Raw genomic sequence first — 115,343 nt, 5'->3', positions numbered from 1 at the left:
CTAAGAAATAAAAATTCAAATCTTCATCCACGATAAACTCCACCGTTCCTGCACCATAATAATTACAAGCTTTGGCCACATCAACGGCACATTTGCCCATTGCTTCTCTGATTTCGGGCGTGAGTACGGCCGACGGAGCTTCCTCAACTACCTTCTGGTGTCGTCGCTGAATCGAACATTCACGCTCAAAAAGATGTACTACATTTCCGTGTTTATCGCCCATCACCTGAATCTCAATGTGCTTGGGTTTAGTAATGTACTTTTCAATGAAACAGGCCCCATTCCCAAACGAAGAAATTGCTTCGCCAACGGCTCTATCCATTTGTTCGTCAAATTCGGCTTCGTTTTCTACAACCCTCATTCCTTTTCCGCCACCACCAGCACTGGCCTTAATCAAAACTGGATACCCAATTTCGGCCGATTTTGCTTTGGCTGCAGCACGGTCGGTGATGGCATCGGGCGTACCAGGAACCATCGGAATGTTATATTTTGCAACCGTATGTTTCGATGATAATTTATCGCCCATTACCTCAATCGACTCGGGCGATGGCCCGATGAAAATCAAGCCCGCTTCTTGTACTTTTCTCGAAAAATCGGCATTTTCTGATAAAAATCCGTATCCGGGATGAATGGCATCAACGCCTAAACTTTTGGCTACTTCAATGATTTTATCACCTCGTAAATAAGACTCCTTCGAGGCGGCTGGGCCAATACACACAGCTTCATCAGCATATTTTACATGCGGGAAATTTCGGTCGGCTTCTGAGAAAACCGCTACTGTTTTGATGCCCATTTCACGAGCAGTTCGCATCACACGAACCGCAATTTCACCTCTATTGGCAATTAATATTTTACGAATCGACTTTATCACGTGCTTCTAATTAGTTTAGTTTTTGTACTCCAAAGTTTATAGTCGGTGGTTAATAGTTTTTTTATTTTTGATAGTTTTTCTAACTAAATGTAAAATGCGTTGTTTTTTATAATGACACGGGCATGATATTTTTGAAAAACTGTCGTCTATTGTCTATCGACCATCGACTATTTTAACACTAATTAACACTAAAATCAAATTGGATTTTTTAAATATGCCGTAAAAATATTGCACATTTTGTATAGATAGGATTTTACTAAGAAATCGTAGTTTGGTTTCCTACTAAAAAAGCGTTATTTTTGCGTAAAATTTATTAGAAGGTGTTTCTATTTAAAACATTTTTCATTACCTATTTTTTGATAGCAAATGGCACAAGATATTTTCGATAAAGCTCTCAGCAACTTAGGACCCATCGGGTCGCAGGCGAAATTGCTCAATTCGCATCATTATTATTCTTTTCCAAAACTTTCGGGCGAACTTGGTCCGCACATGGAGTTTATGGGCAAGAAAATGCTCAACTGGTCATTGAATAACTATTTAGGGTTAGCCAATCACCCAGAAGTTCGCAAGGCAGATGCCGACGCTGCTGCTGAATACGGTTTAGCATACCCAATGGGTGCCAGAATGATGACTGGTAACACCGAATTGCACGAGCAATTTGAAAAACAATTGGCCGAGTATGTTGGTAAAAAAGATTCGTTTTTGCTCAACTATGGTTATCAAGGCGTTATGTCGGTAATCGAATGTATTGTTGATAGAAAAGACGTTATCGTTTTCGATGCCGAAAGTCACGCTTGTTTGATTGATGGTATTCGTTTGCACAAAGCAAAGGGTGGTACTTACTACCAATTTGCTCACAACGATATGGAGAGTTTAGAGAAAAACCTTATAAGAGCAACCAAATTGGCCGAAGAGCAAGGCGGTGGAATCTTGGTGATTACTGAAGGTGTGTTTGGTATGTCGGGTAAGGTTGGAAGCTTGGATAAAATCGTTGAACTCAAACAAAAATATAACTTCCGTTTATTGGTTGATGATGCTCACGGATTCGGTACGATGGGTGCAACGGGTGCTGGTGTGCCGGAGTATTTTGGTGTGCAAGACCAAGTTGATTTACACTTCTGTACGTTTGCTAAATCAATGGCTGCTATTGGTGCATTTATTGCCGCCGACCCTGAGATTGTGATGTTCTTGAAATACAATATGCGTTCACAAACTTATGCAAAAGCATTACCGATGCCTTTTGTATTGGGAGGAATGAAGCGTTTGGAATTAATGAAAAACCACCCAGAGTTCAGAGAAAATCTTTGGACTATCGTGAAGGCTCTTCAAGATGGTTTCCGTAAGCGTGGATTTGATATTGGTGATACTACTTCGCCAGTAACGCCAGTATTCTTACACGGAAGCTATGATTTACCAACTGTTACGAATTTGATTCGTGATATGCGTGAGAACATGGGTATCTTCTGTTCAGTAATCATTTATCCAGTCGTTCCTAAAGGGGTTATCATGCTTCGTATCATTCCTACTGCTTCGCATACACTCGAAGACGTTGAATATACAATGGATTGCTTCGAGAAAGTACAAGCTAAACTTCAAGCAGGCGAGTATGCTCCGTTGGCAGTAGCGTAAGAAATTGCCCAAAATTGAAATATTATATACGAAAAGTCTGGTTTTGGCCAGACTTTTTTAGTTTTAGGCAAAAAAAGGTTGTTTTTGATGGTATTTTTAGGTGAAAAATTTGTAATTTTTTATAATATATCTAACTTGCAAGTACATTCTATTCATTAATAAACAAATATTTCAATATTCACCCAAAAACCTTTATTTCTATTATGGAGAAGTACAAAGAATTAACTGACCTTGTTGCCTCTTTGGCAGGAGATTTTGAAAAATTTTATGACAAAGGAAACAACGCTGCTGGTACTCGTGTAAGAGCAGGAATGGCTACTTTGGCTAAATGGGCTAAAGATACAAGAGCAGAAGTTCAAGCTAAGAAAAATGCGGGGAAGGCTTGATGATGCCAAATGAATTGTAGATGAGGAAGTATCTCTATTCTTAGTTGAACCAATTTTACGGAACAGGCAGATATACTACTCATATCGAAAATAGTCTCGAATGTACTTCGAGACTATTTTCATTTTATAGGTCTTTTATAGATGAACCACTTGTCCTGTACGAACCGATTCGTCGCAAGCAAAGGCAATTTTTAAACTATTTACTGCATCTTGTACGTGGTCGGTGAGGTCGATATCTTCTTGGATTGCTTTCAAGAAATAGCGTTGTTCACGATTACAAAGTTCTTGATGGTCTGGCTCATCGCTCAAATTAAACCAAGTATCTTGTTTGATAAATTGATTATTGGCATCAATATCGGCATGATGAAAACGCAACGACTCAGTTTTTGTATGGGCATCAACATTATCTGATTTACCCGCACCACCAGCTTCTTTTGCTACGATTGATACACAACCTTTTGGCCCGATTACGTCTTTGATGAAGAATGCTGTCTCGCTCATCATTGGTCCCCAGCCTGCTTCGTACCAACCCACCGAACCATCTTCAAAACGTATTTGTAATTGTCCGTAGTTATAGTTGTTTTCTGCAATATCGTTGGTCAATCTTGCTCCGATGGCTGTTACTTGTAGTGGCTTCGAGCGAGTCATTTGGCACATTACATCAATGTAGTGAACGCCACAATCAACAATCGGGCTGAGGCTTTTCATCAGATTACGATGTACATCCCACATTATACCGTGGCTTTGCTGATTAAGGTTCATACGCATCACCAATGGTTTACCCAATTCGTGCGATAGCTCCACGAATTTCTCCCACGATGGATGATGACGCAAAATATAACCCACAACCAGTTTTTTGCCAGCCTTTTTTGCAGCAGCAGCTACTCTTTCTGAGCCTTCAACGGTATCGGCCAATGGTTTTTCTATGAAAACATGGCAGCCACTTTCGAGAGCCATAATTGCAAATGCTTCGTGGGTATCGGGGTAAGTCGAAATACAAACGGCATCGGGTTTGGTTTCGGCAAGGGCAGTTGCGTAGTCAGAATACAAGGCATAGCCGCCACCCAATTTTTCGTTGAGCACTTCTTTGCTTTTTCCTGTCGATACGATACCGCAGATTTCAAAACCGTCGATTAATTGATAAGCTTTTGCATGAGAAGCTCCCATGTTTCCGCAGCCAACAACGAGTACTCTTATAGGTGATAAGGTTGACATGATGTGTTAATAAATTGTGTAATAAGGTTTTATGATTTATTCTTTAAATGATTTTCTAATCTTGTGTTGATTTCTTCGAGTAATGCAAACTGCTTTGCTTGGGTATCGAACAAAGTTTTGATTTGCTCTTCCAAAAGTAAGTCAATTTTTTGATGTAAACTTCTAATTTCCATTTCAGCTTTCAGATTTACCAAATAATCGTTTTCGCTTCTCATTCTATCTTTTTCTTCCTGACGATTTTGACTCATCATGATTATCGGAGCTTGAAGGGCAGCAATGGTTGATAAAACCAAATTCATCAGAATAAATGGGTAAGGGTCAAATCGGTCTTTTTCGGGAAGCGTAGCATTAACAACTATCCAAACTGTAAGAATGATAGCAAATATGATGATAAACTTCCAACTTCCCCCAAATCTGGCCACTTTATCCGAAATTTCCTGTCCACGAGATAATACTTCTTTCGGAGGATTCAGTAGGTTATTGACTATCAGTTGCTCTTCTTTGATAGTCTGCTCTACAATTTGATGTAGTTTTTCGAGGTGTTCTTTTTCGTTAATAAAAAGTTTGTCAATTTCTTTCACATTCATCGCTATAATGGTTTATGATGAAGAAACCCCACCAAATTATTGGCAGGGTTTTTATCAGATTTACTAAAAATATTTTACTCTCTTATCACTTTTCGTACTACACTTCCTTGCGAGGTTTCAATTTTTACAGTGTATAAGCCTTTAGGTAATTCTCTGATATTAACAGAATTACCGCTTGAAAGCTTATCAAAGCTCATGGTGTTTTTACCAGTTGTTGAATAGAAGTTTGCTTCTTTAAAAATTACACCCATTGGCAATTCGATACGGAGTTCGTCAGCCGTAGGATTTGGATAAATCACCACTTTTATGCTTTCGTTTGGTTCATTGGCCAAAACCGCAATCTTATTTTCGATGCTATTTGATGCCGCACTGAAACAACCGTCATCTGTGATGGCTTTTACGGTATAAACTCCGTTTAGGTCTGGTTTTAGAGTTGTGGCAGTTGTTTGGCCACCAACTGGATTTCCAGCTACATACCATTGGAAGTTTTTACCGCCAGTAATTACATAAACGCCACCACTCAAAGTGATTCTCGGAGCAGCAGGAATGATACAGAAGGTTTGAGTGGTAGTGGCAGCATTATATTGAGTATTTCCTGTTTGAGTTGCCTTGATACTTGCTTTGCCTGCGTTTGTTCCCACTTTCACTGTATTTCCACTGATTGAAATATCGCCAGAACCCACCGAAAACGTAACCGCTAAGTTTGAACTCGAAGAAGCCGAAACCGTGAAACTTTCACCGATGTTTTTGTCGGCAATCGAACCAAAATTAATCGTTTGGTCAGTTTTTGTAGTTGTGGTGCTTCGTGTTCCTTGAGCGTACCAAACTGCCCAAGAGGCATCAGGCAAGAATTGCTTGGCTGTTCCTGTTGGTGAAATTTTGTTTTTATCAATACCAATAATATTTACATCTTGTTGTTTTCCATTTAAGGTATTGAACAGCATTTTGTCATCCAGACGAGAATAGCCCGGATAGCCCACATCGTTGTTTTTATTGATACCATCAAGGGCATCATCGCCTGTTTTGCTTAAATCAATGGCAATCTGATAGTAGGTATCTGGCTCATCTTCGGTGAAGTAGTCAAAGGCAATTACATCTTGAGAGTTTTTAGAATAAGATGGATTACCGATACTTTCGCCTGCTTCGAGGTCAGTAAATAGTTTCTCGATTTTTCCGCTTCCGATAGCATTTTTAGTTATGTCCCAAGCTTTAATGAAGCCCACATCCCAGAATTCGATTGTTCCTGAAAGGCTTTTTACACTATTGAAGGCATCATAGATAATAGTTTCGCCCGAATAATCCCACTCAAATGAGTCGGCATATTGCACTTCACCCGTATTTACACCAGTAGAATACGTAGGGTTATAAAGTTGTAATCTATATCTTGTATAGTTATTTTCGATGTTGTAGATGTACATGTATTTGTCGCCAGCATCAGTCAGAGCCGCCAATCGTTTTCCATCTTTCGATACTGCCACATTACCCCAAACTCCATCCGACGAAATTTTGGTTTCTGTGTAGTTGCCAGTTAAGCTGATTCGACGGATATTTTTATCTTTTCCGACAAAATAAGCAAACAAACCATCATCTGTAACACTTGGCTTTGCTAAACAGCCGCTCGACGAAATCGCTCGGTATTCGCTTACAGCGGCATTGGCTTTTGCCGTGTAAAGTTTACCCGAAGACGGCTCAAAAACTAAGATAAAATCACCACCATTATTGACAGGAATATTTTGTTGGGTTTGAGTTGGAGCAGGAGGTGTGGTATTTGTTCCACCCGAAGTCCCATTAGGGTCGGCGATACCTACTGCATCAAAGGCCGCTTTTGCTGCATTTTGGATGCTTACGTCAGAAGGATATAAGTCGGCTGCTGACCTAACAACTGCCAAACGTGCATCAACAAATTTTGATGTACGAGTCAGATATTTGGTTAAAGCTCGGTAATATACCTGCTCGGCTTTGTCTTTGCCTACGCTTGTATTTGATGCAAATAAATAAAAGGCATAATTCGGAATGCCACTATTTACGTGTACGCCACCATTATCACCATCGTCAGTATTTGGTAGATTTGCATACTGCGACATCGTTTTTGGTTGATAGCCTGGGTCGTTTTTACCACCCTGATTTGGATTTGAAAGACTACGCAATGCACCCGATGGAAACGAACCTGCTTTGATTACATCTTCACCCAAAGTCCAGTCGTCACGGTCAATCATTGCTCCAAAAATATCAGCAAACGATTCGTTCAATGCCCCTGACTGATTTTGGTATTCCAGACGAGCCGTTGCCTCAACTACACCGTGTGTCATTTCATGGCCACCAACATCTAAAGCACCTGCCAATGGCTTGAAAGCATCACGACCATTCCCGTAGCCCATAAATTCGCCATTCCAGTATGCATTATCCATTCCTTTACCATCATCATCCGCAATATTGATTACAGAGATAATCGTGCTTCCTTTCCCATCAAGAGAGTTTCTACCGAATTTTGTGCGATAATAGTCATAGCAAATACCTGCATTATAGTGAGCCGAAACCGCCGTTGCATTCCAGTTATTTAAACTATTAGTGGTTACTTGGCTATACTTCATATTATCCGAAGTTGAATTTTGAGCATCAATCGTCCAAATACCTCCAACTGGGTCATCGGGTAGTTTTGAAGTTGTTTTATTATACATTGGGCGTTGAGTATCAAGCATGTAATATGTACTGCCCGACTGCTGTACGCTAAATGTGCGTGAAATACCCGCAAGGTCACGAGCGGTTGCCGTAAAAGGCCCATCGAGCGAGCAAGTATTGTTGAATTTCTTTAAGACCTCGCCTGTGTTGGCATCTACAAAATATGTCCAACGTTCAAGCATATTTGGGCGAACCGTAAGATTATAAGCCAAACGCTCATCGACAAAATTTCCATCTTTATGATAGATAATTAGCTCGGCAGTATTTTGCATTTTACCTAATAATTGGCCAGTTACGCCTGCTTTTTGCACGATTGATTTTTTTGCTACATCGGTCATTGCAAATGCGATTGCTTTATCTTCTGATAGGGTAGGAGTGATGGAAGGCAAATTTGGGGTTGGGAAATTTCGGCCGTTCAATACATCAATTTTTTCGCCTTTCGTATGTAGCCATATTTCGCCGCCGTAAACGGGTATATTTTTGTATTTTTGTTGAAGCTGAATATGCGTCATACCGATTTCGTCGGACTCCATATTCACCATTTCAAGTTCCTGATTCGGGTCTTCGATTTTGAGAGTTGTTTTTACATCACCCAAAAAATCCAAGGCCATGACCTGTAAGCCTTTACGGGCATTGGGTGCGGGCGATTTCGACAGATTTTCAATCATTAGCACACCCCCAGTTTCGCTATCGTGGGTTACTTTTAGTTTACTCACAAACTTTGTTGATATAGCGGGTAGGCTTGATTGGCGAGCATTTCTGTCATTTTTTTGCCCATCAACTTCAATAAATTGCCCTGTTGGCAAGTCATTTTTTCCTGCCGCTGGTTTATGTTTTTTGTCGAAACCTTTCTGAGCGAAAGTGCTTGTTGCGGCAAAAAAAAGGAAGATAAAAGTCAGTCTCATAATTATTTGGAAGCTTTGTTTAATGAGGTATATATTATGCCAAAGAGGTAAATTGTCTCCGTAGTTGCTGAGGAATACCAAGTTATTTCAAATTTACTAAATTCATCAATTCCTTGTACAAATCTTTTGCTTTTGCTGGCGAAGTTTCTTTGGAAGCTCCCCAAACAATTTCGTTGGTGGTTGAATCGTGTTTAAATTTTATGAAATAATACATATTCCCAGGCTCACGGAAACCCTTTGTTTCATCAAATAAGACTTTGGTTTTGTCGAAAAATATCTTTACTGAATCGCTATTTTGTTTACCAAGTTCTGTAAAAACTGTATCGGTACTTTTTTTGTGGTAAAGCCTGCCATTTTCGAGCAGATGGTATTCGTTTACTAAGTTCGTAAATCCACCACCACTCCCAAAAATTATCTGACTTTTTTTATACTTATCGGGGTTCATTTTATGAGAGCAAGAAAGTAGTGAAAAGATAAAAGCAAAAGTTAAAATTATTATTTTCAATTTATTTTGAAATTATTGTAAAAATGAAAATTATGAAATATTTGATATGGATAATTTAAATTGTATTTATTGGAAATATCATGAATTTTATTTTAATAGAATTTATGATAAAATTAATTTAAACTTAAATCCTTTGTAAAGCCTTACTAATGATAAAAACAAAATTATACCGAAAATTATTGCAGTAAACTCTGGTTTGTAAGGATTTAGCCCCAAATACTTATTAGTACCATCAACATTCATCAGATGAGCAACCGAAGTTAAAGCAAAAATGGAATAACGGTTAGTGAGCAACGAATACGCAAAATACATCGGTATAGCAGGAAACGAGTAGCGTTCGTGCATTTGAGTGTTCACAAAAAAGAAAACTATGGCGGTAGTGGCGGCGGTTAACCAAAGTAGTGCGTAGTAGTCTTGGTCTAAAGATTTTTTAGAAAGAATTGTGTTTAATGTATTGATTATCAGCGGCAGAAAAGTAATGGCTGATAGTGCAAAAAACATGAGGAAACCCCATTTTTTGTAAGTAAGGCCTGCAAAAGTCAGGGTATCGTTGATGCTTGTGGGGTCTTGTTTGAGCAATAAATACCAAATATTAAAGGCATTAACCGAAACACGAGGAAAGAAACCGACGGATTCTCGCACAACTTTCAAGAAATTGCTGAAAGTTCCACCCAAAATAAATGGACTGAGCAAAATGAGTTGAGCAATGATAGAAACTGCTAATATTTTCAGAATCAGTATTTTATCAAACTTTACACTCAACTGATAAACGAGTAATATTGCAAAAAATGGCAAGAAAACGATGGCTTGCAGCTTGGCGTAGATTGATAGTGTACAGAAAAGCGATGCCCAGAGGAGTTTTCGCTCGAAAAGACAGATGATGGCTAAGATTACGATGGTAGTCGGTACACTGTCGAGTTGTCCCCAAATAGTGGTGCAGTACAAGTATCCCATGTTGAAGAGCAACATGTATTCGGCAAATTGGCGAGTATAGTATTTGCGGAGAGCATAAGCAATGGCGATTGCTCCAGCAAAATCGAACAATAAAAAGAAATATTTGAGTTGATAGCTATTGGCGTAAATGAGTTCTTTTGTGCCGTGAAGTTTGCCAAACCAGTATAGGCCGTGCAAATAGATAGGCATATAATTGGTATCAGAATTATAGATTTGGCTTAAACCATGCTCTAAGGCATAAGCCGACCAACGTGGCCAGTCGTTGTTGAGGTCGAACCAAAAACCAGTATGCGGAATGATAGCAACTAAAAGACTAAAAAAGAGTATATGATGCCATTTGATTGGCGAGTTTTCGATGAGTTTTTGCATGCTTTAATATTTATCGGCCTGCAAATTTAAGAAAATTGAGGTTGGAAATGGTAATTAATAAAAATATAAAGACCTTTTGCTTGCCAACAAAAAGTCTTTATATGCTTTAGAAATATTTCTTTAATTGATTTTTCTCCAATCTGTACCATCCGAAACTAAATGTAGGATATTTCCTGGTAGTAAATATTGGTCAGTAGAAGAAAATCCTGTTTTGAATGTATAGGGGGTAGTTTGCAAAGAGCCTTGCCCATGATTGACGATGAGGTATTCACGACCAACAATTCCTGCTGCCGAAGGTAGCGTTATATATTGAGTACCTGGGCCAGTATAAATGAGTTTGTAATGAGCGTCTGTAAGGGTAATACTGGCCGAAAATACGACCGTTGAAGCATTAATAGAGCCGCTAATTCGAGCATTGCCATTAACTTGTAATTTACCGTCGGGATTGGCCGCTAAACTTGCAATATTCATGTTGATACCAACGATATCGTTGGTAAAATCGCCACCAATGAGCGGAGATGAAGAAGATGAGTTTTCGATATAGAGTTTATTACTACCAAGTTCGTTGTACCCCGCTTGACTGCCTACCGCAACATTATAACTGCCAGCCGAATTTTGTCTGAGGGCTTCGCCTCCAAGTCCAACGTTTCCGTTGCCAGTTGTATTAGAAGTTAAAGCACTTCCGCCTACTCCTACATTTCCTATTCCAGTAGTATTCAAATTAAGGGCAACGTTTCCTAAGCCTACATTATAATTTCCAGTGGTATTATAGCGGAGCACCATATTGCCGAAAGCAGCATTAAACATCCCAGTCGTATTCTGATGCAATGTGTAGTTTCCATAGGCCATATTCAGAATTCCCGTTGAATTATAATATAAACTTTCGATTCCAGTAGCAACATTTCCACTTCCAGAAGTATTTGAACCTAAAGACTTATCGCCAATCGCTATATTATTTCCCCCTGAACTTGAAGATAATGCTCCGTTACCGATGGCAATATTATAACTTCCAACCAGACTTGTTGCCAAAGCATTGAATCCCATTGCAATATTATTATTGGCTGTCGAACTTAGTTGCATTGCCTGATACCCAATAGCAATATTCTGATTACCAGTTGTATTAGCCGATAATGCTTTGTAACCATTGGCTAAATTATAAACCCCAGTAGTGTTGGCTGTTAATGCCTGATAACCAATGCCTACATTGCCATCTGCTGTATTGGTTTTAAGGGCATCTCTTCCCATAGCTACATTATAGCTACCAGTCGAAATAGTATTCAAAGCTCCATATCCAAAAGCCGAATTATTAGTTCCTGTTGTATTATTCTGCAAAGCCCCAAAGCCGAATGCAGAGTTTAGTCCACCAGTTGTATTATACATTAATGCCGATACGCCAATGGCAGTATTAGCCCCTCCAGTAGTATTGCTAAGAAGCGTTGCGTGGCCATAAGCAGTATTATGATTACCAGAAGTATTGGCTTGTAACGATGCAATCCCTACTGCCGTATTAAACTGTCCACTCGTTGAAGGATTCAGAGCATCACGGCCAAGTGCCGTATTAAATTCGCTACTGGTTGTTAGTGGCCTATTATATCGTACGCCCGAAGGTAAAATTTCGACGTTCGTAGAGTTATTACTTATCGTGAAGTTTGTTTGTGCATAAGCTTGACAAATAACGATGATGGGTATGAGCAAAGAGAGAAGTTTTTTCATTGTTTTGATGTTTTAAGCGTTTAAATTAATGGTGATATATAGCAAAAAAGGCCTTTTTTCGTCGTCGAGAGGGTGTAAGCGTTTCGCCATTTTGGAAAATGATTTGTTCGTCATTGATATACTTGATGCAGTCAATATTGATAATGACTGACTTATTGATTCGGACGAATTTTGGGAAAGCCGAAAACCGAATTTCGATTTCCTTGAGTGTAGTAGCTACCAGTATTTTTTTGCCATCGGCAAGAAATACACGAGTATAATTAATATCTGCTTGTAGGCGAATGACTTCTTTGGGGTTGACATTTTGCCTTCCTCCAATTGAAATGCTTGTTTGTTTCATGGTTGCAAAAGTGTTGATTTGACCATGCAAAACTCATCTAAAAATCAAAACTAAAACAGGGATGAAAAACGGAAATAAAAACCGTTTTTAGCGGAGTAGAAAACCGTTATTTAACGGTATTTATTAAGGAGAAATACGCAGTAATTTGCATAAAATATTACTAATGTAAACGTTTCAAGAAGTTGCAAAAATGTGGGTGTTGAATTTTGATTTTTACTTTTTACATTTACAATAATTCAACTGTTATTTATAAACTTAAATGCCTCTTTGTTATGAAAAAATTGCTGATTCTTACCAATCTCCTGTGGTTATCTATCTTTTTATTTACAGGATTCAAGCCAATTGATGAAAATAAACCTAAGTTACTCGCTCCCGCCTACGATTTGGTCGATGCCAGCTTAGCAGATATGATGGGAACTAATTTTCGCTTAAATTATATCAATCCTACACGGAATTTTGGAACTAAGAAAGAAAGTTATGCTTCAGATTCAAGGTCTGTTTGGTTCAGTCTAACTAAACTGGAAAGCTTTATTGCTGATATGAAGGCAAAAAGCTCGCTCACCACAGGTATTCGCTTTTATTTCATCCAATATCCCAATGATATGGCTCAATGGAATAAATATGATTATCTCAAAAAACATATAAGTCCTTCATATAAAAATCATCATACATTAATGCTCGTTCCTACCTATTTTGACGGGACTTATGATATAGATTTTGACCCAAGAAGAATTGGAAGTGATGGAAAACCAATACACATGGTAGATGTTATGAATAGTTTGCGTAATGTTAGAGAGGAAATTCCTGCTCAAGCGGGAAGTGGTATTAATAAAGCATACATTTTGATGCCTTATGGCACAAGTTCAAGCAGCGAATATGACGACCCAAATATTATTAATGGTGGCTCGTTGGTTCCACCATATCCACCAGGTGGAAGTGCAAGAATGGCCGAGCCTTCAAATGATAAAATTGTAATGCCGATTGGAAATAAAATTCCGTGTTCAGGGGCAACTTTGCTTCCGTATTTCGATTATAAAAGCAAATGTGGTGTTGTGCCATTACCGTCAAATGATAAAATCAAAGATTAAAAATGGAAAGCATAGAAATATTAAGGCATTGTGTGCGAATTTCTGAAGTATTGGCGTTCGTGATAGGGGTATATTATTTTGATAAAAAAGATGCAATCCATTGGAGGTTATTCCCATTTTATATCGGAGTTGTTGCGGCTATTGAGCTATTTGGGTGGTATTTGGCTGCACAAAAGCTTTATTCAGAAAACAATCTGCTTTATCGTTTTGTGGGTTTTCCAGTACAGTTTATATTCCTTTTCTGGTTGTTAAGTCAAATCATCAAAGTAAAATATAGAGCTTTTTATATCAGTACTCTTGTTTATGTATTGTGTTGGGTATTAGAATATTATTTTATTCCGAAAGAAGGACATATTACGATGTCGATGTCTTTTTCGGTAGCTAATCTGATTTTGCTAATATTGGTTTTTTCATATTTTTATCAACTCATCAATGAAAAACAACTGCTAACATTTTATAATCAACGTTCATTTTGGGTAAGCTTAGGAATCTTATTGTATTATCTTGGTGGCTTTCCCTACTACGGTTTGTTTAATGCTTTACTGAAAAACTATGATTTCTTTTTGATATATACACATATTATCTTGATTTTGGGGACTTTAATGTATGTCTGCTTTAGCATCAGTTTTATATGGGGGAAAGAGAAATAACCATCTTTATCGTTATTGCGAATATAATTCTGCTGATTTTTATTAGTGGAATCATCATCTTTATTGCCCAATATCGCAGAAGAAGAATCTTGCACGAAACTGAAAAACAGATAATAAGTAAAACTCATCAAGAAGAATTATTGAGCCGACAAGTCGAGATTCAGACCCAAACGATGCGAGATATTGGCCGAGAAATCCATGATAACGTCGGGCAGAAACTGACGCTGGCTTCGATATATTCAAATCAATTGAGTCATGAAAATCCAGCACAGAATCAAAAAATTGAGCAAATATCAAAACTACTCAATGAATCTCTGCAAGACCTACGTCAGCTCTCAAAATCGTTAGTGCAACCACAATTAGCCCACTCTGATTTAATCGCTTTATTGGAAGAGGAAGCAAAACTGATAAATCAGACAGGCGTAAAGTTAAAAATCAAAACCGATTTAAATAGCATTGATTTAGATTTTGAAAAGAAAAATGCTGTGTTCAGATTATTGCAAGAATTTATACAAAATAGTCTTAAACACTCAAAATGTAAGAATATTACAATCATAATTTCAGAAAACGAAGCCTTCGCTTCGAGCGAAGGCTTCGTTAAAACATTGATTTCAATTGAAGATGATGGTATTGGTTTCGACCAAAATATCAAAAAAGACGGTATCGGATTATCGAACATGAAACGCCGAGCCAACGAAATTGGAGCTGGTTTCGAGCTAAAATCTGAAATAGGAATAGGAACGAAACTTAATTTGATGATTTACTAAAAGTAGGGGCTATGACATACAAAGTAGTAGTAGTAGATGACCACTTATTGATTGCCAAAGCCATCAGTTCGATAATTGAAGGTTTTAGCGGTTTTGAAGTGCTTTATGAGGCCGAAAATGGTAAGGTTTTGATGGATAAATTTAAGGTCAGAGTCAATATCCCTGATATTGTTTTGATGGATATTTCGATGCCAATTATGAATGGCTTCGAGACAACCCAGTGGCTCACCGATAACTATCCCGATATTGTTGTGATGGCACTTTCGGTGCAAGATGATGACGATTCGCTTATAAAAATGATTAAAGCAGGTGCAAAAGGCTATTTGCATAAAAATGTACATCCGACCGAATTAGAAGTTGCTCTTAAAAACTTGGTCGATAAAGGAATGTATTTTCCTGCGTGGGCAACGAGCAAAGTTTTTATGAATCTATCGAAGAAAGATGAGAGAAAAACGATTAATGAAATCAAATTAAGTGAGCGAGAATTAGAGTTTCTAAGTTATGTCTGCACCGAACTAACCTACAAAGAAATTGCCGACCGAATGTGTTGCAGTCCTCGGACAGTTGAGGGGTACAGAGATGCTCTTTTCGAGAAATTGGAAATTAAAACAAGGGTAGGATTGGCCATGTATGCTGTTAAATCTCATATTTATGAAATAAAGTAATATAAAAAAAATGCCTTCTAAGTTATTAGAAGGCATTTTTTTTATGGATATAACCTTTTTCTTACGAGTGAATCGCACGATTGGCAGTTGCTGCTAAAGCGGCTTCTTTCAAAGCTTCCATGTATGTTGGGTGAGCGTGCGAAATACGAGCGATGTCTTCGGCACTTGCTCTAAACTCCATTGCTGTTACGGCTTCGGCAATCATATCAGCAGCTCTTGCACCAATGATGTGTACGCCCAGAATTTCATCAGTAGCAGTATCGGCTAAAACCTTTACTAAACCATCGGTATCACCACTGGCAGTTGCACGGCCGAGAGCTTTGAAAGGGAAACTTCCAGCTTTGTAGGCTACACCTTTGGCTTTTAGTTCTTCTTCGGTTGCACCAACCGAGGCAACTTCTGGCCAAGTATAAACTACCCCAGGAATAAGATTATAATTGATATGTGGTTTTTGTCCTGCCATTACTTCGGCTACAAAAACGCCTTCTTCTTCGGCTTTGTGTGCGAGCATTGCTCCACGAACTACATCACCGATAGCATAAATACCTTTTACGTTGGTTTCTAAAGTATGTTCATCAACTACAACTTTGCCACGGTCAGTTGCTACTCCAACGGCTTCTAAATTCAAGCCGTCAGTATATGCACGGCGACCGATACAAACCAAGCAATAGTCACCTTTGATTTCAACTGGTTTTCCATCGGCAGCTTCGGCAGTTACGGTTACTTCTTCGCCTGAGTTTTCGATTTTCGTTACTTTCGTATTGAAAAAGAAATCAGCTCCAAGTTTTTTAACTGATTTTTGTAATTCTTTGCCCATTGTCTTATCCATTGTCGGAATCATCGAATCGGCAAATTCTACAAACGAAACTTTTGCACCCAAACGAGCATAAACTGAGCCTAATTCGGCACCGATTACACCCGCACCGATAACGATTAAATGTTTCGGAATTTCAGTTAAACTCAAAGCTTCTGTACTCGTGATGATTCTTTTCTTGTCATAGTTCATGAAAGGTAGAATCGTTGGTTTCGAGCCAGTGGCAATGATAACTTGTTGGGTTGTGATTGTTTCTTCCGAACCGTCAGTTTTGGTAACTTTAATGGTGTTTTTGTCAACAAATGAACCAAGACCATTGTGAACTGTAATCTTGTTTTTCTTCATCAAGAAATTGATACCTGCGTTCATTTTCTCAACAACACCATTTTTACGGCCAATCATTTTACCAAGATTTGCCACTGGGGCAGGAATCTCAATACCGTGGTCAGCAAAGTGGTGAGCAGCATTATAGAAATGCTCCGAAGAGTCGAGGAGGGCTTTTGATGGAATACATCCAACGTTCAGACACGTTCCCCCCAGAACACTGTATTTTTCGATGATGGCAACTTTTTTGCCTAATTGTGCCGAGCGAATCGCCGCCACATATCCTCCAGGCCCTGAGCCTATTACTACTACGTCGTATTGCATATTTTTGCTTATCTCTTTTATTGAGACGAATAATATTTTTACCAAATTTATTCTTTCGGTCTTTTGAAAATCAAAACCATATCACCAGTTCCCCAACGGATGTCTCCTGTGAAGGATTGACTGGCTAATTCCCAGCCATCATTGCCGTAATCTCTCAAAATATCATCTAACTCTGTCATTCTAACTTTAGCAGACGAAAAGAAATCAGACTCATAGGCTGGAATTTTAAGAGTTAAGTATTCCCACTTAGTCATGATTACACACCCAAAAGAATTCTTGTTGGGTCTTCTAAGAGTTGTTTAACTCTTACTAAGAAACTAACTGAATCTTTACCATCGATGGTGCGGTGGTCATAGCTAAGAGCCACGTACATAATCGGACGAACAACGATTTCTCCATTTACTACTACAGCACGCTCAACGATATTGTGCATACCTAAGATAGCTGATTGTGGAGCGTTGATGATTGGTGTAGAAAGCATCGAACCGAAAATACCACCATTAGTGATGGTGAATGTTCCGCCCGTCATTTCTTCAATCGTGAGTTTGTTTTCACGTGCTTTTCCTGCTAAACGGACTACTTCTGACTCGATTTGAGCGAAGTTCATTTGTTCTGCACTGCGAATTACTGGCACTACTAAACCACGTGGAGCAGAAACTGCAATCGCAATATCGGCGTAGTCGTTATACACGATTTCATCGCCATCGATGTAAGCATTCACCACAGGGAATTCTTTCAATGCAATTGCACAAGCTTTCGTGAAGAACGACATAAAGCCTAAGCCTACGCCGTGAACTTCTTTAAATTTATCTTTATATTTTGCTCTTAAGTCCATGATTGGTTTCATGTCAACCTCGTTGAAGGTCGTGAGCATAGCTGTTTCTTGTTTTACAGCAACCAAACGTTTGGCGATTGTCTTACGCAATGAAGTCATTTTTTCACGACGTGACGCTCTGCCTCCTTGTGTAGTAGGGGCTGCTGGTGCAGGAGTTGCTGCCGGTTTTGCTGCTTGTGGTGCTGGAGCTGCTGCCGGTTTTTCAGCTTTCACAGCATCATCTTTTGTGATACGTCCACCAATGCCAGTGCCTTGAACCGTTGCTGGGTCAATACCTTTTTCGGCCAAAACTTTGGCTGCTACTGGTGATGGATGTCCTGCTGCATAGCTTGAATCAGAAGTTGCTGGTGCTGTACTTGTAGTTGGTGCTATGCTTGGTGTTGGTTGGCTTGTTGCCGCCGAAGCACCTACCGTAATCTTAGCTACTACTCCGCCAATTGGCACAACTTGTCCTGCTTGAGCAACGATTGTCAATACTCCGTTTTCTGGTGAAGGCAATTCAAAAGTGGCTTTATCTGATTCGAGTTCGCAGATAACTTCATCCATTTTTACGCTATCGCCTTCTTTTTTGCTCCAAGCGGCAATCGTAACTTCAGAAATTGACTCGCCAACTGCTGGTACGACTACATCAATTACTTTGGTAGCAACTGGTGCTGATGGAGCTTCGGCCGCTGCTTTTGGAGCTTCAGCTGCCGCAGGTGCTGCTGCTGTGCTTCCCGCAGCTTCAATTTTGCATATTAATGCTCCAATGGGTAGGGTAGTACCTTCTGGGGCTACTATTCTTAGAATTCCGTCGGCTTCGGCGGGTAGTTCGAATGTGGCTTTATCTGACTCCAATTCACAGATAACTTCATCCATTTTGACTAAATCACCGTCTTTTTTTGTCCATGAAGCGATGGTTACTTCGCTTACTGATTCGCCCACCGAAGGGACTTTCATTTCTATTGCCATGATGATTCTATTTTTCTACTGCTTTTTTTTCTTCTTTATTATATATCAACATTTTCTAAGGCTAACTTAGTTTCTTTGGTGTTATTTGGCTGCAAAAGCTCTTTCAACTAGGTCGGCTTGCTCTTTTGCGTGTACCTTCGTGAAGCCTGTTGCTGGCGAAGCACTCGATTTACGAGCTACTACATTACCCAAACCAACTTCTGGGAATTCACGCAATACAAATGACCAATAACCCATGTTTTCAGGTTCTTCTTGTACCCAAAGGATTTCTGGTTTTTTATACTTGCTTAATTCCGCCTCAACTTGCGTTTTCGGGAATGGGTGCAACTGCTCAACTCTCACGATGGCTACATCGGTGCGACCTTCTTTTTGTTGTTTGTCGAGCAAATCGTAATACACTTTTCCGCTGCAAAGCAATACTCGTTTTACCTTTTTAGGGTCGGCGTATTTATCTCCGATAACTTCTTGGAAGCTTGTTCCTTCGGCAAAATCGCTCATTGCTGAAACCGCCAGCGGGTGACGCAACATTGATTTTGGAGATAAGTGAACACAAGGCTTGCGGAAAGGTAATGCTAATTGACGACGCAACATGTGGAAAATGTTGGCTGGCGTAGTACACGTACAAACGTACATATTATATTCAGCCGCCAGTTGCAAGAAACGCTCTGGACGAGCATTTGAATGCTCAGGGCCTTGACCTTCATAACCGTGTGGTAATAATAATACCAAGCCATTCATTGAGTTCCATTTCGACTCAGCGGCTGAAATGAATTGGTCAATCATGGTTTGAGCTCCGTTGGCAAAGTCACCGAATTGTGCTTCCCAAATTACGAGTGCATCAGGGTTGGCCATTGCGTAGCCATATTCAAATCCCATTACACCGTATTCCGATAATAATGAGTTATAAATCTCGAATTTGCCTTGTCCTTCGCCTAAATGAGACAAGTTGTTATAGTTTTGGTTGGTTTCAGAGTCGTGCAATACTGCGTGACGGTGCGTGAATGTACCACGTTGTACGTCCTGACCTGTGAAACGAACAAATTTTCCTTCATTAAGAATCGAACCGTAAGCCATCAATTCACCTACCGACCAGTTGAATGGTTTGTCTTGAGCGAAGATTGCTTTTCTTTCATCTAAAATCTTTTCGATTTGTTTTAAAGGCTTAAATCCTTCTGGAACATTCGATAATGCTTTTCCAACTTTGTCAATTACTTCTTGTGAAATACCTGTTGCTGGCGATTTCTCGAAATCTTCTGGTACCGAACGACGAAGTTTTTCCCAAGCCTCTTCCAATTTTGGTTTTTGGTAAGGCAATTGTTTTTGTTTTACTTTCGCCAAAAGGTCTTGCAATTCGCCCTCGAAACTTTTCTTCATTTCTTCGGCAAATTTTGTATCGGCTTCGCCACGAGTCATTAATTCTTGTAAGTAAATTTCACGTGGATTAGCGTGTGAGTCGATGGTTTTGTACATCGTCGGCTGAGTCATACGTGGTTCGTCTGACTCGTTGTGACCATATTTACGGTAACAAACCATGTCAACGAATACATCACGGTTGAATTCCTGACGGAATTCTGTTGCCAACTTCATAGCGTAAACAACTGCTTCGGGGTCGTCGCCGTTTACGTGGAAGATTGGGGCGTCAATGATTTTTGCGATGTCAGAACAGTAAATTGCCGAACGAGCATCATCAAAATCGGTTGTGAAACCTACTTGGTTATTGATTACAAAATGGAGCGTTCCGCCTGTGTAATACGCAGGAAGGTTCGACATTTGTGTTACTTCATATACAATACCTTGACCCGCTACGGCTGCATCACCGTGAATTAAGATTGGCAATACTTTATCATAAATATCGTCACGGTCGTTTGGTTTTACGGCCGCTTTCTCGAAGTGAGCATCTGCTCTGGCACGTGCATAACCGACCACTACTGGATTTACGGCCTCTAAGTGCGAAGGGTTCGCCATGAGTTTTAAGCTTACACGGTGGCCTTCTGGTGTTTCCACTTGGCTGGTGTAACCCATGTGGTATTTTACGTCACCATCGCTGTATGATTCAAGCGTTACGTTTTCTTCAAACTCGTTAAATACTTGCTCATAAGGCTTTTGCAAGATATTTGTCAAAACGTTCAAACGTCCACGGTGAGCCATTCCTATTACAACTTCTTCAACGCCAAGCTCTGCTCCACGGTTGATTGCAATATCAAGGGCTGGAATCGTTGACTCTCCACCTTCGAGCGAGAAACGTTTTTTACCTAAGAATTTTGTATGAATGAAATTCTCGAAGTTTACAGCTTCGTTCAATTTCTCAAAAATGCGAAGTTTTTGGTCACGGCTTGGGTCGAAATACAAATATTCGTTTTCGATTTTCTTACGCAACCAGTTTTTTGCTTTTCTATCTCTGATGTAAAGGTATTCAAACCCAATTTTTCCGAGATAAACTTTCTTCAAAGCATCTACAATTTTGCGGAGTGTAGCGGCTTCTCCGAACAATTCTACCCCAGCTTCAAATACAGTATCTAAATCTGCATCAGAAAGATTAAAGTCAGAAAGGTCGAGCATCGGTTGACGGTCTTTACGTCCGCCGATTGGGTTAGTTTTAGAAAGTAAGTGTCCACGTGAACGGTATCCACGAATTAAATGAACAACTTCCATCTCCTTGCGGGTATGCTCTGCACTTACGGGAGCTCCGTTTGTTGAAGCCTTTGTTGCTCCGTTTGAGCCATTAAATGTTTGATTGAATTCAAAACCTTTGAAGAAATTCTGCCAGCTTTCGTCAACAGAAGTTGGATTTTCTTTGTATTGTTGGTAAAGTGCGTCCAATGCGGCTACGTCGGCATTGGCAATGTATGAAAATTGGTCCATTGAACTATGGTATATGTCGGAAATGAGTAAACTTTATAATCTGTGCAAAGTTACAGTACGTATTCTATAAAGTAACATTTTTTTTGCAAAATTCAAATAGATAAACTAATGATTAATGTTTAATGCTTGATGATTAATGCAAAATCCTGCTTTTTATAAGCAAATTCAGTTTTCATCGAAACCTTCTAATTAATAATATTTCAAACGATTGGTACTACGTTCATCGCCACGACCCTCATATCGGAAATAAATCTGTAAAATGCCTCTTTGTTGGAAATTGCTTGTAGGCGACCCCGAACTATTAAAGGTTGGCGGTTTAGCGTCGTAAGATGCTCCGAGACGGATGGCATCTGATACTTGAAATTCGGCCATCGGAATGAGTTTATTGGTTCTTGCTCCACTCACTTCTTGCGAACGATACGAAACACCTAAACCAAACTTACGGCCAAACCATGCTTTCCCATTAAGGTAAAAACCATTTCCAACTGCCTTATTGGTTTCAATCAAGGCACTGATATTAAACATCGTGCCGTCGTATTCACCTAATGAAAAACCCAACATTGTATAAAAAGGTTTTTTACTATTGAAAAGACCCTCGTCGTTAATGAAAAGAACTGGTTTTGAAAGACTAACGTAGAAACGTTCGGCATTTAGCAAACCTCCCAAACCTGCATACGGATACATTTGTTTTAGACCAAGACCCGCCAAAAGTGTAGGTTGATAAATAAAGCCTGCATCAGCTCCAAGGCCGACCGAGAATAAATCACCCACTTGTTTGCGGTAGGCATAGGAAACTTTTACGCCCGAATTATTAAATCCAACAATATTACTATTGAAGGCTTGTAGCCCCAAACCACCACGACCTTGTTGAATTGCTCCATCGGTTGAGAAAAGTTGATAGATTTGTTGTGGGCGAAGTGTTCCGTTAAATTGGTTTCCGAGCATGGCATTCATGCTGAAAGTTTCTCTTGCACCCGCAAAGGCAGGGTTAAGTGCCAAAAAATTAAACTGAAATTGGTCTTCGATAAGCGTTTGAGCATTTGCTAATGATGAAAACGCTATGCAGGCAGCGAGAAAATATTTTTTCATGTGGTAATGTTTTTTTCTTTTTAGAATAACAAAAATACGACCAAAAGAATTAGAATAAAATTAAAAAAGTCACCCATCTGATTAGGTGACTTTTAGTAAAACGAAGAAAATCGTTTATAAGTGCGAGTTATTTTATAATTAAATACGCCTCAAATCGCTTATCTGCGAATAACCTTGAAGGCCATATCTCGGCCATGACCTTGCATGATGGCTAAGTTTATCCACGAAAGGGCAAATTTTTCGAGTAATTCTACTTTATCGGCTTTTCCAAAATCTATGCAGGTGTCGAATCCGCAGTCTAAAGCCAGTTGCTTGGCCACTGCTTTTGCTTTATCGCTATCGCCAGCCATAAACATATCAATTCCTTCGCCGTTGTAGCTGGGGTTTAGCATATTTTCAAAACCCGTAGTATTGAAACATTTTACGACTTCGGCATTGGTTTTGTCGGCCAAGCAATGATACACCGTTTTGTACGGTTCGGGTGTTTTCATTACCGAATTGGTGGCGTCAATGAGTATTTTGCCCGATACATCGCCCAATTGTTCTAAAACCTCAAAGATTGCCGTCGGTGGCGTGGCAATGAGTATCACTTCCGACTGCTTCACGGCATTTTCGATGGCTGCAAATCTATCTTCACCAATTTTTGTTGCCAAATTGATGTTTTTGTCGCTTAGAGGAAATTTTGCACCGATTAAAACCGTATGACCAGCCTTAACCCATTGTTGTGCCAATGCTCCTCCAACATTTCCCGAACCAATAATTGCTATTTTCATATATTGTTGATTTTAAAATAAATATCCATTTTTTGCTTCTAATTTTTTGGGCAAAGGTTCGCCCAGAGCTTCTTTTAAATCCCGTTCGATAGTATTGCAGAGTGCCGTCATTGGTATATCCGAAATGTTGTTTTCAAAAGGATTTTCGTTGATTTCGCCTACTTTATTCATGACCGAAAATACAAAACTGATGATAAAACTCACAGGAATGAGCATCCAGTCGATGTTCATTTTTTTGAAATCGCCAATTAGACAAATAGGTAATACAAAAATAAAAACATAGAGAAATAATTTAGTAAAATATTGATAATTCATGGGAAGTGGCGTGTTTTTGATACGCTCGCAAGCTCCTTGCCAATTACTAAAAGTTGCCAAATTAGGTTCCATACTAATATTATCAAAAGCCCCCAACATTTCCTTTTGCATGGCTTCTTTTATTCTAATGCCTTGCATTTGAAGCAAAATATTTGGCCGATTTTGCTTGTTTTTGAGGTTTTCATACTCGCTTTCAGTGAGTAAATGCCGAAATTCTTCTGTGGTATTTTGCTTTCTGAGATGCAGCCGTAAACTGTGAGCAAAGGCAATTTGACGGTTAATCATTTCTTTTTTGTATAAATCGGCTTCCTGCTTATTGGCTTTGCCGATTGCCACGGCGTTATCGACGTTTGCGATGATTTGTCGGGCAAAAATGCGACTATTGTTGATGATTCCACCCCAAATAGTGCGAGCTTCCCACCATCGAGCATAACTACTCTGATTGCGGAAGGCAATAAAAATAGCCAATGCAGAACCTAAAATTCCTGCAATAGAAAACGGTAAAGCAATATCAATCGCCTTGTATGTGTGCAAAGCAAAAACGCTTGTTGCCACGAGTAGCGTTGTGAGTGTTTCTGAACGAATATTCTGAAACACTTTTCGCAAATCAAAATTTCTTTTTACTATCATTTTCTAAAATTCATATCGTGTAAATGCTCCAAAATTTTCGTTTTTGATGAAAACACCCTTTCCCTGTTGGGTCAAGTCTAAACCTGCACCAAACTGAAATTCTTTTATTTTTAAACCCAGCCGAAATCGTTGTGTGAATGCGAGGATATTTTGTTGATTAGATGGAAAGCTATTGATGAGTTCGATTTGTGAAAATAAATTGAGTTTATCGGTCAGTTTTGGGGTATATCGGCCCAAAAAGAAAAAGTCTATATTCGGTTTACTGAGGGTTTCGGAAACTGCCCAACTGAAAATCGTATAATTTTTGGTGATTTTTGCAAATTGGATACCTGCTTTCGGAGAAATGCCTCTGTTTAGTATTTGAACCACCGCCACAGGAGCAAAACCTTTTAGTTTTGGGTGGTTGTAGCTGAAGGCCTCTGTGAATCCGAATTGGGGTAAGTTGGTGGTTTGTGTGATGGCATAGTCAATACTCGCTCGGTTTCGGTTGAAAAACAAGAATTTTGATGGCTGCCCTGCTTTGTTTTTAAAGAACTTGAAAAACATGATATCGACAGAGGCTTTCTTATGACCCGCAAAAACTTCTACGGGAATTTGGGCAATGGCAATGTTTCGCAGAAGAAACATTACCATTAAAAGCAGAGTTGTTTTATTGTTCATCAGACAACAAGCCGATTTTATTTCCTTCACTATCAATGATGATAGCTGCAAAACCAAATTTGCCAAGATTCATTTCGGGAATGATTACTTTTCCACCAGCACTTTCAACCTTTTCGACAGCACTGCTCAGTTTCCCAAAAGCATTGAGATAAATTACTGCTCCATCGGTAGTAGGTTTTAAATCTTCACGCACTACGATAGAACCCCCAACTGCCTCGCCAGTATTGAAAGGCACATTGAATAAAATTAACTCACCATTGCCAAATGTTCCTTTTCTTACGTTTCCGTGCAAGACCGAAGTGTAGAACTGAAAGGCTCTTTCTAAATCAAGAGCGGGAATCTCAAACCAATTAATAGCATTCATTGTGTTATTTATTTAATTGTTTCACTACCAATTCGGCAGCGGCTGCACCCGAATTTTGTTGTTGTCCTGTAATCAAATTTCCGTCTTCGATGGCATAAGAGCTAAAAGGTGCAGCTACTTTGAAGGTAGTTTCTGCTATTTTTCTGGCTTCTGCTTCAATTCTGTACGGCTGAATTTTCATACCTACGGCTTGGTCGGCAAATTCTTCTTCGGCATCGGCAAAGCCTGTCCAAGTTTTTCCTTTTACTACTAAGTCGCCATCAGATTTTTTTGCGTCTAAAAGCAAGGTAGTTGAATGACACACGGCGGCACTTGGTTTGTTGGCTTCATAAAAAGCAACGAATAGCTTTTCTAACTCATGATTGCCTCTGAAAGTGTACATCGGCCCTTGACCACCCACCAAAAAGATGGCATCATAATTAGCGGCATCAACCTCGGTTAGCTTTTTGGTATTTTCGAGCATGGCGTTAAACTCAGGTTTTTGTAAATACCCCAGAGAAATTACGTCATGTGCCGAATAACCACTGGCATCGGTTGGATTGGAATATCCGTCCATTTCTAATTTTCCGCCTTCGGTCGAAACCAATTCTACTTCATAGCCAGCTTCTTGAAACACTCTCAAAGGATGGGTTAATTCTGCTGCCCAAAAGCCAATCGGCCAGCCCGTTTGTTTACTTACGCTTGGCGAACTTGCCACCATTAAGATTCTTCCTTTCGTAGGTGCACCATGAAAATGCACGTAATTGTTTACTTCTGTTATCATGTTTTTGTTGGATTTTATCAATGTTTTTTAAATTTTACTTTGCAAATCTGCAAACTGTATCTACTTTTACCAATAGTATAACCCAAAAGTGCGATACATACTTTTTAGAAAGTAATTGATAAACAGATAGTTAGTATGTCAGATTTTATATACAACGGGAAAGTTTACTATAATCCAGTGCAGCTGGTGATGGAACAAATTGGTGGAACTTGGAAAGCTCCCATTCTGTGGAGATTGAAAGACCAAACCATGCGTTACGGAGAATTGCGAAAGGATATTCCGCATATTTCGGATAAAATGCTGACTACGCAGCTCAGAGAATTGGAAGAAGATGGCTACATCCACCGTGAAGTTTTTGCGGTAGTGCCACCAAAGACAGAATATAGCCTAACAGAACAAGGAAAGGAAATCATAGAACTCATAACAACGATACGTAATTATGGGCTTAAAATGATGGAAAAACAGCATATATAAGAAGTAAATCTTTACAAGAAAGCAGTCGATAAGGTTCTATCGACTGCTTTCATACTATAATCAATTATCTGTTATTTTACTTCATTGATTTCAAGCACTACACTTGTGCGTCGGTGTGAAAGATTTGGATTGATGCCGATTGTCATCAGATATTCGCCCGAATAAATAGTTTCTTCGTTGATAGACGATTTTGTTCCAGGATAAACGTTTATTTCCTTGATTTTATATTTTTTGCTGGCATCTAAGCCTTTTAGCTTGGTGTTTGAGAGCAATGAATTAAGGTCGTAGCGGTTATCTACCAAGTAATTGAACATCACAGCTTGGTCTTTTTTATTGCTTACAAATTGCACAGATGCCATTTGATTTTCAAAAGGATTTACCAAGCGATACATATCTCCATGCCAAATCGTTTGTTTAAGATTTGCGTAGTTTTTTAGTGCATTTTGGCTGAAAAGAAGTTCTTTTTCGTCTAATTTGTTTACTACGATGTCATAACCCATTTTACCCATCATGGCTACATCGGTACGAAACTTAATACCAACTTTACTCCAATCGGTTATGTGGTTGCATTGGGCAATAGCTGGGTAATAGTACGAATACTCCCATTGCATAAAAATACGCTCCATTGGGTCGGTATTGTCAGATACCCAAAATTCGGTAAAGTATTTCAAGGCTTCGTAATCTACACGGCCACCACCACCCGAGCAGAGCATCATTGGTATTTTTGGGTATTTGGCACGGATTCGCTTCAAAACGCTGTAAAGCCCCTTTACGTAATCAACATACAAGTGTGTTTGAGGCTTTTTTATCCGCTCCAAATACATTGAGTGGGCGTTATAAGTCACGGCGTTGCAGTCCCATTTGATGAAAGCGAGTTCTGGGTTTTTAGTAAATAAATCGTCCAGAACACCAAACACAAAATCTTGTACTTCGGGATTGGCTAAATCGAGCGGTAATTGATTGCGGAAATAAACTTCGGGGCGATTTGGCTCACGAATGACCCAATCGAGGTGCTTTTCGTATAATTCTGATTTCGGATTGACCATCTCAGGCTCAACCCAAATGCCAAATTTTACGCCAGCCTTGGTAGCTTCTTTTACTAAATATCCGATGCCGTTAGGCAACTTTTTCTTGTTTTCTTGCCAATCGCCCAAGCCTGCGGTATCGCCATTGCGTGGATATTTGTTAGCAAACCAGCCATCGTCAAGTAAAAACATATCAACGCCCAAATCTTTTGCTCCTTTGAAAAGGCTCGTCAGTTTATTTTCGTCAAAATCAAAATAAGTGGCCTCCCAGTTGTTCAGAAGTGTTAGACGATTGCCTTCACCATCTAAAATTCGGTATTTTCTGGCCCAATCGTGCATATTTCTACTGGCTTCGCCTTGTCCGTTTTCTGAATATGTATAAATAAATGACGGTGTACGGAATTCTTCGTTGGGAGTAAGCGAATACTCAGACGCATGTGGGTTAATGCCCGCCAGCAAGCGTAAGTTGTCATAGGAGTCTTTCTCGAAATCTATTTTAAAATTGCCCGACCAAGCCAATGTTCCGAGTAAGACTTTGCCTTCGTCTTCGGTAGCTTGGCGGTCGAACGAAAGCATAAAAGTTGGTGGCTGATACAAATTAGCTCTTGTTCCCAGCTTAGAGTCGAGGGTTTTGATTCCTGCCGTAAGTTTGGTGTCTTCGGGCTTCATTTCTTTGGCCCAACTACCATGATAGTGGTGCAGATAAAAATCTTTGGCTACGAAGTAAAGGTTAGCCGAAGCATATTTTTTGAGCAAAATGCCACTCTTTTCTTGGTTTTTGATGCTACTCCATTGCTCAATGACGTTTTCTTTGAAATAAACTTTGAATGATAAGGTTACTTCTGTTGCATAAACTGGGTCACGCAGAAGTATATTAGTTTGCGAAACATTCTCGTCAATTTTTTGTGTGCTATAACTAACAAGTTTCAAGTCAGATGAAGTATTGCCATCGGCGTGGAGAATTTCTAAAGCAGGTTCTACCAGATTCCAAGAGCCACTTGGCGTGTAGATAGAATTATAAATTCCTGCGTTATTATCGTTGTATTTGAGCGATTTTGCTAAAATTTCATACTCAGAGTTTTGTCGAAGTTTTTTTCCAAAATACGCAACGCCTACTCGATTATCTTTATCAATGTGCAGTACTAACGCATTTTGACTCGTTTCGATGGGAATTGTAGTTGGAATTTGTGCAAATAATTGGTTAAAACCTATCCAGATGGATACAAGTAAAACTAATTGTTTCATGTAGGTTGAAAGGTTAAAAAGTAAGCCTCAAAGATACTGAAAAAACATTTGTGAGTGATGAAGAACAACTCATTTCGATTTTGACTCAATAGAATATAACTGCTTTTCGTTGAAAGTTCATAAATTTGACTTGATTTAGCTTTTAAACTTTATTTTAATGAGAAAAAACTTTGCTGTACTATTGCTGATTGTTGCTTTTTTTGATGCCACGGCTCAGTTCCGAAAGCTAATTTTACGTCCCCGTCACGGACAAATTATCGGGCAATGGCAAGCTACTAATCAACCGCTCAGAGCTTGGCTCGATGGCGATAAAATGTTTGTGATTCAGGGCGAAATGGACAGCTTTGTGGTGCGTGGGGCAAATATGCTTTCACGCTCTGATGTTGTAACAAACTATAAAAATTATGTGCAGTATTTTGCCGAACCAACGGCCAATGGTGGGCTTGAAATGCCGAAAAGTTTTGTCATTCCGCAATTTTGTTTAGCACAAAAAACACCTGATGGCACAACCGTAATTTTGTGCGGACAAAAAGCCATTGATGCTACAAACTCAACCAAGTCAACAGTCCCTTCAAAAGAAAAACCAAACACAATTCCGCAAGAAAAACCTACAACTTTACCGCAAACTCAGCCTCCTTTGCTATCGACAACTCGACGAGGAAAAAGTATTGATGTGAATTTTTCGGGTTTCCCGAAAGTAACGGATGGATTCAACTATCTACGTGCCGACGGCTCGGTGCGTGAAGTGCTTTCAAAACTTAAAGTTGAAAACGGTAGGTTAAGCGACGAACAATGGAGCAGGCCGTTTATGAATGATAAGAACTACGAAAAGGGTTTTTATATTGGTTTAGGCGAAAAATCGAATACAGCTGCTTTACAGAATTTAGATATTTCGGAAATGGCAGGTTTCGACCTTAGCGTAATTGAAGTTTATACAGAAAAGGGTAAACATTGGAACGCCCGTAATTGGTTACAACAATATATTACAGTTCCAGGCAAACGTATGACAACTGATACTATTAGTAATGCTATTTATTTCTGGAATCCTGCCCAATATGTGAGCGAAAGTATCTTACCCGATTTTTATGATGCTTTTCCTGAATTTACGCTCCCAAAAGGTAAAATCGTGAAGTTTTCGTATTTATCAGGAACTGATATTGATGGCGAAAAAGCCATGAAACGAGGTGTGACCTATGTACATAACGCTCCAAATGCAGCTCGTAGAGCGTGGATGGATTATGATAATTGGTTGTATGAATCTGGCTGCCCGAAGGCCTATACAACTACCGAAGAGGTGGTAAATCAGTGGCTCGATAGGGTAGATGCCAATGTTTTACGCAAAAATTTTGCAGAGGTGGTAAGTCCAAATATAAAAACTGGTTATCTGAGCCTCAATTTTGAGCCAATTGGAGTTTGGAACAGCAGTAAAAGCATCGGGAAAATCGGTATTGCTTTGCAAGAACTCAAACGCCAGAATGCCGAGGGCGAATTTGCGATTTGGAGTCTGAATCCGAGAGGTGTGAGCCGTGCAAAGTTTGAAGGAGAACGAGACGCTCAAGGAATGACAAACGTGCTAAAATGGCAAGGAAGTGGCTTTGAAGCATATAATCGAGCATTTTCTATATTTCCAACACGAAATGTTTGGAATTCGGTGCGAGATGCCGTAACGGTGTCGCAGGTTGGGAATTATTGCAATGATTTACGGAATGTAGGTACGATTTATCACTTAATGACTGAAGGGCTTATCTCAAAGAAAATAGAACCAACAAAAAAGGCTTTGGCCAATATTTGGCACGAAGTAGAAGCAATGGACTGGCAATTGGGCGAGCAAACGCACCGAACATCAAGCGGAGAAGTTTTTAGAATCAAAACTAAGCCAATCGTTCCGCCCGATTTGATGCAAAGTTGGGGCGTTTGGAGTATGTGGCTTGATGGTATTGACCTTTGGAGCGACCCAAACATCAAAGTAGATAATCCTGATTTGTGGGGAAGTAAAGCTATGGAACTCGACACCGAAAAGTACCGAGAAAACCGTTTTGGTGAACGACTTTCGAGTTATCCGTTTCAATCACAAAAAAATATTGATTGGCTCATGGCAGGTGTGTGGGCAATGAGCGTAAACAAAGATATTATTGATGCCAATACACCCATCGAATATCCCGATGTTACGCTTCCCGATGGCCGTCGAGTGACGGGCGATAACAAACTCCCGACCGAGGCTTTTATCAAAGGCTTTCCGTTAGTGATGAAAAAACGTGACGATGATAGTAAGGATATTCTTTACACAGCATATTGGGGGCATAATCCTGCCAATAAAGCAGTAAAAATTGTAGTCGATGGTCAAGAAATTATCATCAGAGGGCAGTACACGAGTGTGGTTAGGGTGAAGTTATAAAATAAAAAGATTAATAATTTTTACATCTTAACTTATGTTGCGAGGCACAAATCATCGAATGATTTGTGCCTTTTTAATTGATAAGCACAAAATATGAAATGTTTTTGCGAATACCCCCATTTATAGGGGTTGGCTATGATTTTTTCAATCGCTTTATTTGTGTACTTCTCGCTACACATACACAATTTTTGGGAGATAAAACGACTTTTGCTGTTGATTTTAATTCATATATGCCCAAAAACTAAACTACCATGAAAGATGTAATGATTAACATTCGGACTAAAGTTTCGCCCGATAAGATTCTATTTTGTGAAGCTGATATCAACTACACCCGCATTTATTATCAAGACCGTATGGAAATCATAGCGGTTACTCTCAAAGATGTCGAAAAACGATTAGACAGCCAGTACTTTTATCGCATTCATAAGTCATATTTGGTTAATATCCAGTATGTTATGCCCAATGATTTTAGCCGTGAGATACTTATGCCTAACCAACGCTCAATTACAGTGTCACGCCGCCGTATGAGTCTATTCAAAAAAATGCTTAAACACAAGCATTTAATTATGGCATGAGTCTAAAAATATTATCTTTGACGTAAGCACTGTAAAACCTAAGCCTAATGACTAAAATTCGACTTTTAATTGCTGATGACCATAAACTTTTAGCCGAAACAGTCAGTGATATTTTAAAAGCAACCAATAAGTTTGAAATAGTGGCCATCTGCCACACCAGTAAAGATACCCTTTGGAGCATTCAATTATATAATCCCGAAATTATTCTTCTCGACCTCAATATGCCAGTTATCAATAATGATGTACCACGTGCATCAGGATTAGATGTTTTAGAAGAGTTGCGTTCAAAACAAGATACTGTTAAGGCAATTATTATTTCAAGTTTTAATCACTCGACTTTTATTAAACAATCATTAAATTTGGGAGCGAAAGGTTATTTGCTCAAAAATACTTCCATTGAAGAGATTGAGACTGCTATTCTGACGGTATCCAAAGGAGGTATTTATCTACAAAAAGAAGTAGAAGCAATTTTGAAAGGAAAACAACGAGATATTGAGGTAGAAGATTCGCTTGTCAATGCCATTTCGCTTACTAAACGAGAAAAAGAAGTATTAGAATACATTTCAAGAGGCTTTCGTACCGAAGATATTGCTATTGCTTTAAACCTGAAAAAATATACAGTCGATGAATATCGAGATAACCTCATCCACAAAATGAAAGCTAAGAACTCTGCCGAATTGATTAGAATAGCTTTTGAAGCTGGACTTTTATGATAAAGTTATCCATCATATTCTCGTTGGTTTGTTGTTTGTGTGTGAGTGTTTACGCACAAACAAGTCCTATCAATATCAATCAAACTGACCAAGAAATTGAGATTATTAATCAAACTACCTATTTGCTTGACCCAAATGGGCAAATTTCTTTCCATCAGATTCTGTCAAATACTAATTTTCAGAAGTTACCCAAAAATACGATTAGTTTTGGTAGCAATCAATCTTATTTATGGTTGAAGTTTCGTGTTATTAATAATGGTGTTGTCCCTCGTGTGTTTTCTTTGGTAAGCAAGGGAATAGACAGTCTGCAATGTTACCAAGTTGCTGAACCTACAAAGCAACTTTTGCGGGCGAGTCTGACAGGCACTCACATTCCTTTCAATGCGAGAGAGTTTTCAAGTCCATATCTTACATTTACGTTCCAGCTTTTACCACATCAAATCAATATTGTTTATGTGAGGGTGCGTACCCTCAACTACCCATTGAGTGTATCGCCGTTTCGATTGTTTAGCCATAATTCGGCCAAAGCCTTTATCAAACGCAACGACCTTCTGCAAAGCATTTATATTGGTAGTATGGTATTTTTGTTGCTTTTTGGTTCGGCATTGTTTTTCTTTTTCCAAGAAAAACTCTATCTCTATTATTTATTGTGCGTGTTTTTATCACTCACAATGATGCTCGTCTATAACGATTATTATTATCTGATTTTCGATAAAATTCCTGATATTATTCGCACTAAAAACTTTTACGGAATACCGACTTCATTTGCATCAATGTTTTATTTGTTTTTTGCTCGTGAATTTTTGGTTTATGGTTATGATAAAGGTGGCTACATTAATCGGGCTATCAATGGCGTGGCCGTCGGGACTGTAATGCTCGTTACGCTATTTATCACATTTGGGTGGAATGTCTATGAATACCGATTTTTGTTTTATTTTTTTATATTCCTACTTTGTTCGCTTACTATTTTCTTACTTTATCGAAGCCTACGTTTGCAATATAAACCTGCTTGGTTATTTTTATTAGCAACCGTTCCTGTGTTATTGATGGGCTTTTGGGAGACTATTTCAGATATTCATCACATGCCCGTACAAGATATTCACACTTATTATTATGCCTGTACGATGTTTGAAATGTATGTGCTTACACTCGGTTTGTCGTTAAAGTTTAAGATTGCTCAAGACGAAAAGAAAAAACTACAAGCCGAGGTTTTTGAGATAGAGTCACAAGTACAAGAAAACGAACGCCAACGAATTGCCAAAGATTTACATGATAAACTTGGTGGGCTACTTGGGGCTTTAAAAATCAATCTTTCGGTATTGTCAAAAAATAAGCAGCTACAAACCCAAGAACTGGAAGTGCTTCATAAAAGCTACGAAATGCTCGATTTAACCACCGAAGAAGTACGGAATATTTCGCATAGTTTGGCATCGAGTACGCTTACTAAGCTGGGTTTGGTAGCCATGCTGACCGAAATGTATAACGAATCCGCAAATCCGAAGGTGTTAATTCAAAATAATGGATTACATAATCGATTAGATTCAATTAAAGAAATGGCTTTATATGCAATTATTCAAGAATGTATCAATAATGCCCGTAAACACGCAGAAGCAACTGAAGTATCGGTAGTTTTTAAACAAAATGATGATAAATTGACAGTATTGATAGAGGATGATGGCCGAGGATTTGAAATAAAAAATAATGCTAATAATGGGAAGGGCTTAGAAAATATTGGTTTTAGAGTAAAAGAACACCTAAATGGCGAATTAATGATTGATACATCTATTGGGCAAGGTACAATTATTATGATTAAAACCAAGGTATAAAAATTGGGCAACTATAGCTGCCCAAAATATGATTTCTTAATACGAATTATTGTCACTTAAAACTATCAATCACTCGCTTCACACCCACAAAATGAGCTGAATAATAAGGGTCTTTCAGATAACTAATCGTCACGCCTTTGCTTGTTGCTGAATGAATAAACTTTAAGCCTTTGGAGTTTGACTCAACCACTATGCCTACGTGTGAGATACCGCTTTTGGGGCTGCGTCCTCTTCTAAAAAATATCAAATCGCCAGCAAGTGCTTCGTTGGTTTCAACATCGTAGCCCAATCTGAACATTTCGGTGCTACAAGCTCCCAACTTCATGCCGAATTTCTTGAAAACATAGCCTACAAAACCCGAACAATCAAAGCCTTTGGCCGCTTTTCCGCCACTTTTATAGCGTGTTCCGATAAATTTCTTTGCGTATCGCTGAATGTCGTTGGCTAATTTTAGATAAGATTCCTCAATTGGTTCTTCAGTAGCCGATACAGATTTCTTTTTGGTAGGAGTATCGTACGTAAAATTTGCTTTACTGGCAAAATTCGACAACGATAAAATGACAAACAACGAACCTACTAAACACTTTTGTAACATACAGATATTTTTTGGTTCAGCACAAAATTAAATAAATGCAAATTAAAATCACCTTAAAATATTACTCAATAGTGTTTTGGTTAAATATTTTCTTAGAAAAGTTAAATTTGTGCTTGAAAAATATTCGTCACGCATAACTTTTTACGCATGATGATTCTGTATTAGCACAGGATTTTCTTAAATTCGTGCCAGAAACAAATGCAGCGACTCGTTGAAAGGAATGATTAAAATTTTTGTTTTTTGTTTTAACTTTCTGTTTTTACAGAAAGATACTTCTTCCGTTACCTATAAAGAATACCTTGGCGTAATCAATGGCTACAAGCAGTTATTGGTTGATATTCGTGAATACAAACTCTCGCCGCAGGAAGCCCGTGAACGATTTCAAGACATGATGCTTATCATGAAAAAGGCTCATCCTAACGCACGCTACGACTCTACACAAGTGAGTATATGTTTCCCACTGATGGGCTTCGATTTTCGTGCAGTTGGTGGCTATGGTAGCGGATACATTCCTCGTGGCTACGATTTATTCGACCAAGCTAAGAAAGGGAGTCATCCTGCTCATGATATTTTCATGAAAGATAAAAATCAAGATTGTCGAGACGACCGTACTGGCGATTATGTACCAGTGCTATCAACAACCGATGGTGTAGTGATTGCTACCGAAAACGGTTGGCAGCCCGGTAGCGAGTATCGTGGAGGAAATTACATTTGGATTTATGATACCAATAACGGTGGACTCTGGTATTATGCCCACCAAAGAGAAATATATGTGAAAACTGGACAAACTGTGCGAGCTGGGCAGAAAATTGCACTCGTTGGCCGAACTGGATTTAATGCTGCCATGCCTCGCTCTGATACGCACCTACACATGACGTATCTGAGAATTGATGATGAGGGAAATCCGTTTCCGGTAAATACTTATGGCTGGCTCAAGCAGGCAACTACACTACTCGACCCTCGAATTGCAGTTGATTTAGAACCCATTGCCACGGTAAGAACAATAGAAATTCAGGAAAATATAAAACCATTGCCTGCCATAAAGGCCCCAAAAACGACTTTTAAATTTATTGAGCCCATAGCCGATGATGAACCAGGAAAATCTCGTCGTCGCCGTCGTCAATAAAATCCTATTTTTACTAACAAGAACAACAAAACCATATTCTAAGCAATAAAATTGAAAACAATCATTAAAGGAACAGGCAGCCACTTGCCTGAGCGAATCATAGAGAACTCATATTTTTTGGATAGACAATTCATGGACGCCAATGGGGTTGTGAATCCAAAACCTGCCGAGGAAATCATCGAAAAACTGGAGGCTATCACAGGTATAAAATCAAGAAGATACATACCCGAAAAAGGCGATTCGGTGCCATTGATGGTCGAAGCTTCAAAAAATGCCATTGCTGATGCAGGAATTGATAAAAACCAAATTGATGGCATAATCGTAGCACACAATGCGGGCAATATGCTCGAAGGAATGCAAGGTTTTCATACTGTACCAAATATGGCGGCATTGCTCAAAAATAAATTAGAAATCAGTAATCACGAATGTTTTGCCTATGACTTGCTTTTTGGCTGCCCTGGTTGGTTGCAGGGAATCATTCAAGCACATCAGGCAATTCAGATGGGCGATGCTACCAATGTTTTGGTCGTTGGTATTGAGGTTGCCTCACGCTTACTCGACCCGCATGATTTAGACTCCATGATTTTGGCTGATGGCTGCGGTGCCGCCGTTATTTCTTCTGCTGATGCTGAAAATACGGGAATCGTTTCCTACGCTACCTACTCACACGCTCAAGAAGATGTTGCATGTATTTATTTGAGTGGTTCGTATAATAAAGAACTAAAAAATCCGACTTTGTTTAAGATGAATGGCAAAGATGTATATAAATACGCCACAGTTTGGGTGCCAAAAGTTATCAAAAAAGCACTTGATAAGGTAGGTTTAGATGCGTCTGATGTTGATATGTTTTTGTTTCATCAAGCCAATGGTAAGATGCTCCACGCTTTTGCCAATAATTTGGCTCAAATGTATAATATCGAAGGCTTATCTTTTGAAGGGAAAATTCCGACAACAATCGAATTTACAGGAAATACATCGGTGGCCACCGTGCCAACAATGCTTGATTTGATTCGTAAAGGAGACTTAGCAAACTACAATATTAAAGCAGGAATGAAAGTCGTGATGGCATCAGTTGGAGCAGGAATGCACTGTAATGCAATCGTTTATCAATTCTGATATGTGGAGCGAAGTTCCGACTTCGCTGTGAGAAAATACGATTACTATGAAATGACAGCTTACAAAGCTGTCCTACAAACAAAAACGGCACGAAAGTTTCCCTTGTGCCGTTTTTGTTATTTTTGAGTTATCTCTTCTTCTGGTAAATCCATCAAATCTTTCAGTGTTGTGTTTTCGTAAACTGCCAAGTTTGCATCACGAACTTTCTCCATGATTGGTCTAATCTTACACGTTTTTTCATCAGCACAATCATCGCATTTTCCGTAGAAATAAAGCGAAACACAAAGCATTGGCGAAATCGGGCCGTCAATGATACGCACGATTTTGGCAATCGAAACATCTGCGGGCGACATTCGGAGTTGATAGCCGCCACCTTTGCCTTTTTGGCTATGAAGCACACCATTATTGCGGAGTTCGAGCAAAATCGCTTCCAAAAATTTCTTCGGAATACTCTGTTGTTCGGCAATATCAGCAATCAAAATTGGCTGCTTTGATTCGTATTTTTCTGAAAGAACCTTTAGGGCTTTCAGTGCATATTTAGCTTTTTTAGAAATCATTTTGTTTGTTTTGACGAAGAATATAAAGATATCAGAAAATAGGAAAACTGACATCTTACCGAACAAAAGTACAATTTTTCGTTCATTTTGCAATAGTTTTCTTTCAACACCTCACAATCAATTATCGTTAAAGTATTAGCGTTGTGGCGAGGATAGAATTCCGTCAGCTGAATATATTGTAAAAGCTAAATAGTGGTACAAATGTTGATGCTATATTCGTCAGCCGCCATGGTACCAATGCAATGTTGGTGGTGGTTTTAGCCTACCAATCAATCTGAATTAAAAGTGCAAATGTCGCCATATTTGTCTTTACATTTTCTGAAAAACTGTTTTGGTATTCCATTTTTCAAGTTAATTATTGTTGATTTTTTTTTGTCACAATTAGTATCTGTATTATTGAAAATTAGTTTTCCATTTTTTAGTTTAGTTGGTAAATCGTAGGTCATAGTCAAGTAGTAATTACCAACATATTGGTTTCTGACATTAAAAACTAAAATACGTGATGTCGCCCTATGCGAAAGTCCCCAAAACCAAATTGAATTTACAATTTTGAAAGTTCGTCCACGTTTAGTTGTCACCTGTCCCAAATACTTTAAATGTGTTTCTGTCTGCCCTGTTTCAGTCCACTTACCGAAAATAAATAGACTATCAACAATTCCCTTTTTTAGAACCTTTTGTCGGATGTTTTCATCGTTTACTTGTCCACTTGCAGAAAATACAATAATATTCAATGTCAAGATTATAAAAAGAGTGCGTAGTGTCGTCATAAAATTACTACCAACTAAAATTATTTTGTACCTACCGAATAAGTATTTCGGGCAACAATCGGAATACCTGCCGCCGAAATTCCCTCAAGCGTTATATTCACTTTGGTGGCGGCATCGGTATTGAAAAATGTGATACTTGCTTTGCCGTTGGCATCGGTTTTTATTTTAGGCGACCAAAAAATAGTTGAGCGATAATCTGGGCGAATATGCTCTGGTAATGAAACATCATAATTAGGAGCGTAAAATTCTTTGGTTGGGTAGTATCCTGCTATCCCGAAATGCTCAACCCCCAATGCTTTATCATTGCTATAATCGTAATTTGGATTCCCTCTTTTTGTTAGTACCGAAATCACACCACTGCCTGCTCCCATACCATAAATAGCCGATTCTCCACCAGTGAGTACATCTACTTTTTCGACATCAGCCACTGGTAGCATTAAAATAGCTGATTTGTCAGTACGCATACCATCCAGCAAAAACATTGGTTCAGATGAACCACTAAGCGAACTAACCCCTCTGATAGTAACTACGGGGTCGTTGGCACTGCCTGATACTTGTACGCCTGCAAAACGACCTCTTATCAAATCAAGCACATTCATATAGCCAATCATGGTTGGGTCAACGGTCAACGATTTGCTCGGACTGCTGTAAAGTACTCGACTATCTCGTTCTTCTACTTTCTTTTTAGCTTTTACCTGTACCTCATTGAGCAAAATAGATTTATTGAAACGTAACGAACGCTCAAAATCTAAAGCTTCTTTGGTGCGTTTGAGATAATCGGCCAATTCTTTTTCATCAAACGTAAGGGCATTGAATGGAATCGCCACCACTTGAACTTTGGGCGAAAAGGCTCGGTTTATAAAAATCTTAGTATTTCGGTTGCTATTTCCTGCAATCGCTTGTACGATTACTTGAGCCGAATCAACAAAACTCAAGTTATTTACCACAAAAGAGCCATCTTTTTGGGCTAATCCCATACCAAAAAGCCTTGTACTATCTTTCAACGAAAACATAAACGTTAGATTTACAGGCTTTTCAAAAGGCTTACCATTCTGACGACTGATTTCACCCGAAATACTGAGTCCACGCTCCAATGGATATTTGGGTGTGGGCAATTCGTCTTTCATAATATCATTCCAGCGGTAGCGTCTCCAGCCCTGTGTCATCATCAAAATATCTAAGTGACGAGCTGCATCGGGATTCTCCTTTGAAAAATAATAAGCTGGTTGTTCGACTTTACCTTTTAGGTCAGAGCTGAGTAACAAATATGTTTGAATGTTTTCGGGAAATGCCTGTTCTAAAATTTGTCCCGCATCTGTTACCGACACCGAAAAATCGCCCGAAATTGGTTTGCCTTTGGCATCTTTAGCCTCTATATTTAATGTTACTTTTTCTCGTGTTTGATATTTTGTTTTATTTGGTAAAATATTGACATTCAGTGTTGTATCTGTTTTCAAAAAAATGACCCTTTCACAAAGTGGTAAGCCTTTTTCGTTGAAAACCGTGAATTGTGTAACTCCCGTTGGAAACTTATTTTTCGGAATTTTCATGAGCAAAACTTTCTTTGCCGAAGTAGCTTTTGCTGCATAGCATATTTTACCTTGTGATTGCCCAATGATAGCGATTTGGCTTGTTGAATTTGCAGAATTATGTCCCACAAACAAACGAATATTTTCTTTATCAGCCACAGACTCTACGCCCATTACAAAACCCTCTTTTTCTGAAACAGGCAAAGAAACCTCTTTTTCATAGATGTTGCGATACTTAATTTTGGCCGTATATTTTTCGCCAATTTGTGGCTTGAAAGTCATAACTCCCATTCCCAAGTGTTCGCTATCAAAACTAATAACAGTATCGCCCTTATCGCTCAAAATGATTCCCGAAACATCTAATCCATTACCAAGAGCATCGACAGCTTTGTAGGCCAAACGATTTTCTATACCTTCCACCAAATTACCACCTTCGGGAAAGAAACGAAAGTCAATTTCCTGCGAATTAAGTTTTATTGGTTCGTCATCGGTGTTAGGTCTGAAAACCTTGAAATCCTTCGTAAAAAGTAGATTTTCGTCGAAATTGAGCATCCAATTCGTATATGCTCTTAGTCGATAGTAGCCAGCTTTTAGGGTATCGGGTAGCATGAAGTCGGCGGCGGCACTACCACCTTCGAGCTGTAATATCTTTTTATCAATGAGTTTACCTCGTTGATTATCAATGAGTTCGACATAGAGCGGAATGCTTACCGTATCGGGCAAATGTGTGTTTGCTTCAACCAAGTAGGCTTTAAACCAAACGGTTTCGCCTGCGGTGTAGTAGGGTTTATCGAGATGGAGATAAGCTTTTTCTTGCGGAAGTTCATTATTATAACGGTCAAATTTGGCAGCAATGCTTTGAATTAAATCGTCTTCAAAAGTAAAAGCAAATAATAGGGTAGCAAGTGCAAGAATTAGTGCGTTTGTTTTCATTAAATTATAGAAATTGTGATTGAATTTATGTGTTTTTATAATGCAAAATGAAAATAAATAATTAAAAATAAAAACATATTCAACTAATTTCTTAGTTTTTATTGATGAGCGGTTATTTAAACCCAATAGCATTATTTGATAAACGGATGGAGGCCTCAAAAAATGCTCTTAAATATAATATTTCTAAGAAAAATTTGTATAATGGAGAAGTTTTTGTGCTAACTTCGCACTAAGATTCTAAACAAACTAAAAAAATATGTTACACTCGAAAATTGCAGGAATAGGTTTTTATGTACCAGAGAAAGTTGTGACAAACCACGACCTCATGAAAGTGATGGATACAACTGACGAATGGATACAAGAACGCTCGGGAATCAAAGAAAGACGCTACGGAATAAAAGGCGTAGAAACTCCAACCACAATGGGAGCGGCAGCCACAAAAATAGCTTGCGAACGTGCGGGAATTAGCCCCGAAGAAATAGATTTTATAGTATTTGCTACGCTTAGCCCCGACTATTATTTCCCGGGTTGTGGCGTACTTTTGCAGCGAGAATTGGGTATTACGCACAAAGAAATGGGGGCTTTAGATATTCGGAATCAATGTTCGGGCTTTATTTATGCTCTTTCGGTGGCTGACCAATTTATCAAAGCTGGAATGTATAAAAATGTGTTGGTTGTTGGCTCAGAAATGCACTCAATGGGGCTTGATTTTACAACTCGTGGCCGAAATGTAGCGGTTTTGTTTGGTGATGGAGCAGGAGCAGTAGTGCTTCAACCAACTACCGAAGAAGGTAAAGGAATCTTGACAACGCATTTACATTCGGATGGAACACACGCCGAAGAATTGGCTCTGCTTAGCCCAGGAAGTCACGGTGGGTATCATTTAGGAACTGAACAGTTTGGTTTTCCTGATGTAGAATACGGTGAAATTTTTGTCTATGAAAATTTGCTCGAAAACAAGACGTATTACCCAAATATGAATGGCCAGTTGGTCTTTAAAACTGCTGTGACGAAGTTTCCAGAGGTAATTATGGAAGCTCTGAATAAAACTGGCTACACACCTGCTGATATTGATATGTTGGTACCGCACCAAGCCAATTTGCGTATTGCTCAGTTTGTGCAGAAAACGCTCCGTCTGCCCGACGAGAAAGTGTATAACAATATTATGAAATACGGAAACACAACGGCCGCATCAATTCCGATTGCTTTGTGTGAGGCTTGGGAAGCAGGCAAAATCAAGGATGGTGATTTGGTTTGTTTGGCTGCTTTTGGAAGTGGATTTACGTGGGGTTCGGCCTTGATTCGTTGGTAGGAAATGAAAAGTCCACGGTCGATAGACGATAGTCAATAGTCAATAGAAAATATCTGTGGACTGTGGACTATCGACCGTTGACTAAATTATTTTATCTTATCAAAAAGACTGGCATCAACTTTTACGGCTGCTAAATCGTTACCTGTACGCAAGTCAGTTACGTTGAGGTCTAAAGGTCCGAGTTTATGATTTTGGGCGATTATTGCTCCTGTTTCGGTAGTTTTCCAATTATCCCACGTAGCAGAAACTCCGCCAATCGGAATCACTTTTACCCAAAGCTTAAATGCTTTCGGAGCATCATTGGAGTCTAAAATCCATAAATAAGAATCGCCTGGAGTTACGCCCCCCGACGAATAACTCGCCAAAAGTGCTTCTGAGCCATCTTCAGTTTTTACTATTTTTCGAGTTACGCCTTCATCAAAAACTTTATAGGGTGCAATCAGCCAGAATGAATCATTACAGAAAATCGACCATGCTTTGCCTCTTAAAACATCAAGTTGCCCATCAGTTATTTCTTTGCCTTCGCTGAAAGCCTTTCCTTTATTCCATTCTTTCAGATTGAGAAATACATCGTTCTCTCCCCATTTTACTTCCACCAGTTGGTTTTTCTTATCCCACACAAATTGGTGTCCACCTTTATGCGTCCACGCTACTACATTGGTGCTATCCCAAGCAGACTTGTTAAGCGACTTTAACATTTTGTTAGCCAGTTCATCGGCTTTTGCTGGATTTTCGCCAGTAGGTAGTTTTTCGTTGAGAATCAAGTAACCACCAATTACTAATACCAGTATTATGGCTGCGATATAAAGAAATACTTTTTTCATTGTTTAAGAGAATATGTGAAACTTAATCAACGAAAAAGCAGCAAAAGTTGTTCATTAGAATTAAACAAACTAAAATCCAGTGCTTCGTATAGCCGTGTTTTTTATGCCATAAGTAGCATTATTGACGATATTCTGACCAAAAGTAGTAAGCGTATTATACCCACCATATGGAGCTACTTGATTATTATTGGTCATATTTCTGGCCGAGCATCCATCTCTTACCCAAGCCCAAGCCAACCAGCCAATATTATTGGTTTTGAGAGTTGTGAGTAGGTTTTGGTACTGAAATCCGTTGGTTGGATTGTTGGGAGCATCATTTGTACCATCAATATTATAGTGGCAATAAGAAGTAGCACCATTAACCGATTCATCTTGTTTGTTAGCTACTTCGCCAACAATAAAAGGCAAATTGGCATTGATAGCATTGGTCAAATCTGTGTTAGCATTGTAGCCAGCCCAATAGGCGTGTACACTAAACAAGATATTATGCTCAGGGTCATGGTCGATTATTTCTTGCCCAGCATCCACAACTGCTTTGAGGTCTGTGCCGCAATCAGGGCTATCAATCATGATTGGCATCTTCAGATTGGCATTTCTGATAGACGTAATGGCTGCTTTATAGGCATTTTTCCAATTATTTAGACTTGCTATTGAATATCCTGCCCAACGGTATCTACCTACTTCGTTGGCTAAATTGATAATCAAATATTTTTTGTGTTTGTTTAGAATCGTCACGATGGCGGGGTCTGTCCACCACGAAATCAGTTGAGTATTTATTAGATTGGCATCTTCGGCACAAGTGAGGTCATGAAGCTCCAAGACAGGAATCATCTGATTGGTCTTACATTTGGTCAATAAATTATCGAGGTCGGTATTTGATACTGCTGGGCGAGTCGGATTTCCGTAAGTTTTATACCATTGTAAGCGAACGGCATTTGCTCCACTTTTTTCAATTTCGGTGATTAAATCATTAGCAGGAAAGCCCCAGTCGTCCATCACAGGATAATTTACACCCCTGATGATAAACTTTTGTCGATTCGCATCGTATAAATCTTTTCCCTGCATATACATCGTTGCAGCTTGGCTTTGCGGGCAGTTTTCGATTTTAGCAGAAAAGACCGTTCCTGCATCGGCTTTGAAGCCTGTCGATAAGAGAATGTTTTTTTCGGCCGTATAAACAACGTTTGTTCCAGCATTGGTGATGGCATTTGTTGCCAAAATACCTTTGGCTTTGAACGTTCGACTTCCGTTGTTGATGGTTGCAGAAGTTGGGTCGTCTTGCGGAAGTGTTAGCAACTCAGGGCAATTAGAAGGTGCGGGATTTAGTGTAATGCTTTTGTAGCAAAAGGCTGGCAATGTAGGGTACGCACCAATGGCTTCGTTGCTGGCAAAAGTCAGCGTTTCGCCCGTACTGTTTGGATTATTAGGTGTATATGTAATCGGAATCGTGACGCTGGTTTGGTTGAGAGCAAGTGTGGCGGTGAGACTTCCCGAAAATTCGCTCGAAATCAGATTGATGGTAGTTGTACCTACTTTTGTGACCGTAATCGGAATCGTGATGCTCTGCGTAGCCGCTACACCTTGTGTGAAAGTGCCGCTGAGGGTGCTATTTTCACAGTCGCCAAATGTGAAAAATCCATCATAGACTGGTACTGTAAACGAGCAAGTGCCTGCTCCTAAGCTCGGCGAACTGACAGTAATTGTGCGAGTTCCTGCCACACCCTGCCCGTTGTAATCGACATTCATAAACATGTTCTGTACGCCCGTATTGGCAAAGTTTTGTGTGGCCGTACCCGAAAAATTTGTACCACTTGCATTGAGCGTAATGCTACCTGCGGTTGCAATATCGAGCGTGACTCTAATACTGATGCTGGTCTGATTACCAAGCCTTACGATTGTTCCGCCAAAATTCGGATACGCACATTGCGTGATAGTGAATGCAGGAAAAATGGAAGCTGAAACTTCGGCACATTGGCCATTGCCAGGGTAAGTTGCTGAAATGCCAATGTCAGTAAATGAGCCATCACTTGGGTTAAACTTCCAAACTTTGCCATTGCCTTGGTCGTTGGCATAAATAAAATTGCCAATGCGAGCCAAACCACCAAATTTGGCACTTGTTTTTGAATAAATTGTAGCGTTTGCACTGGTAATTGTAACTTGGCCTCTTGGCGAATTTTGATTAATCAAAGCACTCGTGAGTCTGACCAGCGAGCCACCAGCCGAATCAGGCGTTGGCGAATAACTATCATTATTATTGGCATACCAGAGGTTTCCGTTGGCATCAAAAACCAAGCCTTCGGGTAAAGAAAATAGCTTGGCCGATTGGTTATCGGTATTCAAAAAGGCATCCGTACAAGCCACCGAATTGACGGCGGTTGAGCATAAGAATTGCGTAGGCGATGCCAGCGTATTATCGGTAGCCCACTTTAAGATTCTGTTATCCGAAAGGTCAGTCACGTAAACATCACCTGCTGCATTTCTCGTAATTCCTCCTATACCAGTATAAGATTGATTATTTTTAAGCGTAGGCATATTCTGAAAAATACCACCACCACTATAATTTCCGCTACCGTCACGTTGGATTTTTACGACTCTGCGTTTGGTTTCTCCAAAACCACAAGCTACATACAGCGTTCCGTTGGTTTGATTGACTACGATTTCGGTCGTTACTCGACTGGTTGCTACTTTCGTGACCGATGTGTAAGTGAGTGTTCCGCCCGAAATCAAGACCCCTTTGTAGTGCAGAAAACCATCGGAAGTGGGTTCGTCATAGCCCACAAACATTTCGTTGTTATAAAAAGCAACGCAGTTGGGTTTATAGCTGATATTGCTTGGCCCAACTACATTGAAAGTAGTCAGTAAAGTTGCGGGATTGGTAGCCAAATCATATACTTTTATTTGTGAGGCCGAATAATACGGTACTGCGAGTTTCTGCCCAAAGCAGAAATTAAGCAGCAGGAAATTGAATGAGAGTAAAAATATTTTTTTCATGGCTTAAAGTTGGTTTTTGAGTGATTTTGTGAGTTTTTGGCTTTTTCTGCGAGAAATACTGATACTCAATCCATTGATTAGTTGAAGTGCTTTGGTTGATTTTTCTATTGAAAAATTGGTCAGGTAATCAATGTTTACAACTTGCCTACGGTTGGGTCTGATAAAAGAGTGCGTATCTTTCAGCATAAACTCAAACAATGAAAGATTGCGAGACGAAAGTAGTTTTTTACCCGATTTCAGATGAATATGGGTATAGTTGATGTCGCTTTCGAGCAGGACTACATCAGCGGTTTTGATATAGTTCAGCTTACCATTGTGCCTGATGCGTATCATGCCTTTGGCAATGTATGGGCGTTGTATTTCTAAGAAATTATCCATGTTTTCTGCTTTATTATTGGCCTGCTACGGCTATCCAAGCAACTTGTAAGCTTTGTCCCCAACCAGTATTGGCATCACGGCGTTTTACCCAAACCGTAAAACCGGCTGCGGTTTTATTTCGCACTTGCATTTGAAAAAAATCTTCATCGTTGGTGAGTGAGTTTTGCGTAAGCGTAACGGTGTAGTTGGCGTTGGGCATTGGGTTTTGGAAGGTAATCGGCTGAGAATAAGCATTGTTGGTGCTACTACCGATGGCCAAATTGCCAAAACGAATATCTTTTATCAAGAAACCACTGTTACTAACCTTTACTCCGTGGGGTAGAACGATACCACTATAATCGGGGTTTATAATGAGTGGATTAGTGCCAACAAAATTTAAAAATGATAGTTTGTCACCATCCATAAAAATAGCAGCATTAAAAACATCATCTGAATAAAATCTCATTCCTGCCCCCGAGCCACCATCGGCTTGTATGTCTAAAAATGATGGATTCCCCGAACCATCTCTTGCACTTATTTTTACTCCAATGATTTCATCATGAACCACATGTAATTTGTTAGTTGGTGTGCCAGTTCCGATACCCACATTGCCACTATTTGTGCTGTATTGATTGGCTCCACTATTTTGCCAAGCACCGCCAGTGCCACCATTTGTCAGGGTTTGCCACATTGTACCATCATAATATTTCATGATGTTTAGGTCTTTATCAAAGACCATTGTACCTTTGGTTTGGCCAGAAATAGCTCCGATTTGGGCAGTTGTGAGTTGCGGAAATAGAACTCCCTGCGGCGTTAGTGTACCATTTTGGGCAAAAGCGTGGCTACTCCATACTGCAAAGAGTAGGAGATAAGCAAAAAATCTGATTTTCATGATTTTACTTTTTAGTTTTCAACCATTCTTCAATAGCTTGATAAAATGTTTGTGGTTGTTCAATCCAGATGAAATGTCCAGCGTTTTTGATAACCGAAAGTTTAGAGTTTTTGATACCCGCATGGATGCGAGAGGCGTGTGATACTTGATCGCAGATGAAGTCGTCATCACCTACAAGTACGAGCGTCGGAACGGTGATTTTTGGTAATAAATCAATAATTTTTTCTCTGCCAAGTCCACCTTTTGCGGTCATTTCCCACGCTTTTTGGCTGAGTTGTACATTTTTGATGGCAAGAAACTTGGAAAGGTTAGCTTGGTCATGAAAATAGAAAGGCATAATGTATGGCATTTCTTCATTGAGCGAGCGTTTGGTGGTATCGGTTCCCATCAAAATTCCCGAACCCATTTTATAATAAGGCTCGTTTTTGCGTTTTTCGACGGCCTTCATCAACTCCGTTTGAGCGAGTTCGTCAAGCCCTACAAAAGCGGCAACGGCAATGATTCCGTTGAGGTTTTGGCTGTATTTGATACCATAGTTTAATACTTGATAACCGCCCATCGAATGGCCTATAACCCAGATTTTGTTTTGTTTGAGGTGCAGGCGAAGCTGTTCAATATCTTCAATAAAATCGGCAGTTTGGTAATCTTCGGGTTTATCAGAAGCCGCTGATTTTCCAGAAGCACGAGTATCAAGCCAAACAACCGTGAAATACTTTTCGAGTTCGGGCATTGAGTTTTTGTAGGCATCAATATTTGGCCCCCAACCTGGTGTCGGGAATATACAAACTGGCCCATTGCCGCTTACTTCGTAGTGAAGTTTTAAACCATTGATTGTGGCAAAATGCTCTCCCTTGGCTATGGGTGATTGGGCAAAGGTACGCTTTTGAAAGCTAATTATTAGTGAAAAGATTATTAATAGGTATTTCATATAATATTAGTATATTGTTTGGTAAATATTTTATTATCAATTAGTTGTGTGAATGAAGAGCATTTCTTTGAGGTTCATTTCCTATTTTATTAACGTGTATAGCTTAATGAGAGGTCATAACTTTGAGTACTTTTATCGGGAGTACCATTGGCAGCTACTGAGGCCAAAAAATCGGCTTTGGTTTGAGTGATTACTAATTGATTGCCTGAGATTTTGTAGTAGGTAAACAACTTGAGAATTTTATTATTGGGCAATGGGGTTACGTTGTCACGCATTTTGTCAAATGTAAAATTAAGCCCACCAGTTTGGCCAGTTTCGTATGTTCCCGAAGCCAAAAAACCTAAAATGGAAGGAGCCACAAAGCCTTTCACTACTCCACCTTTGAGTTCTAAATTGATTTTGTATCCTACAAGGTCGGCAGATTCTTCGTCGAAATATTCGGTAAAAGTCGTACCTTTTTTTGCATCAGTTATGATGGTTATTTGTCCATTCACCTTGGTGAGTTTCCAAGTTCCTTCGAGGCCGTTACCATTGGCGGGAGTTGGGTCATTGGTCGAACTGCTGCATCCTGCGGCCGAACTAAATAATAAAACCCAAGCGATACTGAGATAGAATAATATATTTTTCATTAGAGTATTTTTTTTGATACAAAATTGCTCGTTTAGCTGATGCTCATCAATGCCATGATTGGGGATAAAAAATTGCCTTTCTGACCATTTACTCAATAATTCAATCTGACAATAACCCTTTTGGGTCATTCACGAAAATTTATGAATGAATGATTCCGCTACGAATGGCTTTGGCTACGGTTTCGGGGCCGCACCGACCTAAATAATTGATATGTGGCTTTCGACCGAAAAAATCATAGATTATGACAATGGTATTATTGGGTATATATTTTTGAGTTGACTAAATAACTTCTGCCAACTATTATAGATAAAGTGCCAAAAACAACCATCAGTAATAAGCCTGGAACTTCTCGCCAGTCAAGAATAATTGCTTTTTGTGGTTCGTTGAACGGATACGCAATTGTCAGCTCTTCGTCTATTTGATAATTGAATAGAACAAAAATTTGCGGCGACTCGCTGTAAGCCTTTATTTTTTCATCAGTAGCGGTACTAAATTCAAAAAAAGGTCTTTTACCCGATAAGATGTTTTTTCTTCCGCTACTGTTGCTTTCTGTAACCCATTTACTGCCTTTGGTTTTAAACCCGATTACTTTTGCATCCGTCACTACTCCATAAAAAGGCAAAGCGAGCATTTTTATCAAAGTATTTCCCCAAAAGAGTATGATGCCCAAGCCAATAGTGATGGCAATCAGACCTATCATTTTTTTGTTTTTAATTATCATGGATAAAAAGGTTGATAGTTATACAAAATTCGTGGGTTTTGCCCCCAACTATTGTCATCGATTCGGCAAACCCGCATCACTGCACCTGTCTGATAACCTGTATTGGAATCGGTCAAGTATTTGCGAAGCGAAACCGAAAAACAATCTGGATAGTCGGTTGATGGTTCGTTCGCTACGAGGCAGTTAAGCGAAGTAAATTGTTCTCCCACTATGATTGTTACATCTTTACATTTGGTATTACTTTGCCCAATTACAACAAATCCCGATTTAGTGCCTTTTACTTCAACTCCTTTAACTTGTAGGGTTGTAGAATTGATTACATTAAACGTAGCATTGCCTTCTTGGTCGATACGAGCCAATTCTAAAACGCCAAGAAAAGTAGTTTTAAAGTTTAAATCAGCGTTTTCGGTTTGGTTCTGACAAGTAATATTGGTTGAGCCAAACGGATAAATATTTTCGCAAGAAATTGCGGCTTGAAATTGGGGTGAAGTATTGCGTAATTGGAGTGCGTATTGCTTACCAGCTTGCAGACGAAGCGGGAAGGGCGAAAGACTGAACCGTACATAGTCTTTTGGGGGGCAAAGTCGGTTTGGTAGGCAAGGGTAGCCTGTATTAAGTAAACTCTCGTCGCTGGTAGCGATGATTGTATTATTGGTTTTATCAATAATTTCCAGAATACAATTCGTGATTACTCGTGTTCCTAAAGTTGGATTTTGGTCGATTCCGTAAACATCTACATAGACAATCTGTCCATCTATTGTTGGAGTGTAATTTTGTATAATATTTGTATTGGTAGTGGTTGTGTAGTTTGATGTCAAGGCACTCGTCTCGACGAATTGGGCATTCGATGTTCGTTCATTTAAAAACGTAATGCCTGCGTTTTTGAGCTGTAAAAAATTATCTTTTCGATTGAAATACAAAGATTCTTTTTCATAGACATTGACAGCTCCGTTCGGATTAATAAATGTTTGCGAAAAGCCTTGTAAGCTGACTAAAAATAGAAAAGTGATGATTGTTTTTTTCATTGAGCAATTTTTTGATACAAAATTGCTCGTTTAGCTAATGCTCATCAATGCCATGATTGGGGATAAAAAATTGCCTTTCCGACCACTTACTCAATAATTCAGACTGTCAATAACCCTTTTGGGTCATTCTTGAAAATTTATGAATTGATAATTCCGCTCCGAATGGCTTTGGCTACGGCTTCGGGGCCGCACTGTACGTGTAGTTTTTGATAAGTATTCTTGATGTGGCGTCTGACGGTTTCGACTGAAATATTCAATTCAATCGAAATCATGCGGTAAGAAAACCCTTTGGCGAGGTAAGTAAGTACCTCAATTTCTCGGTCGGTTAGATTAAAATCATCAGTAACGGGCTGTTTGCGAAAAGATTGCAGCACTTTATTGGCAATAAAAGGCGACATCGGAGCCCCACCCTCGTTTACTTCCTTAATGGCCTGAATAAGGCGTGTAGAGGAATCTTTTTTCAAGATATAGCCATCGGCACCTTTGCTGAGGCAGTCGAATAAATGCTCATTTCCGTCAAAAACCGTGTGCATAATAATTTTGATGTGCGGAAAATAACTTTTTATTTCGACCACCCCATCAATGCCACTGCGTTGGGGCATATCAATATCCATCACGATTACGTCGGGGCGTTCGTTACGAGTATTTTGCAGGGCCTCTAAGCAATTTTCGTGGCAAGCCATTAATTCAAAACCTTCGGTGTTTTCAATCATTAGCGACAAAAGTTGGCTTAGTCGGGCGTTATCTTCGTAGATGGATATTTTAATCATGGATGCTTTTTGATACAAATTTCGGGAATATTTAGCCGACAAAAAATAACCCATTTCGGGCGTAGTCATAGAGCAATTTTCTAAATTGTTTCATTGATTTCAAAACAACGTAGCAAATAAGCTACCGCAACGGAATTTTTAACTCATACTTTGTGCCTTTTTCGGCTTCGCTTGTTAATTCGTAAGAGCCTTTTAGTTTTTGTAAACGGGTTTGGATATTCTTCACGCCATTGCGGTTGGTTGCTTTATTTACATCAAAACCTTTTCCATTATCCGAAAAACTTATGCTTAGATAACTCGCTTTTACGCTGCACCGTAGTGTTATTTTAGTGCATTGGCTGTGTTTTAATGCGTTGTTTATCAGTTCTTTACATATCAGATAAATATTACGTTTTTTATCCATCGACATACTTCTGTTGTCCAAATTATTGGCTTCAAACTCATACTGAATCCCTTTGGCTTCAATGATTTCAGCAGCTTCCGAATTAATGCGAGTAAACAAACTTTCGAGGCTATCGAATTGCGGATTGATATTCCAGATGATGTAGTCAATGGCCGTTCCAGCGTGTTTGGCTTCTTCATTTATCATTTCGGCGTACATAAAACTTGGGTGATTTTCGCTCAATTTTTGCTTGACTAAATCGCCTAAAATACTAATACTACTCAACGAAGCACCGATTTCGTCGTGTAGGTCGGAAGATATTCGATTTCGCATGGCTTGCACTTTTTTGAACTCATTGATTCGGTACCAATAAATGCCATAGCCGATTGCCAGTAGGAGTGAAGCCAGCAAAATCTTGAACCATAGGCTTTCGTACCAAGCGGGTAAAATCTCGAAATTGAGGACGAGAGAATCCGTGTTCCAATTACCCGCAATTTCGGCGTATTGGACTTCTAATTGGTAATTTCCTTGTTCGAGATTAGAAAACGTGATGGTTGGATTTACCCCATTTTCAATCCATTTTTCGTTGATACCCGTGAGGCGATAGCGAAATTTATTTTTGGCTTGATTCTCGAAATTGAGTGGACTAAACGAAAAACTTAGGTTATTTTGTTTTCTCGAAAAAACGAGATTTTTAGATAAATCCACTTTTTGGTCGCTTCCCAAAATATTTACTTGACTAATCATCAGTCGATGTGATTGATTTTTTAAACCAACATTGCCCAAATTGAGTATCGAAAAACCGTTTTTATGTCCCAACAATAATTCGTCGTTGGTCATCAGAAAACCATTACGAATATCATTGTTCAGCAAACCATCAAACTGTGTGAAACGATTCACCTGTTTATCTTTCGAGATTCTCACTAAGCCTTCGGCCGTACCAATCCACGTATTTCCTTTCGAGTCTTCATCAATCGAAAAGCATTGACCATCAGCAAATAAAGGTTTTAAATCTTCGGCATGGATTTCTGCCGTGATGATTCCTTTGGCGTTTAGTCGATTATAGCCACCGTAGCCCGAAAACAATAAATCTCCTTTAGGTGTAACCGAAACATCGAGGTAATAATCGCCAATGAAACGTTTGTGGTCGTTGATTGAGCTTAATTCTTCAAATTGATTGGTTTTGAAATCGAAACAAGCAATACCAAAACCGCTCGGAATCCAGCCTGCCATCCACATTTTTTGGTCGGGCGTATAGGTAAGTTTATGAAAAAGATTGTCTTTGAAAAAAGTAGGGTAGGGAAATTTGCTCCACGGTTGTACAAATTGATTTTTGTTGAAATCATAAACCATAATTGGCTCATTGGGCAATAAAATCCAGAGTCGATTTTCCCCATCGAGTTCGAGATGATTGATAGGTTTTGATAGAATTTTTTCGAGATTTGCTCCCTGCTTTTTTATGAAAAGATTCTTATTAGTGCCGATAAAAATCTTATTATCAAGCACTTTGATACTTTTAATCTCTTCCGATACCAATTGCGTGATTTTTTGAAATTCATTATTTGTTTTATTCCACCGAAGCACATCCCCCGAACTCATTCCGAGTAAATAACTTGACTCATTTTCGACCTCAAAGCACCGAACAGTTGCTGGATTTGGTAGTAAATTCCGAGGAATAAGTATTTGTCTAATGAGTTGATTCTCAGTCTCTTGTTTTAGTAAGCCATCGTTTGTGCCGAGCCAGAACTCGTTTTTTTGTGCGTCGATAAAAACAGTATTGAGCGAAATGTCATCGGCCATAAATTGCCCAATTTCTTCGAGTTGGGTTTGATTAGTAGTAAGCTGAAACAGATGGTTGTGCGAAACACAAATCAAGGATTGATTGCCCAAAAAACGAATTTGGTCAATGGCTTCGCCGATGTTGGTTTTGAGGGTATAAACCTTGGTTTTAGGGTTGAAGTTTATCAAATCTCCTTGCAGATTTCCTAACCAAAAAGTGCCATTTGTTTTATCAAAAGCCAATGCACTTAGATTCCTTTCGGCCCAAACCCGCACCCACGTTTGGCGGTTGTTATCGAATTTGCACAAACCTATTGGGCTGACCGACCAGAGATTACCTGCGGTATCTTCAATGAATTTAGCAAGATTAGGGTTTTGCTGATTTTCATTCAAAATCTTGTAGTAAGTGAGCAAGTTTTTTTGTGGATTATACGATTTTATGTGATGAAAGTCAGTTGACCAAATAAGCCCTTTACTATCAACAAAAATACTGTTGTAATGGTCGTTGTCGGGGATGTTATCATTGAGTTTGTTGGCAATTTTAAGTGACAAAACCAAAGATTTTGTATCTAAAGAGTATAGACCTTTTTCGTTGCTAAACCACAATATTCCGTCGCTCGAAATAACTATGCCATTTGGGCTTGATAAATTGCCAAATGGCTGAAATTGGTAGCCATCGTACCGAGAAATACCCAAGTTAGTAGCCAGCCACAAATACCCATGAAGGTCTTTCGTGATACCCAAAACATTATTTGATGAAAGCTCATTTTTGGTAGTTATCTGCTCAAAATTGAGTTTTTGAGCATTAATTCTGTCCCAAAATAGCAAAAGTGTTAATGTAAGAACGTATCGAAGGTATGGGTGTTTCATGAAATACATTTGGATTAACCGTTCGCCAGTTGTCGAAATATACGATAATTTGAAATAAAACAGCGAGGTGAGTTTAAACTTAATAATAGCTAATCGAAGAACTATGTTTGGAATTTTAATGAATAATCTTGAATTTGCTCTAAATCTAAGCAATTATCTATGACATTATCGGAGCAATTTTTTACTAAAAACAAATACGAATTACTACTTTTTGCCTTAGTCCAGCACCTGTTTGTGGGTATTGTGCTGCGTGATATGGATTTTTATGTCCATGTCATTTGGCCAATCAACATGATTATTGTAGGCATTGCCAGTATCGGTGTTTTTATCGAAAAGGGACGTTTCAAGAAAATTATCAAAAATACTTTGTTTCTGTTTGTATTCTTGATGCCTCTAAGCTTATCGTTTATCGAAAATTCACCACAGTTTATGACCACCATCAGTGCGGTCTATGTGCTGTTTTTCTTGTTTATCTTCTTAGAAATCATTCGGTTTTTGCTCAAGCCAAGCTACATAAATACCGATATTATTTCGGCATCGGCTTGTGGCTACTTTTTGCTGATAGAAGTGAATGTTTTCCTGATGCAGATTTTCTTTTATAATAATTCTCATTCCATCAAAGGTATTGATATGTCGAGCACTTCGGCCGTTTACATGGATTTGGTCTATTTTTGTAGTATCACCATTACGAGCATTGGTTTTGGAGATATTCTACCAAATAGCCACGTCACGAAACTCGTAACTGCACTTTTTGGCATCATTGGGCAGTTTTATACGGTGGTTTTGGTGGGAATTCTGATTTCAAAATTTAGTTCTTCGAGAGGCGAAGATTAGACACGTAGTATCAGGGAGCAAAACTTAGTGTAACATTGTGAATTTAACTCTGTGATACTCCGTGACCAAAAAAAATAATAAAACCTTAAAAAATCATTCATAATTAATCATGCACGCTGGAGTTTCGTATTCGCTGAAAGAGTTTCTTCTTTGGACAAGGAGAAATATCTATAAATTACTACTGATTGGTATCATTCCAACGGTTTTATATGAAGTTTTGGGCCTCGAATGGCTTGCTATTCCGTGGACGGTCGTGGCTCTGTTGGGTACTGCTACTGCCTTCATTGTGGGTTTTAAAAATACCCAAACGTATAGCCGCACGTGGGAGGCTCGCCAGATTTGGGGAGCAATTTTGAATAGTAGTCGCACTTGGGGAACCATGAGCCGAGATTTTGTGGTCAATAATCCCGAAAAATCAAAAGAACTCGTTTATCGACATTTTGCGTGGCTTACGGCTCTACGTTATCAAATGCGAGATAGTCGAGCATGGGAAACAGCTAATAAAGCCTATAACAAAGAATATAAAGAGTTTTATGTGATTCCTGAAAGAGAAACCTCGCTCGAAGCAGAACTGGGAAAATATCTTTCGGAAGAAGAACTGAAATATATCCTGACGACCAAAAATAGGGCTGTGCAAATATTGAGTTTGCAATCGAAAACGCTGAAAGAATTGGCTGATGATGGCTCGCTGGATAATTTCAGATTTTTGGAAATGGAAAAGATTATCCGAGATTTTTATGATAATCAAGGTAAATCTGAACGTATCAAAAACTTCCCATACCCACGTCAATTTGCCACGATTAATTCACTTTTTATTAAATTATTCTGCATTTTACTACCTTTTGGTATGCTCAAAGATTTCGACAAACTCAACGAAACCACCACAGGCTTTATGCAAGGCTATATGGTTTGGTTGGTTGTGCCGTTTAGTGTGCTGATTTCGTGGGTTTATACTTCGCTCGAACAAGTCGGTGAAAGTACCGAAAATCCATTTGAAGGAAGTGCCAACGATGTGCCGATTTCGCAAATGAGCCGAACCATCGAAATTGATTTAAGAGAAATGCTCGGAGAAACCGATTTACCACCCGCCTTACAACCAAAAAATAACATCATACTTTAGAACCTTTATGAAAAAACGAGAAAAACTTGCTATTATTCATCAGCACTATCCTGATGCCATCACGACGATTGATGGAGTAAATCGAATGATTGATTTTATTGAAAATGTGCTTGATTTAGAGCCTTCCAAAATTATGTTGGCTGATAGTATTTGCAGCGATGACGTGAATAGCATTCAGTACCCTGCCCGCACGAGCGAGTTTTTGGGGCCGTTTAAGATGGGCGGTTTAGATGGTTTTCCGTTTACAGGCCTGACAGGAATGGGAGCTTTTGCCAGCCACGTACCCGACGAAGGTGCAGTTTTTATTTATTATGGCCCACACATTGGAGTCTCCAAAAATGGAGCGATTGGCGAAATCCACCGCTTTGGTCAACATAAAAATTCTGGATGTTGCGGTGCTGCTAAAGGGGCATTAAGCAAACTGGTTGATAATCTGATTGAACCAAATAATATCACCGAAATGGATTATCAGATGAATACCATTGAGCAGATTTTATTGAAGGAAAAAGACCGCATTCTTTCGGCCGAATTTCCTATAAAAGAAGCCACCGAAGTGATTTATGAGGCCATTGATAAGCGAATTATCGAATTGGCAAGAGCCACCAAATACAACTGTAAGTATGTGATTTTGATGGGAGCGATTCTGATAAATAGTGATTCAGATATGGGTTCGTTTAACGAAATCAGGCGTTTTGAGTATGTGAATCTCGAAACCAAAGAGAGAGTTGATTTGACTAAGAAATTTGTTACTTGTGATTTCTAACCCTGCTGAGCGTTTCGAGCTGAATACCCAAAAAAGAAGCTAAATATTTGAGCGGAATACGTTGAATAAATTCGGGTTTGTGTTTAATCATATATTCGTAGCGTTCTCGTGCCGAAAGCGTTTGAAGCATGATTTTCATTTCTTCGATTTGTACTAAATATTGCTCAACGATGAGCCTTCCGAGGCGTTCGATGTCGTGGAATTGGTCGAAAAGTTTGTGCAGGTCGCTGTGTTTTAGAACCACGGCTTGCACATCTTCGAGTGCTTGAATATTGGTTAAACTTGGTTTTTGTGAAAAGAAACTATAAGTCGAAATTGCCACCGAGTTTTCGAGTCCAAACCAAGTATTGGTTTCGTTGGCATCGGTATCTTCAAAAAACTCTCGTACACTTCCCGAATAAACAAAGTTAAGTTCGTCCGATACTTGGCCTTGTTTGACCAAAAACTCTTTTTTTGAGAAGTTTTTCAATGAAAAGCAAGGCAAAAGAGCTTCGATACTCGCTGGTTTTAGCGGGTGAATGTGTTGAAAAAAATCCAAACAATGTTGAAAAGCTTCCTGCATAACTGTGGGGCGAACACCCTGTTCGCATTTAAGAAATTCATGAAGATGAATTTAGAATAGAAAAAACTACATACAATATTCACAGAAAAACTTCGTGAAACAATATTTTTTTTCAACTTTGTACTTCAACTATTCACCATAAACAGATTGGCAGAAATAATATGCCTCTATGACTCATGAAAAAACTTTTTTTAGCCCTATTTCTAATGACTACTTTGTCTGATTTATCCGCCCAATCCAGTGAAACAATTTTACTCTATCCCGATGGAACACCTGGCTTGAAAGCGGGTATTAATATTCCAGAAGACTCGAAGACTACTGACGGAATTACTCGTGTGAAAGATGTGACTCAACCAGCTTTGTATGTGTATCCAGCCAAGAAAAAAACTTCTGATGCTACCGTGATTATCTGCCCTGGTGGTGGCTACGGAATATTGGCGATTGACCACGAAGGACATGATATTGCCAAATGGTTTAATGAGCGTGGCGTAACGGCTTTTGTGCTAAAATATCGCCTTCCGCAAGAAAATTTATTCGATAATGACGAGATTCGTCCGCTTCAAGATGCTCAACAGGCTATTAGAATAGTGCGTAAAAATGCAGCAAAATATGGCATTTCGCCTGATAAAGTTGGAATCATGGGCTTTTCGGCGGGTGGCCATTTAGCTTCGACTGCTTCAACGCATTTTACTACCCAAGTAGGCGAAATCACGGATGCGAGTGTGAGTGTTAGACCCGATTTTTCGTTATTGATTTACCCAGTAATTACTTTCAGCGATAAATTTACGCACTTCGGTTCGAGAGATAATTTGATTGGGAAAAATCCACCAGTTGAAAAAATGGAGTTGTATTCTAACGAAAAACAAGTAACAAAAGATACTCCACCAACATTCTTAATAAGCACAACTGACGATGGTGTGCAGCCCGAAAATAGTATTGGATATTTTCTGGCCTGTAAGAAAAATAAAGTACCAGTAGAAATGCACATTTACGAAAAAGGTGGCCACGGCTACGGACTCAAGAAAAAAGGCAGAGGGCCAGTAGAAACATGGGCAGCCCGCATGGAAGATTGGCTAAAAGATAGAAAATTGATGAAGTGATTTTTTGATGATTTTATAGAAAAAGTGTCTCGCTCAAAATTGAAACGAGACCCTTTTTATGTTAATTTTCGCAACCTCTAATTTCGGCTTTAAATACCGCTCCTGCATTAGCTTCAAAACCAGCATTCAAAATAATTGCTTTTCCAGCTTGGTAATTTACGTTGGCTATTGCACTGATTTTATTGCTTGCGGTCACTTTATTTGAGGCTTGTTTAGTGCCAATATTTGTGCTAAAATCATCGGTCGGACTCACCAAATTCAAATCTCTCGGATGAATCGTAATTGGACTACCATTTACTTGACTTATACTTACACCATCGGTTGAAACTACACGAATACGATAATTTGTACCACCTACAATATTACTTGGAATTATACAACTAATAGTTCCAGATGTACTGCTGTTACCTATAATTGTTGGATAAATGAAATTGGCACTATTCCCATTATTTCCAATATTTGCAATACTGCCGAAATTACCATTCGCATCAGACAATTCTACTCTGAATTGATTAGCATTATTAAATGTTCCACTCGTCGAGAAACTGACATCTAAAGTGCTTTCAATACAAACGGTAGTCTTAGAAACAGTTGGTGTTGAGATACTTGCAGTATTTGGGAGTATGGTGAAAGTTGTAATGACAGGGCCATAATTGATACCTCCAAGTAAATTGTCTTGATTGTAACCTGTTACCGTCAAAGTATAAACACCAGGGGGCAAAATTCGACCATTTACATTGTTGGCGGTATTATCGAATATAGCATAAGGTGAGACGTTTTGAAGAATCTCCTCATTCATATTTGGCCCTTGCAGTTTCATCAATAAACTTTCTATATTGATTGTAGGGCAAATCGGAACAGCGATAATCGAAACAGGGTCAGATAGTTGATTGATTGCTATGCCATTAGTCAAACTGAACAACGGTTGATATGGATTACCAGCTTTAACAAATTGATAATCAATAATCGGAATGCAAGGGTCAATCGCTTCACTAACAATAACATTAGTTGTAGCAGTAGCAGTACAACTACCACTTGAAACTGTTACGGTATAAATACCCGCATGAATAACCAAAGCGTTTGGAATGCTTGGGTTTTGTATTGTACTGGCAAAACTATTAGGCCCAACCCAAGCGTAACTTGAACCACCAGAAGCATTTAATTGGATTGTGTTTCCTGTTTGAAAAGGTCCTGTATTAGAAGCAGTTACGGGTAAATTATTGCTTATAGAAACACTTGTTGTAGCCGTAGCAGTACAACCATTTGAACCTGTAACTGTAACCGTGTAAGTGCCTACAGTTGTGATGTTTACACTGGCATTAGTTCCTAAACCGTTAGACCAAAGGTAAGTTCCACCCCCCGAAGCTGTTCTTGTTACGCTTGAAATGGTACAAGAAAGATTATCAGTACCTGTAATTTGCACGTTCGGTAAACTTCCGTCATTTGTTACAGTAGTAGTGGCTGTTGCAGTACAGCCATTAGTACCCGTAACGGTTACGGTGTAAATACCAGCTGTTGTAATATTTACAGTAGCATTAGTACCTAAACCGTTCGACCAAAGGTAGTTTCCACCACCTGAAGCCGTTCTTGTAACAGAGGTAACGGCACAAGATAGGTTATCCGTACCCGTAATTTGCACGTTCGGTAAACTTCCGTCATTTGTTACAGTGGTAGTGGCCGTAGCAGTACAGCCATTAGTACCCGTAACGGTAACGGTGTAAATACCAGCTGTTGTAATATTTACAGTAGCATTAGTACCTAAACCGTTCGACCAAAGGTAGTTTCCACCACCTGAAGCCGTTCTTGTAACAGAGGTAACGGCACAAGACAGGTTATCCGTACCTGTAATTTGCACGTCAGGTAAACTCCCGTCATTAGTTACGGAGGTAGTGGCTGTTGCGGTACAGCCATTAGTACCTGTAACGGTTACGGTGTAAATACCAGCTACGGTAATGTTTGCAGTAGCATTAGTACCTAAACCGTTCGACCAAAGGTAGTTTCCACCACCTGAAGCCGTTCTTGTAACAGAGGTAACGGCACAAGACAGGTTATCCGTACCTGTAATTTGTACGTTTGGTAAACTTCCGTCATTTGTTACAGTGGTAGTAGCCGAAGCCGTACAACCATTAGTACCCGTAACGGTTACGGTGTAAATACCAGCTGCTGTGATGTTTGCAGTAGCATTAGTACCTAAACCGTTCGACCAAAGGTAGTTTCCACCCCCCGAAGCAGTTCTTGTAACGCTGCTCACAGCACAACTTAGATTGTTAGTGCCATTTATTTGTACATTAGGTGGTGCTATAACAGTCAAATTAACTTGAGTTCTTGAACTTGTGCAATTTCCCGAAACACATGCTACGTAATAACTTGTATTAGAATTGACTGTAGGAGTAATGAACGAAGAACTAACTGTACCTGCACTTGCTGTTGCTGAAGTGTACCAAGTAACTGTTCCCGAAGTACAAGTGGCTGTGAGTGTTGCCGAACTTCCACTACAAACATTTACGTTCTGATTAGTTGTAGGAGCTACAATTTGACAATCGGCTGCTCCAGAGAAATAGACGTTGTAGGCAAACCCATTTGTTGACTTCGTAAGATTATTAACTGTTGGGAAGGCATTACTAAAGGCGAATGGTGAATATTTGGTGTCTGAGTCAGGCACAGGGTCGCCATTTTGGAAATTGGCAGCAATTGATTCATTACTACTGAGTACGTACGAAATCCAGTAAGTGCCACAACTCAAATAGGCAGACGTATTGAGTCTAAATTTATTTAAACCTCCTACTAAGAATGGTGCATTTTCTGCAGCATTACCATCCGAACTTGCCAATAGTGTATTCGGTTCGCCATTTAGGTCAGAATAGATAGCAAATTTTATTCGAGCATTACCTTGAATGCCCAATCCACCATCTAAGACCAAAACTTTCACAGAATCGGCTCTTATTCCTTTAGTGAGCGTAATTTTATTATAATACAAATTATTTTGTGTGACAAAAGAGCTATTGGTATAAGGTGTACTGATTCCTCCATTGCCTCTTTCAATCACTACCGGATTGGTAGCTGTTCGACTACTTTCACAAATTCCATTACTACAACTTACATAATAAGTAGTGTTTGCCGTAGGTGTTTGTGACAATGGTGAGCTATTTCCAATAGAAGTTCCACCTATAGCTTGATTGTACCATGTTACAGTACCCGAAGCACAAGTAGCTGATAAGGTAACACTTGCTCCACCACAAAGTAAATTTGAACTCGTGCTAACATTCGTTGGCACGCTTGGTTGGCTACTCAGTGCTACGCTGGCAGTAGTTGTAAATAATGGACAGTTGCTCGAAACTGAGTAAGTAACCGTGTAAGTGCCTGCAGTGCTGGTGTTTGGAGTGATTTGTCCAGTGCTTGGGTTGATTGATAACCCCGCGGGACTTGAACTAAATGTTCCGCCTGCAGTACCAGTTCTGCTAACATTAATTGGTGTAGAAACTCCGCAAAATGGTGAACCCGTATAGCTTATCGTAGCACTCGGAGGCGTAGAGATAGCAACACTTGTGGTAGTTGTAAACGCAGGACAACCATTTGTGGCTGCGATGCTGTAAGTAACGGTATAAGTTCCCACTGAACTACTGCTCGGTGTGATTAATCCACTGCTTGAATTAATACTCAAGCCAGCAGGTGTCGAGCTAAATGTTCCTCCAGCTGTTCCCGTTCGATTCACACTTTTTGTGCCATCAGTACTACAAAATCCACTGGCAGCGTATGCAATCGTGGCACTGGCAGGTGAGCTAATAGAGACAATATCACTTGCTTGAAATTGACTACACCCACCAGTAGCTGGAATGGTGTAAATAACGGTATAATTGCCAGGGGTACTCGTACTTGGCGTAATTTGTCCTGTATTAGTGTCAATGCTTAATCCTGATGGTGTAGCAGAGTATGTTCCGCCCGATGTACCATTACGAATAACATTCTGAACACCAGCGGTAGTACAATAGCCATTGTTAGCATAACCAATTGTTGCACTTGGTTCGGCAGTAATCGTAAGATCGGTTGTGGTGGTATAAACTGGGCAACCACCTGATGCTGGGATTGTAAGTGTTACGGTATAAGTATTTGCGGTTGAGCTACTTGGTGTAACTCGCCCTGTACTGGAGTTTAGTGTCAAACCCGATGGACTTGATGAAAATGTACCGCCACTTGATGGTGTTCCTATACGAGTAATATCGGTTGTACCCGCACTTTTACAAATGGCTGCCGCTGGGTATGAAAAACTTGTATTTGGAGCGTCACTAATAGTAACGCTGGTAGTAGCAGTTACAGCCGCACAACCGCCACTTGCTGCAATGGTATATGTTACGGTATAAGTGCCTGCAGTTGATGTGCTTGGTGTGACTTGGCCATTTGTTCCACTCAAACTTAAACCAGTTGGGCTGGATGTGAAAGTTCCACCGCTTGTGCCTGTCAATGTTACATTTGCAGGGCTTGCAGTTTTACAGAAAGGTGTTCCTGCATAAGAAATACTTGCACTTGGCAGTGGTGTAACTGTACCCGAAACAGCTACATTCTGAGTAGTTGCTCCCGAAGAAGCACAAGTTATATTCCCTGATGGTGAGCCAGTGGCAGTTGATTTCAGACGAACAAATATTGAGGTTGTAGCTACATTTCCACCTGATTGTGTTAAGGTTAAACTACTACTGTATGTACCACCTACCGAAGTCGCAATCTCAAAACCAGTTGGGGCTGTTATACTAATATTAGCAGTTAAATTAGTACCATTGACTGTAAAACTTTGTGAGGTAGAGGCAGTACCTGAGCATGTTGAAAATGCTGAGAGCGTACCAGAAGTAGTAATTTCAGGCGGAACAATATTATTGTAAGTGAAGGGTACTACATAAGTACAAGCTCCACCACTCGGGGTTATTTTGGCATAAAGCGTTTGTGAACCACTTGGCAAACCCGAAGGCGTAAAAGTATTAGGTGCGGTAAATGTACCAGCTGAGGTTGTGGCTGTTGAATTAGTAAAAATGCCATTGACTGTGCCATTGAATGTGCCACCATAAGTAAAGATTGGTGTTGAATTATTTACAATAACAGAGCCGTTGCCCGAATTGGTAATTGTTCCAATTTTTGATTCATATTTAAGTACACCAAAATTAGTGAAAATTCCAGAATTATTCGTTATGTCATTGGTTTGGACATACCCACTGTTAGTAAAATTGCCATTATTTTCAATGTTACCAGAAGACATAATCACTTTTCCACAGGCATTATTTGAGAAAGAGGTAGTGGCTGGAGCTGAAATGCCATATCCACTCGTAATATTTAGCGTACCACTATTTGTAAAGCTACCACTATTACTTAAATCCAGACAATAAGCACCCGTGTTTGAAAAATTAAACGTACCATTATTTATTACTACGTTATTCGAAGCACCCGAAATCGTCTTTACACCAACCCCAGAACTTAAACTTAAATCAATAACACCTGTAGAGTTATTGGTAATTGTATTTAATGAACTATTTGAATTAAAATTAAAGCATGAATGCGACACATTAAGTGTAATATTACCGCTGTTTGTGAGAGAACAGTTACCGTCCGTAAATAGAAAACCTATAGTGGACGTACCAGTTGATTTAATGTTGAAAGTGCCATTATTTGTAATAGTAGAACTTGTTAAATTTACTAATGCAATGAATGCATCATTATTCAATACATTAAGTGTAGCACCACTATTGATAGTCAAGGTTGCACCAGTATTTAGATAAATATTTTTACAATCAGCTGTTGTACCACTCACAACAACAGGGTCATTAGTTAGGTTATCTATAATGACCACATCACCAGCAGCGGGTACGCCACTCGGCGACCAGTTACTGGCAGTTGCCCAGTTGGTGCTGGTAGAGCCTGTCCAAGTTTTATCAACGGCAAGCAAATTTTGGCTTATCAACAAAGCCACTAAAAAGTAAAAGATTTTTTTCATTGGTAGAAAAATTTAAGATTTAATAGTAATGTGATAGTTTACAAAAAGAGGAGAGAGATTCTCGAAAGAGCCCCCCCTCCAATCTTTTATCTTTCTACCACGAAAGGTCAGTCGATGCTTGGTCTTCTGTTTTTGGGTTAGCGAAATGATAAAATTGTTTCATTCTTCTACGTGATAAGCTTATCACTTTTTCGTTTTGAAGTTTAATTGTCTTAGATAATTCTTCAAACTCAGATACAAAAGAGCGGTTAATAATATATGAGCGATTGGGCCGAAAAAACTGGCCAGATTCTTGAAGTCGTTTCTCAAAAACACCGATGTTGGTAGAGCTCAAGAAGCTACTACCATCACTAAAAAAAACTTGTGTGTAGTTAATATCAGCTTTGAGTAATAGAATGTTTTCGGGCGAAGCTTTGGTGCGTCCGCCAATGTGTAGTAGTAAATTTTGGGTTTCCATGTGAATCTTAATAATGTGGTAAGAAGATGCACAAACCTATGGGAAATAAGAATATAGGTGTTAACTCATTTTGAACATTCTTTAACTCATTTTGAACATTTTACATAAAAAACACCATAAAATGCTTTTTTTTATGAGAGATTAAAATAAAATGTAAAAAAAGCCATATTGATTTATATAAAAATAAACCGATATAGCTCTTGTCTGAAAGTATATGATTTTGAGGTTATTTTGAGGTGTACTCTGAAGGAGAAACACCGTAGAATTCTTGAAAAGTTTTACTAAAATAAGGCAAACTTTCAAAGCCAACTCGGTAGGCAATCTCAGAAACATTACCTGTTTTTTGAGTTAGCATTTCGGCTGCTTTTTGTAAACGATAATTTCGCACAAATTCAACCACAGTATAATTAGTGAGCGACTTTATTTTTCGGCGAAGTTGAACCGAACTCATATTCATGGCCGCAGCAAATTGCTCAACATCAAAGTTTGTATTTCCTATATTTTCTTCGATTATCTCTTTGATTTTATTTAAAAATCCTGCATCAACGGCACTTATCTTTACCGCATCAGGATTTTCTTTTACCAAATCTTTACTATAATATTTCTTTAAATTCTCACGAATTGCAATGAGGTTTTTAACCCTTGCTTCAACCTCTTCTTTATTAAACGGTTTAATCAGATAATCGTCGGCTCCCAGTTCCAATCCTTCAATTCGGCTTTCAATATTGGCTTTTGCCGTAAGCATAATTATTGGGATATGCGATGTTCTCTCATCAGATTTAATGTGCTTACAAAATTCAAAACCGTCCATTTCGGGCATCATCAAATCGCTAATAATCAGATTCGGTACTTTTTCATTGGCTTTCAAGATACCGTCTTTGCCATTAATGGCTTCAATTATGGTATATTCTGCTTCAAAAATACTTCTAATATATCTCCTAATATCGTCATTGTCATCTACAATGAGTAATATTTGTTCGTTATCGGAATCTATATTTTTTATATTATTGACAGTCGAATCATTTACAATCGCCAAAGGTGCTTCTGTTTTTACAATCGGTAATTGGGCGTAAGTTTCAGCTGGCTCATATTTTACTGGTATAAAAAGCTCAAACTTAGTACCTACATTTTCCTGGCTCCGTACATCAATTTTACCTTTCATTACCTCCACAAGTTCTTTTACTAAAGCCAAACCAATGCCCGTACCATCAAATTTGCGGTTAGAATTACTTTCAACTTGATAAAATCTATCAAAAATTTTTTCTAATTTATCCTTCGAAATCCCGATGCCTTCGTCACTTATTTCAATCAACAAATGATTTTCTTCATAGGTGATTTTTACGCTTACTTTTTTATTATTTTCTGTAAACTTAAAAGCATTTGAGAGCAAATTTGTAATAATTTTTTCGATTTTATCTACATCAATCAAACCCCAAATTTCATCAAGATTTTGCTTAAAACTAAAGTCGATATCTTTACTTTGAGCCAAAGATGCAAACGAGCTCACAAATGTTCGGAAATAGACTGGTAAGTTTACTTTTTCTAAATCTAAATTCATTTGCCCAGCTTCTATTTTTGTAATGTCGAGTAATTGATTGATAAGTTCGAGTAAACGATTGGCATTTCGGTAAATAACCTGATAGGCAACATTGGTAGGAGTCTCTCTAACCAAATCTTGTGCAGGAGCCAAAATTAAGGTGAGTGGCGTACGAAATTCGTGAGAAATATTGGCAAAAAAGTTGGTCTTTAGATTATCTAAGTCTTTTAGTTTGCTATTTTGTACAATACTAAAATCAAGTTTTTGTTGGGCATTTCTGAAGATTCCACCTAAGAAAATAACAAAAACAAAGATTTCACCAAAAAATAAGAAGTAGGCTATCGAATAAACTGCTTCGAGTTCTATCCAGCCCAAAAGTCTGATATAAAGCAAAGCATAGCTTATTAAGCCCAATATGAAGGGAATTGCATAGTGTTTTTCAATTGATATTTTCTTGAAAATACAATAAATGTAAAGTGCCGAAAAATAGATGGCCGATAAAATAATACTATAAACTCCTAATTTTAGCCAATACCATTGGTAATCAATAAAGATAATAATGCTCTCAAATACAGTTAGTGCAATAATGAAAAGAGCAATGAAGGTGTGAATTTTTGGTAGTTTTCCCTTGATTTGAGTAAAATATACGAATAATCCTGCACCGAGCGTAACGGAATTGTAGAACAAGAAATCAATTTTAGCAACGATTTCTGGATTATCAGAAAACCACGGCCCAGCCACATTGATATATCCCCAAAAAGCAAAAGTTTTGATAACGGTATGCAACGAATACAACCTGAAAGGCCAATCTTTGATGATAAAAAATCCTAAGATAACAACCAAAAAAAGCCTAAAAATGACCAAACCATTAAAAAAACTTTGACTTGAATGGCTATTAAGTTGACTTTTATAATAAGATTTTTCGTTGTGTAGTATCAATTTGCCGTAATGCCCTCGCTTGGAAGTTAGTTTTATGAAAACCTCTTTTCTTTCTCCTGTTTTAAGTGTAAAGTTAAATCGAGGGTCTTGGTCAAGTAATGGTTTTTCTTTTTCTTTTGTCAGAATTTTTTGCTGCTGATGCACAAAACCCTTACCAGTATTATCTGTTATATAAAAATCGAGCTGTTCAACTAATGGGTTTGACCAAACCAGTATAAAGTTATGGTTAGTGGAGTCTGTATTTTTAAGTTGGAATTTAACCCAATAGATGTTGTTGGAGTACGGAAAAAGGAAGTGTTTTTTATTGTTTTTTTGGAAATATTTAGACCTAACTTGCTCTAATGAGAGTGTGGCTGTAGAGTCTTTAAAAATTCCTATTGCATCAGATAAGTTTATAGGATAGGTTTTAGCAGATGTTAAAACCGATTCTTGAGCGGGTGCTAAACGTGGAATAAATAAAAATAAAATGACAGCAAAACTATAACTTTTGAAAAAGTTCATTCTTTTTATAACGGCTATTTTATTAAAGAGGCTCGAAAAATTTGGTTGTGTAATATACGATTTTTGTACTTTTTGCCTTTCAAATATACAAGAGGAAATGATTTTTTCCGAAAAAAATAATCGTTAGTTTAACCTCCGTATAATTAGACCTTTAACCAACTCATAGAACAAGTTGGGCTTCATGGTTCGCCAATTATCTATTTGTAGTGTACCGCCAAAGTTAATGTACGAATCAAGGTGATAACGCTTGAATTCTTCCAAAATAAAGTCTCTAAAACTCACCGCTGCAATCCAACCATCTTCAATATCCTCAAACCATTCTTCGTAATAGTCTTGTTCGCTACCATGAAATTGCAGGATATTTTCACCAATCAAAATGTATTGATTAATGCCTTTTTCGACTAAATAATCAATCACGGTTCGTTTCAGAAACATGATGTCGTTGTGGAGTGTGTCGTTCCATTCTCCAAAAAGTTCAATAACGGCGTATCGAGCACCATAATCGACCATCAGAATTTTGCAATAAAGCGTTTCTGAGCCGATGTCGTCCCAGTTTGGGTCTATGTAATAGCCATAAATGGTGTTTTGGTAAGTATTGCCGTAGGCTCGGCCATAGAAAGGCGATTTTTTATCGGCTTCACTTATATAATATTTACGCCAGTTGTAGGTGGGTTCGAGTTCGTGCATTGTAGGTAAAATAGAATTATCGAAGATTATTTCTTCAATAACTCTATTTCTTGTTGTAGTTTTAAGTTTTCTTTATTGAGCGAGTCAGATTTGAAGTAAAAATATAAGGCCGCCGCTAAAAATATTTTAGATAAAATAAAAATCGCAATAAAGGCTGGTCGCCAGTATTTGTGTACACGTAGGTGAGTGTCGCTTACTTCTACCTCTAAATATTTTACTTCTTCCTTCTGTGTATTGTTTTGGGAATGAGTTTGCTCATTAAAATCCCATTTTTTCAAACTATCATGGTCAAATTCTTTGATACGTTGACGCACGCTTGGAGGAGGGATACTGGCCGAAAAATGCCCGTTGATAACCTTTCCTAAATCTTCGAGTGCCAAAGAAACTTCAGGAAAAATCTGTAAGTACTTTTCAACTTCTTCTTGTTGATTATCAGATGCTAAACCTAATATGTAGGTTTCCAAAATACCGCTTTCGATGTATTCTTTAGGATTCACTTTTATAGCAGTTTAAGGTTTACGAAAAGATTTTACATGGTTGCTAATAGCTTTCATTGCGGCTTCTTTTGATAAACCCAGTTTTACAGCAATTATATCGAGCGACAGCCCTTGTTTAAAGGCTAAATTAAAAATCAAATTAGGAAGCGAATCGCTATCACTATGATTAGTATCTTCACTATTTGGAAGTAAGGCATTTAAGCGACTCTTAAATTCAAGAGCTTTTGTTCGGGCGTTACGAATGATACAAATGGCATCACTAAGCCCTTCGGTACAATTAATCAATGATGATGTATTAAATAATTCTACGAGTACTTCTTGTGCAAGTTCTTCTTGTGGAATTATTTGTAGTATTACGCCATACGCCATTGCACCGTATTTGTCATACAATAAAAGAGCGGGTTCATTATTGGTCTTGCGTAACGATTTACTTGTGGGCCTTAATGTACTCATTTGTATCTTTATGACTAACAAAAGTAGTCTTTGTATTCATTGAAAATTTAGCATTAATAAAACCTAAAACTTCATAAGAACTTATTTGTTTTAGGTTTTAACGAAATTAATCTGCAAATGCTGTAAAAACAAATTCTCTGACTACTATTTTCTACATTTTTTCAACAAAGTACTTTTCTCATTCGCCAAATGGCGGCTTCGAGGCGTCGCATTTGAGTGCCAAAATTTAGGCGAATAAAACCTTTTCCATCAAAGAAAAAACCACCTTCTGAGATACCAACACCAGCATTTTCGAGAACTTTGGCAATGTTATCAATACCACTTTCACGGGTATCAATCCAAGCCAAATAGGTGGCTTCGAGAGGTTGCATACTAAAGCCCGCAAAGGCGTTCATTTCTTGTAAAACGTAATCGTGATTTTTGCGTAAATAAGCCAATAATTGCTCATGCCACTCGTCACAATCACGATAAGCCGCTAAAGCTGCCTGATAGGCATACGCCGAAGGCATTGGCTCTACGATATATTTTAGATTGGCAAATTTCGCACGGATTTCATCATTTGGAATCACTGCAAATGAGCAACCCAAGCCCGCAATATTAAAAGTTTTACTCGGTGAAAGTAGTGTAATTGTCTGATTTTCAGCTTCTTTGCTCAGTGTAGCTATCGAAACGTGCTTTTTGTTCTCATCAAGAATCAAATCGCAGTGGATTTCATCGGCACAAATTACAATATTATGTTCGGAACAAATATCCGATAATGTTTGCAGTTCTTCTTTCGTGAAAACCGTTCCCGCAGGATTATACGGGTTACATAACATAAACATACGTGTGCGTGGCGTGATTGCCGCACGAATGGCATCAAAATCAAGCGTCCAACGGTTGTTTTCGAGTTTCATTTGAACTTTTACGAGCTTCTTTTTGGCTGCTTCGGGGGCTTTCATAAATGGCCCATACACAGGCACAGTCGTAATTATTTCATCGCCTTCATTGCCCACAACCATGCTCGAAAGCGTCAGGCCAGGCACAAGCCCAGGTAGATACACAATCCAATCTTTTTCGATTTTCCAGTTGTGGCGTTCGTCAAGGCGTTTCACAATTACATCGGCCAACTCATCGGGTGCGTGCCAATAGCCAATTACGCCTTGTTTGGTCACATCTTCGAGGGCTTTCAGAATTGGAGGAGCTGCCTTAAAATCCATATCAGCCACCCAAAGCGGAATGATGTCTCGGTCTTTGTATTTATCCCACTTAAAGCTATCGGTATTGGTACGGTCAATGAGTTCGTCGAAATCGTAAGTCATGAAATTTTTATTCTAAATTTTTTATAATTGCTTTTACTAAAATAGCCGAATTGTCGGCAGCTACTTTTTTGAATGTTTGGAAATCGGCAGGAGCAGCTTCGTTGGCTTTATCGCTGATACTTCTGATAATCAAGAAAGGTAAATTTTGCTGAAAACAAATTTGGGCAACGGCGGCACCCTCCATTTCGGTGGCATCGGCTTGGTAATTTTTGCGGAAACCCGCCACTGCTATACTTGAAGCTACAAACGTATCGCCCGTGACGATAGTTCCTGCCGAAACTCTCGGTTGGGGCGAATCAGCCGTTATTTTCTTGAGTTCGATGCCTTTTGCGGCCTTATTAGCCACTGTAATTAAAGTAGAATCAGACAAGAAAAATTGCGGATTAAGCTGCTTAGTATGTGGATTGCGAGTTGGGTAGAACTTCAAACTATCGTTGGTCAATCGCCCATAATCGTGGTACGAGAGTCGTCGGCCAATCAGAATATCTCCTTGGTTCAAATCTGGATTTACCGCACCCGCAACGCCCGTAAAAATAATTGTTTTTGGCGAAAACTCCTTGATAATCAAAGCCGTAACGATGCTGGCATTTGCTTTTCCGATACCAGTTTCAGCCAAAACTACTTTTTTACCGTTGAGCTTGCCAGTTTTGAACTTAAACCCTAAAATTTCCTTAGTTTTTGCCCCTTTCAACTGCGATTGAAGCAATTCTACTTCTTCGGTCATCGCTCCCAAAATCGCAATTCTTTGAGCGAAGGAAGTTGCTGAAAATGAGAATATTATAAAAAAAATAACTTTAATCTTCATAGTAAAATAGTATTGTTCAAATTTATAAACTCTGTGCTAAACTCCGAGAAACTCCGTGGTAAACAATCAATGCCCTAAATACAATGCCCAAATTGCAAAAATATCAATGATTATCAGCATCCACGAAACTTCTTTGGCTTTTCCGTTGATGAGTTTGATAATCGTCCATGACAAAAATCCCCAAATGATACCCTGCGTGATGGAATAAGTAAACGGAATCAAGACCATTGCTAAAAATGCAGGAATGGCATCGTCGAGTTTATCCCAATTGATTTTCGTGACGGGTTTCATCATCAAAACTCCAACCACAATCAAAGCAGGAGCAGTGGCTATAGCAGGAATAATGCTCAGAAGTGGCGATAAAAACATAAATGGTAGAAATAAAATACCTGCTGTAATGGCCGTTACACCCGTTCGCCCACCTTGACTAATGCCTACCGCAGACTCAATAAATGCCGTTCCTGGACTTGTTCCGAGCAAACCGCCCATTGTTGTAGCTACGGCATCGGTCAAAAGCGATTGTTTGATGTTTCGTGGTTCGCCATCTTCATCATATAAATCGGCTGCTTCGGCAACGCCCACAAACGTGGAAAGACTATCGAATAAATCAGTAAAGACAAAAGCAAAAATGACAGGTAAAAGGCTTATTTTAAGCGAGTTGATAATATCAAGTTGAAACATTAAACTAAAGTCAGGTGCAGAAAAAACACCTTGCCAAGTAACCAAAGTTTTTTGTCCGAAATTAATGGCTGAGGCATCGCCCCACCATCTTCCGATTGGAATAGCAATGAGCGTTGTCAGTAGAATTCCGATGATGATTCCACCTTGAATATGCCTCGTGAGCATTATCATCATGATGGCCAAGCCAATCAGAAAAGTAATGACGATGGGGTCGTGCAGGCTCGCACCGCCAATCATCGTGGCTGGATTTGGTACAATAAACTTGGCATTAGCAAAACCAATAAGTGTAATAAAAAGCCCGATTCCTGCCGAGATTGCGTAGCGTAATTGCTTCGGAATAGCCTTGACGATTTGGGTACGGACATTGAAAATAGATAGCAAAAGAAAGATAATGCCTGCCCAAAAAACTGCTCCCAATGCTACTTGCCACGAAATCCCCATGCCTTTCACGGCTGTAAACGTAAAAAAAGCGTTCATTCCCATGCCTGGGGCAACTACGATTGGGTTTTTGGCGTAGAGGCCCATCATCAAACTACAAAAGAATGATAATAAAACGGTGGCCGTAAGTACACCATTAAACGACATTCCAGATTGACTCAAAATGGCAGGATTGACAACAATAATATACATCGTGGCCAAGAAGGTAGAAACTCCCGCCAGTATTTCGGTTTTTAAGGTAGGTTTTAGTGGCATTGGGTTAGGTGTTTTTGATGAAAGTAAAGGTTATTTTTTAAATTTAAAGACTTTTTAAAACTATCTTCTCTTCATCCTTAAATATAATGTTGATATACTTCTGAAGTTTAGTAAACTCTTCTAAGCTAATATCATAACTGATGCTTATTTTATCATAATTTAAGACCTTTTTTCCGTAATCATTTAAACTAATTTCAAAGTGTTTTTTTGTTAAGATGATTGTATCAATACAACTATAACACCCCCCTAACTTACTCAACTCTAAGTAGTATTTTGACCAATTAAATGATTTATCTTGTTCCTCAAAATCGTTTGAAAATTGGATAACTACATAATTATCATAGTTTTCATCTTCAAGAAAACCAATCATTAGAATATCATTTTCATCTTTAGAAATATTGACGGCAGAAGCACTAAATTTCATCGCTGAGTTTATTTCATTCTAAAATTATATTTACAACACAAAACTTTTTAAGATTCTATTGCAAGATAAAACCATAATAATGAATTAGAAATGAAGGCTGTAAATTTTAGAGAAAATAGTAGAGAAACATTAAAAGTTGTGAGGAAATATTGAAAAATTACTTCAATAATCGCCTAATCACCACCAAATGCGAAAACAATACCAAAGGCACAACCACACTCGGCAGTAGATTATACGGGAAATAAAGTATCGCAATATTAGGCTGCTCAAAAGCGAATTGCTGAAATGGCACTGGGGAAGCCAAAATTGCATTGACCACAATATTGATGAGCAACAAAAGACACACAATATTCCAGCCTAAAAGTATTTTGTGGCTCAGTTTTTTCTTTACAAAAACGAAGTAATAAATAATAGGTGCTGTGATTCCTGCCAAAATATCAAAGTTTCTACCTTCAAAAGTCATTAATTGTGGGATAGCCTTATGCAGAAATAACCAATATAGCACAATCTCGACAGGTACTCTAACTGTATGAAGCAAAGTGAGTTTTTCGAGACTCAGACTATCAATAAATGCTTTTCCTTTCTGAGAATTAAAAAGTACTCCGATGAAAATAAAAACAGGCAAAAGCGATAGCAAAATTCGTGGTGGAACGGCAGAAGTGTTTAAGTATAAGCCACTTAGGGCAGCAAAACTTTGCAGAATCGCCCACGAAATTAAGAATATGAGCGTTTGCTTTGAATGATTTGTCGCTTTGAAAAATAACCAAATACTGAGTAAGGTCGTTGCCGTGAAACTAATAGCAACATAAGCAGGAATTGTATCGAGTGAGTGCATAATGAGTGCATAAAAAGATGTATTTTGATTCGATACACAAATATTAACCGCAAAAAATAAAATCTACTTAGCAAATGACAAGAAATTCGATAGTTGCCTTCCAAACAAACGTCGGCATGGTCTCGAGCCATGCTGACGTGAATGACCGAGGTTAACTAATTCTTCCGTACCTTTGTCGAAATTTTCAATGAGCATACATGCAAGACACCGTACTTCCCATTCTTTACCAAGACGAATATTTGGTAGCTATCAACAAACCACATAATTTATTGGTGCATCGCTCATCAATTGCTGCCGAAGAAAGTGTGTTTGCATTACAGTTGCTACGTGACCAACTCAATTGTTGGGTGAGTCCGTGCCACCGAATCGACCGTAAAACTTCGGGCGTGTTGCTTTTTGCTTTGTCGGCCGAAGTCGATAAAGCCATGAAAATGCAATTTGAAAATCATGCTACACAGAAAAAATATTTAGCTTTGGTGCGTGGGTATTTGCCCGAATCGGGCATGACCGACCGACCTCTGGCGAAAGAAAATGGAACACTACAAGATGCCGTAACACATTTTAGATGTTTGAAGCAAGTTGAGCTGGAAATAGAAGTAAGTCGCTACCCAACTTCACGATATTCGTTAGCCGAAATTACGCCCGAAACTGGCCGAATGCACCAAATTAGAAGGCATTTTGCACAATTACGCCATTATTTAATTGGCGATAAAACCTACGGAGAATGCAAACACAACAAGATGTTTGAGCAGCGTTTTGGGCTAAATACCATGCTACTTCATGCCAGCGAGCTGAGTTTTGTTCACCCAATCACAGGGGTAAATATTCATATTACTGCCCCCATGAGCGATGAGTTTACAAGAATTCTAACCGAAATCGGGATGGTGTGATTTGTTATTGGTTACTTGTTACTTGTTATTGGTTGTTAACAACCAGTTTCCCAATAACCAGTTTCCCAATAACCACTTCCCTGATAACTCAACTTATTTAACTTTTACATCAACGTGGTCGGCGTCACCGAGTAGGAAACCGAAAGGTTTTAGGCCTTCGACCGAATCAAAAATTACTTTGATAATAGCCGTTAGGGGTAAGGCTAAAACCAAGCCTCCCATTCCCCAAAGCGAGCTAAAAAGTATTAATGAGATAATGGCTGCCATTGAGTTGATGCTCACTTTTGAGCCAACTATATATGGTGTGATAAAATTTCCTTCAAGAAATTGGATAGTGGCAAATAAGGAAGCCACACCAACTGCATAAAGTGGATTATCTTTGGTAATCAATGCAAAAAGAATCGGCAAAAGCGAACCAATCGCAATACCAATATATGGTAAAAGCACCAAAAAAGAAGCCAAAAAGCCAAAGAAAATGGCGTGGTCGATGCCTAAGATATAAAGTCCGATGGTATTCAAGATTCCAATAATTCCGATAACCATTATTAAACCCACCATGTAATCAATGACCACGTTTTTGATTTTCTTCAAGACCACATTTACTCGGTGGCTACTTACCGAACTAAATGCTTTATAGAAAAATACTTTAATGAAATCTCGGTAAAGCAACATCAGAAAAATGTAGAGTGGAATAAGCGTCAGATTACCCAAAAGTCCAGTAGTTGTCGATAGCGTATTTCCCAAAATATCACTGTTGCTTTTCAAAAATTCTGTCAAATATTTCTTGCCCTCAACTTTTTGTTGAGTACGGCTAATATGGAAATTGCGACGGATATAGATTTGAATATCAGCGTAAAACTTTTCGGCTTTTTCGCTTAATTGTGGCAAAATTTCTTCAAAATCCATTATTTGAATATAAACCAAATAGAAAAGTGAAATCAGAATGCCGAGTGTTAGCAAAATAGCAATCGTAATGGCCAACCAGCGTGGAAAATGCAATCTCTCAAGAAACTGACAAACAGGTAGCAACAGCAATGCAAAGATTCCTGCGAAAGTAAGTGGAATAAGTAGGTCTTTGAGCATATACATTCCGAAGATGATAATCACCAACGAAATCAGTACGTAGGCGAGTCGTGTAGGGAAAGGCTGCTGAAATGTTTTCATCTTCATAAATAAAGTTTTTGGGAGATAATTCGTTGTTTTATTGACAGGTTTTTTCAAAATTAACTATCTTGTTAGCCAATTTCAAATTTTTCTCGTTGATTTAGCAAACCATTCCTTCGGCTATGTTTCTTTATAAATTCTATATGTTCTTGTTTTCTCTCAAAATTGCTACTTGTAATTGCCACAGCGAAATACAAAAAAGTGGTTTTAGAAGGGCAAAAAGCGAATACGAGATTACGAAAACAGGCAGAATGCCCACTTGTATCAACGAAAGTTCGGGCTTGGCAAAAGCTTGGCAAGAAAACTATTATTGGACAATAAACGATAGTGGTGGGAATACAGAACTCTACATGATTGGCGAACAAGGACGTGTTTTTGATACACTTTTGGTGAATGATTCAAGAAATATTGATTGGGAAGACTTGACCAAAGATGATAAGGGAAATATTTATGTAGGAGACTTTGGTAATAACGGCCAAAACCGCAAAGACCTCACGATTTATAAGTTCAGAAATGGCAAAACTGAAAAAATAACTTATCATTACGCCGACCAAGACCATTTTCCTGCCAAAGATAAGATTTTTGATTGCGAAGCATTTTTTTGGTACAGCGGAAAACTCTATTTATTCTCGAAAGATTGGTCACGTAAGCACCAAACTCAGCTTTACAGCTTGCCCGATAAAGCGGGCGATTATGCAATTTTGCCCGAACAAAGTATATTCTTAAAAAGCCCAGTAACTTCTGCCGACGTTAGTCCAAACGGGAAAGAATTTGCGTTACTTTCTTACGGTAAAATCTATGTTTTTGAGATTTCAGATGGGAAAATTGATTTTTCTAAACCGAAAACATGTATAAAAATCGGTAGAAATCAGATGGAGTCGATTGCGTATGTAAACGATACCGATTTTGTAATGACCAATGAGCAACGCAAGATTTATCGGGTAAATCGGAGGTAGGAGCTTATTGCATAAGCCTATTGCAAACGGGAGTGTGGCATATTTTTGAAATGTGCCACACTTATCCCAAACAAAAAAGGGCGTAAACCAATCAGATTTACGCCCTTTTTATATTTATCAGAAATCGTCTTCTACAACTTCTTCTTCTGCCGGAATTTCTCGTTTTTTATGTTCAACTTCGTTTCTTTTATCTTTAAATTTTTTGATTTGTGACTTGAGAGCTTCAAGAGCTAAGTCTGTTGCTTCTTCAAACGTTGTGCCTTTTTCTTCTGCAAAAATGGTGCTACCCGGAACACTCAACTTGATTTCAATGTGCTTTTTGTGAATTTTATTACTATCTCCTTTGTCTAATTTCAGAAAAACTTCACCACTAATAAATTTGTCGTAGAAGGTTTCTAATTTGTTTAATTTGTTTTGGATAAATCCGACCAATTTAGGGTCGATGTCGAAATGGACTGCATGCACATGAATCTTCATAACACACTAATTTAGAGTGAATAATTACATAAACTACTGAGATTCAAGATATTAATCTGAGGTCTAAAGCCAACAATCGCTCACGTCTTCGATTTTATATCTTGTTTCTGCTCTTTCAAAGAACTTTCATTAATCTAACGTATGAAAAAAAACAATACGAGTCAAGAACTTTATGTAGAAATTTATCAGAAGATGACAAAAGGTAGGATTGTGTAGATGTGAAAGGCTTTTTAGAATCATCGGTAGAAAAATGGCATTTTTGAGGCGAAAATGGAGCAAAAAACAGTAAATTACATTAAAAACGACCGATTGTCAGTATTTTGATTGGAAATTTAAACCACTTCTTCTACATTTCATTTTTATTTCACAACCTATTTTAATCCAACAATGAAGGCAATCAAAATCAGTAATTTGCAAAAGGCGTATGGCAGTAGTTTGGTCTTGAAAGACGTTAATTTAGAAGTAGATTCGGGCGAAATTATCGGCTACATCGGGCCAAATGGAGCAGGTAAATCTACGACAATTAAAATCCTAATCGGAATGATTCCCGATTATGCTGGAAGTGTTGAAGTGATGGGGCTTGACGTAAAAACCAACCCAATGGAAGTGAAACGTTTAATTGGTTATGTCCCCGAAAATGCTTCGTTGTATGATACGCTTTCGCCGATGGAGTATCTGCGGTTTTTGGGAAGTTTGTATCAATTAGAAACCGACCAAATCGAAGAAAAAGCCACCGAATTACTCAGGCTTTTTGCCCTTTATGACCAACGAGACGACCGCATGACGACTTTCTCGAAAGGTATGAAACAAAAAGTATTATTGATTTCGGGCATTTTGCATAATCCCGAAGTGATATTTTTAGATGAGCCTCTCTCTGGTCTCGACGCCAATGCCGTGATTTTGGTCAAAGAAATACTTTCACAGCTTAAACACGCTGGAAAAACCATTTTTTATAGCTCGCATATCATGGATGTAGTCGAGAAAATCTCTGACCGAATCGTACTTATCAATAAAGGAACTATCATTGCCAACGGTACTTTTGAGGAGTTGAAATCTCAGCGAGAAACGGGTTCGCTCGAACAGATTTTCAACCAACTAACGGGCAATAACGAACACGTACAACTGGCCGAAGAATTTATCCAAGTAATGAACCGTTAAATTTCCACACCTTACACAAAATGATAAATTTCTACATAAAAATACTTTTTCTGCTTCGCCCAATTTTTCTACGTTTGGGCGTAAATTTTGAGCAGTTGGTGGCTATTGTTGAAGTAAAACTCAAAATGGATAATCGCCGAGCAAGGTTCAATCAATGGAATAAAAAACAAAGCGAATCGAATAATACCCTTTTGCTTACTTTGTTTCTTTATTTTGTCATGGCCAGTGCTTTTTCGCTGCTAATTTATTTTTCTGCATCGGTTACAGCGGCATATTCTTTGGTTTTTGCGGTAATGATGTTTATGCTGGCCATGACCCTCATCACCGACTTTTCGGCGGTTATTCTCGACTCTAACGATAATGCCGTTTTACTGCCTCGCCCCATCGACGACCGCACGCTGCTCATTGCTCGTATCACGCATATTCTGATGTATTTGCTTTCGATGATGCTCGCTTTGGCATTACCGTTTGCTATTGTATCAGTAATAAAATACGGGGTTTTAGCAGCAATTTCTTTCCTGATTATCAGTCTATTAAGTTTGATTTTGATAGTTTTTCTGACCAATATTTTTTACTTGGTTTTGATGCAATTTACGAGCGAAGAACGCCTCCGTAATGTTATTAATACCTTTCAAATCATACTGACCTTTATATTCATGGGAGGCTATCGCTTGGTTGGCCGATTGGTTAATATGGAAGCATTGATGAATGGAATTGATACAAAAGTACAATGGTGGCATTTTCTTGTGCCGCCAATCTGGATGGGAAATAGCATGAATGTGATTATCAAACACGAGTTTGATTCTACTAAATTTCTGTTTCTTTTCCTTACTCTGACCACGCCATTTATGGTGGTTTTCTTGGTAAATAATGTTTTTTCGGGAGTATTTAACCAAAAAATTGCAGGGATGGATATTGCTAAACGCCAAGAAAAAACACCAAATAAAGTTGCAAAAAAAGGCTTGGTCGAAACACTGTCGAGTATCTTTACAGGTACGGCAATGGAGCGAGGTGCTTTTGAATTTGTTTGGAAAATCACGTCTCGTGACCGCAAGTTTAAACTCCGAATCTATCCTTCGTTGGCTTATCTGCTCATTTATCCTGTTTTTATGATTGGTACTGGGCGAAGCGAAGGAGGCCTTATGCAGCAAATCGAACATCTCAGAGAATCAACAGGTATTGCAATCGTCGTAATTTATTTGTGCGGAACAATTTTGTTGACCATTAGAAGTCAGATTTCGCAATCAGAAGATTTTAAAGCAGCATGGCCTTACGAACTCGCCCCAATCAGTAAGCCTGGCGAAATACTGAGCGGCTCACTTCGGGCAATCATGGTAAAATTTCTTTTACCGATTACCGTTTTGTTGAGCATAATTTTATCAATTATTTGGGGTGTAAATTTGCTTGATGATTTACTCTTCGGAATGCTGACAATTACAAATCTTGATTTACTCTTATCAATTGGCATGAGCAACGAACTGCCTTTTTCGACCGAAATCAAGAAAAATGGCGGTGGCAGTTTTATCCGAAACATGGCTTATATTTTTCTTACTGGAATCATCGGTTTTGTGCATTATATACTCATGCAAGTGCCTTATGTGATTGGTGTTTTTATGCTTATTCAGTTGGCTTTGGCTTTATATTTATTCAAAAAATACCGTGAAGTAGGTTGGGAAAAAGTAAGAATGGAGTAAGTTTGTTGAAACATCAACCATCTAACAAATGAAACGCTACCTATTACCTTTATTATTGATTACAGGCTTTGCCTCCGCTCAAAGTCCATTGGTTGAACAAGCCAGAAATTACCGAAAAGCTAACGAAAATGCACTTTTAAGCGAGTTTATGGGGTTACTTTCGATTCCCAATGTTGTTTATGATACTATCGGGATTCAGAAAACAGCTACTTACATCGTGAAAATGATGGAAGCCCGTGGCATTAAGACTCAATTATTAGATGCTACCACAAAGGGTGTTCCGCCAGCAGTTTATGGTGAGGTAAACGTACCAAATGCTACCAAAACTGTCATTTTCTATGCTCATTACGATGGCCAACCAGTTAATCCAAATCAGTGGGCCGAAGGAATCGAGCCTTTCAAATCGGTGTTTTTAGATGCTTCGCTCGAAAAAGGAGGAAAGATAATTCCTGCACCAAAAGCCAACGAAAAAATCAATCCCGAATGGCGAATTTATGGCCGAAGTGCGTCAGATGATAAAGCAGGTGTTTTTTCGATTCTGACTGCTTATGAGGTTTTGACAAAATTGGGAATTCAACCAAGTGTAAATATCAAGTTTTTCTTTGAGGGTGAAGAAGAAGCTGGTTCGACGCATTTATCTGAAATCCTCGAAAAACACAAAGACAAACTCAAATCAGACCTTTGGGTGATTTGCGATGGCCCAGTGCATCAGTCGGGCAAAAAACAAGTTGTTTTTGGGGTGCGTGGCGATGTAAATATGGAGGTAAAGGTTTATGCTTCAAAACGTCCATTGCACAGCGGACACTACGGCAATTGGGCTCCAAATCCAGCAATGCTTTTATCAAAATTACTGGCTTCGATGAAAGACGATAATGGCCGAGTTTTGATAAAAGATTTCTACGATGACGTTGTTCCTTTTACCGAAACCGAGAAAAAAGCCATTGCCAAAGTGCCGCCAGTTGATGAGCAAATGCGAAACGAATTAGGTTTTATGCGTGCCGAAGGTGGCGGGAAATCGTTGGTTGAATTGATAAACTTGCCATCGCTCAATATCAATGGAATTTCGAGTGCCAATGTGGGCAAAATGGCCGCCAACGTGATTCCAGTTTCGGCAACGGCAGCTTTAGATTTACGTTTAGTTTTGGGCAATGATGCCCAGCGTCAAGCACAAAAAGTGATTGACCATATTAAAGCTCAAGGATATTATGTTACTCAAAATGAGAGCATTACTGATGAAGAACGTATGAAATATCCGCTCATTGCACGCGTAACAACGGGTAAGGGCTATAACGCTCAACGCACAAAAATGGATTTGCCGATTGCCCAAAATGTGATAAAAGCTGTGAAGTCAAGCACCAACGAAGAGGTAGTTTTGATGCCAAGTTTGGGCGGAAGTTTACCACTATTTTTATTCGAGAAATATTTGGCAACGCCAACTATCACCGTTCCGATTGCCAATCACGATAATAACCAACACGCCGAAAACGAAAATATCAGAATTCAGAATATCTGGAATGGCATAGAAACTTATGTGGCTTTGATGAAGATGTGATTCTATTCGTTTGTATAAAATGTTATATATGAGAATTGGGGTGCATTTGACTTAAAGGAATAGTCAAGGACCAAAAATATATATACCTAAATAGATAGATATTCTCGCCATTTTCTTATTTGAATAACCTCACATCAAATTAAGAGGTTGAGAAATTGCAGAAAACCACCTTTTGTTGCCAAAAACAACTAAAAGTGGTGTAATAACAACTACAAGTAGTCGGTTTTATTTGTAAGGCGATAGCCAAGTAAAATAATTTTGTAGCATCAAAAAAACATAATAAAACGATGCTAAATTCTAAATCAATTGGCAATAAAATTGTCGAAGCAAGAAAGAAAATTAATCTTTCGCAAGTAGGGCTTGCACAGCAGGTAGCTATAAGTGCTCAAGCAGTAGGTAAATGGGAGCGTGGCGAATCTATGCCAGATATTTCAACCTTAAATCGCCTTGCAGAAATACTTGGTGTTGACCTCAACTATTTTTCAGATAACTTTCAATCTATAAAAAATGATGTGGTAACATCTGAGTTTTCGGATAATCATTTAAAAGGAGTATCGAGCGAAATACCGAAAAAGACACTTAATTGGAACATGTCGGAGGGCAATTGGGTGAATGTTGATTTTTCGGGTTTAAAAAATCTGCAAGAAAAATTCAGTTTTTCTAATATGAAAGATTGTAAATTTTTAGGGTCAGATTTATCTGGTCTTATACTGAAAAATAATAATTTCGATGGTTGCGATTTTTCGGGTTCAACTATTTTTAGAAGCCACTTTCTAAAGAATAATTTGGCTAATAATTCATTTAAGGGATGTTTGTTGAACGAAACTGAATTTTCAGGAAGTTACATCTACAATTGTGATTTAACAGAAACTGATTTAACAGATGTAACGATTAAATCTGGAGGGTTTGAGAAAAATATAATTACTAATACAGTGTGGAATCGCACCTTATTTTTTGACACAAGAATTGTGAATGTAGTTTTTGAAGGTGTAATCAAAGACTGTTCGTTTGAGAAATGTAATTTTTCAAAAGTTACGTTTCAAAACGTAAAACTTATAAATACATTCTTTAAATACAACGACTTGAAACGTATCAAATTCATTGATTGTCAAGCTGATAGAATTACTTATGAAGTTTTGAAGTATGGAAAAGCAGATTTAACAGGAGTAGTATTAGTATCTTGATGTTTGATAAGCAGAATTAAAGTAGAATAGTAGCTAAAACAGAATATATCGAAACTGAATTTTTAGTACCCTCATCATTGCCTATTTTTTTAGACAATGTTGAGGATACTAAAAGTTAGGTTTTATTACAAATCAATAAAAACCAAGTTGAATTAATTAATAATTTCACCCTTATTCTTATCTAATTTTTCTTTCCATTTTTGTAGTTCTTGAGGCATTTGTTTCTGCCAATCTTGAATCTCTCCAACAATTTTAAGTGGCGTTTGTGTACGATACGAACGAGTCGGATTTCCTGGGAATTTTTTGTTTGTAACATTAGGGTCGTTCTCAAACTCTCCCGTAGGCTCAACTACATAAACTCGCTCATTTCCTTCTCCTTTGGCCAATGCTGCCGCAAGTCCTGCACCACTGGCTAAGGCAGTAAAATAAATGTGATTCATGATAAACTCTGACTTATAATTAGATTCGTGTCCTGCTATCAGAAAATCTCCGACCTTTAAATCTGCTTTTGTTCCATGATAAAAAGGCCCACTGTCAGTTGGTTTATCATCGAATGAATCGGCAGCATCATAGTTCTTTTTTGAGTTTTCAGAATCATTGAAAGCATCAAAGCATTTGGCAATGCTTCTGTATAAAGGAACAAACGCCGCCTTTACCGAATCATCATTTACTTTTAAAGCCAATTCTAAAGCTTTTTGATACCAACCTAATTGTTCAGAGACATTTGTTTGGTTTCGGGCAATATAAAATGAAGCAAGAAATCGCTCGAAATCGTTGCTTGCTTCGTTCCATGCTTGACGAAAAATGCTACTTGCATCTTCAAGTTTGCCATTTTCTTCCAAGCTCATGCCTTGAATGCAGAGTTTAACAATACTATTGAAAGGGCTAAATTCCATTTGTTGATTAATTCAAAGCTTGTCCTGCTTCTAATTGTTTAATAGCTGATTCGATAAATTTTTTATTTGTTTCGTCTGGGGCTTGAGTTAGAGCAATTTTTGCGTGTTCGAGGGCCTTTTTCAAGTCGCCAGCGGCCGAATAACCTCGCATCAGACCTGCATTTGTGGGCCATGCACCATTGTTTTTCTTGTAATTACTTTCAAAAATGGCCATTGCTTCTTTGGTTTTCTTTTGTGCCAAAAGTTGTCGGCCATAAGAATGGAGTTCCATTACGGTGGCTTTTTCAATGGCTTCATTCCAAACTTTAGCAGATTCGGCTGTTTTGCCCAATTTTTCAAGCAATTTCGATTTCGTAGAAAGTGTTCGGAAACCATTTACACCACCCAAATTTGGGTCGCTGGCCGAATTTATCCAGTTTAGTGCTTCTTCATAATTCAAATCGTTCATCAAACACCACGTTGCGGCCGCTTCTAAGCTGGCGGGGTCAAAACCAATCGCACCGCTCATTTGTCGGCGAATATCGGCCAAAGTAGTTTTTTTCAAATCAACTTCAACTTTAAACGGTATCTTCCAACGTTCCCATTCTAAAGCTACTTCTACCGATTCGGCCGTTTGATTGGCAAAACTATAAATAAGTCGTTCTTGAAGATTTGGCTGATTTTTCTGCTGAATGGTTTTTACTCGTAAAACATCTAAGTCGGCTCTGTAAAAATAACTACCCCAACCATCGGTATTTTTATTGAAAATTAAAGTACATGAATCGGCATAAACTGCCATGAAAAGTGCATATTTTCCCGCTGGAAGTGGTTTGCCATTAACTTTTACATCAGTCGAAAACGAAATTGTTGTGGATTCGTCGGCCCCTGCTCGCCACGGCGACTGCACGTTTGAGCCGTAACCCAGCACCGTAAAGCCATAAGGTGCAATATCTGTTCCCCAGATTTTTCCTTCTCGACCTTTTACTCCAGGCGAATTATATTTGATTTCGATGGTAGTTGCCCCAACCGTTCGACCAATCGAACTTGGGAAATTGGTGTTCTGAGGAATCCTGATGGCTTGAGCCGAGACTTTGCCCATAGCAAGCAAAGCTCCCAAAACAATCAATGAGAATTGTTTAGAAAGTAGTTTTTTGTAAAGCATAGCTGATAATTTTTTGTAGGAAACTAAGGTTTTTTGAGCAAAACTATGCTAAAATTTGATTTTTTGGTAGAAATTTGGATAAACGGTAAACAAAAAAAACTTCAAATTGCTTTTGAAGTTTTTTACAGAATAATAAAATTTCAATCGGGTCTAATTAATGCTGTTTGGTGTCTTTATACTGCCAAAGCACATTAATTATTTTCCAAGAACCGTTTATCTTAACAATGTGCATATAATCAATCCATTCGTCGGCTATTAATTTTACTGAGGCAGTACGCTCCGAAACATCAAGTAAAAGCACTTCTTTTTTGGGCGAACTCGGAAATTTATCTCCATTTCGGTTATAACTTTCGGCCAAAAGCACCATTGATTCCGTAGTTGTTTCACGTACATAGTCTTTACCTGTTGCTTTGTCTTTCCAAAAAGTTCGCTTCACCATTCTTGGGTGTAAAGTCCTTTCCATTTGGCTTGGATTAGGCTTATGCTGCGATTCTATGTAGTCAAGTGCGGCTTGTTTGATAGCTAAACTATCTTGTTTGGTCTGACCAAAAACTATATTACTACTTTGCATGAATAAAAATGATAGCAACAGCCTCTTGAAGAATCCCTTCATATCATTATTTTATTTTTGTTGTTGATGAGTATTATTCAGCATTAAAATCTTTGAATACTTTCTTGATATTGGCGTCGGTTGCTTTATTTTTTGGTTCCCAAGCGGCATCTAAATCAAGTACTACTAAGCCTTTTAAGCTCATAACATTCATAAAATCATCAACTTTTCTGATAAAATCTGGCCCACGACGAGACGATTTTAGAGCAAAATCACGAGCAAAAATATCGCCTTTGCTTTGCAATTCATTCTTCTTTTCGATGATATAATTGAGGCGGTCGATAATGTCTTTCATCGAGCGACCAATTACTTCGGTAGCTTCGAGCGTACCGATGGTTAATACGGTCGTACCACCCAATGTCGAAATTAGACGTTGTTGGTCGGGTTTATCTTTTGGCACAAAAACCGATGATAAACTCGTGGTTGCACCGAGCGAAGCATTGATAACCGAGCGGTTTTTCTTGCCTTTTTTTGCTCTGATATAGGCTTTTTTGAGTTCGTCTTCTTTCTCTTTCATTTGTTCGAGCAATTCCCAACCACGTAGGAGCGTACCACGATACAAATTATATAGTTTCAAGTCAGTTTCAGCTTCGTTGATGGCATTTTTTACCACGAATCTGATGGTTTTCACATCACGTTTTTTTGTTTTATCCAACACAAAAAAGTCGATGTTAAAGCCGAGCGAGTCGAGTGGGTCTTTCACAAAATCATAGCCAGGTTGCCACGTAAACTCGTATTGATTAGAGGTATTTTTGATTAAATTTTTCTTGCTAACGTTCGGATTATCAGTCAGAAAGTCAAATTCTTGAATATCATCATCGCCGTTGGGGTCTGATAGATAGAATCGAATATTGATGGTCTGATTTTCTTTTATCTTGAAAACATTATCTTTCGGCACAACCACAATTTCGGGCGGTAAATCAATTTGAGTGGCTTCGATTTTCAAACGCCCTTTCGATTGTGTTTTAGCGGGTTGGTCTTCTACATAAAACTCCAAAAACATCGGATTTCCATCGAGTGTTTTGTCTTTTAACTTCTTGAATTGTGTCAATGACGGCGACCACGAGATTTCGCCCTGCGAAGTCATTTTCATTCCTTCGGGCATCGACTCAAATGATGGAATCACTACAATCGGGTCATTGTCTTCGTCATACACAAAGTCACGGTCGATTTTATAGACATTATTGGTATTATACTGTACATAAAAAGGCTTCAAATCTCGAATCACAGGGCTACGATTGACGTGCTGAATACGAAATTCGACTTTTGAAGAAATGGTTTCGTTGGTAGAATCGCACTTTGCCTCGAAGATTACCTGCTGGAATTTATAAGAATCGAGCCTATCGACCATCGAATAGGGGGGAGTCCACGTAAATCGCCCGAGTGAGTCGAAAGCCATGCCGTCGAGTTTACCTTGGGGAATCGTGAAACGGAATTTTTCGCAATTTTTTCCTTCTACTTTTAGTTCAAAAGAAACCTCAGACCCTTCTTTGAGTTGAGTCCATTCTTTTCCTGCTGGTAGTAATATTTTGGGTGTTTCTTGTGCAAATATTTGGTACGAAAAAAATACTAATATACTAATTGTCAGGATTTTAAATTTCATTTTTGTTGTTGATTTTTACAAATTAGCAAGTGTAATTGCCACATTTATACATCATCTGTTTCGATGGCTACTTCTTGGTTTTCTTTGGCGTGTGCAGGCCCCGGCACTCCCGGAATAACTACACATGGGAAACCAAATAGACAACGGTCTTTAATCATTTTTATTACTTCATCAGGCACGTTTTCTTCCCAGCCTTCCTCACCACTTTTGATTAATTCAAGCGTTTTATTGGTATTGATATTCATATTAGCCTCGTTGTAATGATGAATATCTTCGATTTTATTATTGGCAATCAGATAACGATACAAATCAATCAAGTGCATTGGTGGATTAAACCTCATGCAGTTCATGATATTGTTGTTTTGGTAGGTTGGATAAACGAAAAGTTTGAGGTTTCGACTGAAAAGTGTGGCAAACGATTCCAAAATTCCACCTGGGAGGTCTTTGTAATGTTCTTCCTCGAAAATATATTGTAGGTTTGGATAGCCAATAATCAGACCCATCTTCAATTTCGTGATTTTCGATAAATACGCCACCAATTTATAGTATTCTTGGTAGTTCGAAATCATCACCATTTGCCCCATCGAGCAGAGAATATCTACACGGTCGAGGAAATCTTTTTCGTCGATTTCGGCATCATCTCTTTGTAAGCCTTGCAGCGTAATTTCTGAAAGCACCACTACTCGTTCTTTATCCACATCTGGCTCACGCATAAATTGTTTCTTTCCGTTGGCGAGCATATCCAAATGTACGTTTACGAGCGGACGGAAACGCCCACGCAAAACCAAAGCGTGCTTGCGGAAAAGTACTTCTGAAGGCTGCAAGTTTTTGCCATCGGCACCAAAAAGTGCAATGTCCGAGAAACCGTACTTCACTAAATGTAAGCTCATCAAACGATTATCGACGTGCTTGAAGTCAGGCCCTTCAAAACGAATCATATCAATCTGGATTCGGTCGGGTGCGAGGTCATCCATCAACGATAACAATAGAATTTCGGGGTCTTGGTTATAAAAAAAACAACCATACATTAAGTTTACGCCCAGCGTTCCGAGTGCTTGTTGTTGGAGAATGCTATCGTTATCGAGCATTTTTACGTGCAAGATAATATCGTTGTATTCGCCGTGCGGTGTGAGCTGAAATCTTACGCCCATCCAGCCGTGAGCATCGTTGTTTTTATGATAATTGAGAGCCGCAACGGTATCTGAAAAAGCAAAGAAGGTAGAGTCATTGCCACGTTTTTCGCCCAAACGCTCAATCAAAAGTCCGTATTCGTGGTCGAGCATACTCATGAGTCGAGGCTCGCATACATAACGCCCGTTTTCCATGACTCCGTAGATGGCATCTGAGAAAGTCATGTCGTAGGCCGACATCGTTTTCGCAATAGTTTTTGAAGCACCGCCCGCCTTGAAGAAGTTGGCGGCTACATCTTGTCCAGCACCGATTTCAGCAAAGCTACCATAGATTTGCTTATTCATATTGATACGCAATGCCTTTTGCTTAGTTCCGAGGTTTTTTTCGTGTATGATTTCCACTGTTGTACTATTTAATTTATTGCTGATAAAGTAGATAGCGTATTTCTCTACGCTCAAATTATCCCCAAAATTAAGCCAAAATGTTTGAAAAATCTTTAGTTTTTTAAAATGTTTGGCCGAAATCCGAAAAACCTATTATAATACAATTATTACTCTTTTAGGTGCAATTTTTATCGAAACTTAACAAATTCATAACCTCAGACACAAGGTCGCCGAAGTTGCAGGTGTGTAACTTTGAGGGTTTTAAAAATCGACCTAAACCATGAAATGTTTCATTATCAAAATATTACTCTTGGTGCTTCCGAGTGTTGTATTTGCACAGTCAAAAACTGTTTTTCCGAAAACGAATCATCCATTTATTGTGATAGCCCATCGGGGTTTTCATGTCGATGCTCCCGAAAACACCTTAGAATCGCTCCGAAAAGCCATCGAATTGGGGGTAGATTATGTGGAGGTTGATATCAGAACGACGCTCGAAGGTGTGCCAGTAGTAATGCACGATGCAAACCTCGAACGAACAACCGATGGCAAAGGTAAAGTTTCGGCTACTTCAACAGTTGATTTTAGAAACTTGAAAATTAAAGGCACCGAAATTTCTCCGCCAACTTTCTCTTCGTTTCTGATGGAAGCAAAGGGAAAAATAAATCTGTATTTGGATATTAAAGACGCCGACCCCGAAAAAATTATCGGTATGTTGGACAAATACCAAATGCGTGAGCGGGTAGTGGTTTATTGTTCGCCACAGCAGATTTTTCAATGGAAAAAACTCGCTCCAACGATTCCCGTCATTACGAGTCCCTCTTCAAATATCAAATCACCTTTCGAGTTTGAAGCCTTTGTTTTGAGCTTTCCTGCATCGGTTTTAGATGGAAATGTCAAAACATATTCACCAGAAATTATTCAAAAACTCACCGAAATTAATATTCCAATTTGGCTCGATACACTGGGCGATGATGATACTCCACAAGGTTGGGAGACTGCTATTGGATTTAATATCAGGGCTTTACAGACTGATAAGCCCAAAGAATTGCTTGAGTATTTATCGAAGAGAAACCTTAGGTAGAAGTACTCGTTTTCATAATCATAATTAACTCGTAACATTGACTTAACAATTAGTTAACATTGGATTCAGACCTTTGCAGTCGAAAATAAGATACACCAAATCGTATAAAGGTTATTTACACCAATATCAATTATGAACTCCAAATTTAAAGTCTCGTTTCTATTCTTTTTTCTTTTCTCAATTATTTCTTTTGCCCAAAACGGGGTTGTTCGTGGAACAATCAAAGATGCTGCAACTGATGAAGACATCATCGGAGCAACTGTAAAAATAGATGGCTCGACTCTCGGAGCTGCTACTGATATCAATGGTTTCTTTTCGATTGCCAAAGTACCAGTAGGTAAGAAAAAAGTTGTTATTTCTTATGTTTCGTATAAAACTAAAGAAATCGAAATAAACGTAGAAGCCGATAAGGTAATTGAAATCAATACTACGATTCAAGAAGATAAAGTGGTACTACAAGAAGTAAAAGTTGTAGCTAACCGCATCACAGGAACTGAGGTTTCGGTGATTTCCGAAATTAAGGCATCTCAAATGGTTGTGAGTGGTATTTCTTCTGCTCAAATCGGTAAAACACTTGACCGCAACGCTGCTGAGGTAGTTAAGCGTGTTCCGGGTGTAACAATCTTCGGTAATCGCTTCATTAATATTAGAGGTTTAAATGAGCGTTATAATACAGTAATGTTGAATAATGTATTTACGCCTTCAATGGAAACTGATGTGCGTTCATTCTCGTTCGACATCATTCCGAGTAATCAAATCGACCGTATTTTAGTTTTCAAAAGTCCAGCTGCTGAACTTCCTGCCGAGTTTTCGGGTGGTGTTGTGAAAATCTTCACAAAGAGTATTCCTGACCAAAATTTCTTGACAGTTGATATGGGTGGTTCGTACCGTGAAGGTACAACAAGCAAAGATTTCTACGAGCCACAACACGGTGCTAACTATTGGACAGGTTTCAACGATGGATACAGCGATTTACCAAAATATTTCCCTGCTACTAAAGCCGACATCATCAATGCTGGTGCTGACCGTTTGGCACAAATTGGTCAGATGTTGAAAAACAACTGGACTCCATTACAGTCAAAAGCTCTTCCTGACCTCCGTTTTTCGATGACTGGTGGTTTTAAAATTCAGAAAGGTGAACTTAAAATCGGTAATTTTTCGGCCGTAAATTATAGCAATAGCTATACAAACTTTGAAATGCAACGTAATGACTACGAATTTAGTCAAATCATGAAAAATGGCGAAGCGGGCGAGGTTTTCAACTTCAACGATAAGCAATATACTCACGCTGTTCGTTTGGGTGTGCTACACAACTGGGCATTTAGATTGAACGAAAAAAATACGATTGAATTTAAAAACCTTTTCAATCAATTAAGCAACGGACAGTTTGTGAACCGTACAGGTTTTGATAGTGGTAATAAATGGAATATCCGTTCATTCGACCAAGTTTATCGTGGTATTTATTCGGGTCAATTGGTTGGAAAACACACACTCGTAAAAGACAAAACAAATATTGATTGGGTAGTAGGTTATAATAATTCATACCGTGACCAACCTGATTACAAGCGTTTTAGATACAATTTAGATGGTACAACTCCGATTTTATTAGTACCACAAGGTTCGGCTCAGACTTTCAATTTAGGCCGTACGAATATTCAAATGACAGAGGCTTCTTATACAGCAGGTGTAAATTTAGTACAGAAAATTGTGGTGAAGAAAGCAGCTCAGAAAGAAGATAACAAAGAACTTGAATTGAAAGCTGGCGTATATTATGAATTGAAAGACCGCCAATTTGATGCTCGTAATTTAGGTTATGTACAAGCAAGTAGTGCTAATTTTAACATAGGAAGTTTACCAATCGAGCAAATCTTTGCACCAGGTAATATCAACAACACAACGGGTGTAAAAATTGACGAACAAACAAACCCGAATGATTCATATACCGCAAAGAATACATTATTGGCATATTATGTTTCGGGAAATTATTCTCTGACTAAAAAATTGAATGCTATTGTTGGCGTAAGAGTAGAAAACAACACACAAAAATTAGATAGCTACGATTTAGTGAATAATCCACTGAAGTATAATAACCCTAAAACTAACATTTTACCATCGACCAACGTTACGTATAATTTCTCGGAAAAATCATTGCTTCGTGTAGCTTATGGCCAAACATTGAACCGCCCAGAATTCCGTGAGATTGCTCCGTTTTCGTTCTATGATTTTGTGAATAACCGTAATATCACGGGAAATCCAAACCTCAGAAATGCTCAAGTACAAAATGTTGACTTCCGCTACGAGTTTTATCCAACACCTGCCGAAGTGGTAAGTATTGCAGCTTTCTACAAGAAATTTACAAATCCGATTGAGGTTGTATTTGCCAGTGGCTCTAACCCGAACCTTAGCTTTGCCAATGCTGCCAGTGCATTTAGCTCAGGTATCGAACTCGAAACTCGCAAATCGTTGGAAGGCCTAACAAGCTCTCCGTTCTTAAACAAACTCAATGTTACGTTCAATGCAGCATTTATTTATAGCCGTGTAAAATTGAGTTCTGACATCGCCGCTAATCAATCGAATAATCGCCCACTTCAAGGACAATCTCCTTACGTAATCAACGGTGGTTTGGGTTATAACGATGCCAAAAAACAATTACAAATCAATATTTTATATAACGTAATTGGTAAGCGTATCTACGCAGTAGGTAACAACTACGGCTACCAATATCCAGACTGGTACGAAATGCCAAGAAACGTTGTTGACGTAACTTTCTCGAAAGGAATTGGCAAAAATTTGGTCTTGAAAGGTGGTATCACTGATGTTTTGAATGCCAGAAACTTAGTGCTTCAAGATGGTAACCAAGATGGCAAGTTCGACATTAATCAAGACCAAGTGATTCAGTCGTACAGAGCGGGTAGAGTTTATTCATTGGGTGTGGCTTATACATTTAGCAAGAAATAATTTACTCAAACAATACTCCAGAATCTTAAACCAAAATCGTGGCGACGTATCGCAAAAAAACAATGAAATTCATTCAATCAAAAATTACAAAAGCTTTGCTGGTAATGTTTTCGATGACATTGGCATTTACAGCTTGTAAAAAAGAAGAAGAGATTGCTCCTGCTCCAACGGTTTCGACTGGTGCTGCACTTTCAGGTGTTCCGGGTGCTAAGGTTACGCTTACGGCTAATATTTCTGCTCCAGGTGGCTTAAAGACAGTTACGGTTTTGAAAAATGGTGCTGCTTTTGATACAAAGACTTTCGCTGGCGAAACGTCAACGACTTATACCAAAGAATATACAGTTGAAAATTTAGCGGCTGGAACGGTTGTAAACTTTACATTACAAGTTTTAGATAACAATAATCAATCGTCGAGCCTTACTACTATTCCTGTAACCGTTTCGGCTGTGCCACCAACACCAATTGTTGAGGTAAGAGGTAACTTAGAAGGAAACGTAACTTGGACAGCAGATAAAATCTACAAATTGGTTGGTTTTGTACGTGTGGGTCAGGAAGATGTTTTCGGAACAATCACAAAAACAGGTACTCTTACAATCGAGCCAGGTACAGTTATCATCGGCGACCGTGCTTCAAAAGGTACTTTGGTGGTTCAACGTGGTAGCAAAATCATTGCAAACGGAACAGTTGATAAGCCAATCGTAATGACATCAGAAAGAAATCCAGGTGAGAAAGAAGCTGGCGATTGGGGTGGTTTAGTTATCTGTGGTAAAGCTCCAAACAACTTGCCAGATGACAAAACTAACCGTGAGTTAGAAGGTGGTTACGGTGCATTCCACGGTGGAAATGATGCAGCTGATAACTCAGGCTCGTTGAAATATGTTCGTATTGAATATGCAGGTATTCCAATCAATCCAAATCAAGAGGTAAACTCATTCACGTTTGGTTCGGTAGGTAGCGGAACAACAGTTGACTACGTACAAGCTTCTTATGGTCTTGATGATTCATTTGAGTTTTTTGGTGGAACTGTAAACTGTAAGCACTTAATCGCTTACCGTGGTTTAGATGATGATTTTGATAACGATAACGGTTATAGCGGAAATGTACAATATGCAGTAGGTATTCGTGGAACAACTCAGGCTGACCAATCGGGTTCAAATGGTTTCGAGGTTGATAATGATGCTAACGGTTCTGCAAACACGCCATTTACATCAGCAACTTGGGCAAACGTTTCGATTATCGGTGCAAAAGGTAAAGCTGAAACTTCTATCAACGTACAGTTCCAAAATGGTGCTCAATTAAGAAGAAACTGTAAACTAAAAATCTATAATACTTTCATTACGGGTTATCCGAATGGCGTATATATTGATAGCCAAAGAGGTGATGCTAAAGGAAACGCTGCTAAAGGTGACATCGACTTACAAAACGTTGTATTGGCTGGTGTAGATGGATGGGGAACAAACGGTTGGGGACAAGGTTTTGCTACTAACCCTAAAGGTTTTGCAGTATCGGATATAGAGCAAAATACTGCTGCAACTGCTATCTTAATTGGTACACAAACGCCAACCAACTGGTTTAAAGCATTGAAAGGTAATAAAATTTTAGATAACACAAGCAAAACTGGTTTAAGCTCAACATTGTGGGGAACAGGTACTCCAACCTTTACTCTTACAACTGGAACAGCCGAAACATTAATCGGTGCTGCTCTACCAGCAACATTGCCTGCATTCTTCGATAAGACTGATTACGTAGGTGCATTTAAAGATACTGACTGGACAAAAACTTGGGCTGAATTTAACCCACAGTCTATCAAATATGTGAAGTAAAATTAATGAGTGAATGAGCGAATTATAGAATGAGCGAATGAAAATTGCTTATTCAGCTCAAATATTAACCTTTCCGAAACTTAGGTTTCGGAAAGGTTATTTAAAAAATACAACAAACTACACCAATATGAAAACCAAAATCTTACTTCTGCTGATTTCAGTAGTGATGTTTGCTTGCCAAAATAACAGCAATAAAGTAAGCAAATATTACAGCGACACCGAACGAGATACCTTACTTACAAACATCATTACATACATATATCTAAAGCCACCATACGCAACAAACGCTACGAGATTCGAACCACAATTTAGAAAATATTATGTTCAGAATTTACCCAAGTTTTCGCTCGAAAACTACTACATCGCTCCCGACAGTACACATTATTTTTTCCTGATTCGCCCAGTTGGAAATACCCTCAAATACCGAAGAGGAGTAGTAGGAAAATTTAGATTAAAGCAGCATTCATTAATGCCAACCGATTTTGAAGAAGTAGTAAATACGCCTCATTTGGAAGAAGTATTGGTGAAAGAAAGAGGGGCGTTTTTGTTCAAAGAACTGATAAAAACAGGCAATTTGGACAAATATTTAGGAATGAAACATTACATCGAATGGCCAGATTCAACACTGGTTTATGATAAGAAAATAAACGAATGGGTGGGGAGGAAGTAGTTACTTATTTCCACCAACGTCGGCAGGGTTCAAAACCCTGCCGACGTTAACCAACTTAATTCATAAAAATATTTGTGCAAACAAAAAGATTATCAGCTTATGGCTGAGACTTGAATCAACTACTTCGGTAGTTCAATTGATTCATATTGGTGTTAAAATCAGAAAAGTCAGAGGCTTTGCCTCTGACTTTTTCTTTTGTGTTGTAGCACAAGTTGGAGACTTGTGCTACGATTTTATTCTGCATTCGCCATTACTTCGGCCAATGGCTTGAAATTACCACTTTTTAGTTTCTTTTCTTCTGGGCTTTCGTATGGCACAACCTCCAAGATATTGGTAATATTTACGTCAGTAATTTCGTAATCTTCAACCGTACCGAGTCTTTCCGAAATCAGTTGGTACGCCAAGAGTGGGTTATCGGCGTTAATGAGCATCGTGTAGGCCGTGCGTTTTTCTTTTTGGGCTTTTTCGTCGAAACTAATAAAGTTTACTTTTACTTTAAACCATTTCTCTGAGCCTTCATCCACAAAAAACACTTCGTGGATTCTCATTCTTGAAAGTCCAAACAACTGAAAATCAGGTGTATTTGTGGCCACCGTTTCATAAATACGAGCTTCGGCGTCGGTATATGAAACGGCATCGACTAAATATACTTCGGTGATTTTTATGGTTTTATCTTTTTCATCTACCCTCTGGTAGCGGATTTTTCCTTGATACCAACAATTCGACATCGCTATTGGATTATTTTTTAGTAAGCAAAAATTTAACTTAACAAAGGTAAGGGCATTCTTTGAAAATCGAAAAACATATTATCCACCAGTTTTGCACCAAAAATCTAATCTAAGCATAACACTGCCGTAATTCTGAGTTTATATTGGTTTCTGACCTTTATAAAGATTTTAGCACCTCCCAGGATTCGTAAAACGACAGATTATCAATCTGTTTTATCTCATTTCAATCAACAATTTAGTGTGAAAAAACTACTCGAAAAATCAGAGGTGCTACTCGTGATTTGGTGCATTATTGCTGCTTTTGGTACATATTTTTGTATGTACGCCTTCCGAAAACCATTCACAACGGGGCTTTATGAAAGCTACGAACTTTGGGGCGTTGGCTATAAAAGTATCTTGATAATTTCGCAGGTTTTTGGATATATGCTGTCAAAAATTATAGGAATCAAAGTTATTGCTGAATTAAAGGAGAAGAAACGTATCTTGTTGATTATTAGCTTAATAGCTTTTGCCGAAAGTGCTTTACTGGCTTTTGCTTTGGTACCTTTTCCGTATAATTTTATGTTTTTGTTTCTGAATGGTTTGCCATTGGGAATGGTTTGGGGCGTAATATTTAGTTTTTTGGAAGGCCGAAAACTGACTGAGTTTTTGGCACTTGGTCTGAGCCTCAATTTAGTAATGACTTCGGGTGTGTTGAAAACCATTTACCTTTATCTGCAAGAAACATTTCACTTAACTGAGTTTCATTTACCAGTTGTAATTGGGCTAATCTTCTTGCCATTTTTCCTGTTTTTTGTTTGGATGTTGGCTCAAATTCCGCCGCCTAATTCCGAAGATTTAACGCTAAGAAACAAGCGTGTTGCCATGAGTCAGTCCGATAAGTCATTGATAATAAAAGAGTTTGGATTGGGACTTATTTGCTTCATCGGTACTTATTTGTTGTTGGCCACTATGCGTGATTTCCGAGATAATTTTGCGGTGGAGGTTTGGCGAGAAATAGACCCACAATTTGATAAACGCATTTTTTCGACAACCGAGACAATCATTGGTTTGGTTGTGGTGAGTTTGATTGCTCTCAATGCCTTTATCAAAAATAATTTTCGGTCATATCTTACTTTTTCGAGTATGATGCTTGTGGCCGTAATGCTTTGTGGCGGAACTACGTGGGTATTTGAGCAGCAATTAATTACGCCTAAAACTTGGATGTTGAGTTTGGGAATTGGACTTTTCTTACCTTATTTATTGATTCAAACGGTTGTTTTCGAGCGACTCATTGCTCTCTTTAAAGCTCGTGGAAACGTGGGTTTCTTGGTTTATATCTGTGATTCCGTAGGCTATTTGGGTAGTGTAGTTTTGCTGCTTTACCGTGAGTTTTTCTTGAAAAAAGTTGCTTTCGTGAATATTCTGATGACTTTTAGTTATATCATCTCATTCGTTTGTTTTGTTCTACTCATCATTCAGCTTTTTTACTTCTCAAATAAATACCTAAAAGGGAAGTTATGGTGGCAAGTTTCGCCCTCAAAAGAATCAGAATATAATCCGATTGGGTGAAAATAAATTTGGCACAACCTTCAAGGTGTGCCAAATTTGTTATTTCATTTGGTAGAGACGTAATATATTACGTCTCTACGAGGTTATGTGATTACGAAGCCGAAGGCCCTCTAACAATATAAACACCTTATATTTTGTTCGGCATAACCCGCACTGGTGGTCATCCCTTTGCCACCGATACCCGTAAAAATATGAATATTGGGCGAAATATTATGCTCAAAAATCTCGTTGGGGTGTTGAGCATAGAAACCCGCCCAAGTGCGAGCAATCTGATTGACAGGGAAGTTGACGATGCGTTCGGCTTCTTTGAGCATCAGTTTATTAACATAGTCTTTTGTATCAAAACCCAGCTCATCAGTTTTGCCAACTGGTGCATATTCATGCGAATCGCCGATGATGATTGAGCCATCAATGGCTTGCTTAAAGAGTATATGAATACCCCATTTTTTGAGTTCGGTGTAGTGGTCTGGTATTGTACTATTTTTACAAGATGGACATTCTTCAAAAGACTCGTATCGTCTGATTGAAAGTCCTGTGAGAATATTACCTTTCAGCGAAACGTTTTTCATCGGAACTGTCTGCATCATTTGTAGTTTGCTTACAATCAGTCCGCTTTTAGCGTAGGTTTCTGGAAAAAGTAAATTGAAAACATATCCACTGCAAATGATGACTTTTTCGGCTGAAAATTTCTCTTTTGTGGCTGTCAGTACCTCAGCTTTTCCATTGATTTCTTGGCAGTCAATCACGGTAGAGTTGGGTTTGTACGCAACTTTGTGTTGTTCTTGTAAATAATCTAAAACTTTATAAATCAATAAGTTTGGCTCGATACTTACTTCGTTTGGATAATAAATCGCACCTTTTACATATTCACTTTTTAATTCGGGATACTGCTCTAAACACTGCCTTTTGGAAAGTAGATTACAAGCATAGCCTTTGCTTTGATGAATAGCGAATAATTCGTTGGCCAGCGTCCACTCGGTATCGTCGGAAGCGACATAGATAGTGCCATTTCTACGAACTGAAATATCAAATTTCGACTGAATATCTTGGTATATTTCAAGACTTCTACGTCCGTAGTCGAACCATCTGCCCGATGACCCTGACGGTACGGCTTGGCCAAAATTACGAACAGTTGAGCTAACAGGATAATTGTCTTTTTCTAAGATAAGGACACTCTTGCCGAGTTTGGTTGCGTGATACGCATGAAACGCCCCCATGATGCCTCCACCAACAATTATTAAATCAAAGTTTTTCATTTAGGCTTCGTTTAAAACACTAATATTTTCGATAATTGGGCGGAGCTCACGCAAGGAAGTAAGCAAACCATTATTCTGAATAAATTGTAGCTGTTCGTGGGTGTGCGTGCCATTTGTAACTCCCAACGATAAACGACACCCTGCTTTTAAGCCAGATTTGAGGTCGGAAGGAGTATCGCCGATATTAATTACCTCGTATGGGTCAACCACACTCATGAGCTTCATGGCTTTCTGAATCATCAGGGGTTCGGGGCGTCCTTTGGCAACCTCATCGCTGGCGATAGAAACATCAATCACAGATTTGCCCGTAGTATTTACGTAGTTAAATTCTAAACCATCGAGCCAGCCGAGTTTTTCGAGAATGATGTTGGTTACTTTTCTGTAAAAACCAGTCGTTAAGGCGATTTTTACATCGTTTTTGCGTAAAAAATCGAATATTTCTAAGCAACCATCAGTTGGTAAAACATCATTAAATTTATAGTGGTCTTCGAGAATCAGCCGGAAATAATCGTACGAATACACCACGTTTTCGTCGTATTCGGGGTGATTTTGCCCGATTCGCTCATCCCAGAGGAGCTTGAAAACTTCGATTTTTGAATAACCTTGTAGGGCTAAAATTCGCTCTTCTGACACTTGTAGGCCAGTTTCGGCACAAGCACGAGCAAAGCAGGTTTCGACTTCCTTTTTGTCTTGCACGGTTGTGCCAGCCATATCAAAGACAACTAATTTTATCGGTAGCATTTTTGATTTTTGTTTTTTTGCACGACAAAGTAAAACGTTTAAAATTAGCTTGATTTTATCGAAATATAAACAAATTGTTAAGCTAATATTAGCCCGATATAATTAACAAATACTTAATAGTGAAGGTAGAAACGATGTATTTTTAGTGGCATATTTTTGCCGAAAAAACTACAATGGTTTTACCCAATACCGATAGCCGACTTTCTCGAATTACCGATAGTTATTTTGAATATTATTTAGAAGAACTCAAATATTATCTTTCGCCTCTATTTGATTACAAGCAGGGCAATTGCCACAATGTTAATCATATAGCCTCTTTGATTTTACGTAGCTATGGCGTGCAACATAAAAAGATTTGGATTTATGCACCCACACGCTACCGAGAAGATTCTAAACAAACGATTCTGCTACCTGACCCCAATGGTATTTCGCCAAATGGTTTGCTTACTTGGGGGTTTCACGTTGCACTATTGCTCGAACACCAAGGGACAGAAGTAGTTTTCGATTTATTTCTCAACTCAAATCAACCTTTAAGCGTCGGTCAATGGCTCGAAACCATGAATGCCCGACAATTCTACGTTGATATTGAGCAACCTGACCACTATTTGTTTTATACTGAAGCATCTGCTAATAAAAAGAATGGCCTGTTTTCGGGTCGATATTTTAAGTACGAAGGGCTTTGTCGTGAGCAAAATTGGTTAGCGAAGGGCTTGGCAATTAATGAAACTGCCGTAGAGTTCTATACGAATGAAAAGTTTCATTTGAAGTATAACACGCCACTCAGTAACGACTATCGCCTATTTGTAGGCAGAGTGAATAATTTTGAATGTGTGCTAAGAGATGCTGCTGTGAACAAAAAAATGACCGAAGCTTTTCAGAAAAAATACGCCAGTTTAATAGCTGAGTATCGGCTCATATATACAAGAAATCTTGAAAAATGGATAGAGAAGGTCTCTTCTTTTTTATCAATTTAACAAAAACCTAACAAATCGCCCAATTACTTCACAATAGCTTAAAATAGACTTCATATTCAAGTCATAAGACATACTGACCTTTGCACCATCAAATTTTCAGCATTCAACACCTACTTTTTGCTGGAAACAACACGATAAACCCAAATAATTCTAATCATCTTTTATGAACAAATCTCTACTCAAAACCAGATTCACTGGTTTCATCAGAATTGTGTTTTGTTTGTTGTTGGCTGTAATGTATGCCAATGCTCAGAACCAAAGTGTAAGTGGTAAAATTTCTGCTCCAAACGGAGACCCAATTCCTGGGGTGAGTGTACTCGTGAAAGGCTCTAATCAAGGAACTAATTCGGATGCTAACGGAAGCTACAAATTGAGTAATGTTTCTGCTCGTTCGGTCTTGGTAGTTTCTGCAATTGGATTCGTAACTCAAGAGCAAACCGTTGGTAATCAGACGGTTATTGACCTTACTTTGCAAGAAGATACTAAAACGTTGAATGAGGTGGTAGTAACGGCTTTGGGTATCAAAAAAGATGCTCGTCGCATTGGTTATGCTATTCAGTCGGTTGATGGTGCTTCTACCATTAAAGCACGTGAGCCAAACGCCATTAATGCTCTTGCTGGTAAAGTGGCTGGTTTGACGGTTGGTATTCAACAAGAAATGCTTCGTAAGCCAAATATTTCATTGCGTGGTAATAGCGAGATTTTATATGTAGTAGATGGTGTGCCTATTAACTCAGATACTTGGAATATTAGCCCCGATGACATTGACACATACTCAGTTTTGAAAGGTGCTTCGGCATCGGCTTTGTATGGTTTCCGTGGAAAAAATGGTGCGATTTTGATTACAACCAAACGTGGAACGAAAGATAAACGTGGCTTTTCGGTGGATGTAAACTCTTCGACAATGTTTGATAGAGGTTTTTACGCAATTCCGAAAGTACAAGATGAATATGGCCCAGGTGACCACGGTCGCTATGCTTTTGTAGATGGTAAAGGTGGTGGTTTGAATGATGGTGATTATGATGGTGGTTGGGGTCCAAAATTTGAAGGGCAGCTAATTCCTCAGTACGATAGCCCAATTGACCCAGTTACTGGAAAAAGAAATGGTACTCCGTGGGTAGCTCGTGGAAAAGACAACTTAGAGCGTTTTTTACAAACGGGTATTCTTGCGACAAATAATATCTCGGTAGCTTCAACGGGTGATAAGTATAATTTGCGTTTTTCTACTTCTCAGATTTCGCAGCGTGGTATTGTTCCGAATACTAAATTGAATATCACTAACTTCAATGTAGCAGCCGATTATAAATTCTCGAAAAAACTTTCGTTTACTTCAAACTTACAGTATAATCGTCAATATACGCCAAACATTCCTGACGTAAACTATGGCCCTAACTCAATTATCTACAACATGACCCTTTGGGCTGGTGCCGACTGGAATGTGGACGATATGCGTAATTATTGGCAGCCAGGTAAAGAAGGTATCCAACAAATCTATGCCGAATACCAACGCTACAATAACCCATATTTTATGAGTTATGAGTGGTTGCGTGGACACCAAAAGTCAGACATCATTGGTCAAGCTGCTTTAACTTATAAATTAACAGATTATTTAGAAGCCTCTGTTCGTTCGCAAATCACTACTTGGAACTTATTCCGTAGCGAAAAAATGCCTTATTCGGCGGGTGCTTACGGTCGTGATGAGCGTCGTGGTGATTACCGTGAAGACCGTCGTAATTTATTCGAGAACAATACCGATGTCTTGATTAAATTCGATAAAGACTTATTCTCAGGCTTTAATGCTAAAGTTTGGGCTGGTGGAAACATTCGTACTTTCGAGTATAACTCACAATACGGCTCGACTGATTATTTGAATGTTCCGGGTTTATACAACTTCAATAACTCATCGAATCCTGTTCGTACGGCCAATTTTGCTTCGGCAATGCGTGTAAACTCGGCATATTATTCAGCTGACTTTTCATATAAAAATTTCTTGACGCTTGCTACAACTGGTCGTGTAGATAAACTTTCAACATTACCTTCAGGAAATAATACCTTCTTTTACCCATCGGTTTCACTTTCAACAGTTATTTCTGATTATGTAAAAGTACCTGAGCTTATTTCTTATCTAAAAGTTCGTGCGTCGTATGCCAACGTAAAAGATGGCTTGACTCGCTCGACAATCGGTACAACACCAGCCTTAACGGGTGACGGCAATCCGATTGGCTATGGCGACCAATATTATTCGCCTTATGATGGCCCAGCGTACTCAAACTCAGCGGTTTATTCTACGCCATTTGCTTATAATAACCAACCTGCTGGATATTTTACGAGTGCTTTAAATAACCCGAATTTACAGCCAAGTTCTACTTCACAAACTGAAATTGGTCTTGATTTTAAAGTATTAAAAAACCGTCTTGGATTTGACTTGACGTATTTCATTTCTGATGAAGGTCCGAAAATCTTCTCTTTACCAATTTCATCAGCAACAGGTTATACTTCGGCTTTGGTGAATGGTATCAAAACTCAAAAAACTGGCTGGGAATTAGCCATTACAGGTTCGCCAATCAAAACCACTAATTTTAGCTGGGATGTAGTAGCCAACTACTCTACTTTCAAAGAAGTTTTGACCGAAATTTACCCAGGAGTAAATAGTTTGAATACATTCTTGAAAGTAGGTGATAGAATGGATAAATTCTATGGTCGTGCATTTGCCAAAACTCCTGATGGACAGATTATTAATGATGCTTCTGGACGCCCAATTTATAATCCAACAAGTCAGTTTTTGGGCTATATCAATCCTAAATTTGTATTCGGTATCAATAACCGATTTAACTATAAAAACATCAATATGAGTTTCCAGTTTGATGGTCGTATCGGTGGAGTTATTTCAAATTATATCCAACGTCAAACATTCCGTGGTGGCCGCCATATCGAAACCACAACTGGCAAATTTGCTGAAGCACGTTATCAAGATTATTTGGGTGTAAAAGCCTACGTTGGAGAAGGTGTTGTTGTATCAAATGGCGTAGCTATCAAATACGATGCAGATGGCAAAATCACAAACTATGCTGAGCTACAATATACTCCGAATACAACGAAGCAATTTGTACAAGATTACGTAAGTCGTTATTATAACTCAGACGAAGGCAACTTGATGAGCCGTTCGTTCGGAATGTTACGTGAAGTTGTATTGGGTTATACTTTACCAGAAAAGTGGTTTGGTAATAAAATCAGAAATGCTTCAATCTCGGTTGTGGGTAGAAACTTATTATACTTCGCTGAGAAAAAAGACATCGACTTAAACCAATATATTGGCGACGGTGGCTCTGGTTTGCAAACACCTTCAACTCGCAGATACGGTATTAATTTGAACTTTACTTTTTAAGATAATTACGTTACACCTCACCCCGTCATTTCTTCCTAAGGTCAGAAATGCCACCCCTCTCCTTCGAGGAGAGGGGTCGAGCGAAGCGAGGGGGTGAGGTATATTAAACAGCTACAAAAAATGAAAATAAATAAAATATTTACATCAATTTTCGCAGTAGCAGCTCTTACTTTGGGCAGTTGCGAAAAATCTTTCGAGGAACTCGAAAAAGACCCGAACCGCCCAGTAAATGTGCCAGCATCGTTGGTACTTCAAGGTGTAGAATCTGATATGTTCAATAACATCGGTCGCCCGTTTAGTGCCGAAATGCGTTGGAATCAGTTTTATTGTTCAAACTACAACTACTACGCAACCAACGAATATACTTGGACATCAGGCTCAAATCATTACAATACGCTCAAAAATGTAATTAAAATGGAAGAAGAAGCCAAGCGTGCAGGTTTGGCAGATGTGAACGGATACAGTGCTTTGGGTAAATTTTTCCGTGCGTTTTTCTTCTACGAAATGACAATCCGTATGGGCGATTTGCCAATGACCGAAGCCTTGAAAGGTATCGAAAATATTTCTCCTAAGTACGATACACAAAAAGCAATTTTCGTACAAGTTTTAAAGTGGCTCGACGATGCCAATACCGATATGGCCGCATTGATTACAAAAGGAGAAAATTCAGTAAATGGCGATTTTTATTTCGGTGGCGATGTGCGTAAATGGCAAAAAGCTGTTAACGCCTACAAATTGAGAGTTTTGGTGGCATTGAGCAAAAAAGAAGCTGACGCAGATTTGAATGTGAAGGCACGTTTTGCAGAAATGATGGGAAATCCTACCAAGTTTCCGTTGTTGAGTAGTGTTTCGGAAAGCTTACAATACACGTATAATAACTTCAATAAATACCCATCAAACCCTGATAATTTTGGTTTTGATGCCACTCGTCAGAATATGGCAAAGGCTTATGTAGAGCCATTGTCGTTGATGAACGACCCACGTGTGATGATTACTTGTGAACCAGCAGGTGCAGAACTAAAAGCTGGTAAGAAACCATCAGATTATAGTGCGTATGTGGGTGCGTCTTCGGCAGAAGATTTGACCGATATGAGCGAAAAAGCAGGTCGCAATAATGGTGCTGGTTTTGCTCCGGGTGTTTATTCATTCCAAAATCGTTATCGTTATTATCGTAATTACGTGGCCGAAACTACATTCATTGTTGGGTATCCTGAAATGTGTTTCAATATTGCAGAAGCCTATCATTTAGGTTGGGCTACGGGCGATACAGAAGCATGGTACAAAAAAGGTATTCAAGCATCAATGGATTTCTATGGCGTGAAAAATGGCTCAAATACCATGACTTATTCAAGAACGGGTGGCCGTGAAGCAGCCGATTTAGCCACTTTCACCATTGATTTTGATTTTGAGAAATACTATGCTCAAACATCCGTAAAATACGCAGGAAAAACAACCAAAGGTCAAGAGCAGATTCTTACCCAAAAATACTTAGCGTTCTTTATGAACTCTGGTATGGAAGCATATTTCAACTGGCGTCGTACGGGTTTCCCTAAATTCTATGCAGGTGTAGGAAACGGAAACTCGAACCGTATCGCTATTCGTTGGCAATACCCATTATCGGAGCGTACGACCAACGCAAATAACTATAAAGCAGCCATTGATAGCCAGTTCGCTGGAAAAGACGACATCAATGATATGCTTTGGTTATTAAAATAAAAATTTAGCATCATAGGTTTAGTTTTTCAAAAGCGGGGTTAGTTTTAGCTCCGCTTTTCTTTGGTTTAATTTAAGATATATGAATCAAAAAACAATTTCAGAAATCCGTCAACTCTTTGAAGGTCAAGGAGATGGCGAGTATTACGGCGAAAACGTCAGTCAGTACGAACACGCCGCCCAAGCTGCCATTCTGGCCGAACGACAAGGCTACGATGAAGAAGTACAAATTGCTGCCTTTTTGCATGATATAGGACATTTATTCCCTGCCGAAACCGAAGAGGAATTAATGGAAGTTTACGGCCGAAAAGACCATGAATCAGTAGCGGCTGATTGGCTTCGTGAACGAGGTTTTGGTGAGAAAATAGCTGTTTTGGTTGAAAACCATGTAAATGCAAAGCGGTATCTGACATATATTGATGAAGATTATTACGAGGCTCTTTCGGAGGCGAGTAAGCAAACGTTGATGTTTCAAGGTGGAAGAATGACCAAAAATGAAGCAGAAAATTTTGAACAAAATCCTTATTTTGAACTTATTATAAAAATGCGACGCTGGGACGAAGCTGCCAAAGTTGAAGCCATGCAGTTGCCAACCTTAGACCACTTCATGAATCTTATAAACATCTATTTATCAAACAAATGAAAAAAACATTCCTACTCATACTACTTAGTTTTTCGGTATTTGCCCAAAACAAAACCGAGAATATTTTCATCATCACAACCGATGGTTTTCGTTGGCAAGAAGTTTTTGGTGGAGTCGATACCACGATTTTGAAAGATGATAAATTCGTGAGAAATCGTGATAGAATCAAAAATAATTTTGTTGGAAAAACTGCGGAAGAAAGCCGTCAGAAACTGATGCCATTTATGTGGAATACAGTAGTCAAAGAAGGCCAACTTTATGGCAATCGTTGGGCAGGAAATAAAGTAAATGTCATGAACCCTTATTGGTTTTCGTATCCTGGTTATAACGAAATTTTGAGCGGTTATGCCGATGACAGCATTAATTCAAATGATAAAAAGTATAATAAAAATATGACCGTTTTGGAGTTCCTGAATAACCAACCAAAATTAAAAAATAAGGTGGCAGCTTATACCACATGGGACGCTTTTCCGTATATTATTAATGATAGGCGTAGTGGTATTCCTGTAAATTCAGCCAAAGATTTAGTAAAAGGAAATTTGACCCAAAAAGAAGAGTTATTGAATGAGATTTTGAAAAATTATCCAAGTCTCGCCAGCGACCGTCATGATTTCATTACCTACTATTTAGCCAAAGAATACATCCAGAAAAATAAACCAAAAGTGTTCTTTTTATCATTTGACGAAACAGATGAATTTGCCCACGAAGGAAAATACGATGAATACCTTTTTGCTGCTAATACTGCTGATAGATTTATCGGAGATTTGTGGAGTTATTGCCAGTCAACCCCTGAATATAAAGGGAAAACCACATTTTTGATTTTAACCGACCACGGACGAGGCGATAAAAACAAATCACAATGGACAAGCCACGGGCAAAAAGTAGCCGATTGTTACCAAATTTGGATGGCCGCCATTGGACCAGATACACCTGCTTTGGGCGAAGTAAAAACGGAAGGGCAATTATTTCAAAATCAGATTGCTAAGACGGCAGCGAAGCTGCTGGGGTATGAGTTCTCGAATGCTTCAACAACTGAAAATAAGCCAACAGGGAAATTTATTTCAAGTATTTTTAAATAAAAAGTTACATTTCATGGTATGATTTAGGTGTTTTCATACCATGAAATACTAATATTTAAACATTACTTCCTAAATTGCCTACGAATAGCGTTAGAAACAAAAATTGAGTTAGCATTTTGCAGCCAAACAGCCCTATAAATAACCGAACATTTATTATTTCGTGTGCATTAGAATTATTTGCACAGCGTGGTTATGATGCTGTTTCTGTTCGTGAAATCACCGAAATGGCTAAAATTTCTAAGCCAACACTCTACCACTATTTTGGTAGTAAAGAAGGTTTACTTACGGCTATTATTTCCGAAAACTTCACCCCATTTCTTTCTCAACTCAGCACTGCTACCGACTACATTGGCGATTTGCCACTTTCTTTAGAAAAAGTAGTTGATGTTTATTTCAATTTTGCAGAGCAAAAGCCCATTTGCTACCGACTTCTGCTCACTTTAGAAAATCTGCCCATTGAAAGCGATGCCTATGAGGTTGCATTACCATTTCTGAATCAACAATATCAGTTATTCGAGACCTTATTTGAGTGTGCCGTAGAAAATCACGGAAACATGGCAGGCCGAAAACAACTTTATGCAATGGGCTTTCTGAGCCTTATTCATTCGGTAATTGCTCGTTTTTTACAAAATAAAACGGGCCAACTTACACCCCAGCTCAAATACGAAATTATCCGCCAATTTTCTTACGGAATTTATTCGTAATTGGCCTTGCGGCAACCATTTTTGACTTATCTACTCTCCAATCACAAAATATTTCTGCAATAAATCATTTCATTATTCAAATTATTTTTACTTTTGCATTTATATACCGAACGGTAGGTATATTTAATTTACAGAAATGAATCAACAGAATTCTTGGATTTCAAAAGCTATTTTTTATCATATTTATCCATTGGGGCTATGTGAGGCACCAACTTGTGGAGAGGGGTGGGGGCAGCCAGTAGAACGGCTCAATAAAATCCACGGTTGGATTCCGACCATTAAAGATTTGGGATGTAATGCCTTGTATTTAGGCCCACTGTTTGAATCAAGTACGCATGGATATGACACGGCTGATTATTATCATGTTGATAAGCGATTGGGAACTAATCAAACCTTGAAAGTTTTGAGTCAAGAATTGCACCAAAATGGTATGAAACTGGTGCTTGATGGAGTTTTTAACCATGTTGGGCGAGATTTTTGGGCATTTAGAGATTTATTGGCTAATGGTGAATCATCTCGTTTTAAAGATTGGTTTTCGGGAGTTGATTTTAATAAACATAGTCCTTTTGGCGATAATTTTAGCTATGATTGCTGGAGTGGTTATTATAGTTTGGTAAAGCTAAATCTGCGAAATGAGGAAGTTAAAAACCATATTTTCGGAGCGGTAGAAATGTGGATAAATGATTTTGGTATTGATGGACTTCGCCTTGATGTAGCCGAGGTAATGGATAAAAATTTTTTGGCCGAATTGGCCGATTTTTGCCGAAAAAAGAAACCCGATTTTTGGTTAATGGGAGAGATGATTCACGGTGATTATAACCAATTAGCTAATGACCAAATGCTTGATTCGACCACTAATTATGAAGCCTATAAGGGTTTATATTCAAGTCATAATGATGCTAATTATTACGAGATTGCCTACACTTTCAACCGACAATTTGGTGAACATGGCGTTTATAAACACTTACAACTTTATAATTTTGCCGATAACCATGACGTGAGCCGAGTAGCCAGTGTATTACGAAATGAGGCTCATCTTTTTCCGCTTCATGCTCTTTTGTATGGTATGCCAGGCATTCCATCTGTTTATTACGGAAGCGAAAGAGCAGTGCGTGGAAAGAAGGGTAAAGATGATGCTGTGCTTCGTCCATCGCTTGAGGTTTTGTTAAGCCATCTGCATCCTCCGATTTATCATTATATTCAAAAACTTGCTGCTATTCGTCAAACGAGTTTGGCACTTCAAGTGGGCAAATACAAAGAATTGCACCTTTCGCATCAACAGTTTGTATTTTTGAGATTTACAGATTCGTCCTTTGCGGTAGTGGCCGTAAATGCCGCTGAAACTAGTGTTGCACTAAAAATATCGCTTGATTTACCCGATGGTATGATACTGAAAGATGGATTAGATTCATCAAAGGCTATTACAGTAAATCAGCGTTCGATAAACATTGAAATTCCCGCATTTGGTGCGTCTATTTTCACGAATTAATACCAGCCATTGATGCCCCCAAAATATCGACCGAAATTTGATTGTTATTTTCAAAAATACTCTCAATTTCTCGCAGAAATAAAAAAGAACTACGGCTATGCCATGCCTGAAAATCAGAGCTAATATCTTGATGTTGCGGAATATAGTTTAGGAAAGCAGCCAAGTCAAATCTATTGCCTGTAATTCCTGCACCTGCACGTTTGGCATCGAGGGCGTTGCAGGCTTGTTCGTAGTGTTTCGGTACTGGAATCATCATCGTTGGTTTCCCTAAATACATTGCTTCACAGACCGACTCGAAGCCTGCCGTAGTGACCAAACCTTTGCAGTTTTGCATCATTTCTAAGAATTTTGGCCCATTTATTCGATGAAAATGCAAGTTTCTTGAATATTTAAACACTTCTGTATTTTGTGGTTTATCCCAAAAGCAATGCACCATCACTTTCGGATTTTTTGCGTGCCACTTGATGAGTTCATCTGCCAAAGTATGTTGGGTCATGTACACCAAAATATAGTTTTCGGTTGTGGGTGAAATCTGGGTGATTTCGGTGCGTAAAAGTGGTGGAATAGTGTAAATAGCTTGCTGTTCGTAATTGTTGAAAGGTGTGAATGAAAGAGCCAACTTCTTTGCTGCTCCCAAAGCTGTAATGTGTGTATTGGTGTTGACCAAAAATTTATCAAGCCAATGTTTTTTAGGGTGTTGAAAGTCAGGGTTGAGTAGTAAATATTGGTGAGCTATGCAAACCATAGGTGCTTGTGGACGAAATAAAAATTGATGGATTCCGCCCAAAACGTCATAAAAATTTATGATAACATCAGGGTTCAGTTGATTGATAGTGGTGTTAATTTTTCGGAGGCTCGAAATATATGTTTTTAGTTTTAGAATACTGCTGGTAAGGGTTTTACGAACATCAAGGCTTTTGGTTTTCTTGCAATAAACCAAGCATGGACTCGCAAATGAGAAACTTGGAAACTGAAATTTCTCGGTAAAAAAAGAAGGAACATTCTTCCCGTCGGCCGAACCAACCAATGCCCCAACCACTTGATGATTGTTTTTGCTCAATATTTCACTCAGAGCAATGGCCTGTGTTAGGTGCCCACGCCCTTCTCCTTGAATAATAAAAAGATATTTCATAAAGTCCTAAAAGAGTATTTTGCTATGTAATGCCTACTGAAAACTGGTGATAGAATACTTTACAGAGAAGCTGCAATTCTTGGTAGAACGAATTTCTCAATAGTGCCTTCGTCTTCTTCATCGTCGTCAAAATCAGTGTTTGAGGTAGAAATATCATCACTGATTGAATAGTATACCAAGCTCCATTTTCCATCAAAATCTTCAACGAGAGCCGACATAGTTTCTACCCAATCGCCTGAATTTAGGTAAGTTATGCCATTTATTTCTCTGATTGCTGGTTGGTGAATATGCCCGCAAATGATACCATCGCAACCTTTTGCTTTGGCCAAATCTGCCAGTTTTTCTTCAAAGTCGTTCACATAGCTGACTGCCATTTTTACCTTTTGCTTCACCACCTGCGAAAGCGAATAATAAGGCAAGCCACGCCATTCTCGGTAAGCATTGTAGTTTTTGTTGAGCCAAAGCAAGAAAGTATAGCCTAAATCGCCCAAGTGAGCCAGCCATTTCATGTTTGTTGTGATGCTATCAAAAACATCTCCATGAGTAATGTAGAACCTTTTATCACCCGAGTTGAGGATATAATCTCGGCGAATCTGAAACTGTTTACCCACAACTAAAGGTAGAATTTGGTCGAGAAAATCATCGTGATTTCCTCTCAAATACACCACTTTAGTATCGTGTTTGTCCATCATTTTCAGCACAACCCTAAAAAATGACGTGTGTTTTTTCTTCCAGTTACCATATTTTTTCAATGCCCAGCCATCAATTATATCACCGTTTAAGATGAGTTTTTGGCAACGGTATTGTTTCAGAAACTCGGTTACTTCTTTAGCCTTAGAGCCACTCGTACCAAGATGTATGTCGGAAAGCACTATTGTGCGAAAATGCTTGTGTTTTTTCATGCTAACAAAATACCGCAAAGAATGTAAACTGCCTATTATCAAGACGTTATGAAAATGTAAAGTTGTGTCTGTGGAGCGAAGTTCCACTTCAGTCAGAGCGTAGAAATAGCAAAAAATTAAACTTCTAATTTTATCTGATTATATTTGAGCAAAAAAAGTGACACTTCCTTATTTTGACCGACAAACAGACCTTTAAAATGCAAATTCTCAATACAATCACAGAAACACAACAATACTTAAAAGCTCAGCAAAAAGCAGGAAAAACCATTGGTTTTGTGCCTACGATGGGTGCTTTGCACGCAGGACATATTTCATTGATTGAGCGAGCAAAAGCCGAAAACGATTTGGCGGTTTGCAGTATTTTCGTAAATCCTACGCAGTTTAATAATCCCGAAGATTTGAAAAAATACCCTCGCACACTCGAACGTGACTGTGAAATGCTACTTCCAGCAGGTTGTGATGTTGTTTTTGCTCCGTCGGCCGAAGAAATGTATCCGAGTTTGCCACAACTAAAAATGGATTTCGGAACGTTGGAAACAGTTATGGAAGGTAAATTTCGACCTGGGCATTTCAATGGTGTTGGAATTGTAGTGAGTAAACTCTTCAATATAGTAAAACCCCAAAAAGCCTACTTCGGACTAAAAGACTTGCAACAAGTGGCGGTTATCAGACGAATGGTGCAAGATTTAAGTTTCGATTTAGAAATAATTCCATGTCCGACTTTGCGAGAAACCGATGGTTTGGCGATGTCGTCACGCAATACACGTCTTTCGCCCGAAGCCCGTGCTTTAGCTCCGCAGATATATAAAGCTTTAAATTTGGCTAAAGAAAAACTACAAAGTGGAGCGAGTGTAATTGAAATGCAAACGGCTGTTAATGAGCATTTTGCCAGTTTTCCAGCATTTGAATTAGAATATTTCGAGGCTGCTGATTTTGATACTTTGCTACCAATCGAAGCAAAAATTGTCGATGGAAAGACTGCTTTATGTGTTGCGGCTTTCTTGGGGGGCGTCCGTTTAATAGATAATATTGTTTTTTAGCCAAAATTCCCTTGTTATCTCTTAATTTCATGCCATGAATCGAATTAAAGAGATAATAAACCAGCCGTATATGGCCTACACTTCTGGGAGGCACAATGCTCCATTGGTTGTGTGGTCAGGCATATTTGTGTTTATATTTTTGGCGGTTTTTAAGCCTTTCGAGATTCAAGATATTACGCCTAATCAGTGGCTTTATTATGCTTTTTTGGCTGGTTATGGCTTCATTACTTCATTCTCGGTTTTAATTATGATTGAGGGAGTTGGCCGACTTTTACCAAACGTTTTCTCTGAAAAAAACTGGAAAATTAAACATGAAGTGACATTTGTTGTAAGTCTGATTTCGCTCATTACGGTTTTCAATTATTTTTATACAGTCCTTATTTCTGACCTGCCTTTTTCGTCCGAAACTTTCGTTTTTATGCTTTTTGCTACGGTTTCGGTGAGTTTTTTCCCTGCGGTGTCGTTCGTGATGTTCCGTTATGTACGGAATGTTCGGCAGTATTCTCGACCTTCAACGGTTTTAAGTGTTGAACGAAAAGAAGAAATCAAAAGAGAATTTATTGAGTTATTTGCTGAAAATCAGCGAGATAGTGTAACGCTTTCGCCCGAAAATCTGCTCTTTATTGAATCAGACGATAATTATTCGACTGTGTTTTTTACCCAACAAAACCGAATCCAGAAAAAACTCTTACGCAATACGCTCACTCGGCTTGAAGCTCAAGTAGAGTCTATTCCTACTTTGCGGAGGTGTCATCGCTCTTATTTGGTCAATCTCAAAAAAGTAAGTCGGGTTTCGGGCAATGCCCAAGGTTATCGCTTGCATTTACACGATACCGACGAGATTGTGCCAGTTTCTCGGACATATTCAAAAAATATTATTGCCGAATTGTAGCAAAAAGTGTAAATTTCTAATAAAATTCATCGAAAACTATGTTTCATAAAATTTACAAACCGCACCCCGCTTTGAGCGAATTTGTGAATAATATCATGGTTTTTCGCTTTGAATTAGACCGAAATCTGCCTCGCCCTGAGTTTTCGTTTCCACCATTGCCTGAGCAATGTCTTTATTTCTATCCGTTTGAAGCTCCCGAAAGCGAATATCTGACTACCAACAAAAAGGTAAAACTCAATCGTAGCATTTTGGTTGGCCCGCAGGTTAATAGAATCAAGCTGAAAATGCACCATTCTAATTTTACAGTGAAAGTTGGTTTTCAGCCATGTGGGTTGTATCGTTTGTTGGGGATTTCGATGAATGAATTTCCCGTTGATGAATCGTTGGATAGTACATATATTTTGGACAAAGAAATTCAGTTTATCAATGAGCAATTGGCCGAAACCCAATCACCCGATAAATTGAAAGAAATTGTTGAGCATTTTCTACTGAAAAAACTCCATAAACTGCGTAGCAGACTGCCGATAGATAGCGTTTTGCCAATGATTTTGAAAGATGGCGGACTTGTAAATGTTGATGCTATTGCCTCACAAGCCTGTGTGAGCAACCGACAGTTAGAACGCCAATTTTTGCAGCGAGTAGGGGTTTCTCCAAAGTTTTTTATTCGTCAAACTCGCTTTGCTAAGGCTTGGGTGATGAAAGAAAGCACACCTAATATCAAATGGACAACCATTGCCCACGAATGTGGCTACTTCGACCAAATGCACTTGATTCGAGATTTTAAGGCCTTCTGTGGCGTTTCTCCTTCGATTATAGAAAACGAATTTCATACAACTCCTTTTTCGCTTCGTAATCAGCTTTACTACTAAACTTGTCGTATTTGTACTATTCCAGCAACTACCCATCCGCTAATTTTGTAATCAAGAATTAAACATAAATAATTGATTATGAGAAAATTAGTTTCTTTTTGTTTCCTGATTTTATTATCAAACATACTTTTTGCTCAAGCTAAAACTCCCGACGAAATGGCAGTTGATAAGCAAGTCGATGCTTTGATTGCGAGTTGGAATAACCACAATTACGATGATATTGCCAACTACGCCACCGAAGATTGCGATTGGGTAAACGTAGTAGGTATGTGGTGGAAAAACCGCCGTGAGATTCAATACGCTCATCAAGTTTTTCATGAAGGAATG

Annotated in this window: 97 protein-coding genes (2 of these 97 running past the window's edge); 40 read left to right on the top strand and 57 right to left on the bottom strand. The window is 38.7% G+C overall.

The window, feature by feature from the left end:
• Nucleotides 1-868: the 5' portion of an acetyl-CoA carboxylase biotin carboxylase subunit gene (gene accC, locus IEX65_RS02950; RefSeq protein WP_188764770.1), read on the bottom strand. 641 nt of this gene lie to the left of the window's left edge; only the first 868 of its 1,509 coding nucleotides appear in the window; it begins with the start codon at nt 866-868; its stop codon lies beyond the left edge, outside the window.
• Between the two features lie 369 nt (nt 869-1,237).
• Between accC and IEX65_RS02945 the strand changes: the two genes are divergently transcribed.
• Together IEX65_RS02945 and IEX65_RS02940 are read left to right on the top strand one after the other, a co-directional pair.
• Nucleotides 1,238-2,500, top strand: a complete 1,263-nt coding sequence (locus IEX65_RS02945; protein ID WP_188764496.1) for an aminotransferase class I/II-fold pyridoxal phosphate-dependent enzyme — start codon at nt 1,238-1,240, stop codon at nt 2,498-2,500.
• 203 nt (nt 2,501-2,703) lie between these two features.
• Nucleotides 2,704-2,886, top strand: coding sequence for a BF3379 family histone-like protein (locus IEX65_RS02940; RefSeq protein ID WP_188764493.1), 183 nt, complete (start codon nt 2,704-2,706; stop codon nt 2,884-2,886).
• A 135-nt stretch (nt 2,887-3,021) separates the two neighbouring features.
• Here IEX65_RS02940 and IEX65_RS02935 read toward each other — a convergent pair whose 3' ends face one another.
• From IEX65_RS02935 to IEX65_RS02905, 7 genes are all read right to left on the bottom strand, one after another.
• A complete protein-coding gene (locus IEX65_RS02935; protein WP_188764491.1) occupies nt 3,022-4,101 on the bottom strand; it encodes a Gfo/Idh/MocA family protein in 1,080 nt (359 codons plus the stop codon).
• A gap of 29 nt (nt 4,102-4,130) precedes the next feature.
• A complete protein-coding gene (locus IEX65_RS02930; protein WP_188764489.1) occupies nt 4,131-4,688 on the bottom strand; it encodes a DUF1003 domain-containing protein in 558 nt (185 codons plus the stop codon).
• A gap of 74 nt (nt 4,689-4,762) precedes the next feature.
• On the bottom strand, nt 4,763-8,272 hold the full coding sequence (locus tag IEX65_RS02925) for a M4 family metallopeptidase (RefSeq protein WP_188764487.1): 3,510 nt from the start codon (nt 8,270-8,272) through the stop codon (nt 4,763-4,765).
• 82 nt (nt 8,273-8,354) lie between these two features.
• Nucleotides 8,355-8,717 carry a hypothetical protein gene (locus IEX65_RS02920; RefSeq protein WP_188764485.1) on the bottom strand — a complete coding sequence of 121 codons (363 nt, stop codon included), beginning with the start codon at nt 8,715-8,717 and terminating at the stop codon, nt 8,355-8,357.
• Nucleotides 8,718-8,879: 162 nt separating this feature from the next.
• Complete coding sequence (locus tag IEX65_RS02915; protein WP_188764483.1) at nt 8,880-10,100, bottom strand: putative hexosyltransferase; 1,221 nt, start codon at nt 10,098-10,100, stop codon at nt 8,880-8,882.
• Nucleotides 10,101-10,220: 120 nt separating this feature from the next.
• Complete coding sequence (locus tag IEX65_RS02910) at nt 10,221-11,813, bottom strand: beta strand repeat-containing protein (RefSeq protein ID WP_188764481.1); 1,593 nt, start codon at nt 11,811-11,813, stop codon at nt 10,221-10,223.
• A gap of 25 nt (nt 11,814-11,838) precedes the next feature.
• Nucleotides 11,839-12,153, bottom strand: a complete 315-nt coding sequence (locus tag IEX65_RS02905; protein ID WP_188764479.1) for a LytR/AlgR family response regulator transcription factor — start codon at nt 12,151-12,153, stop codon at nt 11,839-11,841.
• Between the two features lie 272 nt (nt 12,154-12,425).
• Here IEX65_RS02905 and IEX65_RS02900 point away from each other — a divergent pair, with 272 nt between their 5' ends.
• From IEX65_RS02900 to IEX65_RS02885, 4 genes are read left to right on the top strand one after another with little or no spacing between them, the layout of a single operon-like run.
• Nucleotides 12,426-13,241: a hypothetical protein gene (locus tag IEX65_RS02900; RefSeq protein ID WP_188764477.1), complete on the top strand. Its 816-nt coding sequence runs from the start codon at nt 12,426-12,428 to the stop codon at nt 13,239-13,241.
• A gap of 2 nt (nt 13,242-13,243) precedes the next feature.
• Complete coding sequence (locus IEX65_RS02895; RefSeq protein ID WP_188764475.1) at nt 13,244-13,891, top strand: hypothetical protein; 648 nt, start codon at nt 13,244-13,246, stop codon at nt 13,889-13,891.
• Nucleotides 13,873-14,658 carry a sensor histidine kinase gene (locus IEX65_RS02890; protein ID WP_188764473.1) on the top strand — a complete coding sequence of 262 codons (786 nt, stop codon included), beginning with the start codon at nt 13,873-13,875 and terminating at the stop codon, nt 14,656-14,658. Before IEX65_RS02895 ends, IEX65_RS02890 begins: the two co-directional genes overlap by 19 nt.
• A gap of 11 nt (nt 14,659-14,669) precedes the next feature.
• Complete coding sequence (locus IEX65_RS02885; protein WP_188764471.1) at nt 14,670-15,323, top strand: response regulator transcription factor; 654 nt, start codon at nt 14,670-14,672, stop codon at nt 15,321-15,323.
• Nucleotides 15,324-15,384: 61 nt separating this feature from the next.
• Here IEX65_RS02885 and lpdA read toward each other — a convergent pair whose 3' ends face one another.
• From lpdA to IEX65_RS02835, 10 genes are all read right to left on the bottom strand, one after another.
• The gene (lpdA, locus tag IEX65_RS02880) at nt 15,385-16,785 is read right to left on the bottom strand and encodes a dihydrolipoyl dehydrogenase (RefSeq protein WP_188764469.1); all 1,401 of its coding nucleotides are present in this window, start codon (nt 16,783-16,785) and stop codon (nt 15,385-15,387) included.
• Between the two features lie 47 nt (nt 16,786-16,832).
• Nucleotides 16,833-17,039 (bottom strand): DUF4177 domain-containing protein, encoded by a 207-nt coding sequence (locus IEX65_RS02875; protein ID WP_188764467.1) that lies wholly within the window; start codon nt 17,037-17,039, stop codon nt 16,833-16,835.
• 2 nt (nt 17,040-17,041) lie between these two features.
• Nucleotides 17,042-18,571: a 2-oxoglutarate dehydrogenase complex dihydrolipoyllysine-residue succinyltransferase gene (gene odhB / locus IEX65_RS02870; RefSeq protein WP_188764465.1), complete on the bottom strand. Its 1,530-nt coding sequence runs from the start codon at nt 18,569-18,571 to the stop codon at nt 17,042-17,044.
• A gap of 81 nt (nt 18,572-18,652) precedes the next feature.
• Complete coding sequence (locus tag IEX65_RS02865; RefSeq protein ID WP_188764463.1) at nt 18,653-21,433, bottom strand: 2-oxoglutarate dehydrogenase E1 component; 2,781 nt, start codon at nt 21,431-21,433, stop codon at nt 18,653-18,655.
• Nucleotides 21,434-21,622: 189 nt separating this feature from the next.
• Nucleotides 21,623-22,522, bottom strand: a complete 900-nt coding sequence (locus tag IEX65_RS02860) for a PorP/SprF family type IX secretion system membrane protein (protein ID WP_188764461.1) — start codon at nt 22,520-22,522, stop codon at nt 21,623-21,625.
• A 158-nt stretch (nt 22,523-22,680) separates the two neighbouring features.
• The gene (locus tag IEX65_RS02855; protein WP_188764459.1) at nt 22,681-23,295 is read right to left on the bottom strand and encodes an NADPH-dependent F420 reductase; all 615 of its coding nucleotides are present in this window, start codon (nt 23,293-23,295) and stop codon (nt 22,681-22,683) included.
• 12 nt (nt 23,296-23,307) lie between these two features.
• Nucleotides 23,308-24,240 (bottom strand): bestrophin family protein, encoded by a 933-nt coding sequence (locus IEX65_RS02850; RefSeq protein WP_188764457.1) that lies wholly within the window; start codon nt 24,238-24,240, stop codon nt 23,308-23,310.
• Nucleotides 24,241-24,243: 3 nt separating this feature from the next.
• Complete coding sequence (locus tag IEX65_RS02845; RefSeq protein ID WP_188764455.1) at nt 24,244-24,900, bottom strand: hypothetical protein; 657 nt, start codon at nt 24,898-24,900, stop codon at nt 24,244-24,246.
• Nucleotides 24,890-25,264, bottom strand: a complete 375-nt coding sequence (locus IEX65_RS02840) for a VOC family protein (RefSeq protein ID WP_188764452.1) — start codon at nt 25,262-25,264, stop codon at nt 24,890-24,892. The genes IEX65_RS02845 and IEX65_RS02840 overlap by 11 nt, the downstream gene beginning before the upstream one ends.
• Before the next feature lie 4 nt (nt 25,265-25,268).
• Nucleotides 25,269-26,027, bottom strand: a complete 759-nt coding sequence (locus IEX65_RS02835) for a type 1 glutamine amidotransferase domain-containing protein (protein WP_188764450.1) — start codon at nt 26,025-26,027, stop codon at nt 25,269-25,271.
• Between the two features lie 135 nt (nt 26,028-26,162).
• Here IEX65_RS02835 and IEX65_RS02830 point away from each other — a divergent pair, with 135 nt between their 5' ends.
• Entirely contained in the window at nt 26,163-26,501 is a 339-nt protein-coding gene (locus IEX65_RS02830; RefSeq protein WP_188764448.1) for a winged helix-turn-helix transcriptional regulator, read from the top strand.
• A gap of 71 nt (nt 26,502-26,572) precedes the next feature.
• On the opposite strand, the gene IEX65_RS02825 is transcribed toward IEX65_RS02830, so the two are convergent.
• On the bottom strand, nt 26,573-28,771 hold the full coding sequence (locus IEX65_RS02825; RefSeq protein WP_188764446.1) for an alpha-galactosidase: 2,199 nt from the start codon (nt 28,769-28,771) through the stop codon (nt 26,573-26,575).
• Between the two features lie 157 nt (nt 28,772-28,928).
• Between IEX65_RS02825 and IEX65_RS02820 the strand changes: the two genes are divergently transcribed.
• From IEX65_RS02820 to IEX65_RS02805, 4 genes are all read left to right on the top strand, one after another.
• Nucleotides 28,929-31,166 carry a hypothetical protein gene (locus tag IEX65_RS02820; protein WP_188764444.1) on the top strand — a complete coding sequence of 746 codons (2,238 nt, stop codon included), beginning with the start codon at nt 28,929-28,931 and terminating at the stop codon, nt 31,164-31,166.
• Between the two features lie 263 nt (nt 31,167-31,429).
• Entirely contained in the window at nt 31,430-31,741 is a 312-nt protein-coding gene (locus IEX65_RS02815) for a LytR/AlgR family response regulator transcription factor (protein ID WP_188764442.1), read from the top strand.
• 47 nt (nt 31,742-31,788) lie between these two features.
• Nucleotides 31,789-32,454, top strand: a complete 666-nt coding sequence (locus IEX65_RS02810) for a response regulator (protein ID WP_188764440.1) — start codon at nt 31,789-31,791, stop codon at nt 32,452-32,454.
• Nucleotides 32,451-34,280 (top strand): sensor histidine kinase, encoded by a 1,830-nt coding sequence (locus IEX65_RS02805; RefSeq protein WP_188764438.1) that lies wholly within the window; start codon nt 32,451-32,453, stop codon nt 34,278-34,280. The genes IEX65_RS02810 and IEX65_RS02805 overlap by 4 nt, the downstream gene beginning before the upstream one ends.
• Before the next feature lie 52 nt (nt 34,281-34,332).
• Here the strand turns inward: IEX65_RS02805 and IEX65_RS02800 are convergent, their stop codons facing one another.
• The gene (locus tag IEX65_RS02800) at nt 34,333-34,875 is read right to left on the bottom strand and encodes a C40 family peptidase (protein ID WP_188764436.1); all 543 of its coding nucleotides are present in this window, start codon (nt 34,873-34,875) and stop codon (nt 34,333-34,335) included.
• A 220-nt stretch (nt 34,876-35,095) separates the two neighbouring features.
• Between IEX65_RS02800 and IEX65_RS02795 the strand changes: the two genes are divergently transcribed.
• Together IEX65_RS02795 and IEX65_RS02790 are read left to right on the top strand one after the other, a co-directional pair.
• Complete coding sequence (locus tag IEX65_RS02795) at nt 35,096-36,001, top strand: M23 family metallopeptidase (protein WP_188764433.1); 906 nt, start codon at nt 35,096-35,098, stop codon at nt 35,999-36,001.
• Between the two features lie 51 nt (nt 36,002-36,052).
• The gene (locus tag IEX65_RS02790) at nt 36,053-37,117 is read left to right on the top strand and encodes a 3-oxoacyl-ACP synthase III family protein (RefSeq protein ID WP_188764431.1); all 1,065 of its coding nucleotides are present in this window, start codon (nt 36,053-36,055) and stop codon (nt 37,115-37,117) included.
• Between the two features lie 116 nt (nt 37,118-37,233).
• On the opposite strand, the gene IEX65_RS02785 is transcribed toward IEX65_RS02790, so the two are convergent.
• The 3 genes from IEX65_RS02785 to IEX65_RS02775 all read right to left on the bottom strand — a co-directional run bounded on the left by IEX65_RS02785 (nt 37,234) and on the right by IEX65_RS02775 (nt 40,903).
• The gene (locus IEX65_RS02785; RefSeq protein ID WP_188764430.1) at nt 37,234-37,674 is read right to left on the bottom strand and encodes an RrF2 family transcriptional regulator; all 441 of its coding nucleotides are present in this window, start codon (nt 37,672-37,674) and stop codon (nt 37,234-37,236) included.
• Between the two features lie 269 nt (nt 37,675-37,943).
• Complete coding sequence (locus IEX65_RS02780) at nt 37,944-38,411, bottom strand: hypothetical protein (RefSeq protein ID WP_188764428.1); 468 nt, start codon at nt 38,409-38,411, stop codon at nt 37,944-37,946.
• A 50-nt stretch (nt 38,412-38,461) separates the two neighbouring features.
• On the bottom strand, nt 38,462-40,903 hold the full coding sequence (locus IEX65_RS02775; protein WP_188764426.1) for a TonB-dependent receptor plug domain-containing protein: 2,442 nt from the start codon (nt 40,901-40,903) through the stop codon (nt 38,462-38,464).
• Nucleotides 40,904-41,159: 256 nt separating this feature from the next.
• Between IEX65_RS02775 and IEX65_RS02770 the strand changes: the two genes are divergently transcribed.
• A complete protein-coding gene (locus tag IEX65_RS02770) occupies nt 41,160-42,215 on the top strand; it encodes a 3-oxoacyl-ACP synthase III family protein (RefSeq protein ID WP_188764424.1) in 1,056 nt (351 codons plus the stop codon).
• Nucleotides 42,216-42,301: 86 nt separating this feature from the next.
• On the opposite strand, the gene IEX65_RS02765 is transcribed toward IEX65_RS02770, so the two are convergent.
• From IEX65_RS02765 to IEX65_RS02720, 10 genes are all read right to left on the bottom strand, one after another.
• The gene (locus IEX65_RS02765) at nt 42,302-43,039 is read right to left on the bottom strand and encodes a hypothetical protein (RefSeq protein ID WP_188764423.1); all 738 of its coding nucleotides are present in this window, start codon (nt 43,037-43,039) and stop codon (nt 42,302-42,304) included.
• A gap of 69 nt (nt 43,040-43,108) precedes the next feature.
• Entirely contained in the window at nt 43,109-46,030 is a 2,922-nt protein-coding gene (locus tag IEX65_RS02760; RefSeq protein WP_188764421.1) for a cellulase family glycosylhydrolase, read from the bottom strand.
• A gap of 3 nt (nt 46,031-46,033) precedes the next feature.
• Nucleotides 46,034-46,408: a LytTR family DNA-binding domain-containing protein gene (locus IEX65_RS02755; protein WP_188764419.1), complete on the bottom strand. Its 375-nt coding sequence runs from the start codon at nt 46,406-46,408 to the stop codon at nt 46,034-46,036.
• A gap of 13 nt (nt 46,409-46,421) precedes the next feature.
• On the bottom strand, nt 46,422-47,279 hold the full coding sequence (locus IEX65_RS02750) for a phage tail-like protein (RefSeq protein ID WP_188764417.1): 858 nt from the start codon (nt 47,277-47,279) through the stop codon (nt 46,422-46,424).
• A 4-nt stretch (nt 47,280-47,283) separates the two neighbouring features.
• A complete protein-coding gene (locus IEX65_RS02745) occupies nt 47,284-48,207 on the bottom strand; it encodes an alpha/beta fold hydrolase (protein ID WP_188764415.1) in 924 nt (307 codons plus the stop codon).
• An 89-nt stretch (nt 48,208-48,296) separates the two neighbouring features.
• Nucleotides 48,297-48,836 (bottom strand): hypothetical protein, encoded by a 540-nt coding sequence (locus IEX65_RS02740; protein WP_188764413.1) that lies wholly within the window; start codon nt 48,834-48,836, stop codon nt 48,297-48,299.
• 254 nt (nt 48,837-49,090) lie between these two features.
• Complete coding sequence (locus IEX65_RS02735; RefSeq protein WP_188764411.1) at nt 49,091-49,558, bottom strand: hypothetical protein; 468 nt, start codon at nt 49,556-49,558, stop codon at nt 49,091-49,093.
• On the bottom strand, nt 49,555-50,583 hold the full coding sequence (locus IEX65_RS02730) for a hypothetical protein (protein ID WP_188764409.1): 1,029 nt from the start codon (nt 50,581-50,583) through the stop codon (nt 49,555-49,557). The genes IEX65_RS02735 and IEX65_RS02730 overlap by 4 nt, the downstream gene beginning before the upstream one ends.
• Nucleotides 50,584-50,720: 137 nt before the next feature.
• Nucleotides 50,721-51,353 carry a response regulator transcription factor gene (locus tag IEX65_RS02725; protein ID WP_188764407.1) on the bottom strand — a complete coding sequence of 211 codons (633 nt, stop codon included), beginning with the start codon at nt 51,351-51,353 and terminating at the stop codon, nt 50,721-50,723.
• A gap of 121 nt (nt 51,354-51,474) precedes the next feature.
• Nucleotides 51,475-54,384: a sensor histidine kinase gene (locus tag IEX65_RS02720; protein WP_188764404.1), complete on the bottom strand. Its 2,910-nt coding sequence runs from the start codon at nt 54,382-54,384 to the stop codon at nt 51,475-51,477.
• Nucleotides 54,385-54,543: 159 nt separating this feature from the next.
• Between IEX65_RS02720 and IEX65_RS02715 the strand changes: the two genes are divergently transcribed.
• From IEX65_RS02715 to IEX65_RS02705, 3 genes are all read left to right on the top strand, one after another.
• Nucleotides 54,544-55,218 carry a potassium channel family protein gene (locus tag IEX65_RS02715; RefSeq protein WP_188764403.1) on the top strand — a complete coding sequence of 225 codons (675 nt, stop codon included), beginning with the start codon at nt 54,544-54,546 and terminating at the stop codon, nt 55,216-55,218.
• Between the two features lie 109 nt (nt 55,219-55,327).
• A complete protein-coding gene (locus tag IEX65_RS02710) occupies nt 55,328-56,338 on the top strand; it encodes a bestrophin family protein (protein ID WP_188764401.1) in 1,011 nt (336 codons plus the stop codon).
• Nucleotides 56,339-56,345: 7 nt separating this feature from the next.
• Nucleotides 56,346-57,101, top strand: coding sequence for an LCIB family protein (locus IEX65_RS02705; RefSeq protein WP_188764399.1), 756 nt, complete (start codon nt 56,346-56,348; stop codon nt 57,099-57,101).
• Here IEX65_RS02705 and IEX65_RS02700 read toward each other — a convergent pair.
• Nucleotides 57,085-57,663, bottom strand: a complete 579-nt coding sequence (locus tag IEX65_RS02700; protein ID WP_188764397.1) for a Crp/Fnr family transcriptional regulator — start codon at nt 57,661-57,663, stop codon at nt 57,085-57,087. The two genes, IEX65_RS02705 and IEX65_RS02700, sit on opposite strands and share 17 nt — an antisense overlap.
• Nucleotides 57,664-57,839: 176 nt before the next feature.
• Between IEX65_RS02700 and IEX65_RS02695 the strand changes: the two genes are divergently transcribed.
• Nucleotides 57,840-58,763 (top strand): alpha/beta hydrolase, encoded by a 924-nt coding sequence (locus IEX65_RS02695; protein ID WP_188764395.1) that lies wholly within the window; start codon nt 57,840-57,842, stop codon nt 58,761-58,763.
• 61 nt (nt 58,764-58,824) lie between these two features.
• Here the strand turns inward: IEX65_RS02695 and IEX65_RS02690 are convergent, their stop codons facing one another.
• From IEX65_RS02690 to IEX65_RS02640, 11 genes are all read right to left on the bottom strand, one after another.
• The gene (locus IEX65_RS02690; RefSeq protein ID WP_188764393.1) at nt 58,825-64,737 is read right to left on the bottom strand and encodes a beta strand repeat-containing protein; all 5,913 of its coding nucleotides are present in this window, start codon (nt 64,735-64,737) and stop codon (nt 58,825-58,827) included.
• 94 nt (nt 64,738-64,831) lie between these two features.
• Entirely contained in the window at nt 64,832-65,194 is a 363-nt protein-coding gene (locus tag IEX65_RS02685; RefSeq protein WP_188764391.1) for a LytR/AlgR family response regulator transcription factor, read from the bottom strand.
• 226 nt (nt 65,195-65,420) lie between these two features.
• Complete coding sequence (locus IEX65_RS02680) at nt 65,421-68,171, bottom strand: ATP-binding protein (RefSeq protein ID WP_188764389.1); 2,751 nt, start codon at nt 68,169-68,171, stop codon at nt 65,421-65,423.
• Between the two features lie 123 nt (nt 68,172-68,294).
• Nucleotides 68,295-68,858, bottom strand: coding sequence for a hypothetical protein (locus tag IEX65_RS02675; protein WP_188764387.1), 564 nt, complete (start codon nt 68,856-68,858; stop codon nt 68,295-68,297).
• A gap of 26 nt (nt 68,859-68,884) precedes the next feature.
• Nucleotides 68,885-69,355: a hypothetical protein gene (locus IEX65_RS02670; protein WP_188764385.1), complete on the bottom strand. Its 471-nt coding sequence runs from the start codon at nt 69,353-69,355 to the stop codon at nt 68,885-68,887.
• 12 nt (nt 69,356-69,367) lie between these two features.
• A complete protein-coding gene (locus IEX65_RS02665) occupies nt 69,368-69,808 on the bottom strand; it encodes a hypothetical protein (RefSeq protein WP_188764383.1) in 441 nt (146 codons plus the stop codon).
• A 161-nt stretch (nt 69,809-69,969) separates the two neighbouring features.
• A complete protein-coding gene (locus IEX65_RS02660; protein WP_188764381.1) occupies nt 69,970-71,109 on the bottom strand; it encodes a MalY/PatB family protein in 1,140 nt (379 codons plus the stop codon).
• A 7-nt stretch (nt 71,110-71,116) separates the two neighbouring features.
• A complete protein-coding gene (locus IEX65_RS02655; protein ID WP_188764379.1) occupies nt 71,117-71,914 on the bottom strand; it encodes a 5'-methylthioadenosine/adenosylhomocysteine nucleosidase in 798 nt (265 codons plus the stop codon).
• A gap of 66 nt (nt 71,915-71,980) precedes the next feature.
• On the bottom strand, nt 71,981-73,288 hold the full coding sequence (locus tag IEX65_RS02650) for an NCS2 family permease (RefSeq protein WP_188764377.1): 1,308 nt from the start codon (nt 73,286-73,288) through the stop codon (nt 71,981-71,983).
• Nucleotides 73,289-73,331: 43 nt separating this feature from the next.
• Nucleotides 73,332-73,712, bottom strand: a complete 381-nt coding sequence (locus tag IEX65_RS02645) for an Imm10 family immunity protein (RefSeq protein ID WP_188764375.1) — start codon at nt 73,710-73,712, stop codon at nt 73,332-73,334.
• Nucleotides 73,713-73,869: 157 nt separating this feature from the next.
• Nucleotides 73,870-74,547, bottom strand: a complete 678-nt coding sequence (locus IEX65_RS02640) for a DUF8737 domain-containing protein (RefSeq protein WP_188764373.1) — start codon at nt 74,545-74,547, stop codon at nt 73,870-73,872.
• A gap of 197 nt (nt 74,548-74,744) precedes the next feature.
• Between IEX65_RS02640 and IEX65_RS02635 the strand changes: the two genes are divergently transcribed.
• Nucleotides 74,745-75,437, top strand: a complete 693-nt coding sequence (locus tag IEX65_RS02635) for a pseudouridine synthase (RefSeq protein ID WP_188764371.1) — start codon at nt 74,745-74,747, stop codon at nt 75,435-75,437.
• Between the two features lie 93 nt (nt 75,438-75,530).
• Here the strand turns inward: IEX65_RS02635 and IEX65_RS02630 are convergent, their stop codons facing one another.
• Nucleotides 75,531-76,601 carry an AI-2E family transporter gene (locus tag IEX65_RS02630; protein WP_188764369.1) on the bottom strand — a complete coding sequence of 357 codons (1,071 nt, stop codon included), beginning with the start codon at nt 76,599-76,601 and terminating at the stop codon, nt 75,531-75,533.
• 122 nt (nt 76,602-76,723) lie between these two features.
• Here IEX65_RS02630 and IEX65_RS02625 point away from each other — a divergent pair, with 122 nt between their 5' ends.
• Complete coding sequence (locus IEX65_RS02625) at nt 76,724-77,557, top strand: YjiK family protein (RefSeq protein ID WP_188764367.1); 834 nt, start codon at nt 76,724-76,726, stop codon at nt 77,555-77,557.
• A 117-nt stretch (nt 77,558-77,674) separates the two neighbouring features.
• On the opposite strand, the gene hpf is transcribed toward IEX65_RS02625, so the two are convergent.
• Nucleotides 77,675-78,034, bottom strand: a complete 360-nt coding sequence (gene hpf, locus IEX65_RS02620; protein WP_188764365.1) for a ribosome hibernation-promoting factor, HPF/YfiA family — start codon at nt 78,032-78,034, stop codon at nt 77,675-77,677.
• Nucleotides 78,035-78,421: 387 nt separating this feature from the next.
• Between hpf and IEX65_RS02615 the strand changes: the two genes are divergently transcribed.
• From IEX65_RS02615 to IEX65_RS02600, 4 genes are all read left to right on the top strand, one after another.
• Entirely contained in the window at nt 78,422-79,192 is a 771-nt protein-coding gene (locus IEX65_RS02615; protein ID WP_188764362.1) for an ABC transporter ATP-binding protein, read from the top strand.
• 20 nt (nt 79,193-79,212) lie between these two features.
• Nucleotides 79,213-80,886: a hypothetical protein gene (locus tag IEX65_RS02610; protein WP_188764360.1), complete on the top strand. Its 1,674-nt coding sequence runs from the start codon at nt 79,213-79,215 to the stop codon at nt 80,884-80,886.
• 28 nt (nt 80,887-80,914) lie between these two features.
• Complete coding sequence (locus IEX65_RS02605) at nt 80,915-82,438, top strand: M20/M25/M40 family metallo-hydrolase (protein ID WP_188764358.1); 1,524 nt, start codon at nt 80,915-80,917, stop codon at nt 82,436-82,438.
• Between the two features lie 287 nt (nt 82,439-82,725).
• Nucleotides 82,726-83,622 (top strand): pentapeptide repeat-containing protein, encoded by an 897-nt coding sequence (locus IEX65_RS02600; RefSeq protein ID WP_188764357.1) that lies wholly within the window; start codon nt 82,726-82,728, stop codon nt 83,620-83,622.
• Nucleotides 83,623-83,774: 152 nt separating this feature from the next.
• On the opposite strand, the gene arr is transcribed toward IEX65_RS02600, so the two are convergent.
• The 5 genes from arr to IEX65_RS02575 form a co-directional block, all read right to left on the bottom strand.
• Nucleotides 83,775-84,245, bottom strand: coding sequence for an NAD(+)--rifampin ADP-ribosyltransferase (gene arr, locus IEX65_RS28205; RefSeq protein WP_374757849.1), 471 nt, complete (start codon nt 84,243-84,245; stop codon nt 83,775-83,777).
• A 280-nt stretch (nt 84,246-84,525) separates the two neighbouring features.
• On the bottom strand, nt 84,526-85,659 hold the full coding sequence (locus IEX65_RS02590) for a DUF2911 domain-containing protein (RefSeq protein ID WP_188764353.1): 1,134 nt from the start codon (nt 85,657-85,659) through the stop codon (nt 84,526-84,528).
• A gap of 154 nt (nt 85,660-85,813) precedes the next feature.
• The gene (locus IEX65_RS02585; RefSeq protein WP_229250495.1) at nt 85,814-86,230 is read right to left on the bottom strand and encodes a nuclear transport factor 2 family protein; all 417 of its coding nucleotides are present in this window, start codon (nt 86,228-86,230) and stop codon (nt 85,814-85,816) included.
• A gap of 73 nt (nt 86,231-86,303) precedes the next feature.
• A complete protein-coding gene (locus IEX65_RS02580) occupies nt 86,304-87,872 on the bottom strand; it encodes a hypothetical protein (protein WP_188764349.1) in 1,569 nt (522 codons plus the stop codon).
• A gap of 44 nt (nt 87,873-87,916) precedes the next feature.
• Nucleotides 87,917-89,395 carry a TonB-dependent receptor gene (locus IEX65_RS02575; protein ID WP_229250510.1) on the bottom strand — a complete coding sequence of 493 codons (1,479 nt, stop codon included), beginning with the start codon at nt 89,393-89,395 and terminating at the stop codon, nt 87,917-87,919.
• A gap of 271 nt (nt 89,396-89,666) precedes the next feature.
• On the opposite strand from IEX65_RS02575, the gene IEX65_RS02570 reads away from it, so the two are divergent.
• From IEX65_RS02570 to IEX65_RS02555, 4 genes are all read left to right on the top strand, one after another.
• The gene (locus IEX65_RS02570; RefSeq protein ID WP_188764344.1) at nt 89,667-90,467 is read left to right on the top strand and encodes a glycerophosphodiester phosphodiesterase family protein; all 801 of its coding nucleotides are present in this window, start codon (nt 89,667-89,669) and stop codon (nt 90,465-90,467) included.
• A 132-nt stretch (nt 90,468-90,599) separates the two neighbouring features.
• On the top strand, nt 90,600-93,425 hold the full coding sequence (locus tag IEX65_RS02565) for a TonB-dependent receptor (protein ID WP_188764343.1): 2,826 nt from the start codon (nt 90,600-90,602) through the stop codon (nt 93,423-93,425).
• A 62-nt stretch (nt 93,426-93,487) separates the two neighbouring features.
• The gene (locus IEX65_RS02560; protein ID WP_188764341.1) at nt 93,488-95,248 is read left to right on the top strand and encodes a beta-helix domain-containing protein; all 1,761 of its coding nucleotides are present in this window, start codon (nt 93,488-93,490) and stop codon (nt 95,246-95,248) included.
• 127 nt (nt 95,249-95,375) lie between these two features.
• A complete protein-coding gene (locus IEX65_RS02555) occupies nt 95,376-95,918 on the top strand; it encodes a hypothetical protein (RefSeq protein ID WP_188764339.1) in 543 nt (180 codons plus the stop codon).
• 233 nt (nt 95,919-96,151) lie between these two features.
• Here IEX65_RS02555 and IEX65_RS02550 read toward each other — a convergent pair whose 3' ends face one another.
• Complete coding sequence (locus IEX65_RS02550) at nt 96,152-96,646, bottom strand: DUF4494 domain-containing protein (protein ID WP_188764337.1); 495 nt, start codon at nt 96,644-96,646, stop codon at nt 96,152-96,154.
• Between the two features lie 240 nt (nt 96,647-96,886).
• Between IEX65_RS02550 and IEX65_RS02545 the strand changes: the two genes are divergently transcribed.
• On the top strand, nt 96,887-98,197 hold the full coding sequence (locus tag IEX65_RS02545) for a DUF5690 family protein (RefSeq protein ID WP_188764335.1): 1,311 nt from the start codon (nt 96,887-96,889) through the stop codon (nt 98,195-98,197).
• Nucleotides 98,198-98,307: 110 nt separating this feature from the next.
• Here the strand turns inward: IEX65_RS02545 and IEX65_RS02540 are convergent, their stop codons facing one another.
• Entirely contained in the window at nt 98,308-99,453 is a 1,146-nt protein-coding gene (locus tag IEX65_RS02540) for a TIGR03364 family FAD-dependent oxidoreductase (protein ID WP_188764333.1), read from the bottom strand.
• Entirely contained in the window at nt 99,454-100,194 is a 741-nt protein-coding gene (locus IEX65_RS02535) for an HAD hydrolase-like protein (RefSeq protein WP_188764331.1), read from the bottom strand.
• A gap of 173 nt (nt 100,195-100,367) precedes the next feature.
• Between IEX65_RS02535 and IEX65_RS02530 the strand changes: the two genes are divergently transcribed.
• The 7 genes from IEX65_RS02530 (at nt 100,368) to IEX65_RS02500 (ending at nt 110,181) form a co-directional block, all read left to right on the top strand.
• Nucleotides 100,368-101,168 (top strand): protein-glutamine glutaminase family protein, encoded by an 801-nt coding sequence (locus IEX65_RS02530; RefSeq protein ID WP_188764329.1) that lies wholly within the window; start codon nt 100,368-100,370, stop codon nt 101,166-101,168.
• Nucleotides 101,169-101,331: 163 nt separating this feature from the next.
• Nucleotides 101,332-104,553: a SusC/RagA family TonB-linked outer membrane protein gene (locus tag IEX65_RS02525; protein WP_188764327.1), complete on the top strand. Its 3,222-nt coding sequence runs from the start codon at nt 101,332-101,334 to the stop codon at nt 104,551-104,553.
• A gap of 120 nt (nt 104,554-104,673) precedes the next feature.
• Nucleotides 104,674-106,269, top strand: a complete 1,596-nt coding sequence (locus IEX65_RS02520) for a SusD/RagB family nutrient-binding outer membrane lipoprotein (protein ID WP_188764325.1) — start codon at nt 104,674-104,676, stop codon at nt 106,267-106,269.
• Nucleotides 106,270-106,348: 79 nt separating this feature from the next.
• Entirely contained in the window at nt 106,349-106,909 is a 561-nt protein-coding gene (locus IEX65_RS02515) for a phosphonate degradation HD-domain oxygenase (RefSeq protein ID WP_188764323.1), read from the top strand.
• Nucleotides 106,906-107,988, top strand: coding sequence for an alkaline phosphatase family protein (locus IEX65_RS02510; RefSeq protein WP_188764321.1), 1,083 nt, complete (start codon nt 106,906-106,908; stop codon nt 107,986-107,988). The genes IEX65_RS02515 and IEX65_RS02510 overlap by 4 nt, the downstream gene beginning before the upstream one ends.
• Before the next feature lie 116 nt (nt 107,989-108,104).
• Nucleotides 108,105-108,692 carry a TetR/AcrR family transcriptional regulator gene (locus IEX65_RS02505; RefSeq protein WP_188764319.1) on the top strand — a complete coding sequence of 196 codons (588 nt, stop codon included), beginning with the start codon at nt 108,105-108,107 and terminating at the stop codon, nt 108,690-108,692.
• A gap of 136 nt (nt 108,693-108,828) precedes the next feature.
• Entirely contained in the window at nt 108,829-110,181 is a 1,353-nt protein-coding gene (locus IEX65_RS02500) for an alpha-amylase family glycosyl hydrolase (RefSeq protein ID WP_188764317.1), read from the top strand.
• Here the strand turns inward: IEX65_RS02500 and IEX65_RS02495 are convergent.
• Nucleotides 110,171-111,313, bottom strand: a complete 1,143-nt coding sequence (locus IEX65_RS02495; RefSeq protein ID WP_188764315.1) for a glycosyltransferase family protein — start codon at nt 111,311-111,313, stop codon at nt 110,171-110,173. The two genes, IEX65_RS02500 and IEX65_RS02495, sit on opposite strands and share 11 nt — an antisense overlap.
• 59 nt (nt 111,314-111,372) lie before the next feature.
• Nucleotides 111,373-112,215, bottom strand: a complete 843-nt coding sequence (locus IEX65_RS02490) for a UDP-2,3-diacylglucosamine diphosphatase (RefSeq protein WP_188764313.1) — start codon at nt 112,213-112,215, stop codon at nt 111,373-111,375.
• 197 nt (nt 112,216-112,412) lie between these two features.
• Here IEX65_RS02490 and panC point away from each other — a divergent pair, with 197 nt between their 5' ends.
• The 4 genes from panC to IEX65_RS02470 form a co-directional block, all read left to right on the top strand.
• Nucleotides 112,413-113,255 (top strand): pantoate--beta-alanine ligase, encoded by an 843-nt coding sequence (gene panC / locus IEX65_RS02485; protein ID WP_188764311.1) that lies wholly within the window; start codon nt 112,413-112,415, stop codon nt 113,253-113,255.
• A gap of 34 nt (nt 113,256-113,289) precedes the next feature.
• Nucleotides 113,290-114,147: a LytR/AlgR family response regulator transcription factor gene (locus tag IEX65_RS02480; protein ID WP_188764309.1), complete on the top strand. Its 858-nt coding sequence runs from the start codon at nt 113,290-113,292 to the stop codon at nt 114,145-114,147.
• A gap of 38 nt (nt 114,148-114,185) precedes the next feature.
• Nucleotides 114,186-115,016, top strand: a complete 831-nt coding sequence (locus tag IEX65_RS02475) for a helix-turn-helix domain-containing protein (protein ID WP_188764307.1) — start codon at nt 114,186-114,188, stop codon at nt 115,014-115,016.
• A 78-nt stretch (nt 115,017-115,094) separates the two neighbouring features.
• Nucleotides 115,095-115,343 carry the start of an SgcJ/EcaC family oxidoreductase gene (locus IEX65_RS02470; RefSeq protein WP_188764304.1) on the top strand. Its footprint extends 258 nt past the window's final position, so 249 of the gene's 507 nt are visible here — the first part of the coding sequence; its start codon is at nt 115,095-115,097; its stop codon lies off the right edge, out of view.

It is taken from the genome of Emticicia aquatilis (assembly GCF_014644295.1).
GTDB lineage: Bacteria > Bacteroidota > Bacteroidia > Cytophagales > Spirosomataceae > Emticicia > Emticicia aquatilis.
Note: the sequence above shows the minus strand (reverse complement) of the source record. Positions and strands in the feature narration are given on the sequence as shown.

What these genes read in the sequence shown, in the direction of transcription:
- IEX65_RS02945 (WP_188764496.1), top strand. Translation starts at nt 1,238, where the DNA reads ATGGCACAAGATATTTTCGATAAAGCTCTCAGCAACTTAGGACCCATC.
- IEX65_RS02940 (WP_188764493.1), top strand. Translation starts at nt 2,704, where the DNA reads ATGGAGAAGTACAAAGAATTAACTGACCTTGTTGCCTCTTTGGCAGGA.
- IEX65_RS02935 (WP_188764491.1), bottom strand. Translation starts at nt 4,101, where the DNA reads ATGTCAACCTTATCACCTATAAGAGTACTCGTTGTTGGCTGCGGAAAC.
- IEX65_RS02930 (WP_188764489.1), bottom strand. Translation starts at nt 4,688, where the DNA reads ATGAATGTGAAAGAAATTGACAAACTTTTTATTAACGAAAAAGAACAC.
- IEX65_RS02925 (WP_188764487.1), bottom strand. Translation starts at nt 8,272, where the DNA reads ATGAGACTGACTTTTATCTTCCTTTTTTTTGCCGCAACAAGCACTTTC.
- IEX65_RS02920 (WP_188764485.1), bottom strand. Translation starts at nt 8,717, where the DNA reads ATGAACCCCGATAAGTATAAAAAAAGTCAGATAATTTTTGGGAGTGGT.
- IEX65_RS02915 (WP_188764483.1), bottom strand. Translation starts at nt 10,100, where the DNA reads ATGCAAAAACTCATCGAAAACTCGCCAATCAAATGGCATCATATACTC.
- IEX65_RS02910 (WP_188764481.1), bottom strand. Translation starts at nt 11,813, where the DNA reads ATGAAAAAACTTCTCTCTTTGCTCATACCCATCATCGTTATTTGTCAA.
- IEX65_RS02905 (WP_188764479.1), bottom strand. Translation starts at nt 12,153, where the DNA reads ATGAAACAAACAAGCATTTCAATTGGAGGAAGGCAAAATGTCAACCCC.
- IEX65_RS02900 (WP_188764477.1), top strand. Translation starts at nt 12,426, where the DNA reads ATGAAAAAATTGCTGATTCTTACCAATCTCCTGTGGTTATCTATCTTT.
- IEX65_RS02895 (WP_188764475.1), top strand. Translation starts at nt 13,244, where the DNA reads ATGGAAAGCATAGAAATATTAAGGCATTGTGTGCGAATTTCTGAAGTA.
- IEX65_RS02890 (WP_188764473.1), top strand. Translation starts at nt 13,873, where the DNA reads ATGGGGGAAAGAGAAATAACCATCTTTATCGTTATTGCGAATATAATT.
- IEX65_RS02885 (WP_188764471.1), top strand. Translation starts at nt 14,670, where the DNA reads ATGACATACAAAGTAGTAGTAGTAGATGACCACTTATTGATTGCCAAA.
- lpdA (WP_188764469.1), bottom strand. Translation starts at nt 16,785, where the DNA reads ATGCAATACGACGTAGTAGTAATAGGCTCAGGGCCTGGAGGATATGTG.
- IEX65_RS02875 (WP_188764467.1), bottom strand. Translation starts at nt 17,039, where the DNA reads ATGACTAAGTGGGAATACTTAACTCTTAAAATTCCAGCCTATGAGTCT.
- odhB (WP_188764465.1), bottom strand. Translation starts at nt 18,571, where the DNA reads ATGGCAATAGAAATGAAAGTCCCTTCGGTGGGCGAATCAGTAAGCGAA.
- IEX65_RS02865 (WP_188764463.1), bottom strand. Translation starts at nt 21,433, where the DNA reads ATGGACCAATTTTCATACATTGCCAATGCCGACGTAGCCGCATTGGAC.
- IEX65_RS02860 (WP_188764461.1), bottom strand. Translation starts at nt 22,522, where the DNA reads ATGAAAAAATATTTTCTCGCTGCCTGCATAGCGTTTTCATCATTAGCA.
- IEX65_RS02855 (WP_188764459.1), bottom strand. Translation starts at nt 23,295, where the DNA reads ATGAAAATAGCAATTATTGGTTCGGGAAATGTTGGAGGAGCATTGGCA.
- IEX65_RS02850 (WP_188764457.1), bottom strand. Translation starts at nt 24,240, where the DNA reads ATGATAGTAAAAAGAAATTTTGATTTGCGAAAAGTGTTTCAGAATATT.
- IEX65_RS02845 (WP_188764455.1), bottom strand. Translation starts at nt 24,900, where the DNA reads ATGAACAATAAAACAACTCTGCTTTTAATGGTAATGTTTCTTCTGCGA.
- IEX65_RS02840 (WP_188764452.1), bottom strand. Translation starts at nt 25,264, where the DNA reads ATGAATGCTATTAATTGGTTTGAGATTCCCGCTCTTGATTTAGAAAGA.
- IEX65_RS02835 (WP_188764450.1), bottom strand. Translation starts at nt 26,027, where the DNA reads ATGATAACAGAAGTAAACAATTACGTGCATTTTCATGGTGCACCTACG.
- IEX65_RS02830 (WP_188764448.1), top strand. Translation starts at nt 26,163, where the DNA reads ATGTCAGATTTTATATACAACGGGAAAGTTTACTATAATCCAGTGCAG.
- IEX65_RS02825 (WP_188764446.1), bottom strand. Translation starts at nt 28,771, where the DNA reads ATGAAACAATTAGTTTTACTTGTATCCATCTGGATAGGTTTTAACCAA.
- IEX65_RS02820 (WP_188764444.1), top strand. Translation starts at nt 28,929, where the DNA reads ATGAGAAAAAACTTTGCTGTACTATTGCTGATTGTTGCTTTTTTTGAT.
- IEX65_RS02815 (WP_188764442.1), top strand. Translation starts at nt 31,430, where the DNA reads ATGATTAACATTCGGACTAAAGTTTCGCCCGATAAGATTCTATTTTGT.
- IEX65_RS02810 (WP_188764440.1), top strand. Translation starts at nt 31,789, where the DNA reads ATGACTAAAATTCGACTTTTAATTGCTGATGACCATAAACTTTTAGCC.
- IEX65_RS02805 (WP_188764438.1), top strand. Translation starts at nt 32,451, where the DNA reads ATGATAAAGTTATCCATCATATTCTCGTTGGTTTGTTGTTTGTGTGTG.
- IEX65_RS02800 (WP_188764436.1), bottom strand. Translation starts at nt 34,875, where the DNA reads ATGTTACAAAAGTGTTTAGTAGGTTCGTTGTTTGTCATTTTATCGTTG.
- IEX65_RS02795 (WP_188764433.1), top strand. Translation starts at nt 35,096, where the DNA reads ATGATTAAAATTTTTGTTTTTTGTTTTAACTTTCTGTTTTTACAGAAA.
- IEX65_RS02785 (WP_188764430.1), bottom strand. Translation starts at nt 37,674, where the DNA reads ATGATTTCTAAAAAAGCTAAATATGCACTGAAAGCCCTAAAGGTTCTT.
- IEX65_RS02775 (WP_188764426.1), bottom strand. Translation starts at nt 40,903, where the DNA reads ATGAAAACAAACGCACTAATTCTTGCACTTGCTACCCTATTATTTGCT.
- IEX65_RS02770 (WP_188764424.1), top strand. Translation starts at nt 41,160, where the DNA reads ATGTTACACTCGAAAATTGCAGGAATAGGTTTTTATGTACCAGAGAAA.
- IEX65_RS02765 (WP_188764423.1), bottom strand. Translation starts at nt 43,039, where the DNA reads ATGAAAAAAGTATTTCTTTATATCGCAGCCATAATACTGGTATTAGTA.
- IEX65_RS02760 (WP_188764421.1), bottom strand. Translation starts at nt 46,030, where the DNA reads ATGAAAAAAATATTTTTACTCTCATTCAATTTCCTGCTGCTTAATTTC.
- IEX65_RS02755 (WP_188764419.1), bottom strand. Translation starts at nt 46,408, where the DNA reads ATGGATAATTTCTTAGAAATACAACGCCCATACATTGCCAAAGGCATG.
- IEX65_RS02750 (WP_188764417.1), bottom strand. Translation starts at nt 47,279, where the DNA reads ATGAAAATCAGATTTTTTGCTTATCTCCTACTCTTTGCAGTATGGAGT.
- IEX65_RS02745 (WP_188764415.1), bottom strand. Translation starts at nt 48,207, where the DNA reads ATGAAATACCTATTAATAATCTTTTCACTAATAATTAGCTTTCAAAAG.
- IEX65_RS02740 (WP_188764413.1), bottom strand. Translation starts at nt 48,836, where the DNA reads ATGAAAAATATATTATTCTATCTCAGTATCGCTTGGGTTTTATTATTT.
- IEX65_RS02735 (WP_188764411.1), bottom strand. Translation starts at nt 49,558, where the DNA reads ATGATAATTAAAAACAAAAAAATGATAGGTCTGATTGCCATCACTATT.
- IEX65_RS02730 (WP_188764409.1), bottom strand. Translation starts at nt 50,583, where the DNA reads ATGAAAAAAACAATCATCACTTTTCTATTTTTAGTCAGCTTACAAGGC.
- IEX65_RS02725 (WP_188764407.1), bottom strand. Translation starts at nt 51,353, where the DNA reads ATGATTAAAATATCCATCTACGAAGATAACGCCCGACTAAGCCAACTT.
- IEX65_RS02720 (WP_188764404.1), bottom strand. Translation starts at nt 54,384, where the DNA reads ATGAAACACCCATACCTTCGATACGTTCTTACATTAACACTTTTGCTA.
- IEX65_RS02715 (WP_188764403.1), top strand. Translation starts at nt 54,544, where the DNA reads ATGACATTATCGGAGCAATTTTTTACTAAAAACAAATACGAATTACTA.
- IEX65_RS02710 (WP_188764401.1), top strand. Translation starts at nt 55,328, where the DNA reads ATGCACGCTGGAGTTTCGTATTCGCTGAAAGAGTTTCTTCTTTGGACA.
- IEX65_RS02705 (WP_188764399.1), top strand. Translation starts at nt 56,346, where the DNA reads ATGAAAAAACGAGAAAAACTTGCTATTATTCATCAGCACTATCCTGAT.
- IEX65_RS02700 (WP_188764397.1), bottom strand. Translation starts at nt 57,663, where the DNA reads ATGCAGGAAGCTTTTCAACATTGTTTGGATTTTTTTCAACACATTCAC.
- IEX65_RS02695 (WP_188764395.1), top strand. Translation starts at nt 57,840, where the DNA reads ATGAAAAAACTTTTTTTAGCCCTATTTCTAATGACTACTTTGTCTGAT.
- IEX65_RS02690 (WP_188764393.1), bottom strand. Translation starts at nt 64,737, where the DNA reads ATGAAAAAAATCTTTTACTTTTTAGTGGCTTTGTTGATAAGCCAAAAT.
- IEX65_RS02685 (WP_188764391.1), bottom strand. Translation starts at nt 65,194, where the DNA reads ATGGAAACCCAAAATTTACTACTACACATTGGCGGACGCACCAAAGCT.
- IEX65_RS02680 (WP_188764389.1), bottom strand. Translation starts at nt 68,171, where the DNA reads ATGAACTTTTTCAAAAGTTATAGTTTTGCTGTCATTTTATTTTTATTT.
- IEX65_RS02675 (WP_188764387.1), bottom strand. Translation starts at nt 68,858, where the DNA reads ATGCACGAACTCGAACCCACCTACAACTGGCGTAAATATTATATAAGT.
- IEX65_RS02665 (WP_188764383.1), bottom strand. Translation starts at nt 69,808, where the DNA reads ATGAGTACATTAAGGCCCACAAGTAAATCGTTACGCAAGACCAATAAT.
- IEX65_RS02660 (WP_188764381.1), bottom strand. Translation starts at nt 71,109, where the DNA reads ATGACTTACGATTTCGACGAACTCATTGACCGTACCAATACCGATAGC.
- IEX65_RS02655 (WP_188764379.1), bottom strand. Translation starts at nt 71,914, where the DNA reads ATGAAGATTAAAGTTATTTTTTTTATAATATTCTCATTTTCAGCAACT.
- IEX65_RS02650 (WP_188764377.1), bottom strand. Translation starts at nt 73,288, where the DNA reads ATGCCACTAAAACCTACCTTAAAAACCGAAATACTGGCGGGAGTTTCT.
- IEX65_RS02645 (WP_188764375.1), bottom strand. Translation starts at nt 73,712, where the DNA reads ATGAAATTTAGTGCTTCTGCCGTCAATATTTCTAAAGATGAAAATGAT.
- IEX65_RS02640 (WP_188764373.1), bottom strand. Translation starts at nt 74,547, where the DNA reads ATGCACTCACTCGATACAATTCCTGCTTATGTTGCTATTAGTTTCACG.
- IEX65_RS02635 (WP_188764371.1), top strand. Translation starts at nt 74,745, where the DNA reads ATGCAAGACACCGTACTTCCCATTCTTTACCAAGACGAATATTTGGTA.
- IEX65_RS02630 (WP_188764369.1), bottom strand. Translation starts at nt 76,601, where the DNA reads ATGAAAACATTTCAGCAGCCTTTCCCTACACGACTCGCCTACGTACTG.
- IEX65_RS02625 (WP_188764367.1), top strand. Translation starts at nt 76,724, where the DNA reads ATGTTTCTTTATAAATTCTATATGTTCTTGTTTTCTCTCAAAATTGCT.
- hpf (WP_188764365.1), bottom strand. Translation starts at nt 78,034, where the DNA reads ATGAAGATTCATGTGCATGCAGTCCATTTCGACATCGACCCTAAATTG.
- IEX65_RS02615 (WP_188764362.1), top strand. Translation starts at nt 78,422, where the DNA reads ATGAAGGCAATCAAAATCAGTAATTTGCAAAAGGCGTATGGCAGTAGT.
- IEX65_RS02610 (WP_188764360.1), top strand. Translation starts at nt 79,213, where the DNA reads ATGATAAATTTCTACATAAAAATACTTTTTCTGCTTCGCCCAATTTTT.
- IEX65_RS02605 (WP_188764358.1), top strand. Translation starts at nt 80,915, where the DNA reads ATGAAACGCTACCTATTACCTTTATTATTGATTACAGGCTTTGCCTCC.
- IEX65_RS02600 (WP_188764357.1), top strand. Translation starts at nt 82,726, where the DNA reads ATGCTAAATTCTAAATCAATTGGCAATAAAATTGTCGAAGCAAGAAAG.
- IEX65_RS02590 (WP_188764353.1), bottom strand. Translation starts at nt 85,659, where the DNA reads ATGCTTTACAAAAAACTACTTTCTAAACAATTCTCATTGATTGTTTTG.
- IEX65_RS02585 (WP_229250495.1), bottom strand. Translation starts at nt 86,230, where the DNA reads ATGCAAAGTAGTAATATAGTTTTTGGTCAGACCAAACAAGATAGTTTA.
- IEX65_RS02580 (WP_188764349.1), bottom strand. Translation starts at nt 87,872, where the DNA reads ATGAAATTTAAAATCCTGACAATTAGTATATTAGTATTTTTTTCGTAC.
- IEX65_RS02570 (WP_188764344.1), top strand. Translation starts at nt 89,667, where the DNA reads ATGAAATGTTTCATTATCAAAATATTACTCTTGGTGCTTCCGAGTGTT.
- IEX65_RS02565 (WP_188764343.1), top strand. Translation starts at nt 90,600, where the DNA reads ATGAACTCCAAATTTAAAGTCTCGTTTCTATTCTTTTTTCTTTTCTCA.
- IEX65_RS02560 (WP_188764341.1), top strand. Translation starts at nt 93,488, where the DNA reads ATGAAATTCATTCAATCAAAAATTACAAAAGCTTTGCTGGTAATGTTT.
- IEX65_RS02555 (WP_188764339.1), top strand. Translation starts at nt 95,376, where the DNA reads ATGAAAACCAAAATCTTACTTCTGCTGATTTCAGTAGTGATGTTTGCT.
- IEX65_RS02550 (WP_188764337.1), bottom strand. Translation starts at nt 96,646, where the DNA reads ATGTCGAATTGTTGGTATCAAGGAAAAATCCGCTACCAGAGGGTAGAT.
- IEX65_RS02540 (WP_188764333.1), bottom strand. Translation starts at nt 99,453, where the DNA reads ATGAAAAACTTTGATTTAATAATTGTTGGTGGAGGCATCATGGGGGCG.
- IEX65_RS02535 (WP_188764331.1), bottom strand. Translation starts at nt 100,194, where the DNA reads ATGCTACCGATAAAATTAGTTGTCTTTGATATGGCTGGCACAACCGTG.
- IEX65_RS02530 (WP_188764329.1), top strand. Translation starts at nt 100,368, where the DNA reads ATGGTTTTACCCAATACCGATAGCCGACTTTCTCGAATTACCGATAGT.
- IEX65_RS02525 (WP_188764327.1), top strand. Translation starts at nt 101,332, where the DNA reads ATGAACAAATCTCTACTCAAAACCAGATTCACTGGTTTCATCAGAATT.
- IEX65_RS02520 (WP_188764325.1), top strand. Translation starts at nt 104,674, where the DNA reads ATGAAAATAAATAAAATATTTACATCAATTTTCGCAGTAGCAGCTCTT.
- IEX65_RS02515 (WP_188764323.1), top strand. Translation starts at nt 106,349, where the DNA reads ATGAATCAAAAAACAATTTCAGAAATCCGTCAACTCTTTGAAGGTCAA.
- IEX65_RS02510 (WP_188764321.1), top strand. Translation starts at nt 106,906, where the DNA reads ATGAAAAAAACATTCCTACTCATACTACTTAGTTTTTCGGTATTTGCC.
- IEX65_RS02500 (WP_188764317.1), top strand. Translation starts at nt 108,829, where the DNA reads ATGAATCAACAGAATTCTTGGATTTCAAAAGCTATTTTTTATCATATT.
- IEX65_RS02495 (WP_188764315.1), bottom strand. Translation starts at nt 111,313, where the DNA reads ATGAAATATCTTTTTATTATTCAAGGAGAAGGGCGTGGGCACCTAACA.
- IEX65_RS02490 (WP_188764313.1), bottom strand. Translation starts at nt 112,215, where the DNA reads ATGAAAAAACACAAGCATTTTCGCACAATAGTGCTTTCCGACATACAT.
- panC (WP_188764311.1), top strand. Translation starts at nt 112,413, where the DNA reads ATGCAAATTCTCAATACAATCACAGAAACACAACAATACTTAAAAGCT.
- IEX65_RS02480 (WP_188764309.1), top strand. Translation starts at nt 113,290, where the DNA reads ATGAATCGAATTAAAGAGATAATAAACCAGCCGTATATGGCCTACACT.
- IEX65_RS02475 (WP_188764307.1), top strand. Translation starts at nt 114,186, where the DNA reads ATGTTTCATAAAATTTACAAACCGCACCCCGCTTTGAGCGAATTTGTG.